The sequence below is a fragment of the Mammaliicoccus sp. O-M54 genome, from assembly GCF_022386035.1.
In the GTDB taxonomy this organism is placed as follows: domain Bacteria; phylum Bacillota; class Bacilli; order Staphylococcales; family Staphylococcaceae; genus Mammaliicoccus; species Mammaliicoccus sciuri_A.
Genome location: NZ_JAJNJE010000004.1, coordinates 1 through 115343 on the forward strand (window position 1 = coordinate 1; position 115343 = coordinate 115343).

A 115343-nucleotide genomic window follows, 5' to 3' on the forward strand; every position below is an offset into this window, starting at 1 on the left:
ACCTGTTCCCATGCCGAACACAGAAGTTAAGCTCTTTAGCGCCGATGGTAGTTGGGCTTACGTTCCGCGAGAGTAGGACGTTGCCGGGCAAATATTTAATTTTATTATTCCACAGTAGCTCAGTGGTAGAGCTATCGGCTGTTAACCGATCGGTCGTAGGTTCGAGTCCTACCTGTGGAGCCATGGCCCCTTGGTCAAGCGGTTAAGACACCGCCCTTTCACGGCGGTAACACGGGTTCGAATCCCGTAGGGGTCATTTTTATGGAGAATTAGCTCAGCTGGGAGAGCATCTGCCTTACAAGCAGAGGGTCGGCGGTTCGAACCCGTCATTCTCCACCATTTAATTTAATAAGCTGGAGGGGTAGCGAAGTGGCTAAACGCGGCGGACTGTAAATCCGCTCCTTCGGGTTCGGCAGTTCGAATCTGCCCCCCTCCACCATTTTTGGGCTATAGCCAAGCGGTAAGGCAACGGACTTTGACTCCGTCACTCGCTGGTTCGAATCCAGCTAGCCCAGCCATTAAGAGCCATTAGCTCAGTTGGTAGAGCATCTGACTTTTAATCAGAGGGTCAGAGGTTCGAATCCTCTATGGCTCATAAGTAAGAGACATTAGTTAATCTAATGTCTCTTTTTTTATTGAAGAAAATATGCATAAATCGATGTATATACGTATAAATATTTGGAATATATTAATATTATCCACAAACCCTTATATAGCTTGATGTAAGTGCTTACATATACTAGAATATAATAGTAATGCAAATTAAGGGGGATTTGAAATTATGAAAAAGAGCGTTGAAATAATCGGTGCACCAACTGCTTTTGGTCAAAGAAAATTAGGCGTTAATTTCGGACCAGATGCTTTGAGATATGCTGGTTTGATTGAAAGAATAGAAAATATAGGTCACCATGTCATAGATAAAGGTAATGTAGAATCACCTAATATTGATATGAAAAAATATAAAAGCGAACAAGAAGGTTTAAGAAATTTAGATGAAGTAATTTCATTTTCAAATAACTTGTATGAATCCGTAAATGAAACGATGAATAATGGTAACTTTCCTTTAATTCTAGGTGGAGATCATTCGTTATCAATAGGATCAATCGCTGGTATCAGTAAACATTATAATAATCTTGGTGTTATTTGGTATGATGCACATGGAGATTTAAATACATTAGATTCTTCACCGAGTGGGAATATTCATGGAATGCCATTAAGAGTCTTATTAGGTGAAGGTAATGAAGAATTAATGAATATCGGTGGATATAAAAATAAAGTAAAACCTGAAAATGTCGTTCTAATTGGTATGAGAGATTTAGATGATGGTGAAAAAGAATATATTAAAAAGTCAGGTATACGTACATATACAATGGCAGATATAGATAAACTTGGCATGAATCAAGTTATATCTGAAACGATAGACTACTTAAAGGATAAAACGGATGGTGTACATCTTTCATTGGATGTTGATGCATTAGATCCAGTCGAAACGCCGGGTACGGGCACAACAGTACCAGGAGGCGCGACATATAGAGAAAGTCATTTAGCTATGGAGTTACTCCATGAGTCAAATTTAATCGTATCTGCTGATTTAGTTGAAGTAAATCCTCTTATCGATGAATATAATAAAACGGCGCATCAAGCAATTGGATTAATGGGCTCATTCTTTGGAGAGAAATTATTATAATTGACAATCATGGATAAAATATACTTTAATAAAGAAGTCTCTTTAATAGAGGCTTTTTTTGTTTTATATATAATTAAATTAACAATATATCTCAAAAATTGTTATAATAATCACTAGGTAAATGAAACACGGAGGAGATACTATGCAGTTACCTGACATTTTTGGTGAATTAAGTGCCTTAAAAGTTATAACAGGTATACTTGATTTAATTATTGTATGGTATGTATTGTACTTAATTATAACGGTCGTTAAAGGTACAAAAGCGATACAACTATTAAAAGGTATATTTTTCATCATAATTGGTAGAACAGTAAGTAATTTTTTGAATTTGACGACTACTACGCTTTTATTTGATTTTGTATTGCAATGGGGATTTTTAGCAATCATTGTAATATTCCAACCAGAGTTTAGAAGAGCGTTGGAACAATTAGGGCGAGGAAGTCTATTTAAACGAGTAAATGTAGCGACATCAGCAGAACAAGAAAGGTTAACTGATAGTGTTGATAAAGCTGTTCAGTATATGGCCAAAAGAAGAATAGGTGCATTAATTGTATTCGAGAAAGAAACTGGTCTTCAAGACTACATAGAAACAGGGATACCTATTAATGCTGATATTTCTCAAGAATTACTCACAAATATTTTTATTCCAAATACACCATTACATGATGGTGCGATGATTATACGTGAACAAAAAATTGCTACAGCAGCAAGTTATTTGCCGTTATCTGACAGTCAAAAAATTTCTAAAAGTTTAGGAACGCGTCATAGAGCAGCTGTAGGGATTTCAGAAGTATCAGATGCATTTACAGTTGTAGTATCAGAAGAAACAGGTTCAATATCTGTAACAATTGATGGTCGATTAAGAAAAGAAATATCAAGTGAAGCCTTTAGAGAATTACTAGTTGAGCATTGGTTTGGTTCTGTTCAAAACAGAAAGGATGTGAAGTAGATGCTAGAATCTAAATGGGGTTTACGTTTTGTAGCTTTAATTTTAGCGCTACTCATGTTCTTATCTGTGAATAATGTGTTCGGTAGCTTGTTTTCAGAAAATGCTTTGAAAAGTTCAGATCATGTAATAGAAGATGTGCCGGTAGATACAATCTATAATACAAAAGAATTATATTTATCTGGCGCACCTAAAACTGTGGATGTAAAAGTTTCTGGTCCACAATCAACAATATTACAGGCTGAAAAATTATTGAATTTTAAAGTGGAATTGGATTTGAAAAACAAATCTGTAGGGCAATATAAAGAAAACTTTAAAATCAAAGGACTTAGTGATGAACTTAAAGCGACAGTTGTGCCTAAAAGCGCAAATGTAACGTTACAAGACAAAGTTTCTAAAAAATATCCAATTGAAGCTGAGATTAATCAAAATAGAATTGCTTCTGGATATGAGCTAGTTGGAGAAACTGTTAATCCATCTCAAGTAACGATTACAGGTGGACAAGAAGAACTTAATAAAATTGCTTATGTTAAAGCTACTTTAGATGAAACGAAGCAATTAACAGATGATACGACTGAAAAAGCGGGTATTAGTGTACTTGATAGCAATTTAAATAAACTAGACGTACAGATTAGACCAGATACTGTTAACGTCAATATTAAAGTTGCAAGATCTAGTAAAACTGTGACATTAAATCCTGTGAAAAAAGGTAGTGTATCAAAAAATATAAATATTGATGATATTACTTTAGATAAATCCGAAGTTAAAATATATGGTTCAAGAAATGTACTTGATGGTATAGGATCAATAGATGTACCTGTCGATGTTTCTAATGTTGATGGAAATACAACTAAAAAAGTTGATCTTAGCTTGCCTGATGGTGTGGACGAAGCAGAATTCAAAGATGTTGAAGCAAAAATAGAAACTTCTAAAAACTAACGGAATTAAAGGAGAATTATAATGGGCAAATATTTTGGTACAGATGGTGTTAGAGGTGTAGCAAATTCTGAATTAACACCAGAAATCGCATTTAGATTAGGTAGATTTGGCGGCTATGTATTATCGAAGAAACATGGTAGTGAAAATCCTAAAGTATTAGTAGGTAGAGATACGCGTGTTTCTGGGGAAATGTTAGAAGCAGCTTTAATCGCAGGTCTTTCATCAATTGGTGCAGAAGTGATGAGGTTAGGTGTTATTTCAACACCAGGTGTAGCTTATTTAACGAGAGAAGTAGATGCAGATTTAGGTGTTATGATCAGTGCGTCACACAATCCAGTAGCTGACAATGGTATTAAATTCTTTGGTCCAGATGGTTTCAAATTAACAGATGATGAAGAATTAGAAATTGAAAAGTTATTAGATTCTACAGAAGACAATTTACCAAGACCTACAGGTAACCAATTAAATCATATTTCGGATTACTTTGAAGGTGCTCAAAAATATATAAGCTATATTAAATCAACTGTTGATGGAGATTTAGATGGATTGAAAATTGTCCTAGATGGTGCACATGGTGCTACTTATTCTCTTGCACCGTATTTATTCGGTGATTTAGAAGCAACGAGCGAAACAATAGGTTGTAAGCCAGATGGTTATAACATTAACTTAAATGTGGGTTCTACACACCCAGAAGAATTAGCAAAAGCTGTTATTGAACATGGTGCAGACCTTGGTTTAGCTTTTGATGGTGATGGGGATAGAATCATTGCTGTAGATGATAAAGGGCAAATTGTTGATGGTGACCAAATCATGTATGTGTTAGCTGAAGATATGGCACAAAATGGTGAATTAAAAGATAACATGGTTGTTTCAACTGTGATGAGTAATTTAGGTTTCTATAAAGCACTAGAAGAAAAAGGTATTAAATCTAACAAAACAAAAGTTGGAGATAGATATGTTGTAGAAGAAATGCGTCGTGGTTCTTACAGCCTTGGTGGAGAACAATCAGGTCATATCGTGATGATGGATTATAATACGACTGGTGATGGTTTACTTACTGGTGCGCACCTTGCAAGTATCGTTAAAAGATCAGGTAAAAGTTTAAGTGACTTAACAAGCAATATGAAAAAATATCCACAAAAATTAGTAAATGTAAGAGTTTCTGATAAATATGGTGTTGAAGAAAATGCTAAAGTTTCTGAAATCATGACTAAAGTTGAAGTTGAAATGAATGGCGAAGGTCGTATATTAGTAAGACCATCAGGAACTGAACCACTAGTTCGTGTAATGGTTGAAGCTAAAACAGAAGAAGATGCTGAAAGATTTGTTAACAGTATTGCAGAAGTAGTAGAACAAGAAATGGGAATTGAATAATAATATTATAAATCTGAGACAACTGCTGTCTCAGATTTTTTATTTTAAAATTTAACAAGTGTAATTATATAGAAAATAATGATAATTGCACGGAATATAGTATAATAATTGCACAACATACTATTTCATTGTAGAATGAAGAGAGCTTGCTTAAGGAGGATTGTGAGGTTTATCGAAATAAGGAAACTTATAGCGCCTGAACAAAGCGCATACACGATTGTAGAGGCATGTATAATCAGATACATGCTGAATGAGTGTTATGACCTTTGTTGACGAGGAGGATAGTTATCGAATTTTCGGCGGATGCTATCCCGGATGTGGCCCATTCGAAGTTCAATGTTTAAAGCATATAGGTGACTGTATGTCCAAAGACGTTGAAATAGCCATAAATTGAACAGAGTATTGAAAGCGACTAGACTAAAATTTTAAAAGTCTGACCGCTTATTTAAAATTGGAGGAATTTTGATTATGTGTGGAATAGTAGGATATATAGGTACAGCAAATGCTAAAGAATTATTACTTAGAGGATTAGAAAAATTAGAATATAGAGGTTATGATTCAGCTGGTATTGCTGTAAGAAATGAAGAAGAAATTAAAGTATTTAAAGAAAAAGGAAGAATTGCTGAATTACGTAAAGCAGCTTCTGATGACTTTGATGGAAATATTGGTATTGGACATACACGTTGGGCAACTCACGGTGTGCCAAACTATGAGAACGCTCACCCTCATCAATCAACATCAGGTCGTTTCACATTAGTACACAACGGTGTTATTGAAAACTATGAACAACTTAAAAATGAATTTTTATCAGGTATCACTTTTAAATCAGATACTGATACTGAAGTTATTGTTGAATTAATTGAACACTTCTCAAACGAAGGGTTAACTACAGAAGATGCTTTCAATAAAGTATTATCATTATTACATGGTTCATATGCATTAGGTTTATTAGATGAACAAGATGCTGACACAATCTATGTGGCTAAAAACAAATCACCATTATTAGTTGGTATCGGTGATGGATTTAATGTAATTGCTTCAGATGCAATTGCTATGTTAGCTGTAACAGATACTTATAAAGAATTAGTCGACAATGAAATTGTTATCGTAAAACGCGATGAAGTAATCATCAAAGACCAAGAAGGTAACGTAATCGAAAGAGATAGCTATAAAGCTGAAATCGATGCTTCAGACGTTGAAAAAGGTACTTACGATCACTACATGTTAAAAGAAATTCACGAACAACCAGGTGTTATGCGTAACATTATTCAAAACTACCAAGATGAAGAGGGTAACCTTAAAATCGATAAAGAAATTATTGAAGATGTTGCACAAGCAGATAGAATTTATATCGTTGCATGTGGTACAAGTTACCATGCTGGTTTAGTAGGTAAAGAATACATTGAAAAATGGGCAGGCGTTCCTACTGAAGTACATGTAGCTTCAGAGTTCGTTTACAACATGCCTTTATTATCTGAAAAACCTTTATTCATCTTTATTTCACAATCAGGTGAAACAGCAGATAGCCGTGCAGTATTAGTAGAAGCAAAACGTTTAGGTCACAAAGCATTAACAATTACAAATGTACCAGGATCAACTTTATCTCGTGAAGCGGATCATACATTAATTTTACACGCTGGACCTGAAATCGCTGTTGCATCAACAAAAGCATACACAGCACAAATCGCAGTATTAGCAATTCTTTCTCAAGTAGTTGCGAATGCACATAACAAAAATACTGGTGTAGATATTATTCCTGAATTAGCGAAAGTAACAACTGCAATCACTGCAATTGTTGACGATGCGCCTAAAATGGAACAAATCGCTAAAGATTTCTTAGAAACAACACGTAACGCATTCTTTATTGGACGTACAATGGATTACTACGTAGGTCTTGAAGGTGCATTGAAACTTAAAGAAATTTCTTATATCCAAGCAGAAGGATTTGCTGGAGGAGAATTAAAACACGGTACAATTGCATTAATTGAAGAAGGTACACCAATCATTGCATTAGCTACACAAGAAAAAGTTAACTTATCAATTCGTGGTAACGTTAAAGAAGTTGTAGCACGTGGTGCTAATCCATGTATTATTTCAATGGAAGGTTTAGAACACGATCAAGATACGTATGTAATACCACACGTTCATGAAATGTTATCACCACTTGTATCAGTAATCACATTACAATTAATCGCTTACTACGCTGCATTACACAGAGGTTGTGACGTAGATAAACCACGTAACTTAGCTAAATCAGTTACAGTTGAATAGAATGGTATTAAACACCTGAGCTACTCGCTCAGGTGTTTTTTTATGTAAATTTTGAATATATTATATATGGATAGGTGTGTATGATGGATGTAGTAACAAAAGTCCGAAGAAATGTAACTAAGGAGGTCTGTAGTAACAAAAGTCGGAGGAATTGTAACTAAGGCAGTCCATAGTAACAAAGGTCCGGAGAATTGTAACTAAGGCAGCCCATAGTAACAAAAGTCGAGAGAATTGTAACTAAGGAGGTCCATAGTAACAAAAGTCTGGGAAAGTGTAACTAAGGCAGGCCATAGTAACAAAAGTCGAGAGAATTGTAACTAAGGACGCCCATAGTAACAAAAGTCCGGAGAATTGTAACTAAGGGCGCCCATAGTAACAAAAGTCCGGAGAATTGTAACTAAGGGCGCCCATAGTAACAAAAGTCCAAGGAATTGTAATTAAGGGCGCCCATAGTAACAAAAGTCCGGGGAAATGTAACTATGGCCCACGATAGTAACAAACTTTCTTTATTCAACATCTCATTATAAATTTTCTGAGCTTTTATATTGAAAAATATACTATAGGGGGGTATAGTATTAATTAAAGAGAGGACGTGATTGTATGAGTGAGTATTTACATGAACATACGGTAACACCTAGAACGAAAGAGGAAAAAGATAAAGTGATCAATAGACTTAAACGTATTGAGGGTCAAGTGCGTGGTATTCAAAGTATGGTTGAGGAAGATAGATATTGTGTGGATATATTAGTACAAATTAGTGCGATACAGTCTGCTTTAAAAAATGTTGGATTTGCGGTAACGGAAAGACATATTAAGCATTGTGTGACGGATGCTATTCAAAATGGTGAAGGCGAAGAAACAATTGATGAATTAATGAGTGTGCTTAAACAATTTTCTAAGTAAGGAGGTTAACGAAATGAGTGAATCTAAACATGTTACTGTTGGGGTAACGGGTATGACATGTGCAGCATGTTCCAATCGTATTGAAAAAGTGTTAAATAGAATGGATGGCGTTGATGCTCAAGTGAATTTATCGACTGAGAAAGCATCCATCACTTTCAATAATGACGCTACAAATTTATCGGATGTTACAAATAAAATTGAAAATCTCGGTTATGGTGTCTTAACAGAAAAGGCTGAATTAGATGTCTATGGTATGACATGTGCAGCATGTTCTAATCGTATCGAGAAAGTGCTCAATCGACAAGAAGGCATTACACAAGCAACAGTTAATTTAACGACTGAACAGGCTAATGTCGAATTCAATCCTGAAATTATAGATGTTAAAAGTATCATTAATAAAATTAAAAATTTAGGATATGACGCAGCTACTAAAAGTGATGTTCAAAATCAAACAACGCATAAAGAACAAGAAGTACAGAAAATGAAAACTAAACTGATTATTTCTGCTATTTTATCGTTACCACTTTTATTAACAATGTTTGTGCATTTATTTAATATGCCTATGCCTCATATCTTAATGAATCCTTGGTTTCAATTTATATTAGCAACACCTGTTCAATTTATCATTGGCTGGCAGTTCTATGTTGGTGCTTATAAGAACTTGAAAAATGGTGGCGCTAATATGGATGTATTAGTGGCATTAGGAACAAGTGCAGCATATTTTTATAGTTTATATGAAGCAATCAAAACAATTGGTAATCCATCTTATATGCCACATTTATATTTCGAAACAAGTGCAGTGTTAATCACTTTAATCTTGTTTGGTAAATATTTAGAAAAACGCGCTAAAAGTCAAACAACGAATTCTTTATCTTCTTTGTTAAATTTACAAGCTAAAGAAGCAAGAGTTATTCGTGATAATAAAGAGATCATGATACCTATTGATGATGTCGTTGTCGGTGATATTTTGAACATCAAACCAGGTGAAAAGATACCGGTGGATGGTATTATTGAAAAAGGACGTACATCAATAGATGAATCTATGATTACAGGTGAATCTATTCCTGTTGAAAAAACAATAAATGAAGAAGTCATTGGTTCAACGATTAATAAGAATGGTTTAATTCATGTAAAAGCAACTAAAGTAGGAAAAGATACAGCACTAGCTTCTATTGTTAAAATTGTAGAAGAAGCGCAAGGATCTAAAGCACCTATCCAAAGACTAGCAGATGTAATTTCTGGGTATTTCGTTCCGATTGTTGTTGGGTTATCAATCTTAACATTTATCGTATGGCTAACATTAGTAGACCCAGGTCAGTTTGAACGAGCATTAGTTGCAGCAATTGCTGTGATTGTCATTGCTTGTCCATGTGCGCTTGGATTAGCTACACCAACATCCATTATGGTCGGTACGGGTAAAGCTGCCGAGAACGGCATATTATTTAAAGGTGGCGAACATTTAGAACGTACACACCAATTAGATACAATCGTGCTAGACAAGACTGGTACAATCACAAAAGGTAAACCTGAAGTTACGGATTATACTGGAGACTTAGAAACACTCAGTCTATTAGCAAGTGCAGAAAAAGGTTCAGAACACCCACTTGCTGAAGCAATTGTTGCATACGCTACAGAACAAGAAGTCGCATTAAATGATGTAGACGATTTCGATGCAATACCTGGATATGGTATTCAAGCAACTATACAGAATAAAGAAATATTAGTGGGTAATCGAAAATTAATGGCAAGACATGGCATTGAAACGACATCATTTGAACAAGACATGTCTAATTTAGAACAAGAAGGTAAAACAGCTATGTTAGTTGTTGTTGATCGTACATTTAAAGGTATTGTTGCAGTTGCGGATACGATTAAAGAAAGTGCACCAGAAGCGATTAAAATGCTTCAAGAAGAAGGCTTAGAAGTCGTGATGCTTACTGGTGATAACGAAAGAACAGCTCAAGCTATCGCAAATCAAGTAGGTATTCAAAAAGTCATTTCTGAAGTATTACCAAATGAAAAAGCTGATAAAATTAAAGAAATTCAAAGTACTGGCAAAAAGGTTGCAATGGTTGGCGATGGTGTTAATGATGCACCAGCATTGGCAATATCAGATATTGGTATCGCAATTGGAACTGGTACTGAAGTTGCGATTGAAGCGGCAGATGTAACAATTCTTGGTGGAGAATTATTACTCATCCCTAAAGCAATTAAAATAAGTCATGCAACAATTAAAAATATTAAACAAAACTTATTCTGGGCATTCGGTTATAATACGGCAGGTATACCAATTGCAGCAATAGGTATCTTAGCGCCTTGGGTTGCAGGTGCAGCAATGGCATTAAGCTCTGTAAGTGTCGTAACAAATGCATTAAGATTAAAAAAAGTTAAATTATAAATACTCATTCACACTCATATATAAATGGGTGTGAATTTTTTTATGAATCATTTTAAGGTAAAATAAAAAGTAATGACAATGCATATAAATAAAAATTGTCATGTTCATACTTAAGTCTTACACTTATTCAGCGTTATATATTATATAATTAAGTTTCATCATTATGTTTTATTTATTATTATTGAGAGTTTTTATTTACAAAGTAATAAAATGAGAAAGATATCAACTTAAAGGAGTAAATTAATGGAGAGTTGGATTACAAGTGTAATGGAACAATTTGGCTATTTTGGTATTGCCTTATTGATATTATTGGAAAATGTTTTCCCACCCATACCATCAGAGGTTATTTTAACATTTGGAGGTTTCATGACAACGAAGTCAGATTTAACAGTCTTAGGTGTAGTCGTTGCATCTACAATAGGTTCTGTAGGCGGTGCTGTCATATTATATTGGATTGGTCGTATTCTAAATGTTGAAAGAATCGAAAGAATTATCGAGAAATGGGGTAAATATCTTAGGTTAACGAAAGAAGATGTAAGAAAAGCAGATGCTTGGTTCGATAAATATGGACCATGGACTGTATTCTTCTGTAGATTTATTCCACTTATTCGGAGTTTAATATCCGTTCCAGCTGGTATGAGCGGTATGAATCAATGGTTATTTTTAGTATTAACGACAATCGGTACATTGATATGGAATTTAGTATTAGTACTGGTAGGTGCTAAAGTAGGAGATAATTGGCATCAAATCGTTAATTATATGGATGTTTATTCTCACTTTATGTACGCAGTCATTGCAATTGGTATAATTGTATTTATCATTTGGTTTATTAGAAAGAAGAAAGTTTCATAACTTAAACAATGAAGGTGATACAATGATAACTTTATGTGAGCAGTTAAATGATAGACATTATGAATTATTAGCTTTAGCAGATGAAAATCAACATGCTGTTAATGATTATGCTACTAGAGGTCAAGTATATGTTTATCAACAAAATCATCAAGATATCGGAATTGCAGTTGGGTTATTAACGAGACCCAATACATATGAGTTAGTTAATTTAGCAGTTGATCCGCAATTTCAAAATCAAGGTATAGGGAAATTATTAATTGACCATATAATTAATGAAGCGAGAAATTTGCATTGTCATACAATAACTGTTGGAACAGGTAACTCAGGTATTGGGCAATTGAAACTTTATCAACAAGCTGGATTTAGAATGAAATCAATAGATATTGATTATTTTGTAAAGTATTACGAAGAACCTATCTTTGAAAATGGTATTCAATGCAAAGATATGGTGAGATTAGAGATGGAATTGTAATAATATAGCCTATACGGATTCAATTTTAAATTGTACCGTATAGGTTTTTTTACTTTTTGAAACAAAGTAGTATACTTTTTATAGTATATAAAGTATACTATAGTTAATTAATAAATAAGAAGAGGTGCAAGTTATGTTTCATGGTAGAGATGCAAATTTAGTAAAAGGCATTACATTAAATGTTAAAGATTTAGAAAAAATGACAGTATTTTATGACAGTATTTTAGGATTAAATATAAAAAGTAAAGATGACAAACAAACAGTATTTGAGATTGGTAACTCAGGTCATACTATTACATTAAATTTATTAGTAGATGGTAGAGAACCAAATATGAGAGAAGCTGGATTATTCCATCTAGCAATATTATTACCAACTACTGCTGATTTAGCTGACTTTTTATTACATGCTTCAAGATTAAATGTAAGACTAGGTGCTGGGGATCATATCGTGTCAGAAGCATTGTATTTAAATGATCCAGAAGGAAATGGTATAGAAATTTATAGAGATAGAGATCCAGAAACTTGGGTATGGAATGATGGTAACGTTAATATGGATACACTTGAAGTAGACGCAGAAGCATTAGTCCAACATGCTTCAACTGAAGGTTGGAATGGTATGCCTGAAGGTGCTAAGATTGGCCACTTACATTTAAAAACAAGCAACATCAATGAAAGCAAAGATTTTTATATTGATACATTAGGATTAAAAATTGTTGTAGGTAATTTCCCTAATGCATTATTCATGTCAACAAAAGATTATCATCACCATATTGCGATTAATACTTGGCAATCAAATAAAAAACGTGAAGATTTAGACAATAGTTACGGACTTGCTAATATCGATATGCAAATTCCGAACAGAGCATCTGAAGTATTGATTTCACCAGATGGATTAAGATTCGATATTAATCCAGAATAATCATCATAAAATTAAGCCTTCCTATCCTATCGTCTTTAATATAAGAGTTGTTTCATGTACAATAAGTGAATATTCTAAATTCTTATATTAAAGGGGATGTAAGTATGCTGCTTGATTTGAAACATATTAATTGGATTAGAGAAGGCAAATACATATTAAAAGATATTTCTTGGGAAATAGTAGATGGAGAACATTGGGTCTTGTACGGATTAAATGGTGCTGGTAAATCTACTATTCTCGATATTATTAACGCATATACAGCTCCATCATCTGGTGAATTTGAAATACTAGATATGAAACAAGGAAGACCAGGTTATTCTGCTGATGCTATTAGAAGGCAAATAGGTTACGTTTCGTCATCTTTATTTAAGAAAATGAGACAACAGGACAATGCTTATACAACTGTTATTAGTGGTGCTTATGCGTCAATAGGTGTTTATGAAGAACCTACTGAAGAAATTAAAGAAAAAGCGAAACATATTTGTGAAACGCTAGGTATTACACATTATATAAATAGAAGGTTTGAAACGCTATCTCAAGGAGAACAAACGCGCGTATTAATAGGTAGAGCGTTAATGTCAGAACCGAGGTTGCTTATTCTTGATGAACCAACAAATGGATTAGACTTTGTAGCGCGTGAAGATCTGTTAGAAAGAATTGAGTATATCGGTCAAGATAGTAATGGACCAACGATTATTTATGTGACACATCATTTAGAAGAAGTCTTACCAATCTTTAAAAACATACTTTTATTGAAAAATGGAGAAGTATTCCAATCAGGTGATATTCATTCGCTATTAAATAGTGATAATATGAGTAACTTATTTGGCATTGATGTGGATGTAACATTTAAAAATAATAGACCAATTTTATCTAAAAAGTAATATAAATTTTAAAAAATTGCCTTTATGTTGTGAGCATGAAATAATAGACATTGATAAATGATATGGAGGATTCAACATGACGACTCAAGCAGTTTTTTTAGATATGGACGGGACAATTTTAAATGAAGACAACAGAGTAACGAATCATACAAATGATGTTATTCAAGAAGTTAGACAAAAAGGCATTAAAGTATTTATTGCGACAGGAAGAGCATATGATGAAATTCCATATTTAGTACCTGAGAATTTTGAAGTTGATGGTATTTTATCTTCAAATGGTGCAGTAGGATATATTAATGGAGAAGAAATATTTAAACACCAACTACCTATGGAAACAGTGCGTAAACTTGTTGATTTAGCAGAACAACATCAAATTTATTACGAGTTATTTCCATACTATAAAAATCGTATCGCCTTAAAACGTGATAAAACGTTATTACTTTCTGAAATCCAAACAGATGAATTGGGAGATGTAGAACGTAATGAATGGAAATCTCGACAAGAAGCTTTAAGTGAGAAAATCAATTGGGTTGATGAAATACCAGAAGATGCTTATTCTAAGTTTTATTTCTTCAAAAAATACGAGTCAGAAATTAAAAAATGGGAAGAACTTATCGTACCTATGAAAGAAGAATTAGATATTTCAATCTCTCATTCAACAACTTGTAATTTAGAAACAATGCCAACGGGTGTTAATAAAGCAACAGCTATTCAAGCGACTTTAGACTATTTAGGTATCGCAGCGGATACTGAAACTTTTGCGATTGGTGATAGTGATAATGATAGACAAATGCTCGAATTTGTAGATAATCCAATTGTTATGAAAAATGCACCTGATCATATTAAAGCGTTAGGTAGTGAAGTTACGAGACGTACGAATGTAGAAAATGGCGTCGCTGACTTCTTAAGCCAAAAGTTTTTAATTAATTAAATCAATATATGAAACCATGTCCGATATAAGGTGACATGGTTTTATTTTATGAACAATAAGGTTGTTAGCAATATATTTTGTGTGATTGGTTTATATACATTTGGATATAATATAATGAATGATGTTTTTAGGGGTGATGAAATGATTAAAACAGTAGTATATGACTTATATGGCACGCTTTTTGATATAGATAGTGTGAGAGAAAAATGTGAAAAGTTATTTCCGGGAAATGGAGATAGAATTGCTAAAGCATGGCGATATAAACTAATTGAGTACACACATGTGAGACAATTAGTGGATGAATATAAACCATTTAGTAAAGTGATTCGTGATTCACTAGAGTACGTACTCAGTAGAAATGATTTTGATTACTCATTGAAAGAAATTAACGAATGTATGGCAGCATATAATCAGTTAACGCCATTTCCAGAAGTTACGCATACATTAAAAGAACTATCCGAAGTTGATCAAATCATATTTAGTAATGGTAATAAAGACATGATAGAACAAGTATTAGATTATTCAAATATCACGAGTTACTTTAAGTTTATCTTGTCTCTTGAAGCGTTTGGGGTGTATAAACCAGATTCTAATGGATACGCTTTGTTAGAAGAAAATATTCCATATAATAAAGATGAAGTACTATTTGTATCATCAAATAAATGGGATATTGTTGGTGCACAAAAGTTTGGATTTCAAACGGCATGGATTAATCGTAATTTTAGTGATTTTGAATATATAGAGGTAAAACCCGACTTTGAATTACAATCCTTATATAGTATTAAAGATTTATTATAAAAAAAGCGCTCAATCTTTTGAATGTAGATTGAGCGCTTAATATGTTATCAATTAGGATTACTGGTTATTTGGAGGGTAAAGTGCATTTTTATTTTTGTGATAGAAGTTCATCACACTTCCGTAAATGAAGTATGAAACAGCAAACATAAAGATAAAGTACACAATATATCCAAGTACCGCGAATATAACTTGTAATACTGCTGGCATAAATGAAACAACAACTGCAACTACGATACCAATAATAGCTAAAACAATATATGCAACAACAACATAGAGTAAGTTGCTGAATAATAATTTCCAAGCATTATTAGGACCTTTACTTGTAATATTCCAACCAATTGAGAATTTAGTGAAAGTTGGTAACGATCTTTGATCAATATGAACAAGTACTGTGTTCATAATAAATATCACTATATAATATAATGGAATAAACACTGCGAATAGAACTAAAATCATAAATAACATGATAATTACAAATGATATAGACATTGCGCCGAAAGCTTCACTTGAACCGCTTGGTTGCATAATAGCCATAGATGTTCCGAATATTGCAACGAATATTAGTTCAACAACTAATACGACAATATAAATCGCTATGTACATTGCAACACTAATCACACCTATAATAACTGTAAGTTTTAATGTTTTAACGTAGTTTCCTTTTCGTAAGAACATAAATAAATCACTAAAGTTTGGTCCAATACCTAAGTCTGTATCTTTATAGTATTTAATCATGCCATAAGCTAAAGGAATTAAAACAAAGATATATAAACCAAGTGTTAATAAAAAGCCGAGTACCATAGTGACAAAGAATATCGCTAGTCCTCCGCCAGAAGGTTCACCTGAAAAGTCTTGTGATGAAGCGAGTGAGACACCACCAATTAAGAATAATACACCCGGTATTAACATTATAAGAACCATAACGATTGATGCTAAAATAGAAAATAGAATAGTTTTTAAATGGAATCCCTGTCCATTTCTAAAGTAATCTAATTGGAACTTGAACATATGATTCACCTCTTGTCTTTTTGTATCATTAGGGTACCATAAAAAACTATGTAAATGTCATTTAATTGTCAAAAACTTTCTTGCATTTGCGAATTTTTCAAAAAAGTTATAAGCACTTTATTTGATATCCTACGTTTTAACTCATATATTTGAGGTACATTAGTTATAGGAGTGAGCTATGAAAAAGTTATTCCGCTTCATCGTTTACCTTGCAACGTGGGTCGCTATTATTACCATGGTTATGCTTTTTAAAAGCCAAGGTGGATTCGATTTATTGAATCATTATGTTGAAGACGTAAAGAAGCAGATGAAAGAAAAAGAAGTAGCGATTCGTACGGAACAAATTAAAAAGAATGATAAAACAGATGACCGTTCACTTGGTAATTACTATCAAGAAGGTCAATGTACATTTTATGTATTTGAAAAAAGATTGAAAATTGATAAAAAAATTAGTTCATCATGGGGTGACGCTAAACATTGGGATGACCGTGCAAAAGAAGAAGGCTATAAAGTGAACGGACAACCTAGTGAAGGCTCAATCTTACAAACAGATTATGGTGAACTAGGACACGTCGCAATTGTTGAAGAAGTAAAAAATGATGGTTCAATTGTTGTTTCTGATATGAACTATAAAAAGCCATATGAAGTGACTTCAAGGTTAATCACGCCAGATAGATTACACAACTATCGTTTTATACATGAAAAAATTTAAAGGAGTGTTTTATAATGAAGATTTTCGTAATAGGTGCTAATGGACAAATAGGAAGACATTTAGTTAAAGATTTAGTAGCAGAAGGCAATGAAGTTGTTGCAGGTATTAGAAAAAACAGTCAAGCAAGTTTCTTTGAAGACTTAGGTGCAACAACAGCACCACTAGATCTTGAATATGACGATATCAATGACATTTCTGAAAAAATAAAAGATGCAGATAAAGTTGTGTTTACAGCAGGTTCAGGTGGACATACCGGTGCAGACCAAACAATTATTATTGACTTAGACGGCGCAGTTAAATCTATTGAAGCAAGTAAAATAGCAGGTACGAAACATTTTGTACTCGTGTCTTCATTTGATACAAGAAGATCAGCTTTTGAAGGAGATTTAAAACCTTACACAATAGCTAAGCACTATGCAGATGAACATTTAAGAAATGCTAATATACCATATACAATCGTTCACCCTGGTGCATTAACAAATGATGATGCTATAGGAACAGTTACATTAGCTGAAGAAGTTGAACGTGGTAAAATACCTCGTAAAGATGTAGCGACTGTCTTGGTTGAAGTATTAAACAATGATGAGAAAATTGGTCAAGAATTCCAAGTCGTTTCAGGAGATGTTGAAATTAAAGAAGCGGTTGATCAATTTAATCAATAATCATAAAGGAGTCTTATGATGGTTAAATTCGCAATTTTGACAGATATACATGGAAATATCGATGCATTAAACGCGGTACTTTCAAATATTGATAATCGAACGGATATAGATCACATTTATAACTTAGGTGATAATATTGGTGTTGGCCATTGTACAAACGAAGTTCTTGAAGCAGTTACAAGCAGAAAAGATATGACATACATTGCAGGCAATCACGACGAAGCGATTATGTCAGTCGTTAACAACGAACCATATCCAGAAAGTTTGAAAAGTAAGTTCTATGAACATCATCAATGGATAGTAGAACATTTAGACAGTAAATATTATACCTTTTTAAATGACCTTAAACGTGAAGTTACAAAAGAAATAGACGGTTTAAAATTTTATTTCACACATTATCGAATACTCGAAGAAAATATGGATAAGCATATTAGTGAAGATCCATTTGAACCAATTGTAGATCCTTCGTTAGAACATGTACATGGACTATTTAACGGCGTAGATGCTGATTTTGTTACATTCGGACATAATCACGTGTTACATCACTTTGATGATATAGAAACAATATATTTTAATCCGGGGTCAGTAGGGTTAAATAACGGTGCATACGCAGTGTATGGCATAGTAGAAGTTAAAGATGGTGCCATAAACGTAGAAAGAGTCAAAGTACCTTATGATAATCAACCATTCTTAGAAGGATTCGATGATAAGAAAGTACCAGGCAAACAATTAATATTTGAGTCATTCATATAGAAGAAAACAGCCACAACATTGATGTTGTGGCTGATTTTTTTACTGAGATGGATTAAAATGGAAATGAATAAACTTATAAAGAAGGTGAACCATTGAAAAAGAACTATTATTCAGTGATTGAATCTCTTATAGGTAGAACATACATAAGTCCTCAAGATATTCAAAAATATGAAACATATAAAAAAGGAAAAGAAGGTGAAAGGAAGTTTTTGGAAATATTAAACTCTATTGATCAATTAGAGTTTATATATGATTTACAACTTCAGAGTACTCAAAATTATCAATTTGATTTTATAGTTATTACTGATAAGATTATCTATCAATTCGAAATTAAAAATTATTTTGGTAAATATGAATTTAATAATGGTAATTTGATTTGTGATAACGGCTTTGTAATTAAATATCCGTTAGCTCAATTAGATAGAAATGACTATATCCTAAATAAAGTACTTGATAAATTAGATATAGAAAGAACAATAAAAAGCTATATAATATTTATTAACGGAAATTTTAGTATGAAAGGCAAAATAGATGAAGAAACAATTATTTTACCAAACCAGTTAAATAAAGTAAGACATCTCCTTAAAAACAGTAACTCTCCAAATAATTCTATAATAAAAACCACATTACAAAATCTCCATACACCTTTTGAAGATGATTATCATCAATATCCGAATTATGAATTTAACAAATTAAAACCTGGTATAAGATGTACACAATGTAACAATATAATAGATACACCACTGAAAAATAAAAAGAAAGTAATCACTTGTTCTAACTGTTTTAATGAGATACCTAGAAAAGAACTTATTTTAAATACTTTAGACGAATTAATGTATTTGAAAGGAGCACCATTCAATATGAAAGAAGCAAGGAAGTGGTGTAATGGTGTACATAGAAATACACTTTCATATATTATGAAAGGACATTTTAATATGATTACACAAGGAAATACTAAAGTATATTATAAGTAAGTTAAGGTATATCATAAATTTGATTTTGAATAGTGTGATGGGGTACTGAATCCAGGTATGGCGCACGAAGACTGAAAGATATCGTGCGCTAGGGTACAAAATCGGGGTGTATCGCACGAAGACTGAAAGATATCGTGCGCTAAGGTACAAAATCGGGGTGTATCGCACGAAGACTAAGAGATATCGTGCGCTAGGGTACAAAATCGGGGTGTATCGCACGAAGACTGAAAGATATCGTGCGCTAAGGTACAAAATCAAGGTGTGGCGCACGAAGACTGAGAGATATCGTGCGCTAAGGTACAAAATCCGGGTGTAACGCACGAAGACTGAGAGATATCGTGCGCTAAGGTGCAAAATAAGGGTGTGGCGCACGAAGACTGAGAGATATCGTGCGCTAGGGTACAAAATAAGGGTGTAACGCACGAAGACTGAGAGATATCGTGCGCTAGGGTACAAAATCAGGGTGTATCGCACGAAGATTGAGAGAGATTCCTATACCAAATTATATAAAGTAAAAAACTAGAACAAATTAGGTATATATACCTAAATGTTCTAGTTTTTCTAATGTACGTGTTCTGTTTGTTCCATGCAACAGAGTAGGGAACTGTCATGCTGATGATCTGGTGTTTCTAATTGGATTGTTGCGTGATGTATAGATTTATGAATAAGTTTATGATTGATTTCTTCTATTATACTGTCGCATTCCTCCACAGTCTTATCTTTATCTACGACTGCGTGGCAACTTAATGCTGTTAAATCACTTGTAATGGACCATATATGCAAATCATGTACTTCTATTATATCTGGGTGCGACTTGATTGTTTCTGAGATTTCATGAACATCGATATTTGATGGTGTGCCTTCCATCAATACATTTAATGCAGACTTCGTAACACCATATCCGCTTCTAATAATTAATAGTGCCACAATAACACTTGCTATCGGGTCAGCTAATTTCCAACCGAATGCAATCATAATGAGTGCTGCTACGATTGCGCCAACTGAACCTAATAAATCTCCGAGTACATGAATGAAAGCACCACGCATATTTAAGTTGTCTTTCGTATCAGACCCTTTAAACATTAACCAAGCTATGAAAATATTCACAAGTAAACCGATTGTACTTATGATTAACATGCCTGTGGAAGCGACTTCTGGTGGATCTATAAATCTAGAAATAGCTTCATAAAAGATATATATACTAATAGCAATTAACAAGACACCATTAATTAAAGCTGCTAAAATTTCAAATCTCTTGTAGCCATATGTCTTATTCTTATTGGCAACACGTTCACCAAATTTAAATGCCATTAATGCAATAAAGAGTGAAATGGCATCGCTTAGCATATGTCCAGCATCTGATAGTAAAGCTAAACTATTTGTAATATATCCACCAATCACTTCAACTATCATAAATACAGCAATGATAATAAATGAAATGAGTAGTATCTTTTTATTGTTTGTATGAACATGGTTGTGGTCATGTCCATGATGTTCATGTCCCATGAAAACACCTCCTAAATTGTTAATGTTTGGCATGCTCGATAGCTTGTTTTAATAATAAGATAACGTGATCATCATCGATTGAGTAATAAATACTTTTACCTTCACGTTCAAATTTAACAAGCCTAAGATTCTTTAAAAATCTTAATTGGTGCGATACGGAAGATTGACTTAGTGAAAGTGTTTCAGCTATACAACCTACAGAATGTCGACCGGTACATAATAAATGTAATATCTTTACGCGAGTTGGATCGCTTAATGCTTTAAAAGTTTGTGATACAAGTAATAATGTTTCATCATCTAAAATAGTATTTGTAGTCATATTATTCTCCTAACATATGAATATATGTTCATATGTTAATCTTATTAAAATTTATGGTATCTGTCAAATCATTATAAATTGACAAAATAGCTATAATTGTGAGATGTTCACTTAAAGTAAATTTTTTGGAGGATACTATGGTGAAAATACATGGCTTAACTGTAGATAATGAATCTAGATGTGAACATTATCAAACGCCGCTAGATATCATCGCGATTAAATTTAAATGTTGTGATAAATTCTATCCTTGTTACAAGTGCCATAATGAATGTGAAAAGCATGACATTAAGAGATGGGATCAATCTGAATTTGATGAACACGCGATACTATGTGGCGTTTGTAAAGAAACGATGTCCATCAATGATTATATGTTAAAAGAGGTATGCCCAAATTGTGATGCTCGCTTTAATCACCGATGCAAGTATCATCATCATTTATATTTTAAAATTTAAGTTGGTTTTCTATTTTAAAGGTAATTTATTACAAAACATGTTATAATATTTTTGACTTTAAAAATTTAACATTGAAATGAATGTGAATGTTGCATAGAGAGAAAAGGAGGACATTGAATGAAGGATTTGATTAAAGGTCATATATTAAGTGGCGAATTTGATACTGCATATAGATTGATGTCCGAAGTGGATTTCTTAGAATTTGAAGAACACTTTATTTCAGCAGCTCACGAAGAAGAAAGTACGATGTTTTATACATTTATATTAGACTGTATTAAGAAGGAAGAAACGAGTGAACTTCATGACTTAGCGTTCTTGTTACACGTTTATCCATATAGTGAACATGATGGCGCATTTCATTCAGCTTATTATCATGCTGAAAGATCGATGATTTTAACAGATCATAAAGAAGTTAAGAGTTTATTACAAATGCTTCTACTACATGCTATACCGGAACCTTTACTTTCTGATAAACAAGCTTTTGATATAAGTAAGCAAATACTTAAGATAGACCCTGAAAATAAAGTTGCTAGAAATATAATGAAAGAAACAGCAAAGAGAATGGACCAAGTTGTGGTAGATTTTTTACAACTATCCAAATCTCAAAATGCATAAACCTAGTCTTTTGACTAGGTTTATTTTTTATGTCATTATAGAAAAGTTACAAAATAAAATTTAGGAGAAAAAAATGGAGAATCAGTTTAAAAGAAAAATAATTATGATTGTCTTTTTAGTTGGTACATTTTTCATGATTTTAAATGAAACGCTCTTAAATATTGCATTAAAAGAATTAATGTCAGTATTTGATGTAGATGCACCAACTGTCCAATGGATGGCAACTGGTTTCATGTTAGTAATGGGTGTACTAACACCATTGTCTGCAGTGGTAAATCAATGGTTTACAACGAGACGGTTATTTTTAGGGTTAGTAACAATATTTTCTATCGGGACTTTAACTGCCGGGTTAGCCGTTAACTTCCCAATGTTATTAGTAGGTAGAATGATTCAAGCAGCTGGAACGGGACTTATGATTCCAACTGTCATGAACGCAATGCTCATGCTATACAATGAGAGCGAACGCGGGAAAATTATGGGTCAATTCGGATTAGTCATTATGTTTGCACCTGCATTAGGACCAACGTTATCTGGTGTTATTGTTGATTATTTAGGATGGAGATGGTTATTTTTAATCGTTATCCCATTCATGCTATTTACATTTATATTCGCTTATAGATATTTACAAAATGTTGGTGAAGTTACAAGACCGAAAATTGATGTCTTATCAATTATTTTATCAACAATTGGTATTGCAACTATTATATATAGTGTTTCATCAGTAAGTACTACTGAAGGTGGCTTCTCAAGTCCTTCAATTTACATCACGCTTATCATTGGTGTTATTGCGATGATACTATTTGTCTTTAGACAACTTAAATTAGAAGAACCTTTATTAGATTTGAAAGTATTTAAATACCATAACTATACAAAGGGTGTTATTATTTTCGTTGTTGTAATTATGACAATGTTTGCTTCTGAAATTGTGATGCCTATGTACTTGCAAGGTCCAATGGGATTCAGTGCTAAAGTTGCTGGATTGATCTTATTACCAGGTGCTTTATTAAATGGTTTCTTATCACCATTTATGGGTGCCATATTTGATAAAGTTGGTCCAAGAAAGCTTGTTGTACCAGGGTTAATTGTGCTGTTATGTGTCTCAATATTTTATTCAACCATTCATCCAGGTATTTCAGTATGGATATTTGTTATTGTATATATTATTTTAATGATTAGTATTTCTGCAGTATTGATGCCGGCAAATACAAATGCATTGAACGCTTTACCAAAAGAAATGTATCCACACGGTACAGCTGTATCCAATATGTTACAGCCAATAGGTGGCGCATTAGGGATTGCGATTTTTGTAAGTATTATGAACGGTGGACAAAGAGCCGCATTAGAAGGTATTAAGAATCCTACAGTAGACCAAATCAATCATGCTATGACGCAAGGTATTCATCAGTCATACTGGTTTGGTATTGTATTACTCGCTTTAGTAATCATTGTCGGATTGACAGTTACAAGAGCGAATTATAGTCAATCAATTAAAGAAAATTCATAAATATATATGAAAAAGCGCAGGACTTTTATAGTCTTGCTCTTTTTTAGAGGAATACTTTCGTAAATAGTGGGTATACATCATTATGTTGAACAAAATTTTGAGGAGGAAAGTTTGTGTCAAATTTGAAAGAAGCAACAAAAATAGGGTTTGCTTATGTTGGGGTCGTTGTAGGTGCAGGGTTCTCGACAGGGCAAGAGGTAATGAAATTCTTTACCCACTATGGTTTATACGGGTATATAGGAGTTATTATATCTGGTATAATGTTGGCGTTTTTTGGTAGACAAGTAGCTAAGATTGGTACAGCACTCGATGCAGATGACCATAGCTCAACGATTAACTATTTATTTGGTAAAGCAGGTATCGTTATAGATTATGTATTAATATTTTTCTTATTTGGTATATCAGTAACGATGATAGCTGGTGCTGGATCAGCATTTAATGAAAGTTTTGGGGTGCCAACTTGGTTAGGTGCTTTAATTATGTGTATTTTTATTTATATCACGCTTTTATTAGACTTCGATAAAATAGTAAAAGCACTAGGTGTCGTAACACCGTTTTTAATCATTGTTATATTAATAATCGCAGGTTACTTCTTTGTGAATGGTCAAGTAGGTATTTCTGAAATTAACGATACGGTTGAATCACCAAGTCTTTTCTGGGGAATTGTTCAAGGATTTATTTATGGTGGTTTAGCGTTCTCAGTAGGATTTAGTACATTAGTTGCCATTGGTGGCGATGCTGATAAACGTCGTATTTCAGGATTAGGTGGCATTATCGGTGGTGTGATATATTTAATATTATTAGCACTTATCAATGCTGGATTATTAGTTGAATATCCTAATATTAAAGATATTGAGATACCAACGTTAGAACTCGCTAGAACAATTTCACCTATTATTGGATTTGCATTATCAGTAATTATGCTTATGGTTATGTACAACACGATTTTAGGACTTATGTACTCATTTACAGCAAGGTTTACTGTACCATTTTCTAAAAAATACGTTGTATTACTGACGATATCTATGGTAATCGCTTATGGCTTAAGCTTTGTAGGTTTCTCATCACTGATTGATAAATTATATCCAGCTATGGGTGTTATAGGTTTAGTGATTTGTGCTGCCATTGTTGTTAAATATATTAGTCGTAAAAGTGATAACAAAAAACATATCGCATAAAATAATTGAATATGTTAAACTATCTTCTTACATGAGGAAGTGAACATATGAAAAGAAAAAAACGACGATTGTTTATTTTGATTGTAGCGATCATCGTTGTTGTAAGTGGATTTTACGGTTATAACAAATATCAGGAACATAAAGAAAGGGAAGCACAATTACAAGCTCAAAGAGCTAATCAATTATTACTAAACAATAAGAAAGTAAAATTGATACGTGATGTATCTTATGGTCATAGTGCACCAAATAGTCAAATGGATATTATTATGCCTTCAAGAATGAAAAAAGGTGAGAAACTGCCAGTCATATTTTGGACGCATGGTGGTGGTTTTATAGCGGGAGACAAAAGACATAAGAATCCATACTTAGCACAAATTGCTGAAAAAGGATATATCATCGTAAATGTAAATTATGCTTTAGCACCTGATTACCAATATCCGACACCAATACAGCAATTAGATCAAGCAACTAAATATACATTAAAACATAGAAATAAATTTAATATCGATTATAGACAAATTATATATGGCGGAGATTCTGCAGGTGCACAAATTGCTAGTCAATATGTGGCTTTACAAACAAATGATAAATTGCAACAGCAAATGCGTATGAAGCCAACTATTAAAAAAGATTATTTAAAAGCTGCCATTCTTTTTGGTGGGTTATATAATATGCAAACAGTGAGATCTACAGAATTTCCAAGAATTGATTTATTTATGACAAGTTATACGGGTACTAAAGAATGGGAAAAGAACTTTGCGAGAATTAATCAACTATCTACCGTTGATCAAGTGACAAAAGAGTATCCACCTACATTTTTAACAGTGGGAGATGCTGACCCATTTGATCCACAAAATAGAGAGTTTGATGAAGTCCTTAAAAAGCAAGGTGTTCAAACGACTACAACATTCTTTGATGGTACGCACGGCTTACGTCATCAATATCAATTCCATATGAACTTGAAAGAATCTAAGAAGAATTATAATAACGTCATGATGTTTCTAGGGGCTAATACGAAACAGTCTCCATATGAAAACAATGCGAATCAAGATTCTGAAACAGTGATTAAAAAAGATAAATAATAAAAAAGGCAAACTACGCGAAATACGTGATGAGTTTGCCTTTTTTTATAATAATTTTGCCATCATAAATTCATCGTAATATTTATCATTAAAATACAATGTTTGTTCTTTCTTTCCTTCTACTTTAAAACCGAATTTCTCGTATAATCGGTATGCTGGTTCGTTCTCCGTAACGACTGTTAACTCTAGTCTATGCAGTTGTCTTCTCACTGCCCAAGCTTCGGTTTCTTGAAGTAGTTTAAATCCAATTCCTTTATTTCTAAATGTCGGAAGTAGACCCATAGCAATTTTTGCGGCATGACGATTTCGATTCGTTTTGCCACCTTGGATCGTTACATAACCAATTAATGTATCATTTAATTCTGCAACAATGATTGTAGAGTTACTTGTCGTAATCATTTCTTCTAGAAATAAAGTTTGGTTTTGTATAGATATTTGATGTTCTCCTGGATTAAAGAGTAAATATTCGGATTGATTAATCACACTATCTAACAATTTATTAAAGTTTTCAACATCATTTATTCGAATTTCGCGTATGATTTCTTTCATAAAATGTCTCCTATTTCTATTTATAAATTACAATCAGTGGTATATTTATGGTAATTAAACAATAAGTTATAAATAGTATAACACATATGTAAAGTCCGAATATAAAGGAGTGCTTAAAATGAAAGCGAATGTACTCATCTCAGGTGGATCAGGGTATATAGGCAAGCATTTAATCAGTACATTAAAAGATGTCGGCAATCTATATACGATTACAAAGTATAAATCAGATATGATGATAGATGATGAAGTTACATGGAGAAAATGCGATATTTTTGTACTTAAAGATATGATTGAAGCTTTAAAAGGTATTGATATTGCAATTTATTATTTAGATCCAAACAAGAAATCAGCGAAGTTAACTCAAAGTACTGCACGTAATTTAAATATTATCGCGAGTCATAATATGGCAAAAGCATGTAAAGTCAATAATGTTAAAAAAATTATATACATTAAAGGTTCGCCTTTTGATATAGAAACGATGGAAATATTAAGTTCAACGGGAATTGAAGTTCAAGTGACAGAACAATCTATTAAGCGACCAGCTGTATCGATAGAATTACAGAAGTCTAAAATAGATGATGTTAGAAGTGTTGATAGAATGCCCATTCCTTATAAATGGGATTTAGAAGATGTTGTGAAATACTATTTCCAATGGTTACAAGAAACAAGTGGCACGTTAGTGAGAACAGAATTAATTGGAGATATTTATTATGTTTATTTTCAACATCGCAGTAAACCATTATTAAAATTAAAAAGAGTACATCCAAATATTGACGAAGATATTATACAGTTCAAAGTTATCGGCGGTTCACTTACTGTAGATTTATATGAAGATAATGGCATGTTAGAATTTAGAAAGTTAAGATTAACAAATGAATTTATGGTTCATTTATTTAATTACGTACCGAGATTACCTTGGAGTATATATTATTTATCACAAGCTCCTATTCATAATGTAACGATGAAGGGGTTTGAAGTTGATTGTAGAATTAAAGATTTTCAACTACGCAGTATAGCAGGCGAAGTTAAAAAATATACAAAGTAGAGGGATAGTATGGAATTACTAATAATTGAAGATGATGAAACTTTATTTAATGCTATGAAGCAACAACTAGAGAAATGGGATTGGTCAGTACATGGCATAAATGATTTTGGTGCAGTGTTTGAAGAATATAAAGCATTGCAACCAGACATGGTCATTATAGATATACAGTTACCTCAATATGATGGATTCTATTGGTGTCGTGCGATTAGAAAACAGTCTAATATACCGATCGTATTCTTATCATCAAGGGACCACCCGATGGACCAAGTCATGAGTATGGAACTAGGTGCGGATGACTTTATACAGAAACCATTTCACACAGAAGTGCTAGTTGCCAAACTTCAAGCAATTTATAGAAGGGTTTATCAATATAATAAAGATGAGCCTAGAATTAAGTTATGGCATAAAGCACGCGTTGATTATGGTAAACATATTATTGAAAAGAACGATATTGAAATTTCGTTAACTAAAAATGAAATGTTTATTTTAGAAATTCTGTTGAATCATAAGAATGAAATCGTGAGTAGAGATACGATTATTACTGCTTTATGGGATGATGAACAATTTGTGAGTGACAATACATTAACTGTTAATGTTAATCGCCTAAGAAAGAAACTTACTGAAATTGGCTTCAATGATTTAATTGAAACGAAAGTAGGTAAAGGCTATATTGCGCACGAGCCGGAGGGATAAAATGATCAAATCGTTTCTGAAAGAAAGATGGATTTGGATATTACTGTTTATAATCATGCAAGTTACTATACTGCTTACGAGCTGGTTAGATGTTGCCTTTTCTTTTAAAAGCGCTTTGTACTTAATAGGTATAAATTTGATTATTTTTATCGTGTTTATATGGTTGATTTACACGAGAGAAACAAGATTTTATAGTGCATTAAAAAATGATATACCGATTAAAGAAATTGAACATAAAGAATTGAATCAATCAACATATGAAAAGATCGTTTTTGATTATATTCAACTTTATGATGAACGTACGAGACGTACCATTCATAACCAAAATAAAGAAATACAAGCGACTAAAAATGATTTGCTAGATTGGATACATGAAGTTAAAACACCCATCACAGCAATGAAATTATTATTAGACCAAATTGAAGAACAAGATTTAAAAAAGAATTTATTATATGAGTGGAGCAGAATCGACTACTTACTGGATCAGCAACTTTATATTAGACGTTTAAGCTCTAAAAGTAATGATTTTTATTTTGGACATTATGCTTTAAAAGAGATGGTTATAAAAGAAATTCAACATGCACGTAATATTAGCATGGCTAAAGGCATAGGGTATGATATACAAATTGAAGATGAAAAAGTTTATACAGATGAGAAATGGTGTCGTACAGTCATTAGACAACTTATAAGTAATGCTCTGAAATATACGCAGAATAAAGATATTATCATTTCAACTTATGAACAGCATGGTCAAACATACTTGAAAATTCAAGATTTTGGGAGAGGTATAAAAGCGCGAGACTTACCACGTATTTTTGAAAGAGGCTTTACTTCAACGACAAATAGACGTGAGTCAACAGCCACAGGAATGGGGCTTTATTTAGTTAAAGAAATTACTGAAGGACTAAGTATTAAAGTCAATGTGAAATCTACTTATGGTGAAGGAACGACAGTATTGCTTATTTTCCCGCAACCAAATGATTTAACAACGGTAGAACAATCAAGTGACAAAAATGTCACTTCAAACATGAAAATGTACGATGAATCAAAGGAAGAATTGTAAAAAAGGCTATAAGATGGAATCATAAACAAATTACAAAGGAGTTTTGAATATGAGTATATTAAAAACTGAACAACTCGTTAAAGTTTATGGTTCTAAAAAAATCAACAAGAAGTGTTGAAACAAATAGATATGACTGTTGAAAAAGGTGAATTCATTAGTATTATGGGGCCATCTGGGTCAGGAAAGACGACACTGTTAAATGTATTAAGTTCCATTGATTATGCGACAACAGGGCAAATTGAAATTAATGGTCATCAATTACAGAATATGAACAATAGACAAATGTCTAATTTCAGAAAAAAAGAGCTGGGCTTTATATTCCAAGAATATAATTTGCTTAATACGCTTACCGTGCAAGAAAATATTATGTTACCTTTAACCATTCAAAAAATTTCTAAAAAAGAAGCGCAAGTAAGATTTGAAGAAATTAGTAAGGCGTTAGGTATTTTAGATATACAAAATAAATATCCTAGTGAAATTTCTGGTGGTCAAAAGCAAAGAACATCAGCTGCAAGAGCATTTATAGCACAACCATCTATTATATTTGCTGATGAACCAACTGGTGCATTAGATTCTAAATCTGCTTCAGATTTACTGAATAAATTAAATCAAATGAATCAAATGACACAATCAACAATTGTTATGGTTACACACGATTCATCAGCAGCAAGTTATTCGAACAGAGTCATATTCTTGAAAGATGGAAAAATCTACTCTGAACTTTATAAAGGAGACGATGATAGAGAGACATTTTACAAAGAAATCATCAAAACACAAAGTGTGTTAGGTGGTGTTGTAAATGAGCTTTAATCAAATTGTTTTTAAGAATTTAAGACGAAACATTCGACATTATAGTATGTATGTCTTTTCAATAACGATGAGTGTCATGCTCTTTTTCGGATTTGTCACGTTAAGGTTCTCTGAAGATTTAAATAGTGTTCAATCAGGTATAAGAGTTGGCGCAGCTATTAAAGTAGGTGTAACAATACTGACGATTATCATCGTTATATTTCTACTTTATGCCAACAAACTCTTTATTAAGAGAAGATCGAGAGAAATGGGATTGTACCAATTAATCGGTATGACAAAGCGAGAAGTCTTTAAAATATTTGCTTTAGAAAACTTTGTATTATTTACATTAACAGCTGTGATTGGTTCTATTTTAGGATTTTTCTCTTCTAAAATATTATTGATGATTTTATATAAAATCATCGGCGTCCAACAAGAAGCACATTTGAATTTTAGTATTGAAGCTTTCGTTCAAACGATTGTACTCATGATTGCGATTTATATCATTATAGCTTTTCAAAATGCAATATTTATAAAAAGAAAGACAATTTTAGCACTTATGCATGAATACAATGCTACAGATACTAAAATTAAGAAAATTAAACTATATGAATTGATTTTTGGTGCAATTGGCATCGTCATGATTATTAGTGGTTATTATTTATCAAGTGTTATGTTCGATAATCTCAGTAATGCAGGGATGGCAACGTTATATATAAGAATGCTTACCATTTTATTCTTAACAATAGTGGGTGCTTACTTGCTCTTTAGATGTTCAATCTCATTAATATTTAATACCATTCGTAAATATAAAAAAGGCATGCTGAGTGTAACAGACGTTGTTTCAACTTCATCTATTATGCACAAAATGAAAACAAATGCTTTATCGCTCACAATTATCGCAATAGTGTCAGCTATGTCAGTCGGCCTACTAGCATTGAGTTACGTTCAATATTACAATGCCGAAGAAACAGCAAGAAGCACGTCACCAGATGATTATATTTTTGTAAATAAAGATGCAAATCAACAATTTAAAAAAGCATTAGATGCTGAGCACATTCAATATAAAGAACGTAATTACAATGTGACACGTTATATTATTGATGATAGAAAAGTGCTTGAAGGTGCTAATGAAACTAGAGGAGTAGAACCCAATTCACCATCAACAGTTGCTAAAGCATCTGAATTTAAAGGTATAAAATTGAAAGACGATGAAGTAGCAGTTGTAGGATTCAATGATCTTCTTGATAGAGTCACTAATGTAAATGATGAAGAAAAAATGTCTTACAAAATGGGTAATCAAACACATCATCTTAAAGTGAAATCTATTAGTAAAGAAAATTATTTATCTTCAATGGTTTCTTATAATGCACCTGTTTATGTTGTGTCAGATCATACATTCGACCAAATGAAAAAACATGAAGCTAGAAATGACGACATGAATCAGCAATTTGGTGTGAACTTAACAAATGATAAAGATGTTAAGAAAGCAGAGCAAATCTTTGGAAAAGTACAAAGTAAAACCGAGTCATCTATGTCATATCATGAAATTTACAATGACTCTAAAAGTAGCCTAGGTGTTATGCTGTTTATTCTTGGATTCTTAGGTATCGCATTCTTACTATCTACTGGATGTATCATTTACATTAAGCAAATTGATGAAACTGAAGATGAAACATCAAACTACAATATCTTAAGAAAGTTAGGCTATACATCTAAAGATATGTCTAAAGGTATTGCACTAAAAATTGGCTTTAACTTTGCATTACCATTAATCATTGGATTATGTCACGGATATTTCGCGGCTAAATCAGCTTGGTTCTTTATGGGACAATCATTCTATACACCAGTGCTGATCGTGATGTCACTGTATTCATTAATTTATATTCTGTTTGCCTTCTTAGCATACATCCACTCTAAACGCGTGATTCAAAGAGTGCTTTAAAAAATAAATATTTAAAATAAAGGCTAGTGCTTGTCATTAGCCTTTTTTTGTGTTATAAAATACCAATGTGAACTTTGTGTTTACGAAAAGTTTACAGACAAGATAAATTTTCAAAAATAAATTAATAAACTGTGGTCGAATTCATTTTGAAAGAGTACAATGAAAGAGTAATTACATAAATTATGATGTAAATTTTGGGAGGATTACTAATGTTTAATAAGAAGAAGGATAAGTTTGGTATTCAGTTAGAAGCTATAGCTGAGAATTTAAGTCGCGCATCAGTTGAATTTGGAGAAATGGATTTTGATTCAGATTTCGACTTAAAAGCTTATTCAGATAAAATTAAAGCCTATGAGTCTAATGGTGATGATCTTATGCACCAAATGATTACTGATTTAAATCAAACTTTCATTACACCAATTGAAAGAGAAGACATTTTAGAATTATGTGATGCATTAGATGATGTATTAGATGAAATGGAAGAAACTTCAGCAATGTTTGAAATGTACTCTATCAGTTATTCAGATGAATACATGGCAGAATTCGTGAAAAATATACAAGCAGCAATTAAAGAAATTGAAATCGCTGTAACGTTAGTAGCTGAGAAGAAATTCTCACACATTCGTGTACATTCTATCAACATTAAAGAATATGAAACGAATTGTGATGGTATTTTAAGACAATCAATTAAATATATTTTCAACAGTGAAACAGATCCAGTAACATTAATAAAAATTAAAGATATTTATGAATCTCTTGAAGATGTAGCAGATAAATGTCAATTAGTAGCAAACAAATTAGAACAAATTATTATGAAAAATAGCTAAGGAGTTTTAAAAAATGGATAGTTTACTCATTATTACCGTAGCTATTGTTGTGTGTGCGTTACTTTTTGACTTTATTAATGGTTTCCATGATACAGCCAATGCAATCGCTACAGCAGTATCTACAAAAGCACTTAAACCACGACATGCAATTATTTTAGCAGCGGTTATGAACTTTGTCGGGGCATTAATGGCAACAGGTGTAGCACAAACAATTGCTAAAGATATTGTCGATCCGTTTAAGTTAGAAAATGGTTCAGTCGTTATTTTAGCAGCATTGATTTCTGCTATAGCGTGGAATCTTATTACTTGGTATTTCGGGATTCCAAGTTCATCTTCACATGCATTAATAGGGTCAATTGCAGGTGCAGCTATTGCTTCTGCAGGATTTGGAATATTACATTACCAAGGATTTTCAAAAATTATATTAGCTTTAATTGCATCTCCAATTTTAGCGTTTATCGTTGGTTTCATTGTATATTCTATTTTCAAAGTCGTATTTAAAAATAATAATTTAACAAGAACAAATAGAAACTTTAGATTTATCCAAATTGGTACAGCAGCTTTACAAGCATTCTCACACGGTACAAACGATGCTCAAAAAGCAATGGGTATCATTACAATGGCACTTATTTCAGCTAATATGCAATCTACAACAGATATTGAATTATGGGTTAAAATAAGTTGTGCTACTGCAATGGGACTTGGAACTGCAGTAGGTGGATGGAAAATTATCAAAACAGTTGGTGGAAACATTATGAAAATCCGTCCAGCTAACGGTGTAGCAGCTGATTTATCATCAGCATTCGTTATTTTCGGTGCTACATTCATTCACTTACCAGTATCAACAACACACGTAGTATCTTCATCTATTTTAGGTGTAGGATCATCACAACGTGTTAAAGGTGTTAAATGGACAACAGCACAAAGAATGATTATTACTTGGATTATAACTTTACCAGTATCAATTATCCTTTCTTTCATCATTTATCATATTTGTGCTTTATTCGTATAATCAATCATCAAAACATCCAACTCATTAACGTTGGATGTTTTTTTGTATGGGAAAATTGAGAAGGGGGAGGAGAAATTTAGTGATAGGTGAATTTTTTGTGGGGAGATGTTCTGAGTTAGGGACAGAATTCAGAGAAATGTCCGTAAGAGGTGTTGTTAGGGACAGAATTCAGAGAAATGTCTCTAAGAAGCGTTGTTAGGGACAGAATTCAGAGAAATGTCCGTAAGAAGTGGTGTTAGGGACAGAATTCTGAGAAGTGTCTCTAAGAAGTGTTGTTAGGGACAGAATTCAGAGAAATGTCCGTAAGAGGCGTCGTCAGGGACAGAATTCTGAGAAGTGTCTCTAAATGAGTGCCCATCTAACTACCAGAATTCAGAATAATGGAAGTTAGCGGCTTCTAATTACCAGAATTCAGAATAATGGAAGTTAGCCGATTCTAACTACCACAATTCGGAATAATGGAAGTTAGCCGATTCTAATTACCAGAATTCAGAATAATGGAAGTTACAGCATTCTAATTACCAGAATTCGGAATAATGATAGTTAGCGCCCAGATAATAAAAACTTCCACACACTAATTTTCTGCATAGAAAAAACCAGTTCGTCTTCTGAACTGGTTTTTTATTAATGAATATATGAATAGTTATATACTTGAGATGCTGGGACTGTTCTGTAATCTTTAACACCTGGAGGCGTATTATAGTTCATTTCTGAAATTAATAGACTTCCGTCTGCGTTAATAGATTCTACATATGATACGTGACCATATTGTCCAGCTGTAGTTTGCATAATTGAACCTACTTCAGGTGTGCCGTCTACTCGGAAACCGTCAGCTTGTGCTGCGCCTGCCCAATATTTAGCATCTCCCCAGTATGTGCTGATTGAACTACCAGCTTGTGCTCTGCGATCAAATACGTAATATGTACATTGACCCCAGTCATATAAGTTTTGGTCATTGAATGATTGATTGCCACCTGTTTGAGTAGGTTGTGTGTTATTTGAAGGAGTAGTTGTAGTATCACTACCGCTTCCACCAGCAATTTTTAAAGTTTGACCAGGATAGATAATATAACCTTGTAAATTATTTGATTTCATTAGTTGGTCAACTGTAACACCGTTTTGTTGTGCGATTACTGCTAATGAGTCACCGCTTTTAACTGTGTATGTAGATCCTGAAGTTGCTGTTTCTTGAGAACCGCTTCCTCCCGTTGAACTACTTCCGTTTACAGTAATGACTTGCCCTGGGAAAATCATATTTCCTGAAATATTGTTACTTGATTTCAGTTGATTAACAGATACACCATATTGGTCTGCAATCATCCATAAAGATTCACCATTTTTTACAGTATGTTGAGTTGAAGCTTCGGCGTCGTTATGAGCTGCTATAGCTGCAACACCAGAAACAGCTGTTACTGCGAATGCAAATTTTTTCAAAGGCTTATCCTCCTTAGGTATATATAATATATAAAAACAGAATACTAAAATGAACTTTCTTCTATACACGTAATGGTAACAAAAATAATATTGTATGTACCTGATGTAATCACTTTGTAATAAAAACACAATAATTAATATTTGCTTTTTTACATTGATTGAAGTGCGCTAAAACCGTTGTGAGCGTATCTATATGGAATATGGTAATTTATGTATGTATGATGAATGTTACAAATTATAGAAGACATGACGTTTGATATATAGAGAAATAGCATGTAAAATGTTGGTATTACGTTATAAAAAGGAATGATTAAAGATGAATTATGATAACCAATATGCATCTTATCAACATACAGATACTCATGGTTCAGCCATTAGAAAAACATGGCTATACTTCTTATATTATTGGGTAATCTTTGGCGTTGGGACATATGTAGGTCAATTCGTACCACCTGCATTACATTTACCAATTACAATAGGATTGTTTGTACTCATTATGATTTCATTATTTGTAAAATCGTCTAGAAAATTTGGCGGTTTAATTTCAAATATATATGCATTCTTTATCGGTGTGATTTCATATACGGCCTTTATGTATTATTTAGGCACATTAGGTACACAAGCGTTTTATGGCAATATTGCCTTAGCAATTGGTGCATTTGCTGCTTTTGGTATACTCGGTTACTTTATGATTGATGATGCCTCAGGTTTAGGAAAATATTTATTTGTAACATTAATCGCATTAATCTTCGCAAGCTTATTAGGTATATTCATCCATAATCCTATTTTCCATACAGTGTTATCTGTAATAGGTATTGGACTGTTTCTACTTTATACTGTGTATGATTTTAACCGTATGAAACTAGGGAACTTCTCTCCTAGAGAGATGGGCTTTAATTTGTTTATTAATTTACTCAACATCATCATGCACATTTTAAGACTCGCAAGTATTTTAAAAGATTAAACATAACAAGTCTGAGGCAATCATCGTGTCTCAGACATTTTTTGATTTGTAAACTTTGCCAGATGTAATCATTATTGTATAATAAGTATGTTAAATAACTCACTTGAAAGAGAGATGGAAATATGGGACGTAAATGGAATAATATTAAGGATAAAAAAGCCCAAAAAGACAAAAATACAAGTAGAATCTATGCTAAATTTGGTAGAGAAATATATGTAGCTGCTAAATCAGGTGAACCTGATCCAGAATCAAACCAAAATCTTAAATTTGTATTAGAAAAAGCTAAAACTTATTCTGTTCCTAAACATATTATAGATAGAGCAATTGAAAAAGCTAAAGGCGGATCAGAAGAAAACTTTGATGAATTAAGATATGAAGGTTTCGGTCCAAGTGGTTCAATGCTAATAGTTGATGCATTAACAAATAACGTAAACCGTACAGCAAGTGATGTACGTGCAGCATTCGGTAAAAATGGCGGTAATATGGGTGTATCAGGCTCAGTTGCTTACATGTTTAACCATACAGCTGTATTCGCATTTAAAGGTAAATCTGCTGATGAAGTTTTCGAACTATTATTAGAAGAAGATTTAGATGTGAGAGATGTTATCGAAGAAGAAGATTTAACAATTGTATACGCAGAACCAGATCAATTTGCACAAGTTCAAAATGTGCTTAAAGCAAATGGCGTAGAAGATTTTGACGTTGCTGAACTTTCAATGTTAGCTCAATCAGAAGTAACATTATCAGAAGAAGATTTACAAACGTTTGAAAAATTAGTCGATGCAATTGAGGATTTAGAAGACGTGCAACAAGTATTCCACAATGTTGACTTGTAATGGAGTGTTTAGATGAATAAAGAGAAATGGATAAGCGCACTCAATTTAATACCACATCCTGAAGGTGGTTTCTATCATGAAACGATTAAATCAGAACATGCTTTAAATGATGGCAACGCGTTATATACAAGTATTTATTTTCTATTAGAAAAAAATAATATTTCGCATTTTCATAGAATAGAATCTGATGAGGTATGGTATTATCATGCAGGACAAACATTGACTGTGCATATGATTTATCCGGATGGACATTATGAAAAAGTTAAAGTCGGTCCAAATGTTGAAGAGGGAGATGTATTACAAGCGCTCGTACCAAAAGGCGTGATATTTGCTTCAACTGTTGAAGGTGACAATGACTATGCACTTGTAGGATGTATGTGTGCACCAGGATTCCAGTTTGAAAAATTTGAACTGTTTACACAGGCTCAATTAATTGAACAGTATCCACAGCATCAAGAAGTAATTGAAAAATATGCTTTCGAAACAATTTAAAGTTTAATATAAAAAAATCCCAATCCGAATGAGTCGGATTGGGATTTTTTTGTGGAATTATAGTTCTCCGTATACTTCTTTAGCAGTTTCGATGACATAAGATAATTTACGCCATTGCTCATCTTCAGATAAGATGTTACCTTCTTCTGTTGAAGCGAAACCACATTGAGGGCTTAAGCATAATTGATCTTTTGAAACGTATTTTGTTGCTTCGTCTAAACGATCAAGAATATTTTGTTTGTCTTCAAGTTCACCAGTTTTTGATGTGAATAAACCTAATACAATATATGCATCGTTTCTATCAAAGTGTCTTAATGGCTCAAAGTCTCCTGAACGATTGTCATCGTATTCTAAGAAGAAGCCTTGTAGCTTTTCAGTGAATAGTTCTTTCGCAATTGGTTCATAACCACCCGTAATTGCCCATGATGATTGATAGTTACCACGACAAATATGAGTTGTAATCAATAAGTCTTCTGGTAAATCAGCTAATGCATCATTGACAACTTTTGCTGCTAGTTTGATAGCTTCTGCTTTTTCTTCTTCAGAACGCTCTCTATTTTTTATTAATTGTTTTGTTGCTGCTAATCCAGCCCAATACACATCGTCAATTTGTAAATAGCGACAACCTAATTCATAAAATTTAAGAATAGATTGACGATAAGCTTCTGAAACATCTTTCGCATATTCATAAATATCTGGATAGATTTCATGGTTTAATATGTTTGGATGGAATAACTGGTTTGGGCTCGGTATAGATACTTTACTTACAGCTCTTCCGTTTACTTGCTTATGTAAATAATCAAAATGTGCGAAGTGAGGGTGATCTGGGTTGTATTGGACTTTTCCTACAACTCTTACGTCATGTTTTTTAGTCTCTACGCCATTAAATGTTAAACCAATTTCTGGTTCATAATCTTCTACGCCTGTTAAATTTTCTAAGAAATCAAAGTGCCAATATGAACGTCTGAATTCACCGTCTGTAATACTCTTCAGTCCGACTTCTAATTGTTTTTCAATAATCTTATCGATTTCTTGATCTTCAACTTTCTTTAAATCTTCTTGTGTAATCGTACCTTCTGAAAATTGTTGACGAGCTTTCTTTAAAGGCTCAGTTCTTAGTAAACTACCTACATGGTCGGCACGGAAAGGTCTTAATTGTTCTGTCAATTTACTTCACTCCTGTTTATATACTCTAAAAATTCTGAAAAATTCAATATTAATTAAAAATACCAAAGTAATACATCGATGTCAATTTAGTTTTGATATAATAAATAAAAAGGAGGGGATTAAACACTTGGCTAATAAAAAGAAAAATATCAAAAAGAAAAGTCAGTCTGTAAAAAGAAAAAAGAAAAATGATAAATCAAAGCGTAAAAATAAAAAGAAATATATTTATGGATTCCTTTTATTGATTATTGGAATTGTGATAGCTATGAGTATTTATCATGTGTTTAAACCTTTACCACATGGTGTTTCAAAAGTGAGTTCAGAAACGATGACAGACCATGTGGAACTATTAACAGATGTCACTTACAAAAACGGGAATAAGATGCAGTACAATCAAGAAATATTTGATAAAGTAAATGAGACGATTAATGAAGCGGATGATTTTATTATTATGGATATGTTCTTATTTAATCATTATCAAACGGGAGACAAGACTTATCCAAAAATATCTCAACGTCTTACACAATCATTAATTGATAAGAAAAAAGAAAACCCAGATATGAGAATTATTGTGATTACAGACCCACTTAATTCATTCTACGGTTCATACACGCCAGACAATATTAAGGATCTAAAAGCCAATAATATAGACGTCTACTATACAAATCTTAATGAATTAAGAGATTCTAACCCGATTTATTCAGGTATGTATCGTACATTTTTCCAATGGTTTGGTAATAGTGAAAATGGTAAATTAAGTAATCCATTAAGCCCTGAAGCACCAGACGTTACGGTTAGAGGCTATTTAAATATTTTAAATATGAAAGCAAATCATAGAAAGACTTTAGTTACAGAAAAACATGGCATGATCTTATCTAGTAATCCACACGATCCAAGTGGCTATCATCAAAATGTTGGTGTCAGAGTATCAGGTCCAATCCAAAATGCAATCATCAAATCAGAAATTGCAGTTGCGAATATGAGTGGGGGTCGATACTCACCAAGTGATTTCAAAATTAAAAACAATAGCTGGAATGATAATGCTAAGTATAGTGTGCAATTAGCGACTGAAGGGAAAATTAAAGATCAAGTCATTCAAAATATTAAAAAAGCACAATCTAAAGACCATATTTCAATAGGTATGTTTTATCTTTCAGACAGAGATGTGATTGATGAATTAATTAAAGCTTCTAAAAGAAATGTAGATATCAAACTTATACTTGATATTAATAAAGAAGCATTTGGTAAAGAAAAGCCAGGCGTACCAAATAAGCCGGTTGCAAGTGAATTGATCAATCGCTCAAAAGGAAGTATTAAAGTAAGATGGGCTCGTTCGAATGGCGAACAATATCACTCTAAATATATGTTGTTTGAGCAAAATGAAAACAATCGTGCCACGATGATATTAGGTTCATCCAATTTAACAAGAAGAAATATCGGAGACTATAATTTAGAATCAGATATTATCATTAAAGGTAAACAAAATGATGCAGCCTTTAAAAAACTATCCAATAACTTTAAACAATCTTGGAATAATAGCGAACATGACATGACTGCACAATATGATGAATTCAAAGACGAAGCACTTTGGAAAAAAGTATTATATAGAATTCAAGAAAGTACAGGTTTATCAAGCTTTTAACAGTATATAAAAAAGACATTCATCGTGAAGGTGAATGTCTTTTTTTGATAAGACTGAATATTAGGGTGTAACGCACGAAGACAGAGAGATATCGTGCGCTAGAGTACAAAATAAGGGAGTGACGCACGAAGACTGAGAGATATCGTGCGCTAGGGCACAAAATAAGGGTATACCGCACGAAGACTCGGAGATATCGTGCGCTAGAGTACAAAATAAGTGTGTACCGCACGAAGACAGAGAGATATCGTGCGCTAGAGTACAAAACAAGGGTATAACGCACGAAGACAGAGAGATATCGTGCGCTAGGGCACAAAATAAGGGTATAACGCACGAAGACTCGGAGATATCGTGCGCTAGGGCACAAAATAAGGGTATAACGCACGAAGACTCGGAGATATCGTGCGCTAGGGCACAAAATAAGGGTATACCGCACGAAGACTGAGAGATATCGTGCCTTATCTATTAATCTTAATAATATTCCGATACATAATATCTGCCATTTTTTCTGGTTTTTCTACACATCCGTTTTTCAGCCAACTGTAAATGGTAGCGATTTGTCCGCCAACTGTATAGTCAAGGAAGAAATTGACGTCTTGAAGTGTACCTATTCGTGTAATCAATTTTTCAAATCTTAGTTTAATGAGTTTGATAAAGCTGATGATGAGTTCTTTTTCTGGATGGACAACGAAGACACTTGTGAAAAATCTCTGATGTCTTGATATGTAATAAAAGACATTTGTAAAGTACTGTTTAACATACTTTCTTCTTTTATCAGGGTTTTCAAGGATAGATTGTTCTATATTATCCATTAATGTTTCATAGTTCGTCATATGAAATTGTTTGATTTCTTCATACGTTTCATATTTATCTTTAAAATGTGCGTAAAATGTTGAACGATTGATACCACATTCTGCACATAACATTTTTATTGTGATTTCATCAAAATGATAATGTTCTAATAAGTAAACCATATTACTTATGATTAGTTGTCTCGCATGTTTTTTCATAGGTCACCTCGAATAAATACATACCTAATATTTTAACAAAAAGCCGTTCAAAGATACATTCATATACCATTTAAATATGTAGATATTATGAATAATTATCTGATTTTTCCGCCATCTTAACCCGACAAACTTATTTAATTTGTTGGTTTAAATCATGATTCCAGAGCCGTATAATGAATAAATCATTGAAATTTGGAGGAAATAAAGTAATGAAAAAAATAGTGCTTGTAAATGTTATCACTATAATAATTTTAGTGGCTATCGGCCTAGTAGGATTCCATTATTATAGTGAAGCAACAGATTATGTAAAAACAGAAAATGCAAAAGTTGACGGTGAGCAAATCAAAATTGCTAGCCCAGTATCAGGTAACTTAACAAGCTTCGACGCTAAAGAAGGTAAAACTTATGACAAAGGCGACAAAATCGGAGAAGTAGCTGGTAAAGGTGAAGATGGACAGTCTCAAGAAATGGACATTAAAGCACCATCTAAAAGTACAATCGTAAAAACTTCTGCAACAGAAAACAGTTTAGTTCAAGCTGGATCACCAATCGCATATGCATATAACTTTGATGATTTATATGTAACAGCAAACATTGACGATACAGATGTAGAAGATGTTGAAAAAGGACAAGCTGTTGACGTGTATATCGACGGACAAGAAGCTAGTGTTAAAGGTAAAGTGTCTCAAGTTGGATTAGCAACTGCATCAAGTTTCTCATTGATGCCTTCATCAAATAGTAATGGAAACTATACAAAGGTGACACAAGTTGTTCCAGTGAAAATCACATTTGATTCTAAGCCATCAACAAATGTTGTTCCAGGAATGAATGTTGAAGTTCGAATCCACAAGAATTAAGGAGGGTGTATTATGACATCAACCTTTACGGTGGCTTATATAATTGTAGCAATCCTATTATGGATTGGAATTAATGCATTTGTTTTAAAACGCAAAAAAAGTAAATCAGTTTCTAAGCAAGTAACTGATGAAACAACAGAGAACAAAGAAACACAATTGAAATCAAAAGATGATAATATCAATCATCAACCAGAACGTTCACATATTGAAAAAATGGAAGCTGAACATAAGTCATCTGACTCAGAGATGAACGAAACGACTTCTAACAAAATGTCTTCTGAAGAGCATGATAAAGAATCAGGTGAATCACATGAGCATACTGAATTATCTGATCGTGGTATGGAATTAAACGAAGACGAACCAATTAATGAACAAATTAAGAAAAATCATGTCAATTTCGTATATGGCAAAGGTATTTCAAGAAACAAAATTTTAGTTGCGATGATGTTTGGTATGTTTATAGCTATTTTAAACCAAACATTATTAAATGTTGCTTTACCGGTTATTAACAATGAGTTCAGTATTTCAGCGTCTACAGGACAATGGTTAATGACAGGATTTATGTTAGTGAATGGTATCTTAATACCAATAAGTGCATTTCTAATAAGTAAATATTCATACAGAAGACTATTTCTTATAGCAATGACGTTGTTTACAGTTGGATCAATTATATGTGCTTTATCATTTAACTTCCCAATGATGATGACAGGTCGTGTTATCCAAGCAGTTGGTGCAGGTGTGTTAATGCCATTAGGTTCAAATGTATTTATGACAATATTCCCACCAGAAAAACGTGGTGCGGCAATGGGTACTTTAGGTATTGCATTTATTCTTGCACCAGCAATCGGACCGACATTATCAGGTTGGATCGTACAAAACTATCATTGGAATGTCATGTTCTATGGTATGTTTGCAATTGGTTTAGTTGCAATATTTATTAGTTTCTTCTGGTTTAGAATTTATCAAAAAACTTCTAATCCAAAACCAGACGTTCAAGGTATTATCTATAGTACTTTAGGATTTGGATTATTGCTTTATGGATTTAGTGAAGCGGGTAACGATGGTTGGACTTCATTAACAGTTTTATTATCATTGATTATCGGTGTAATCTTCACAGCATTATTTGTTATTCGTGAAGTCAGAATGAAAAATCCAATGCTTGATATGTCAGCATTAAAATATTCAGGCTTTACATTGACTACGATTATTAACGTTATCGTAACAATGAGTTTATTCGGTGGTATGATCTTATTACCAATCTATCTACAGAATTTACGTGGTTTCACACCACTAGATTCAGGGTTATTACTATTACCAGGTTCACTTATAATGGGCTTCATGGGTCCTATAGCTGGTAAAATGTTAGACTCATTTGGTATTAAACCACTCGCTTTAATTGGTTTAACAATTATGACATTTGCTACTTGGGAATTGACACAGTTAAATATGGATACGCCATATACAACAATACTTGTTATTTATATTGTCCGTTCATTTGGTATGAGTTTCATCATGATGCCAATTATGACAGCAGGTATGAATTCATTACCACAACGATTAATTCCGCATGGTAATGCAATTAGTAATACGGTAAGACAATTAGCAGGGTCAATCGGTACAGCCATTCTTGTTACAGTAATGACTCAAAATACGACATCACATTTAGCAAATATGTCAGATAATATGGATTCAACAAATCCTATGATCCAAGAACAAATTAAAGCTTTATCAGATTCTGTTGGCGGTCAAGAAGCAGGTACAACTGCACTATTTACTTACTTCAATAAACTTGCAACAGTTCAAGGTATTAACGATGCATTCTGGATTGCAACATTATTCAGTGTGATTGCTTTAATTTTAAGTTTATTCTTAAAAGGTAAATCTCATTATTTATCAAAAGAATAGTAAGAACTCCTAGATATAAAAATATAATTTCATTTTGTATTTTTAAATTATATATTAATGTTTAATTGTTTAAACACTACAAGAAACAGTGAAGTTTCTTGTAGTGTTTTTTTAGAATAGTAATTTAATTTATGAAATTCTATATTGAATGCTTTGAATTAGACATGGTTTTTTATATAATGTAAAAAAGGAGTTGGTAACTTATGAAAGTTAAGTATATTGACAAACGTCATTGGCGACGTCTCCTTAATCGCGAATATAAAGAAGTTGTATTGGACACCAATCATTTTAAAGGGCTAGTTGGATTAGTAACAATGGTACAAGTAAAAGAGCCTTTACAAGTAAATGTGGTCGGCAGGGAAATTACAGTTGCGGATAATGGATATAAGTGGATGCAAATCTTACCTGAAAAGAAGCCATATAGTATCACTGTAATGTACGATAAACAGAATAAACCAGTACAATACTATTTTGATGTGAATTTGAGGAATATCACACAACTTGGCAATGCTAGAACATTAGATTTATGTCTTGATGTATTAGTGATACCGAAGTCGGGTGAATATGAACTTGTTGATGAAGATGATTTAGAAAGAATGCTCAAAGAGAAGAAAATATCCAAAGCCCAATTCCATAAGGCATATGTTACAGCTCATGAAATTATGTTTAAATTAGAGACGGATTTCAAAGGAATTGAAAAGAAAATCAGATATTGTTTTCACGAAATTATGAATGCGAAGTGATTGAACTACAATGTTATGGCATATTTCTATATAAAAACGAGGAATCCCTTTAAAGATGGAATTCCCCGTTTTTTTATTATAGGAAGATTAGCGCAAGTATGATTGCTAATGGACCTACGATGAAACAATATTTACTAAAGATACCTAATTGACCACGTTCCATAATGCCTTGTAACCATTTAAGTGAGAAATAACTTGCTACAAGAGATGCAATAAATGCAAATACATATGAAATCATCAATGATGTATCGGGTGGAGTTTCAACAATATCTTTAATACCAAGTAAAGCTGTACCCAAACTTACAGGAATATATAGTAAGAATGAGAATTTAAATGCTGTTTTTTGGTTCATACCTACACCTAATGCACCAACAATCGTTGCACCACTTCTACTTAGTCCAGGTACTAAAGCAACTGCTTGAAATAGACCGACGATAATAGCATCTTTAAGAGACAAATCTTTTTCAAGTTTTTGACCACGTTTATTCTTAATAAACCACAATGCGATACCAGTGACGATAAGCATGATACCTACCATAATCACACTTTTAGTATCCCCAATAATATCTTTAAAGATTATACCTAGAACACCTGCAGGAATCGTTGCAATGACTAAGTACATCGCAAGTTGGAAATTTTTCTTAATCGATTCGGTACGGTCACCTTTAATATATTTAAGTGTATCAACAATAAGCGTGATAATATCTTTTCTAAATAAGATAAGCACGGCAATTAATGAAGCGGTATTCACAACAATTTCAAATGTTAAACCGTCCGTATGTAATCCTAAAAATTCTTGTGCCATCACAAGGTGTCCACTTGAAGAAACCGGAATTGGTTCAGTTATACCTTGAAGTAACCCAAGAAAAACATATTTAATAATTTCTATAATAAGCATGATATGATCCTTCCTATTTAATGTACATGCTCAACTATAACGAATTATGAATCGACTTTCAATTTATGAAATAAAAAAATTTATATTTCGGTCTAAAGTTGTAGGCGTGGTCGTGTAGGCAAATCGTGTTATAATATAATGAAAGTAAGGAGTGTGTGTCAATTGAAAGTAGACGATTATAAGTTACTGGTAACATTAGAAGACGTAAAGACATTAAGGAAAGCAGCAGACATTCTCTATATATCTCAGCCGGCAGTGAGTCAAAGGTTGAAAACAATTGAAAACTTTTTCGGTATAGATATTTTTATAAGAACAAAGAAGCAATTGATAACAACAAATGAAGGTTCACTTGTAATTGAACACGCTCGAAAAATGTTAAAAGAAGAACGTTTATTATTAGATAAAATCAGTTCTAAAATAGGCGAAGTAAATGGTAGCATTTCAATAGGTGTATCTTCATTAATCGGACAGACTATTCTCCCGCAAGTATTAGGAGAATACACGCACTTATATCCTAATGTGGATATACAATTACAAATCGGTTCAAGTGAACACATTAAACAATATCAGAATGACTTTCACATCATGGTTGTAAGAGGAAACGAAGTCATGAATGTTCAAAATGATCTTCTACTTAATGAGCAGCATTACTTTATATATCCTAAAAATAGAAAACAAGATCTACACCTTTTACCAATGATCGAGTTTCAAGCAGAACCAATTTACTTAAAACAAATAGAAGAGTGGTATTCAGATTATTTACAACAAGAATATCATGCACTCATTAAAGTCGATCAAATTGCTACATGTAAAGCATTGCTATTAAATGGAGTAGGTGTAACGGTCTTACCTGAACTCGTTATAGGTGATATCGATACAGATAAATTTGAAATCAAGAAATTGAATGTCATGCGTAAACCACTGACAAGGTCTACATATATATGTTATGAACATAACGTATTACAATTACCACAAGTGAAATCATTCATAGAAGTCTTAAAGAACTATATTAATCAGCTTGAAATAGGTAAAAAATAAGCAGAAAAGAAATCTTTACGGATTTCTTTTCTGCTTTCGTTATATTGATTTTTATGACAGACGTTTTCTCAACTTCATAAATATTTCGCGGGTTTCATCATTAATCGCGTCATGATTTAAAATATTGTCGATACGCTGTAGATTTTTACTATCTTTAAATCGTGTTTCGTTCAATTCATAAATCGATAATTTTGGCTCAGTTTGTTCAATTAATCTCATATTGTCATTCTGTGAAACATATCCTTCTTTTAATACTCTGAAGTAACAGCCTGTTCGATAACTATCAGCCATGCGTTTAACTAAATCTTTAATGCCATAACGTTGTGCGATTGTAGCGCAAGGTTGTCTTGGACATGAAACTTGAATGATCGCTTCACCAAGTTCGTATGTATCACCAATGTTTAAATCTTCTTCTGTCAAACCTGAAACGGTTATATTCTCTCCGAAAATTGCATACTTCGGTAACAAATCAATAATGTCTTCCCAATATGCGTAATTATCTTTGCTGTAAAAGCAGAGTGCTTTTTCAGGGCCACCGTGTCCTTTGTATTGCTGTTCGTCTTCAACAAAGCCTGTATGTGTTAAGTACATCTTATCTTTAAAAGGTTCTTTGAAAATGGCAGTCTTTTTTGATTTTTGATCGCTAAATGTGATATTGGCAATTTTTCCGACTGATATATAATCTACTTTGTAATCCACTAGAATGACTCCTTTTTACAATATTTAATAATGATTTTACCGGTTAATGTGAATTATAGCAATAAAGCATTGACGTAACAGAGGATAAGCTTTAAAGTACAAGCATATAATAAAATATAGGAAGTTGTGAATTCATGTTTTTGAAATTATTTCAAATAAAAAATTATAAACTCTTTACCGCAAATATGGGTTTACTTGGTATGGCAGTTGCGATTACTGTTCCATTCCTAGTGTTGTATGCGACGCAACATTTAGGCATGACGAAAGGACAATATGGGTTGTTAATGGCGCTTGCAGCAGGGGCATCATTTACAGTAAACTCTATTGTTGCTAGATTTTCAGATAGTGGCAAAATTAATCGTAAATATCTTATCATTACCGCACTTATTATGGGTGCATTATGTTTCTCCATTTATTTCTACATACATACTATTTGGGTGTTCATCGCACTTTACGCAATGTTCCAAGGTCTAGCTGCACCAGCAATGCCTCAAATGTATGCCTCAGCACGTGAATCAATTAATGAATCAGCTTATAAAGATAGAAGTATATTTGCTAATACAGTTCTACGTTCTACATTTTCATTAGGATTTTTATTTGGTCCTTTAATTGGGACTGTATTGTTAAGTGCTTTTGGATATGATGGATTGTTTGGTGGAACGGTGGCACTATTTTTAACAGTTTTAGTATTATTAATTATATTTTATAAAGAACCGAAGAAAGTTATTAAAAATGCTATCGGTAATTTTACTGAAAAGAAAGCACCAAACTTAATGAAAGAACCGACATTATTAATACCATTTCTAGCATTCATTTTGTTACATGTCGGTCAGTGGATGTACACGCTGAATATGCCATTATATGTAACAGAATATCTTAAAGATAATGAATCACATGTCGGCTATTTAGCAAGTTTATGTGCGGGCTTAGAAGTTCCGTTTATGATTATACTTGGTATTATTGCAAGTAAGTTCAAAACAAAAACATTATTAATGGTTGGATCTATTTTTGGATTCGGTTATTACTTTAGCATCGGGGTGTTTGATAGTTTCGTCGCAATGTTGATAGGACAACTCGCATTAGCATTCTTCTTAGCTATTTTACTCGGTTTAGGTATTAGTTATTTTCAAGATATTTTACCAGAATTTCCAGGATACGCATCAACATTATTTGCCAATGCAATGGTCATCGGTCAGTTAGGTGGAAATTTATTAGGTGGTATTATGAGTGATCTCGTTGGACTAGGAAATGTATTCTTTGTTTCAAGTTTATCAATAGCAGTAGCATTTGTATTACTTATTTTCACAGTAGAACATACGACACATAACGAAACTAAAGTAAGTTAGGAGATATAAAAATGACAGCAATAAGTTGGATATTAATTATCTTAATGTTTGTAATTGCATTTATAGGATTAGTGAAACCTATAATTCCATCCGTATTATTTATATGGGTTGGGTATTTCATTTATCACTTTGCAATTGATTCAAGCAAATTGTCTTGGGTATTTTGGGTAGTAATGATTGTATTTACAATATTTATGATCTTGTCAGATATCATTATGAATAGTTATTTCGTTAAGAAATTTGGAGGTTCTAAATTAGGAGAAACAATGGCAGCAGTCGGTGTCATCATCGGTTGTTTCGTATTTCCTCCATTTGGAATTATAATCGTTCCATTTGTATTAGTATTTGTAACAGAAATCATTCAAAAAGGTGATATTGCAGCTGCAACAAATGCAAGCGTAGGATCATTACTTGGTTTCTTAACAAGTTCAATAGCAAAAGCATTGATTATGGTAGTCATGATTATCTGGTTCTTTATTGATATTATTATTTAATATAGTAGGGAAAGCCTGGTACAGTTCAATAGCTGTATCAGGCTTTTTTATTTGGAATGAGGAGTATGGGGAGTGGAAGTTTGTTTTAGGTGTGGAGGCTTGTTGGGTATGGGGTATGGGTGCGGAAAGATGTGAGTTAAAGAGGTAGTAAACTCACGAGATCGCAAAACATGTGAGTTAAATGTGGAATAAACACACGAGATCGTAAAACATGTGAGTTAAAGATGGAATAAACTCACGAGACCGCAAAACATGTGAGTTAAAGAGGCAGTAAACTCACAAGATTGAAAAAGATGTGAGTTAAAGAGGTAGTAAACTCACGAGATCGCAAAACATGTGAGTTAAAGAAGTAATAAACTCACAAGATTGCTGAACATGTGAGTTAAAGAAGTAATAAACCCACGAGATTAAGAAAGATGTGAGTTAAAGTTGGAATAAACTCACGAGATCGCAAAACATGTGAGTTAAAGAAGTAATAAACCCACGAGATTAAGAAAGATGTGAGTTAAAGATGGAATAAACTCACGACTTTAATAATGTACAGAATGTAAATTGTAATTATTTTCCTCAAATGATAATATAAGTTAAAAATAGCTAAATAGATAAAATAAATTATTTTTGAATCTGTTGAGGTGAAATATATGAAAGGCTTATTGATAATAGATGTACATAAAAAGTTTTTAAAAGGTGAGAATGGATGTGATATTAAAAGTAAAATATTAGCTATAAGTGAGTTATTCAAAAATGATAATTTACCTATTTTCATAATAAAACATGATGATTGTGGAGAATTAGATAATGATATAAATAATTTAAGTGATATTCTTATTAAAAAAGATACACCTAGTGCATTTTTTAATACTCCTTTAAAAATCTTATTAGATGAATATAAAGTAACTGAATTAGTTATAGTCGGATTTAACATTGAATATTGTGTCCTTTTTACAGCAATTTCAGCTTTTGAATTAGGGCTTAAAGTTCATGTAGTTGAAGATGCATGCGGAACAGTAAATGATGAAAATACATATGATATGCCTGGATTAGACATTAATGATTTTATTGGGTCCATATTAAATTGGTCGAAAGTTATTGAAGTGCCTTATCTTGATGAATATTTGATTTATCATAAAAATTCTTAAACTAGTATAATACATAACATTGTATTGAATGAAAATTAGGAATGCTAACAGAGATGTCCTAAGTCTTAGATTAACTACTGAATAAAGCCAAGAGATAGCCTAAGTCATAGCTTAACTACTGAATAAAGCCAAGAGATAGCCGAAGTCTTAGCTTAACTACTGAATAAAGCCAAGAGATAGCCGAAGTCATAGCTTAACTACTGAATAAAGCCAAGAGATAGCCGAAGTCATAGCTTAACTACTGAATAAAGCCAAGAGATAGCCTAAGTCATAGCTTAACTACTGAATAAAGCCAAGAGATAGTCCAAGTCATAGCTTAACTACTAAATTAAGCCAAGAGATCGTCCAAGTCTTAGCTTAACTACTAACTTAAGCCAAGAAATCCCCTAAGTCATGGCTTAATGTCTAACTTAAGCCAAGAAATCACCCAAGTCATAGCTTAACTACTGAATAAAGCCAAGAGATGCCCCAAGTCATAGCTTAACTACCAACTTAAGCCAAGAGATAGCCCAAGTCATGGCTTAACGCCTAACTTAAGCCAAGAGATCGTCCAAGTCTTAGCTTAACTATTGAATAAAGCCAAGAGATGTCCCAAGTCGTAGCTTAACTACTGAATAAAGCCAAGAGATGTCCCAAGTCTTAGCTTAATGTCCAACTTAAGCCAAGAGATCAATCAAGTCATGGCTTAACGTCTAACTTAAGCCAAGAGATAGCCCAAGTCATAGCTTAACTACTAACTTAAGCCAAGAGATCGTCCAAGTCTTAGCTTAATGTCCAAATAAAGCCAAGAGATAGCCGAAGTCATAGCTTAACTACTGAATAAAGCCAAGAGATCAATCAAGTCTTAGCTTAACTACTAACTTAAGCCAAGAGAACAACCAAGTCATGGCTTAATGTCTAACTTAAGCCAAGAGATCATCCAAGTCATAGCTTAACTACTGAATAAAGCCAAGAGATAGTCCAAGTCGTAGCTTAATGTCTAACTTAAGCCAAGAGATGTCCCAAGTCTTAGTTTAATGTCTAACTTAAGCCAAGAGATAGCCCAAGTCATGGCTTAATACCTAACTTAAGCCAAGACATTCCCTACATACCAAAAATAAAAACCCTCAGGGACAAATGAAACTGTGTCCCTGAGGGTTCCTCTTTTCTTACTATTTGCCTTCTTTCATATCTTGTTCGATTTGTTCTTTTGATTCGCCGCTTTCTTCTAAGACCATTTTACGGTCGTACATTTTGAAGAATGGGAAATAGATAATGACTGAAACGGCGATATTAAATAGTACGAGTACGATTGCTCGCCAATCGCCACCTGTTGCTAAATATGCACCGATTGGAGCTGGTAATGTCCATGGTGCCATTACGCTTGTGGCATTTACGAGTCCAAATAATGTTGCTAAGTAGGTTATGACGGTTAATACTAATGGAATGATAATAAATGGTATAACCATGATTGGATTTAATACAATTGGTAATCCAAATATTACTGGTTCATTAATATTAAATAATGATGGTATTGATACAGCTTTACCGAATTTCTTTAAGAACTGAGATTTTGCAAACAATAATATACAAATGACAAGTCCTAATGTAGCACCTGCGCCACCTATCCAAACAAACCATTGGAAAAATGTTTCTGGTGCTATATGCGGTAATGGTTCACCGGCAGCATGTGCTTCTGCATTTTTAGCTAAATAAACTTCCCATAGAGGACGCTCGATTGTCCCGACAATTGACATACCATGAATACCAAATGCCCAGAAGAAAGTTGTTAAGAATACAGGTACTAGTACACCAGGCAATGTATCACCTGCAAAGACAAGCGGACCTACGATTTTATCAACGAGTGTATGTAAATCAAGTTGGAATACTACTGTAATGATACTCATTGCACCGAGTACAAAAACTACTGGGATTAAAGATTCAAATGAGCGACTTACTGATGGCGGTACTTGAGGTGGCATCTTGATCGTAATATTTTTATTTTTACATAATCGATATATTTCTACTGAGAATATCGCAACAAACATTGCAACAAATAGTCCGTGACCCCCTAAATTGGTCATTGGTAATACGAAACCTAATTTTTTATCCATAGTTGGTGCGATTGTTAATAAGAATGCAGCAGTGGAAAGTTGTGCTGCTGACAATGGATCTAAGTCATAGGATTTGGCGAGATTGTAACCTATACCAAACACAATATACAAACTCATGATAAACATCGTCATTCTATATGGAATTAAAATTTGCTCAGCGTGTTCTGTTGCCCACTGAGTAATTGCCCACGACTCTGGTAACGGTGGTGTCGCAAATATTAGGAAGAATGAGCCGAATATAATAAATGGAAGTGCTGAAATAACCCCGTCACGAATGGCGAGTAAATGACGCTGGTTAGAAAGCTTGGTCATTGGACCTGAAAGTTTGCCTTCTATCCATGTCGCAAAGTTATTCATAAAAAAATCCCCCTTCGTTTGTAAGCGCTTCAATTTTGTTATAGTATAAACTAAATAGATAAAATATTCAAAATTATAAAAAAAGAAATATATTGTGAATGGAAGTGAAGTTTGATGAAACGGTTAGGAATTTCTTTATATCCAGGAAAATCAAATGAAAATGAAGATATTCAATATATCGAAAAAGCCCATCAATACGGTTTTACGAGAATATTTACAAATTTATTGCAACTTACCGATGAAAATAAAGCGACATTGTTACCAGTCATTGAAAAAACGATTCGTTATGCTAAAAATTTAAACTTTGAAATTTTTATAGATGTGGCACCTCGCACATTCAAAGTACTCGGCATCGAACCAAATGATTTATCTTTTTTCAATGATTTAGGTGTAGACGGTATAAGACTTGATGAAGGGATAGGTGCGAAAGAAACAAGTGATATGACTTATAATCCTTATGGCATAAAGATTGAACTGAATATGAGTGTGATGAATCATTATATTGATAATGTGATGGATTTTGAGCCGAATCGCGCTTGTTTAGTAGGATGCCATAATTTTTATCCGCATCGATATGCAGGGATATCCGAGGCATTCTTTTTAGAAGGTAGTAAAAAATTCAAAAAATATGGGTTAAGAACAGCAGCATTTGTTTCAAGTAAAGTAGCTGACTTTGGACCATGGCCAGTTACAGAAGGTTTGCCTACTTTAGAAGATCATAGAGGTTTACCAGTTACAACCCAAGCACAACATTTATGGGCTACTGGGTTGATAGATGATGTCATCATCAGCAATTGTTACCCTTCAGAAGCAGAATTAGAGATTTTGAGTCGTTTGATAAATGAACCTATTACATTTGATGCAAAATTATTTGATGAAATATCTGACTTAGAGAAGAAAATTGCAATCGAAGAGCCACATTTTTATAGAGGTGATGTGAGTGAGTATATGATTCGTTCAACACAAAGTCGTGTGAAGTATAAAAATGAATCATTTCCAGCACATCATACAGTTGCCATTAAACGTGGTGACATATTAATAGACAATGAAGAATATGGTCAATATAAAGGTGAATTACAAATTGCATTAAAGCCGATGCTCAATACTGGAAAAGTCAATGTTATTGGCAGAATTGAGCCACATGATTTACCACTGCTCAACTATTTAAAACCTTGGGCACATTTTAAATTTAATATAAAGGAGAAAGATTAACATGAAAAAAATATTATTAGTTTGCTCAGCGGGTATGTCTACAAGTATGTTAGTTAAAAAAATGCAAGATACTGCAAATAAAGAAGGTAAAGAATACGAAGTAGAGGCATTAGCCTTATCAGAAGCAGAAACAAAAGTTGATGAAGTAGATGTTATTCTACTAGGACCACAAGTAAGATTTCAAAAAGCACAAGTAGAAAAAGTAGCAAATGGAAAAGTACCAGTAGATGTAATTGATATGCAACAATATGGCATGATGGATGGAGAAGGCGTATTGAAACATGCTGAAAGATTAATGGAATAAGGTGAGAATATGGAAAAATATGAACAAATTGCCTTTCAAATTATTACAAATGTAGGAATGGCAAAAAGTAATTATATGCAAGCAATTCAAGAAGCAAAAGAAGGCAATTTTGAAACAGCTGAGAACTTAGTTTCTGAAGGCAATCAATTTTTAGTTGAAGGACATAAAGTGCATAAGGATCTGATTCAAGCAGAAGCTTCAGGTGAGCCGGTTCCTTTAAATTTGTTATTGTCCCATGCTGAAGATCAACTTATTTCTACTGAAGTCATTAAAGAAATGGCTAAAGAACTGATTTATGTACATCAAAATTATGTGAAAAAGCAATAAAAATAAGGAGATAAACAATGTCGAATAGAATTCTAGCAATCACTGGACCAACTTCAGGAATAGGAAAATCAACCGTTATTGAATTAGCACACGATTATGACATTATTATTTTGTTATGTAGAAATGTTGAAAAAGGTAATGACTTAAAAAAGCTTTTAGAAGCGGAACATCAACATATTACAGTAGATGTTATTAAGTGTAATTTATCAGATTTAGCAAATGTTATGAAAGCTGCGACACTTGTTTTAGAACGATATCCTTATGTCGACTGTCTCATCAATAATGCAGGCGTCATGTCATTAACAAGACAAAAAACTGTAGATGGTTACGAATTAATGTTTGGTACGAACTATTTAGGACACTTTATGCTAACGCATATATTATTTGGTTCAATTATGAATAGTCATGACAAACAAATTATTATCGTATCATCTGGCGCATATTTATTTGCACATCTTGGAAGACGAAACTTTAAGTATCCATTAAGATTTAATCCGATTAAGTCTTATGGAAGATCTAAGCTTGCGACTTTATATTTTATGCAAGAATTACATGAAAAATTTTCAAAAGATGGCTTACATGTTACGGCAGTGCATCCAGGTGCTGTTTCAACTAATTTAGGAAAAACAAAATATAATCAAACATTTGGGAACTTAGTTTATAAAATATTTGATCCATTATTTATTTCTCCTAAAGAAGGTGCTAAGTCGACCATTAAAGTATCGAAGAATAAAAATTTGTATAAAGGTGAATATGTTCAAGAAGGAAAGATTACAAAACTCAAATCACATGGTCTTAATTACTATGATCGCAAAAGATTAATTCGTGAGACGTTAGCATCATTACAACTAGACCAATTCATGTATTGGGAAAAATAATAAATGAATACGTTTACATTTGAAACTGATGATGTAATTTATTGTTTTCTTTTAAATTAAATTTTATAATAGTTGATATTGTAAGAATATTTCCAAAATTAATCAAAGGATGAGGCACATGAGTAAGCATTATATTTTATTGGCTGATTGTAAAGATGAAATTGGCATTACATCATTAATATCCACTATTATAAAAGATACAAATTCAAATATATTTCATTTAGATCACTATACAGACATTCAAGAAGAAGAAAATCATTTATATTTACGTATAGAATTTGATAAAAACGATGAAGTTAAATCACTTTTAGAGAATGAACTGACAAATAGAAAGATTAATTTTCAAATCTTTGATGCTGAAGAAAAAGTGAAAACAGCGTTACTTGTGTCTAAAGAAGACCATGCGTTAAGTGAAATTATGTTACGTGCGAATCGACAAGAATTTCCGATTGAAATCAGTTGCGTCATTAGTAATCACGAGAATAATCGCAAATTTGTTGAAGATATGGGCATTCCTTTTCATCATGTTAGCGTAACAAAAGAAACAAAGCGTGAAAGTGAAGATGAAATTACAAGCATTTGTGAAAGCTACAATGTTGATTTACTAGTACTTGCGAAATACATGCAAATATTATCACCAGTATTTGTTGAAAGACATCACTTGAAAATTATTAACATTCACCATTCATTCTTACCGTCATTTATTGGTGCGAACCCTTATAAACAAGCCTATACAAGAGGTGTTAAATTAATTGGGGCGACGAGTCATTATGTGACTGAAGACTTAGATGCAGGACCAATTATTGAGCAGGATGTTGTAAGAGTTAATCATAGATATACTGCACAAGATATGAAACATACAGGTAGGCATGTTGAATCTCAAGTATTAGCGAGAGCGGTGCAATGGCATTGTGAACATAAAGTTATCGTAAATGGTAATAAGACAGTAGTATTTTCATAATTTATTTTTAGTAGTGAGTATATTTGCTCACTGCTTTTTTAGTTGTATAATATGAAATAAAGTAAAGCGAAAAATGGTGTGAAAAAGATGATTAAAACTTATTATGTCAATTTAAAAGATGAAATAAAAGAAACCAATTCACCTAAAGATATTTCAGAAGAGAAAAAATGGATATGGGTTGATTTAAATGAACCAACTAAAGAAGAATCTGAAATATTAGTTGATTATTTTAATTTTCATCCTTTATCAGTAGAAGACGCAACGCAAGTACAACAAAGACCGAAGTTTAAACAATATGATGATTATCAATTTATTGTATTCCATGCATTGGATCTAAAGACTTTAGAATCTGAAGAAGTGGATATATTTATTGGTGATGATTTTATTGTGACATTCCATAGAGAACGTTATGAAGAAATCGATACGATCAAAAGAAAGTTATTTAATGAAACAATCGAAATAAATGAACCTAAAGATATACTATTACATATTCTAGATGATATAGTAGACAACTATTTTCCGTTTATTTATGACATTGAAGACAAGGTGTTTAATTTCGAAGATCGTCATAATTTAGATATTACAACTAAGACGTTAATCGATGACACATTTGATTTAAGACAAGAATTGTTGATTATTAAAAGAACTGTTCAACCTATGAAGGATTTAGTATATAGAATGCGTGAAGGTAAAGTGTTGCATCTTAATGAACAACAATTTCTATATATTACGCATATTAATGACCACCTTATGAAACAAATGGAAATGGTAGATTCGTCACGAGAAATGACGAGTGATATACGAGATAATTATATTTCTTTGAACTCATTCAAGATGAACAATATAATGAAAATATTAACCATTTATTCTGTTGTGTTTATGCCTTTAACTTTAATTGCAGGTATTTACGGGATGAACTTTACGAATATGCCAGAACTCGAATGGCATGATGGGTATTATATTGTTCTTGTTATTATGGCCGTTATAGCAATTATTATGTTAATCGTCTTCAAGAAGAAGAGATGGTTCTAATGAACGTATGCGTTATGATTTAGAGTATGATTTGTGAAAATAAATAAAATGGGAAAGAGTGTGATATAAGTGAAACTTCTAGGTGCGATTGAAGCGGGTGGAACGAAATTTGTATGTGCAGTTGGTGATGAAGATTTAAATGTAATTGAACGCATCTCTATACCAACAACTGAGCCGTCAGAAACATTACCTAAAGTTATAGAATTTTTTAAACAATATCAAATTAGTAGTATAGGTATAGGATCATTTGGACCGATAGATATCAATAAAGATTCTGATACATATGGATATATCACTTCGACACCAAAAATTGCGTGGCAAAATTTTGATTTTATAGGAGCAGTTCAAGAACATTTCGACGTACCTGTAGCATTTACAACAGATGTAAATGCCTCTTTATACGGTGAGTATAAAAAAGGAATCGCAAAAAATATTGACTCAGCTGTTTACTATACAGTAGGTACTGGTATCGGTGGTGGTGCGATCGTAAAAGGGAAAATTGTTCAAGGGTTAAGTCATCCTGAAATGGGACATATGTCTATTAAAATTCATAAAGATGATCAAGACTTTGAAGGTAATTGTCCGTACCACGGTAATTGTTTAGAAGGTTTAGCTTCAGGTCCAGCAATCGAAAAAAGAGCAGGTATTTCTGCAAAAGAAATTCATGAAAATGCTCAAGACTGGGATATCGTTGCTTATTATATTGCACAAGCAGCACTTAATACAGCACTTATGTTGTCGCCTGAAAAAATCATTTTTGGCGGTGGTGTGATGCATCAATCACATTTATTAAAAAAAGTGCATGAGCAATTTGAACGATTAAATAACAACTATATTGCAGTGCCACCAGTAGAAGAATATATTGTTACGCCAAGTTTAAATGATGACCAAGGTATAATCGGTTGTCTAGCATTAGCGTTGAACGAATATCAATCATAAGTAGGTGTTAAGTATGGATGTATTAGTCGAATTAGCAGAAAATCAAATATTGGAAACAGAAAGACTTATATTAAGACCTATTAATTTAAATGATGTTGAATCATTATTCGAATATGCATCTGATGTTGAAAATACAACACATGTATTTCCAACACACTTATCTAAAGAAGAAACTAAAAGTGTAATTGCGGGATATTATATGAACGCACCATTAGGAAAGTATGGTATCGAATTAAAATCCGAAGATAAATTAATAGGTACAATTGATTTAAGAGTTGAGCAAGAACATAAACGCGGAGAACTCGGTTATGCCCTTAACTTAAAATATACAGGTAATGGCTATATGACAGAAGCAGGATTAGCATTGCTATCACTATCATTTGAAACATTAGGACTTAATCAAGTAAAAGCAATGCACAGTACAATTAATCCGAAATCAGGCGAAGTGATGAAAAGACTCGGCATGAAGAAAATAGGGGTCATGCCTAAAAACAGAATTCATAAAGAAAAAGTAGTAGACGATGTCATTTATGCCATAACCGATACAGAATATGCAGAAATGGTAAAAAGTGAGAAGTAGTAGTGTGTAATGGTGTGGGTGGTGTAAGTTTGAGTATTGGGTCTTAGCTTAAGTACTGAATAAAGCCAAGAGATCGCCCAAGTCATGGCTTAAGTACAGAGTAAAGCCAAGAGATCGTCCAAGTCATGGCTTAAGTACTGAATAAAGCCAAGAGATCGTCCAAGTCATGGCTTAAGTACAGAATAAAGCCAAGAGATCGCCCAAGTCATGGCTTAAGTACCGAGTAAAGCCAAGAGATCGCCCAAGTCATGGCTTAAGTCCCGAATAAAGCCAAGAGATCGTCTAAGTCATGGCTTAAGTACCGAATAAAGCCAAGACTTTCCCACCATCCACCCCCCAAACAAAAAACAAACTGAACTTACATAAGTTCAGTTTGCTCATATTGCTCCTAATCGGAAAGCAGCTTATGGTTAAGCTGCTTTTTTCATTTTTGTTAAAACTTTGAGTCCATATGCAAAGATACCGTATCCTACTAATGAACTTGGTAACCAAGTTTTAGTTAATGTGCTATCATTTTTTCTACTGAATAATGCATATGGCACGAACGTTGAAATTAAGTAAAGTACTAGAACCTTTTGATAACGTTTGTTCATCTTAAACACCTCACTTTGTTACTTTCATTATAATACTTTTTTATGCATGAATGAGGTGAGTTTTTTACAAATTTAGAACATTCTTTATTCGAATTTCGCAAATGCTGATGCTGGTATGCGTGAGGCTCTATCATTATTCATTTCACCTTTACCAATTGAGATAAGCATTGCTGGTACTAAGTTATCTTCAATATTAAATGCATCAATTACTGCTTGTTTGTCAAAGCCTATCATTGGGCAAGTTGCGAGACCTGCGTCTTCACTGACTAACATTAAACTCATCGCAAATAATGAAGCGCCACGTATTGCTTCGTCTCTTCTGTTTGTATCACTTTCAAAGAATTGGTGGACACTTTGTATTAATCCTGATTTTTTATCAGCTGGTATATGTTTATGGTCTATCCAATCATCTGCGATATCACCAATTGTTTCATGTGCATTTAAGTCACCTAAAATGATAAATGTCGCGCTAGATTCTTTTATTTTAATTTGTTTATTAGCTGCGTTATATAATTTTTCTTTTGCTTCATCTGTATCAACAACAATTACTTTCCATTGTTGTAAGTTCCAAGCTGAAGGTGATAATGCAGCTTGATCTAATAAATTATAAATTGTTTCTCTATCTAAATCGTATGGCTCATAAGATTTAACAGAGCGTCTTTTTTCTAATGCTTTTGCTAATTCCATGTTTTTCCCACTCCTTATATGTCGATATTTTTATGTTCATATAAAATAGTTTTAAAAACAACTTTTCTGCTTATTTGCAAAAATCAGTCATTTTAATACTGGTTAAAAACAGTTATTTGTTACAATATAAGTAATAAGGGAATAAAGTTGTATGATTTTAGTTACGTGATAAAAGGAGAGGTGCACATGATAGATATTCATAATCATTTATTATATGGATTAGATGATGGTCCATTAGATGAGGAAAGTATGCTTGAACTTGCAAGAGAAGCTGAGAAAATTGGTATAACAGATATAGTTGCAACACCTCATTATATAAAACATCGGTTTAGAAATAATGCCGATATCGTAAAAAGTAGAACTGAAGAAGTACAATCTCTATTAAATGATCATCATATTGATATTAAAGTTTATCCTAGCCAAGAAATTCATATGTTTGGCGAAGAACTTGAAGGATTAGAATCTGGTGAATTGTTACCTATTACTGAAGGTTCAAGATATGTGTTAATTGAGTTTCCATTTTTCTCGATACCAGAATTTGCTGAACTAACATTTGAAAAGTTATTTAATGCTGGATACCGTCCAATATTAGCTCATCCAGAACGTATCATTCCGATTCAAGATGATCCACAAATTTTATTTAATTTAATTGATAGAGGCGCATTATGTCAAGTTACAGCAGGCTCTTTAGTGAATAAATATGGCGAAGATGCTAAAAGAGTAGCTGATTATTTATTAGAACAAGATGCTATTCATATTCTTGGAAGTGATGCTCATAATACATCCAATAGAAACTTTCATATTAAAGAAGCATATGAATTTTTAGAACGTACGAAAGGTATTGAGACTGTCACACGATTGAAAGAGAACGCACGAAAAATATTAAAAAATGAAGAAATTTGAAGTATTTAAAAAGCGAGAAACGCATGAGGTACCCGTTGATATCTCATACATTTCTCGCTTTTTTATTATTATTATTAAGTTGTTTGTAAAGGTTCAGCTGTTTCATGCTTGTTAACGACAAACATTAAAATACTTGCTACAAGCACCATGATAAATGCGAAATAAGGCGTGCTAGATAGTGTTAAGTGGTTTAATATAAATCCACCGATAACAGAACCAAGTGTAATACCTATGTTAAATGCAGAGATGTTTAAACTTGAAGCGAAATTGACAGTTTCTTTACTATTACGTTCAGCAAAAAGTACGACAATAAGTTGTAACCCGGGAACATTCATAAATGCGAATAGTCCCATTAATAATATACTGATAAGGCCAACTACATGAAAATGTATCGTAAATCCAACAAGTAATAACGTTAATGCTTGTAAAAGAAAAATAATCGTTAATGATTTCGTTGGCGCATGGTTCGTTAATTTTCCACCTAATGTATTACCAATCGCAACCATCACACCATACAATATTAAAATAATGACAATACTATTTGAGTCATAACCTAATATATTCGTTAAAATTTCAGTCATATAAGTGTAAACAACAAATGTACCACCATAGCCAAGCGCTGTAATTAAATAAATAGACATAAGCGGTTTGTTTTTAAAGATAGCAAGTTGTTTAATAATAGGTGCTTGCTCATATTCTGTTAAATTTTTTGGAACGAATGATATATTTGCGATTAAACTAATGAGTCCTATCAAAGCAATCGTATAGAATGACATTTCGTAACCGAAGTTTTGACCGACCCAAGTACCAAATGGGACACCTGTAATCGTTGCAACTGTTAAACCTGTAAACATCATGGCGATGGCACTTGAGCGTTTATGCGCAGGGACTAAGTCAGCTGCAATGGTTGTTGCAATAGACATGAATACACCATGTGAGAAAGCACTAAGCACTCTCATAGCGAGTAATAAACTAAATGATGTTGCAAGTCCTGCAAATACATTAGCAATAATAAACACAACCATAATGAGTATTAAAACATTCTTTCTTTTCATATTGTTTGTTAAAGGCGTTAAGATAGGTGCGCCAACTGTAACACCAATAGCATATAAAGATACAGTAAGTCCTGCTAATGGGATTGTCACATCAAAGGCATCTTTAATTAATGGGAGTAATCCTACGCTAATAAATTCAGTAGAACCAATAGCAAAAGCTGAGATAGCAAGTGATATAAGTGCGAGTTGATTCGAAAATTTGTTTTTCAATTTTTATATTCCTTCCTTTGTTATAAGATATGTGATATTTTAAAACGTAATAAGACAAATAGGAAGTACGCACTTTAAAGTCATATAGGTACTAAAAAGTGCCTTAGGGAGGAATCATGATGGAAGTTACGGAATATAATATTGGTGTAGAAGCAACAATAGATGTCATTGGCGGTAAATGGAAGCCAGTGATACTGTGTCATTTAAAGCATGGAACAATGCGAACATCTGAACTTAAAAAAGCTATTCCGCATATTACACAAAAAATGTTAACGCAACAATTAAGAGAATTAGAAAAAGATGGCATTATTAATCGAATTGTATATCAACAAGTACCACCAAAAGTTGAATACGAGATATCAGAATATGGTAGTACACTAAATGAATTACTAGAGCACTTATGTAAATGGGGAGAATTCCATATTAAAAAACGTAAAGAAGATGGGGAGCAAATAGAGCTTGATTCCGTAGAATTTATAGATGGAATTTAAATAGGAAGTGTAAATAAGCAGGGACAAATTTTTGTCCCTGCTTGTTTTGTATTTTATTCAAACATACCTTTTCTAATCATTTGATAATCTGAAAGCATATGTTGTCCTTTTGCAAATACATCTTTTATTTGTTTCTTTTTCGGATTAATTATTAATATATCTGCATCATAGTGTTCTTCGATATGACCTTTATGATGTAGTGTTAATACGTTTGCGACATTAGAAGTAAATAAAGCAATCACTTCTTCCCAGTTCGAGTCTTGTACCAATAAATTAAATAATTGGTCTGTTAGCGTGCTGCATTTTGCAACATCATAACCTACAAGTTGATTGTGTTTATCGAATTTAGGTAAACTGCCATGTCCATCTGAAGAAACCGTCAACTTCGAGATGTCTCCTCCATGTGCTCGGTAATAATTGACGTATTCTACAGTATTTGAACTTGCTGTTAAGTCAACATACACACCTTTATGACTTAATGAAATACCTTCTTCTAACAAATCTATCCCTTTATCAAAATGTGTCACATATAGTTTGTTCGGTTTAACATCAAAATGATCGATTAGGTCATGAATTTGTTTCAGTTTATGTTTGCCTGTACCTATATGAAAATGTGTTACACCAGCTTTTCCACTTAGCATTCCGCCTACTGTTGTGTCAGCCACAATTCTTGCAAGTTCTTCAATTGTTGGAATAGATGATCTGAAATCATTTATAGCAATCTCACCAGTGCCAATCACTTTATCAATTAAAAACAAATCTTCTTTGATGGAGTTTGTAATTGTAGTAACGGGCAAGTGATAATTACCTGTGTACATATATGTAGAGACACCTTCAGCTTCTAATGCTTGAGCCTTTGCATATAAACTCGTTAGTGTTCTAGAAATACCATCTGTACCTATTAAGCCAACTACGCTTGTAATACCATTTGATATTAAATTTGTTAATTGAACTTCTGGCGTTCGCGTCACATAACTCGCTTCTCCGCCACCTCCAAGCAAATGAATATGTGGGTCTAAAATCCCAGGCATAACCGTATATCCTGTAGCATCGATGATCTTTAAGTTTGGATCCAGTTGCTTTATTAATTCAATATCTATATCTCCGATTTTAATAATAGATCGCCCTTGAATAAGTATCGATTGCTGACCCTTATAGTTCGGTGAATATACATCACCATTTTTAATAATTGTAAACATCAGCATCCTCCTTTAAAGCTTTCATTATATATATTTTAGTGTAAGTATGTCGTTAAATCAAAATGTAGCAAATCAAATTAATATATGTGGATATTCTATATGTAATATAAATGTAATATAAAATTACACTTTTTATAATGACTTTATACTTCATGTTATATATAATTAAATTGTACTTATTCTAAAAATATATAGGGGTGGATTAAATGTATCGATCGAAAAAAATTTTATCAGTAGGTTTTACTTCAGTTATGGCTTTGACTTTAGGATTATCAAATGTGGCTAGTGCGAAAGAAAGTAGTCCTTTAGATCAAAAGGAATTAAAATCAATTCCTAAACAAGAAATAAACACAAAAGCTGAAGCGCAAGAGATTTTGAGTCAGTTACCAGGCAATCCAAATATTAAGAAAAGTTACAAACAATTTGAAGTAGCAAATGAATTTAAAGATAACTTAGGATATACGCATTATACTTTAAAACCTAAAGTAGATAACTACGTTGTCGAAGATAAAGAAGTCAAGATACATACCAATGATAATCAAGAATTAGAGCTCGTCAATGGGGATGTCAATACAGAAAAAGTTACATATACAAATAAACAAAGTTTATCTAAAGATGAAGCGGTTAATAAAGCTTTTGAAAGTATCGGCGTAAGTCAAAATGAAGTGAAAAATATTAAAGGACAAAAAGTCGTTAACAAAGATGAACTAGTGATCAATGCTGAAAAGAAAAAATTAGTCTATAATGTTGAAATTATTTATTTAGATCCTAAACCAGCACGTTGGGAAATTAAAATTGATGCTGAGACTGGTGAAGTTGTAAGTAAGAAAAATAAAATTGAACATATTGCCGGAAGTGGTGTAGGTGTTAATGGGGATACTAAAAAGCCACTCAATTTAACAAAAATAAGCAATGGTTATGGTTTACAAGATGAAACACATTCTGGAACAATCCATACTTATGATGCAAAGAATGGTACGTCTAGCTTTTCACTTATGACAGATACGGATACAAACTTTAATAGTAAAAATCAAGCTGCAGGAGTGGATGCCCATTTTAATGCTGCTAAAACATATGACTACTATTTAAACACACACAATAGAGATAGTTATGATGGAAACGGTGCAGAAATTAATTCTATTGTTCATTTTGATAGAAATTATAATAATGCCTTTTGGAATGGCCAATACATGGTGTATGGAGATGGAGATGGTAGAACATTTACATCATTATCAGCTGCAGATGATGTTGTTGCACATGAATTAACACATGCTGTTACAGAACATAGTGCAAATCTTGTATATGAGAATCAACCAGGTGCTTTAAATGAATCAATGTCAGATGTGTTTGGTTACTTCGTTGACCCTGAAGACTGGTTAATGGGAGAAGATGCATACACACCAGGTAAACCAGGTGATGGATTAAGAAGTCTTTCTAATCCAGAACAATATAATCAACCTGCACATATGAATAATTATCAGAACTTGCCAAATACTGAACAAGGTGACTATGGTGGCGTGCATATTAATAGTGGTATACCGAATAAAGCAGCTTATTTAACAATTACTAAAATTGGAAAAGAAAAATCAGAAGACATCTATTATAGAGCTTTAACACAATACTTAAGTTCAAACTCTTCATTCTTAGATGCTAAATTTGCGTTAAAACAAGCAGCATCTGATTTATATGGTGCAAACTCAACAGAAGTACAACAAGTGGTCAATGCTTGGAATTCAGTAGGCGTAACTGGATAAAATAATTGTATTTTCACACATTGAGACTTAAAATAAAGAGGAGGACATTAACATGCAGAATCCGAAACATATGATACATCGTAAAATGCTTATGAATCAAGGTCGTGTATATTTGACGGGACAAATATGCACAGCAACACCGATACCAGATGATATGCATAGCGTGGGTTATTCAAACATGTTAATTCGATAACTGAATACGGGGAGCGTTATATATGAAATTAGGAGAACGTGTCAAACAAAGGAGAATAGATTTAAAGCTATCTCAACAGAATTTAGCGCAAGGTATTGCGACTCAAAGTCAAATTTCAAAAATAGAAAAGAATGAATTACAACCGGGATCTCAACTACTATTTAACATTTCAAGAAGATTAAATTGTAGTATGGACTATTTATACATTGGCGATGAGTTAGATACACAATTAGAACAGAAATTAAAAGTAATAGAAAGATTGTTAGAAGAGCGTGATTATGATGCGCTCATACCTATTATAGATGGCAATTATTTATCTAATAGTTCAACAGATGAAATTGCTGCTTCGAAGTGGGTAAGATCGATTATTACTTTTTATAAGCATGATGATGTTGAACAATCTCTACAACTAATAGAAGAAGCTTATCGTTTAATGGATCATAATATGTATGAGAAATTACAAGTTTCTATCTGTAATACGCGCGCAATTTACTACTATAGACAGAATGAAAATGAAAAAGCAAAGTCATCACTAGAACAAGGTTTAGAAATTGCTAAACGCTATAATGTAGACGATAATTATCAAATCAAATTGTTATATACATTATCTAATATTTACTCGAATGAAAAAGCTTATGACAGATGTTTAGCTTATGCTCAATCTGCATTAGATATTACGATTAAATCGAATAGATATATGTTATATAGTGAATTAGTTTATAATATTGTGCAATCACGATTAGAGATGGGCATTCTAAATGATACAGATAAGAAACAATTAGATATTGCACTTTTCTTAAGTGAACAATCTAAAAAACATAACATCACAATATTAATTAGAGATTTAATGAAAACTTTATAAACAAAAATACTTTCATAACCAATTCTTTTAAACGAATGGGATATGAAAGTATTTTTTATTTTTGAATGACTTGAAGTATGGTCTCTGTCGTTAATTCAGATTCAAGTTTAGAAGCTGATTGTTGAATGTCTTTAAAGTCATGTCTTTCTTTATAAGGATATGTATAATTGAGCGTCTTTAATATATGTAGGACAATCGCTTCTTCTAATATGACATGTTTATTGTTCAAAATAGTCGTCGTAACCATTTCAGGGTAGTATTCTTTAATGATTTCATATATGTATAACTTCGCAAAATAATACGCTATCACATCGTATAATAAATCATATTTATGACATAGAGATTCTATAAATAAATATAAATGTGCGTTATCTTCTAATTGAATTGAAGCATCTTCTTTATATGTCCCAACAAGAAAATAAATATCTGGCTTTAAATATGTTTGATATTGCTTTAGAAATTTCAGCCTTACTTCAAAGATAATATGAACCAATGTTGTATTTATTTTTAAAATTAAGGGAAGGTCTTGTTCTAATTTTAGAAGCGTTGGATGGATATTTTGACATAGTACATGTTCATCATAACCTGCATGCTGAAACTCTGTATGATACTTTGTAAAATATGAAAGCCTCGACTGTTCATTTAAATGAAAGTTATTAAAAAAATCATTAATTGTATTACTAATAATCATAATTGAACCCCTTAACATTTGCTTTAATCTTATGATAGTTATATTACCTGATTTTGATGATTTAATCATCAAATGGTAAAATTAAAAATTAATATTTGACGAGAAACAATATGTACTGTACCCTTTTAAAGTATTCAAGATATATAAGAGGAGAAAATAATGAATCAAATTAATCATAAAGGATCATTTATAGCTTTATTACCGTTAATCGTATTTGTAACGCTGTTTATAGGTACTGGATTAATCATGAAAGATTTTAATTACTTACCTTTAAATGTAGCGATTCTGATTGCAGCAGTCTTTGCATGTGCCATGTATCCAAAGACGCCTTTAGCTAAAAAATTAGATATATTTACAAAAGGTGCAGCTCATCCTAACATTTTATTAATGGTATTTGTCTTTTTAATGGCAGGTGCATTTAGTCAAACAGCTAAAAGTATGGGGGCTGTAAGTTCAACTGTTAATTTAGGATTATCTTTAATTCCCGGACAGTTTTTATTAGCAGGTTTATTCATTGTTGGTGCATTTATTTCAGTAGCGATGGGTACATCAATGGGAACAGTAGCAGCATTAGCACCAGTAGGCGTAGGTATCTCAGAAGCAACAGATATCTCACTTGCTTTAACAACAGCAACTGTCGTAGGTGGTGCAATGTTCGGTGATAATTTATCAATGATTTCAGATACAACCATCGCAGCAGTTAGAACACAACAAACGAAAATGAGCGATAAATTTAAGATGAATTTCTTAATTGTATTACCAGGTGCTATCTTAACAGTGCTTATTCTATGGTTTGTTACAAAAGATGCAGGTATGACAGATGCTAGCCAAGGTGGCTATAGTATCATTAAAGTCATTCCATACTTATTTGTATTAATTAGTGCATTATGTGGAATGAACGTATTGATGGTATTAGTGTTTGGTGTCATCGTAGCAAGCTTAATAGGATTGTTAGACGGTTCATTTACACTAGCAGAAAATTTAAAAGCAATCTCAGATGGACTTATCGGCATGCAAGATATTTCTATGATCGCATTATTAATCGGTGGTATGATTGGTCTCATAGAATACCATGGCGGAATCAAATGGTTGCTCAATACCGTAACGAAACGCTTGAAATCTAAACGAGGTGCAGAATTTGGAATTGCCAGTTTAGTAAGCGTGACAAATTTAGCAACAGCTAACAACACAATTTCAATCATTACAGCAGGACCACTCGCAAAAGAAATAGCAGATGATTATCAAATTGATCGCAGAAAATCAGCAAGTATATTAGATATATTTGCAAGTACAGTACAAGGAATTATTCCATATGGCGCACAAGTATTAGCAGCAACAAGCGTCGCAGGAATATCAACAGTATCACTATTACCTTATTCATTTTATCCATATTTATTAGGCATATGCGGTATCGTGTCTATTATAATAAGCTATCCACGTAAGAAGAAAGAAGCGGAGTAATAGCCATTAAACCCTATCCATCAACGTGATGGATAGGGTTTTTATATATTTGCTTGAAAATAGAAGATGGATTATATAATATAATATCGATATATAAATAAGCTTAATTCAAAAATAGACAAGGAGGAAATTAAATGTAGGAGAAAATTTAAGTTATTAGTATTATTGAAAATAGTAGAAAAACAGATGATTATTATAAGAAAAATTGAATAAAGGAATAGTGTAATGAAGACATGGAAATTAATTAGTATATTATTATTTATTGTTACTATGTTTATACTTAACCAATCGATTACATTCGCAACCGAAGTTATTAATAATTCTGAGGATTCAACAGTTCTTAGTAATAGTAAAGGTCAACCAATAGAAATTAATGAAAAAGTAGATACTATTACAGTAAAAAATATAGAATCAAATGATGATAAATCAGTCATAGCTTCAGCGGAAAATAATAATCCTACATACACTAAAAATCCAAGAATTGTAGATGTTGAAATTGAAGGAAAGGGAGACAAAAATAAATCTGGAATTTCATATTTCGATAATATTAAATTAAATATAACTGGTGAGAATTTAACAGATGATAATTTGTTAACAAAAGAAGGATTACATTGGTCAGATAAAACATATGTAGATATTATAACTGGTAAAGAGAAAGGTATTATTAATCATAGTGATACATTTGGTGGTCAAAATACTCCTAATGTTCCAGTTAAAGCTTATAGCTTGAATAATGGGGATAAAGGGAGAATTAATTTTGTTGGAACAACAAAATCAGGTATTAACTTAGATTTACTTTGGACTGTAAAGAATTCTGATAAGGAAGATTGGAAGAAAAACTCTGGATATAATAATGATAATAGAGTAAAAGGTTTAGCATTTACAGGTGAACAGTTTATTCCTAATACAAATGGGAACTCAATAGTAACATTATATAATGAAGCAAATAATCTAAGTTTATTTTATCAAATAGTGAAACATGGTACTTATGAGGAAAATCCTGTTCTTGTAAATTTTATATCAACTGATATTGATGCTGCTCAGGGAGTTGAAAGTAATTTATCTAATCTTGGGGAAGTAATTCCCGAAGATTCAAATCTCAAGGTTTCTAATAATATAATTTACGATGCAACTCCAGGTGTTGAAGGGTTGAATGGATCTATTGATTTACCTAAAGGTGGTTATTTGGGAGTAGGGTTTTTATCTAACTTTGATTATACATTTTATTCACCTGCGCCTATGCGGAGAAATGATTCCTATAACTATGCAATTGCTGTTAGATATGATATTTTTGGTAGCAGTTTACAGGTAAAAATGAATACAAAAATTAAACAAAAATACAGAGTTAATTATTTAAATATAAAAGGAGAAAAAATTTTATCATCAAAAACATATACAGGTTATAATAACAAAAATTATAAGATACCAGTGCCGAAAATAGATAAATATACGAAGTTATATTATAAAATTGATAATCAAAATAAAAATGATCAAGTTATTAACCTGTTTTATCAATTAAAACCCCAAATTATTTATAATTTTTATGATGAAAACGGTAATAAGATTAGAGCTTCTTTAAAATATACTTATGATAAAGGAGCTGAAATTAAATTTAATCCTCCAAATATAAAAGGATATATTAAACCTAAAATATTTAAGACAATTATCAATAAGGGTAGTACTTATAATTTTATTTATGTAAAAGAGAAAAATATTAAGAAGCATACTAAACCTTCAAACAAATTAAATAAAACTAATCAAAATAGAGAAAAGAATAAAAAAACAAAGAATACTAAAGCATTGCCTATAAAAAACATACCTACAAAATCAAAAAACAAACCTACAGCAAATGCGAAAACTAAAAATTTAAAAAGCAAGAATACTATAAGTAAGAAACCAAATAAATCTACGAAAGATATATATAGACCTCGTTACATTTCATACATTAAATCGCCGCAAAAACTAAAAATACCTAAGGCATATCAAAACTATCATAATAAAAATAATTCATTAAAAAGAATAAACAGTTTTACAAAATTTTCTGAACAAAAAAACTATATAACACACTCTAAAAAAATAAATAAAGAAAGACAACAGAATAAGTCAGGGTCACATATTGATTTACACAAATATAAAAAGAAAAACAAAAAAGATTGGTTTGCAATTAATACTGGCCTTAAAGGCCAAGAACAAATTGAATTCATAAGGTTCTTAAATGCACTAGCAGCAGAGGCGAATAAAAAGTATAAAGGTAATTTTAATGAAATAAACCATTATATAGCCAATGGATTAGCCTATCATAACTATAAAAATAATATTTTGCAAATTTCAGTTAATGATTTATGGAAAATAGATAAAAGTAAAGTGAAATATCCTAAAGCAAATTTTGAGATAGAATTTATAGAAGGAAAAAATAAAGTAATTAAAAGTGATAATCTTCTTCATCACATACATGTGTCGAAGAACTATGATATAGATTTTCCTCATATGGGTGCTACTTTGGGAAGTGTAGAAAAAAGCGTGTGGTATAAAGAACTTATAAAGAAAATAGCTAGTTTACCACTTGAAAAATATGATGGCATATCATCGGAAGATAAATTTTTCCAATTAAATGCGCTCACTGGTGACTTATTAACCAATATTAATAAAAAAGATGGGAATTCTGATATTGATGCAATGATTATGTACTATCATCCAAAATTTAAAGACTTACCCTTAAATGAGAGAATTATTAAATATTACAGTACAGAAAATTTAGATGTTGAAAGAAAAAAGTTCAAGAGTGAGGTTTTACCAATTATAGTTAAGAAAGATGTGAATAATAAATCGGGTTATTTATTTGTTGCATCTATTGCTACTTTAGGTGGGCTTATATTAGGTAGAAAATATATATATGAATTTATAAAATTTACACCTAAATTTTTTGTGGAAAAAGGAAAAAATATTATTGAAAGAACCAAAAAAAATATAAAAATAGTCAAAAAAATCATTGAAAATAAAGTGACTAGGAAATTAAAGAAGGTTAAAAGTAATGTTAAAAAGTATATTGTAAAAAAGATTGTTAAACCTATAAAAAGAAATTTAGTTTCAATTAGAAGAAAAATAAAGCAAAATGTTATGAAGCTATCTAAACGAATAATTTCGCCTATAAAAAGAATTATTAAGAGAAAAATTAATAATAGCCGCACTATTAAATATGTTGCTCGTAAAATGAAATCTATTCGAAGAGCCTTTAATAAAAGAATTTATATTCCTGCTAGGAAATTTGTTTCTAAAAGAATTTATATGCCTGCTAGGAAATTTGTTTCTAAAAGAATTTATATGCCTGCTAGGAAATTTATCTCTAAAAGAATTTATATGCCTGTTAGGAAATCTGTCTTTAAAAGAATTTATAGACCAGTGAAAACTATAGCGAACAGAACTAGAAGGTATTCAAGAAAAATATCAAATAGCATCAGTAAAAGTAAAAAATTTATAAGAAAAGGATTTAGAAAGTTAAAAAGATTATTTAGAAGGTGAGTAAGTCATGTGGAATAGCATAAAAAATTATAAAGTCTGGATATTATTTGCGTTTTATCTAAACTTGTTTAGGTTGACGTTAGTTGTATTAATACTCTCATTATATCTATATTTAAACTTCTCAAAGTATTCCGTTTATTATGCTAAACATATACCTCATGACAAAGGAAGAGACCCAGAAGTTGAAATGTTAATCAAAAATATAGCTAGAGCAGAAACACCAAAGATAGAGGGTGTAACTTATTCTCCGACGTGTATATATGGAATCGGTAATTGTTTAAAATATTCAGTAGATGGAATTAATAGTGAAGATACAAAAAATCCTGATCATCATCGTTCTGTAATTATGGGAGATTCCAAAAATGAAATTGAATATATAGAAAATTATGATATATATTTATTTAATGATAAATATAAATTAATTTCATTTATTGAAAAAAGAGGACTAGAAAAGCCTGTTTCAAATATTAATGAAATTGAAGTAAAAAAACAAATACGTTCAATTGTTCAACCTGTAATAAATGTTCAACCTAAGCCAAAGGTTAATTTACAATGGGTATTTAATTGGATGTATGGTGATTATTTTAAATAATGTGGTTGGAGATGATATAAATATTATAAACAAAAACAAGCATATCACGTTATGACTGAATGGTTCAGTTAAGTGATATGCTTGTTTTTTTGTGCTATATATTTTTATGCTTTTTCTTGTTTGAGTTCGTATCCATATGCGGTTTCGCCATGGAATACGGCATCTAAGCCTTCTAGTTCTGCTTTTTCGTCTGTTCTTAATGTTGTAAAGATACTGATGATTTTAGCGATGATGTATGTCATGATGCCACTAAATGCGATTGTTACGACGACGGCAACGATTTGTACGACTACTGGCATAATGCCACCACCAAAGAATACACCGTCTGCTATTGTTGAGTTGACGCTAGAATTTTGGAAAAGACCTGTTCCTATTGCACCAACGACGCCTCCAAATCCATGTAAACCAAATGCATCTAATGCATCGTCATAGTTAAGTAAGACTTTAAGGTGCGTGATAACATAGTAACAAACGAATCCACCTAATATTCCTAGAATCATTGCACTTCCGTAACCGACAAAACCTGCTGCAGGTGTAATCGTTACAAGTCCTGCTAACATTCCTGATAATGTTCCGATTAACGTAACTTTTTTCTTTTGAATATATTCAAAGATAGACCAACCGGCAATACCTGCACATGATGCTAGTATTGTATTAACAAATGCGAGCATCGCAACTGAATCGAAAGTGAGTGCTGATCCTGTATTAAAGCCAAACCAACCGAACCATACGAGAATACCACCGATTAAAGTAATGACTAAATTATGTGGTGGTTTTTTATTGCTAGGTTTTCTAGAACCGAGTAGTAGGGCAAGTACGAGTCCAGAAACACCAGATGAAATATGGACTACTGTACCACCAGCAAAATCAATTGCACCAAGTTTGTGAATCCAGCCGCCACCCCATACCCAGTGTGCTACTGGGCTATAAACTAGAATGACCCATAAACTCATAAAGATTAAAAATGGTCCGAATTTCATTCTTTCAGCTACTGAACCAGTAAGAATTGAAACGGCAATGGTACAAAATGTTAATTGGAAAAGCATAAATAATGCGAATGGAATGGTTTCACTAAAATTACCATTAGGTGTGAATCCAACACCGTTTAATAATGCGTGTGAGAAATCACCTATCCATAAATTGTTACCGCCAAAACTAATAGAAAATCCTATTAATACCCATGTGAATGTTACTACAACAATTGCTGAAATACTGTGCATCGAAGTATTTAAAACATTTTTAGATTGAACTAATCCTCCGTAAAATAATGCTAATCCAGGTGTCATTAACCAAACTAACAACGTACAACCGAATAATAAAAGTGTATCTGTCTGACTCATCTTCCCTCAACTCCTTATTTTTTTAAAAGTATAAAATATAAAATAAGAAAAAAGAAATATGAGTCAGGTAAATTTACACTTGGTGTGATAATACTTAACATCTGTTAAGTAATTGGATTATTGAACACCTAAATAATCGAACGTAACAGCAGCGACTGATTTAGCTGCAATAAGTAGAGAACCTTCATCAATATCAAATTTAGGATGATGATGAGGGAATGTTTCTTTATCTTTAGGACTTGCGCCTACATAGAAGAATGTACATGGTAATTCTTTTGCATAGTAAGCGAAATCTTCTGATGGTGGTTGTGGTTCGCAACGTTCAACACTTTTAACTTCAGGAATGTTAGCCGCTTCAATTGCTTTCGCAACTTGTTTCGTTAATTCAGGATCATTATATAGAACCGGATAATCTCTCGTATATTCAAGTTCACATTGAACACCATACATAGATTCTAAACCTTTAGAAAGTCGTTTAACTTCTGATTCAATCAGTTGTAGAGTTTCTTCATTCATACCTCTAACGTCACCTTCAAGTGTGACTTCATTTTTAATGATATTAAACTGTCCTTTACCATCAAATGAACCGATAGAAATAACGCCCATATCAAATGGATTCAATCTTCTTGAAACAATTGTTTGTACTGACATAACAAAGCTACTTGCTGCAACAATTGGGTCATTTGCTAAATGTGGTGAAGAACCATGACCACCACGTCCTGTTATTTTTAATTTAAAGATATTTCGACCTGATTGAACATTGCCTTCTCTATAATAAACGTGATCACTTTCAAGTGCACTCATAACATGGACGCCGATAACATTATCAACGCCATCAAGAATGCCATCTTTAATTAAGTATTGTGAACCACCAGGTGGCTTTTCTTCTGCAGGTTGGTGAATGATGACAATTTTACCTTTAAGTTGATCTTTCACTTCAATTAAAGTTTCAGCAAGCACCATCATATATGCAGTATGCGCGTCATGACCACAAGCATGCATGACACCTTCATTTTTAGAACTGAAAGGTAGGCCAGTATCTTCTTTTATTGGTAAAGCATCGAAATCAGCGCGTAACGCTAACGTCTTACCTGGTTTACCAGAATCAATGGTTACTTTAATACCGTAAATGCCTTCTCCTCCGATATGCGTTTGTAATGTGACATCCTTATCTTTATAAAAGTCAGCAATATACTGGGCTGTCTCTTTTTCTTCAAAAGATAACTCAGGATGCTCATGTAAGTATCTTCTGATTTCAATCATTTTGTTTTCTTTCTTAGATAATCTTTCATAGAAATCATTTAACATATCATGTTCCTCCTTATATTTGTTTAATTTTATTATAATAGAAATTTTTGAAAAATTGTTGTTAGAAGCGTAAATGGGTGTTGACATAACATGACAATGGGCGTAGAATGATTGAGTATTAGTTAGCAAAGCTAACTATATTTTTATGAGAAAAGGTGAAAACAATGAAGAACTTTTTATATTCCTATACAAATTTGTATCGACCATATATTCATCATATTAATGAAATATTGGCACCTTTTGATTTATATGCTGCGCAGTACAAAGTGTTACATGATATCGCATATAATCAACCAACCACACTTGTTCAAGTTTCTAAGCGTTCTTTTATTGAGAAACCTACAGCTCGTAAAATTATAAAAAAATTAATCGAACGGGAATTGATTCAAGCAGTTAATAGTAAAGAAGATAAAAGAGAAAAATTCCTTACATTAACTGAGCAAGGTCAAAATCAATTCGATGAAATTCATCATAGAATTGGTGTATTTCAAGAAAAATGTCTGCAAGCAGTTGGTGTCGATGAAGTAGAACTTAATAAGGCACAAGAGATTTTAGAGAATTTGAGAAGTTATTTAATAGAGGAGGAAACAGAGTAATGGACGACCAAATTAAGAAACCGATTTGGACAAAAGATTTTATATTTAATTTTGTTATTAGCTTTTTTATATTTTTATCAATGTACTTACTATTAGTAACAGTAGGTGGTTATAGTAAAGAAACGTTCGGTGTTTCAGACAGTATGGCTGGTCTAGCATCAGGTTTATTCATAGTTGGATCATTAGTAGGTAGATTTTTAACAGGTAAATATATCAATATAGTAGGTAGTAAGAAAGTGTTAGTCATCGGTGGTATTCTACTAGTTATCACAAACGGTTTATATCTTGTGACTGCATCATCATTCGTATTGTTATTAATCGTACGTATTCTAAATGGTATTGCAAGTGGGGTAGCAAGTACAGCTACAGGAACAATTGCAGCATTTATCACACCAGCACAACGTCGTAGTGAAGGTATCAGTATGTATAGTTTAAGTATGGTACTCGGTACAGCAATCGGACCATTTATAGGCTTATTACTATATCAACACATTCCAATGTCTGGACTATTTACAATTTGTACGATACTTATTGTTGTAGCATTTGTTATGTCACTATTCATGAAAGTTGAAACACCTGTTATGGCGAGTGTTAAAACAGAAGAGAAAAAAGGATTTAAACTTACTGATTTCTTCTCAGTACATGCCTTACCAATTGCAATCGTAGTTGTGATTGTTAGTATTGCATACTCATCAGTATTGTCATTTATTCAATTCTTCGCACAAGAAAATCATTTAGTAGATGCAGCAAGTTTCTTCTTTGTTGTATATGCAGTAGCAGTCTTAATTACAAGACCATTTACAGGAAGAATTATGGACCAACGCGGTGAGAATATCGTTACAATACCAGCATTTATATGTTTAATTCTTGGTTTATTCCTAATTAGTATTGCAAGCAATGGTGCGGTCTTATTAATCGCAGGTGCATTTATAGGATTAGGATTTGGTAACTTACAATCTATATTCCAAGCATTAGTCGTTAAAGTATCACCAGTAGAAGCGATGGGATTAGCAACATCAACATATTTCATCGGCTTAGACTTCGGATTAGGATTCGGACCATATGTATTAGGTAACTTCACACATTCAATCGGATATTCAGGATTATATCTAGCAATGTCTATCGTAGCCTTATTAGGATTAGTCGCATTCTATTTCTTACACATGATTAAAGCTAAAAAAGTAAGTCAATTATAATAAATGGAAGATTTGTTAGAGACATAATTCTGAGAAATGTCCGTAAGAGGTACTGTTAAGGACAGAATTCCGAGAAATGTCCGTAAGAGGCGTCGTTAGGGACAGAATTCCGAGAAATGTCCGTAAGAGGTGCTGTTAAGGACAGAATTCTGAGAAATGTCCCTTACTGAGTACCCTCTAATTACCACAATTCAAAATAATGGAAGTTAGCGCATTCTAATTACCACAATTCAGAAAAATGGAAGTTAGCGTATTCTAATTACCAGAATTCAGAAAAATGGAAGTTAGCGTATTCTAATTACCAGAATTCAGAAAAATGGAAGTTAGCGTATTCTAATTACCACAATTCGAAATAATGGAAGTTACAGCATTCTAATTACCAGAATTCATAATAATGGAAGTTAGCGCGTTCTAATTACCACAATTCAGAATAATGGTAGTAAGCGATACTCAATTACAAAACTTTATAATAATGTAGTCTGAGACACTGAGATGTCTCAGACACTATATAAAAAAATAGCGTATAGGACAGTCATTGTCCTATACGCTATTTATATATTATCCTTCTAAATCAACTGAGTTGATATCAATGCCTAATGCGTCTGCTACACCTTTACCGTAGTCTGGATCTGCTTTATAACAGTTACGGATGTGACGGTGTTTTACTTCGTCAGTAGTGCCTTGCATTTCGTTAGCTGTATTTTGGAAAATACGTTGTTGTTGCTCTGGTGATTGTAGACGGAATAATTTACCTGGTTGTTCATAGTAATTATCGTCATCTTCACGGAAGTCGTGTTCGTATAATTCACCTTCAAGTTCTAAACCTGGTTTTTTGTATTCTGGTTGTGATTGATGTGCTTCATAACTATTTGGATAGTAGTTAATGCCGCCACCTTGGTTACCATCTACTCTCATTTGTCCATCTCTTGAGAATGGGCAAACATTTGTTGCAGCTTTTGGTGAGTTTACTGGGATTTGCCAGTGGTTAACACCTAAGCGGTAACGTTGTGCATCTCCGTATGAGAATAAACGACCTTGTAACATTTTATCTGGAGAGAAGTCTATACCAGGGATGATGTTTGTTGGTGCAAATGCAGCTTGTTCAACATCTTGGAAATAGTTCTCTGGGTTACGGTTTAATTCGAATTCACCAACTGGAATTAATGGGTATTCGTCTTTGAACCAAACTTTAGTTAAGTCGAATGGGTTATCTTTATGATTTCTAGCTTGTTCTTCAGTCATAACTTGAATGTACATTTTCCATTTAGGGAAATTGCCTTCTTCAATCGCGTTGAATAAGTCTCTTTGACTTGATTCGCGGTCTTTAGCAATTACTTGTTCAGCTTCTTCTGCTGTGTAATTTTCAATACCTTGTTGTGTTCTGAAGTGGAATTTAACCCATACACGTTCACCTGCATCGTTGTACATTGAGTAAGTGTGTGAACCGAAACCGTGCATGTTACGGAATCCTTTTGGAATACCTCTGTCTGTCATTAAAATTGTAACTTGGTGTAAAGCTTCAGGTAATAATGTCCAGAAGTCCCAGTTTGATTGTGGGTTATGCATGTTTGTTTTAGGGTCACGTTTAACAACATGGTTTAAACTTGCAAATAATTTAGGATCACGGAAGAAGAATACAGGTGTGTTGTTACCAACTAAGTCCCAGTTACCTTCTTCAGTATAGAATTTAAGTGCGAAACCACGGATGTCACGTTCAGCATCTGCAGCACCACGTTCACCAGCAACTGTAGAGAAACGTGCAAACATTTCAGTTTGTTTACCAATTTCAGAGAATATTTTAGCATTTGTATATTGTGTTATATCATGTGTAACAGTAAAAGTACCGAACGCACCAGAACCTTTAGCATGCATACGACGCTCTGGAATCACTTCTCTGTCGAAATGTGCCATTTGTTCTAAGAAATAAATATCTTGCATAGCAAGTGGTCCGCGTTTACCAGCAGTTAATGAATTTTCACGATCTGATACTGGCGCACCAAAAAGTCCTGTAAGTTTTGATTTATTACTCATATCATAATCCTCCTCAAGAATTCTTAATTATAATAATTCTAATTTCATATTAATTATAATTTAAAGTAAGCAAAGTGACAAGTAAAAGAATAAATAATACAGAAAGAATTACGGTGCTACTTTGTTATATATTTAGATATAATAACCTAAAAGTGTAAAAACTAAACATTATATAGGGCTTTTTGACTAAATTTTACGGTTTGTACACAAATTGTTAATAGAATATATTTTATTTAAAATGAGAATTGGACAGATTAATTGATTATAAGAACTATAAATAATAAAAAAAGAACGCGTTTTTTCGCGTTCTTAATAGAAATAAATATTATTTAGGTAAATCTCTGTCAATAAATAGTGGCTCGACATCTACTTTTTTCAATATGATTTCTTTTGCTTTTTGAGGTAGCAGTTTAATTTCAGGAATTTCTGAGACTCTTAATGATACATATTTAACTTTTTGATCGAAGGGAATGGTCAAGTCTTCTATAGATTCATTAATTGTAGCATGGTAAATAAATAATATTTCGTGATAAGACGTACTTTCATATTCAAAGAAATTTTGAACTGTTGTTAAAAAGTAAATATCATCACATTCAATATTGAGTTCTTCTTTGATTTCACGTTTAATAGCTGAGTCTGAGCTTTCGAAATATTTAACTCTGCCACCAATTAATGCATAAAAATCGTGTTTTTTATCATAGTGAAAACAATAACCATGCTTATCTTTGATGATTGCGCCAACTCTAATGTTCAACATACCATCGCCTGATTTAAGAGAAAGATCCATCACAACGACCTCCTTAGTATTAAATTAGAATAATTTAAGAATGACAATGCCGACAAAGACTAATATCGCACCAATTAATCGTCTCGTTGTAATTTTAAATTTTGGTGTATTAAATAAACCGAAGTGATCAATTAAAAGTCCCATTAACATTTGTCCAAATATAACGACCATTAATGTAAGTGCTGCACCGAGTTCAGGCATAAGTAATATGTTCGTCGTAACAAATACAACACCTAATGCACCACCAATAAAGTAGATCGGTTTAATCGTACCTTGTTCAGGTTGATGGAAGCTAAAACGAATTCTACGAACAAGAATAAGTGAAAGAATGAATAAAGCGATTGTCCCAACTGCGAATGATATAAGTGCTGAAAAATAAAATGAATCTACTTCATATCTAAGTGCACTATTAATAGCTGTTTGAATAGGGGGAAGACAACCCGTCATAATACCGAGAATCATCCAATAATTAGTATAATTAGATTGCGTTGTAATAACACGTGATGATTTCTTTTTATAATTCATTAATAATATACCCAGTAACATCAGAATTACGCCAGAAATTCTGCCGATATTGATTGTATGAATGTCAGCATCAAATAATCCGAATTGGTCGATGATCAGTCCCATTATAATTTGACCGGAAACTGTCATCACGACTGTTAATGCTGCGCCAATTCTTGGAAGTAATAATAAATTACCTGTTAAAAAGACGACGCCTAATAGACCACCTGTAAACCAAACGTATGAAAAGTCTTGATTCATTATAAATGAAGGTGTTAATTTTTGTGGGTTCATAATGGTATTCACAATGATTAACACGATCGTTCCGATTAAGAATGAATAAAATGATGCAAGTATAGGTGATTTCGTGTAACTACCAAGTTTCGTGTTAATAGATGTTTGTAATGGTACACATAACCCTGCTAAAATGCCTAGAATAATTAATAAAATCAATCTTCATAACCCCTTTTTTCTATATCTACAGCTTCTTGATAATAAATCTTTTGTTCATTTTCTGGCACCATGTTACCGCCTGTTGACCAAACGAGGTGCGTGGCATTTTCGGAATCATAATTTAAATCATGAATATATTTTAAACCTTGGAAACCTGAAGTAGCAGAAGGTTCTATAAAGATATTCTCATGATCTTTTAATGTTTTTAAATAAAGATAAAGTTGATGGTCATTTACTGTACATGAACCAAATAATAATGAAGTCATAATGTTGCCGACTAATTTCGATGGACGACTAACTGCTAAACCATCTGCAATTGTTTTCCCGGATAAACCTATATCTTGAACGGAAATTTGATCATGTAGCTGTGAAATCATGCCTAAAGTCATACAAGGTGCTTCAGTAGGTTCGATAAAGATAGGATGTACATGATCGCCATAAATGAGTTTTAATCCAAATGCGACACCACCAGGACCACCGCCAACGCCACATGGTAAATAGACGTATAACGGATGCGCTTTATCTACATGAATATTTAAATCTTTCAATTGATGCTTAAGTCTTAGTGCGCTAACTGCATATCCTAAAAATAAATCTTTAGATGCTTCATCATCAACAAAGTGACAATAAGGATCATCTGCTGCAGCTTTACGACCTTCTTTTACAGCATAACCGTAATCTTGTACATGTTCTACGACTTCGACTCCTTTAGAACGGAGAAGGTCCTTTTTCCATGTCTTAGCATCTTGAGACATATGAACCGTTACTTTGAAACCTAATTTGGCACTCATAATACCGATGCTTAATCCTAAATTACCAGTAGAACCAACAGCAATTCTATATTTAGAGAAAATAGATTGATATTGTTCAGTAGCAAGAAGGCGGTAATCACTATTAATCGTAAAATCAGTTTCTTTCATAGCTGTTTCTTCAGCAAACTTTAGCACTTCATAAATGCCACCACGAGCTTTAATAGAACCAGAAATAGGTAAAGCATGGTCACCTTTAAGTAATAAACGTCCCTTTAAATGACTGAATCGTGCATTTTTAAAATGATCTAATGAAAAAATTTGAGATTCAATTTTTCCATTGTTTTGTTTCGTTTCAGGAAAGACTTCTTCAATATACGGTGCAAAACGAGCTAATCGTTGTTCAGCATCTAATACATCATCCATCGAAAATGGTAAATCAGTAGTCGTTAAATAGTCAGGATTTTTCCAAAAAACTTCTTCTCCATTTTTAATATTAGAAATAATAGTATACTTATCTTCTAATGATTTTATGTCTATAGACATGAATAATCTCTCCTTTTTAAAATATGATGTAATACAATAGTACAACTGTTTGGATATTATAGATAGATTGTGAGAATAAAAAATATATGATTATTTGTAATCTTTAACAATAATAGAAGGTTTAGAAGTTTTGGGAATTCCAAGTGTGACATGAATGTAGTGGGTCTGTTAATTACAAAAGTCGACGGAATTGTAAATAAGGGTGTCCATAGTAACAAAAGTCGTCGGAATTGTAACTACAGACGTCTATAATTACAAAATTCTACAGAATTGTAACTAAGAACCTCGCTATCATCACACCAACATACTCAAAAAAAGACTTCCGACGTATTATCGGAAGTCTCCATTATTATGATATATATAAATCTCTTGTAGGTGTTGGGATTCTGCTTGGGTCTGCATGTTTAATAATTGCACGTACATATAATGAAGCGACAATTAGAAATACGATTGAACCGCCGATTACAGATGTTTGATATGGTAATGATAATCCTTCGGGTGCATATAATACATATACACTAATTGCAGCAGTCATGAATAATGCTGGTATTCCGGCTACTAGATGTTTTTTGCCATATCTTAATAAGTAACTTACACTTACCCACAACATAACGGTTGCGACGATTTGATTTGAGAATCCAACATATCTCCATAAGAATGAATAATCAATTGTTGATAGTAAGAAAGCTGGTAACCCTACCGCAAAGCTTGCTGCGATCATTAATACTTTTGGCTTAATTTTTACTTTATCTCTCATGAAATCTTCTATAATCATTCTTGAACTTCTAAGTGCAGTATCACCTGTTGTAATAGGTAGGATGATAACACCAAGTAGTGCAAGGATACTACCGAATGGTCCTAATAGTTCCATTGAGATTTGGTCAACGACACCAGCTGGACCGATTGATTGTAATTTTGCTGCTAATCCTTCAGTACCACCGAAGAATGTCATACCAGCTGCTGCCCAAATTAATGCAATAATACCTTCTGAAATCATTGCGCCATAAAAGACTTTTCTACCTTCTGATTCATTTTTAACTGTTCTTGAAATGATTGGACTTTGCGTACAATGGAAACCTGAAATGGCACCACAAGATATTGTCACCATAAGTAATGGCCAAACAGGTAGTTCTTTAGGATGCATATTATGAATTGTAATTTCAGGAATATGCTTACCACTGAATATTAAAGCAACGGCTACACTAACTGCCATAACGATTAAGATAACACCGAATATTGGATAAATACGTCCAATAATTTTATTGATAGGAAGTATAGCTGCTAGTATAAAGTATGTAAAAATGATAACTAATGCTACGAAGAACGATATAGGTGTCTTGCTTGATAATAATTGAGCTGGCCCAGCAACAAATGCAGCTGCAACAAGTACCATCAAGACGACAGAAACTACATCTGTAAACACTCTAATAACCTTACCTAAATAATGTTGTACAAGCATAGGGAACTGTGCACCGCCATGTCTCAAACTTAACATGCCTGAGAAATAGTCATGTACACCGCCAGCGACGATACAACCTACTACAATCCAGATAAATGCTACTGGTCCATATAAAGCACCAGCTACTGCACCAAAAATCGGCCCCAATCCAGCTATGTTGAGCAGCTGAATCATCCATCCTTTCCAAGCAGGCATAGGTACAAAATCCATATTATCTTGTTTACTATACGCAGGTGTTTGTTTATCCGGATGTATCTCGAATACGCGTTCAACATATTTACCGTAAAAGATATACCCCAAAATTAAAATAATAATACTAGAAATAAATGTAACCATTGTAAAACCTTCTTTCAAACTAAGAATATTCATAGATTAGCAAATATTTAACAGTGTATCAATAATATTTTTGAAATTTCTGAAAATTTATCAATATAGTAAGTATAACAATTATTTGCAATTGTAAAATTACAAAATTATAATCAAAAGTAAGCCGTTTCATTTAATAATGAATTTGTTTGGCTTTTTTGGGCATAATTTCATAGAGGGGGTAATCAATATGCAAGAACATCAGGTTATAACAATTGATGGTAAAGATTTTCTTGTAGAAGAGGGCATGAGGCTATTGGATTTTATTAAAGCTGAAAAGTTATCTTTTGTTCCGTCTATATGCTACAACGAATCTTTAGGACCAATTGAAACGTGTGACTCATGTGTCGTCGAAGTTAATGGGCAACTTCAACGTGCATGTAGTACGATGATTGAGAATGGCATGGTTGTAAATACACAACTTGAATCCGTGAAATCAGCTCAGAAACAAGCATTGGACAGAGTGCTTGAACACCATGAATTATATTGTACAGTTTGTGATTATAATAATGGCAATTGCGAAATTCATAATACAATGGGTGAATTTGGTTTAGAACATCAATCTAATCCATTTCAATCTAAAGGTTATGAAAAAGATTTTGGGGCATTTTATAGATATGATCCAGATCAATGTATTCTATGCGGTAGATGTGTAGAAGTATGCCAAGATGTACAAGTGAACGAAACATTGACAATTGATTGGGAAAGAAAACAACCTAGAGTTATTTGGGACAATGATCGTGCGATTGATGAATCAAGTTGTGTGAACTGTGGACAATGTGTAACAGTATGTCCTTGTAATGCTTTGATGGAAAATAACATGCTAGGTAATGCAGGCTATATGACTGATCAAGAACCTGGCTTATTACGTTCGATGATTGAACTCACTAAAAAAGCTGAAACTGGATATGGACCACTGTTTGCGATTTCTGATTCAGAAGCGGCGATGCGAGAAGATGTCATTAAAAAGACGAAAACAGTATGTACTTACTGTGGTGTAGGTTGCTCATTTGATGTTTGGACAAAAGATAGAGAAATATTAAGAGTGTTACCACATGAAGATTCTCCAGCAAATCATATTTCTACGTGTGTTAAAGGGAAATTTGCATGGGACTATGTGAATTCTGAAGATAGATTAACGAAACCTTTAGTTAGAAAAGAAGGCTATTTCCAAGAAGTTGAATGGGACGAAGCTTTAAGAGTGATCAGTACCCGATTTTCTCAAATTAAAAATCAATACGGTAAAGATGCATTAGCGTTTATTTCATCTTCTAAATGTACAAATGAAGAATCTTATTTAATGCAGAAATTAGCGAGACAAGTTATTGGGACGCATAATGTCGATAATTGTTCAAGGTATTGTCAATCACCAGCTACTCAAGGATTGTTTAGAACAGTAGGTTACGGTGGCGATTCAGGTTCAATTGAAGATTTAGAAAAAGCTAAAATGGTCATTACTATTGGTACAAACACAGCTGAAGCACATCCAGTTATTGCGAGTAGAATTAAACGTGCACATAAATTATTGGGACAAAAATTATATGTATTTGATATTAGAAAACATGAGATGGCTGAACGTGCAGATAAATTTTATCAACCAAATCCTGGTACAGATTTAGTTTGGCTATCAGCTGTAACAAAATATATTATCGACCAAAATTGGCACGATGAAGCTTTTATCAATAAATGGGTTAATGATTTTGATAGTTATTATGAGAGTCTTAATACATTTACGTTAGAGTATGCAGAAAGTCTAACGGGCATTAGTCAAACAGAACTTAAACATATTGCTAAACAAGTTGCAGAAACTGAATCTCTATCCATCTGTTGGGCAATGGGTGTAACGCAACATCGTATCGGTAGTGATACAAGTACAGCTATTTCTAACTTATTATTAGTGACAGGGAATTATATGAGACCTGGCACAGGTGCTTATCCACTAAGAGGTCACAACAATGTTCAAGGATGTAGTGATATGGGCAGTATGCCTAACACATTCCCAGGATATCAAGATGTCTCTGATGATGAAGTGAGACATAAATTTGAACAAGCTTGGCAAGTTTCGCTCGATTCAGAAAGAGGGTTGGACAACCATCAAATGATAGATAGTATACATGAAGGTACATTACACTCACTTTATATTAAAGGTGAAGATACAGGTGTTGTAGACGCTAATATCAATTATGTCAGATCAGCATTTGAGAAAATTGATTTCTTAGTCGTTCAAGATTTATTTTTATCAAAAACAGCCGAATTTGCGGATGTTGTCTTACCAGCATCTCCTTCATTAGAAAAAGATGGTACATTTACAAACACTGAAAGACGCGTTCAAAGAATCAATAAAGCATTAGACACGCTTGGAGATTCTAAACCAGACTGGGAAATCATTCAATTAATTGCTCAGTCACTTGGCGCAGATTGGGATTATCAACATCCTAGTGAAATATGGTATGAAGCACAATCACTCATGCCTTTAGTCAAAGGTATTACGTATGATCGTTTAGAAGGATTTGATAGTTTACAATGGCCAATGAATGATGATGGCACTGATACACCATTATTATATACAGAAAGATTTAATTTCCCTGATGGCAAAGCTAGACTTTATCCATTGTCATTTAATGTTGAATCTAAAAAGACTAAAGAAATGTCATTACACGTTAACAATGGACGTGTCTTAGAACATTTCCATGAAGGTAATATGACTTATCAAGTACCAGGTTTAAAATATAAATTGCCTAGAAACTTCTGTGAAATTTCTAAAGAACTTGCTGAAGAACACGGTATCGAAAATGGTGCGAGAGTTAAAGTAACTTCTAAAGTAGGTACAGTAGAAGTGAATGTGCAAGTAACAGACAGAGTAGCAGGTAATAATATTTATATTCCATTAAATGATCAGAATGAAGGTGCACCTAACTTTGTAACAGATAGTGATGTTGATAAAGATACAAATACACCAGCATATAAAGATAATTATGCGAAGTTAGAAGTTGTCACTAAAAAAGGCAAATCACCTATACCTAAACATAATTCACGTTTTGGTAATAGACAGCCACAGATTAGTGTGAGAGTACAAGATAAGTGGGCGAAATCTAGTTATACATTCCCTAGTAAAGGTGGCGATTTATAATGGGTGAAAGAGTTAAAGTGATTAAGAAAATTCATAAAAGTAGAGAATATATAATTGAAGAAAATATGAATGACATTAAATCACGATTATCAGATCGAAAAATTGCCATTGAAAAAGGGATTGATATACTCGATGCACTGGAAGAAGCGGAAGCACTGGATGCTTTTCATGCAGCCATTGTGCAACGTAAAATCATTACAAAAAATATCGTCAATGAACTGAATAAAGAACAATATGAAGGTATTTTAGGAAATCTGGGACAAGTTCTATTTCTATTAGGAGAGCTAGATATAGAAGAAACATCGACTTTCGTGAGAAGAATTAATAACGGTATGAAAGTAGCGAATAGGGCTAATCCTTATAAGAAGACTTCTGTAACAGATTTATTAGGTGCACTTAAAGATCCAGAAATTAATCAAAGTGTAACGTTATTATTGAACTTCTTAAAAGGTATGAGTAGAGAAGAGTGAGACAGATTTCTGTCTCGCTCTTATTTTTTTTGAAAACATTTCGTTGAAATTTAAGAAAATATAAGATAAGTTAAAACAGTAACAATGCTTATACAAATAGAAGAGGTGTGAATATTATTAACTTTTTGAGAGAAAGGTTTTCTTTAATTTTAGGGCTCACAATTATTATTATATTTATTGTTTTATTATTTATTTTTGAGTCTCCTTTTTTTAAAAATCATCAAACACATACTTATGAAGAAGCGCTTGAAATTCAAACGCAAAGTGATGCACCAGCCGTTACACAAAAGGACAATAAATTTGTGTATGCTGATAAAAAAGAAATCGATAAATTTATGGATATCGACAAAAGTCAGACAGACTTTCAATTCATAGATATATCTAAAAAAGTAGATGTATCAGAAAAACAAGTTAAAGAAATTTTAAAAGATAAAGGCATATTAAAAGGTAAAGAAAAAGCTTTTATAGATGCTCAAGAAAAATATGATGTCAATGTCATATACTTGATGAGCCATGCTTTTATCGAAACTGGCAATGGTAATTCTGAATTGGCTAGTGGTGTCAAAATGTCCAACGGTAAAACATTCTATAATTTTTATGGAATCGGGGCATTTGATCAAGATGCTGTAGAAACGGGTAGTAGTTATGCGCGTAAAAAAGGTTGGACTTCTCCAGAAAAAGCTATAAATGGAGGCGCTGAATTTATTAAAAAGGATTATCTTAACAATGGGCAAGACACATTATATAAAATGAGATGGAACCCTTATAATCCTGGACAACACTTATATGCAACAGATGTGAATTGGGCAACTAGTATCGGTAAAATTATGGAAGGTTATTATGATGACCATAATTTGAAAAAATCAAAAGTCCATAAAGACTATTACAAATAAAGTTTACCCCTAGTTCAATATGAACTGGGGGTAAAGATATGTAAGGATTCATGTTAAAATAAAGCTTATAATCAAATTTTTATTTCAAAGAAAGTAGTGAACAAAATGAAAATTGCTGTAATTGGGGCAGGCATCGGTGGGTTAACGACTGCTGGATTACTAACTCAAACGGGACATGAAGTTTATGTTTATGAACAACGTAGAAATTTAGACCAAGATGGTGCTGGTCTAGGCATTGGAAGTAATGTCCTTAAAGCATTGAAACAATATAAAATGGCATATGCAATTGAGCAAGAAGGCCAGCCATTAAGAAAAATAGAAATTAGATCTGATTTAGATGAATTTTTAAATTCATTAATGATGAATCAAGATGAACATAAAAATATTACGATTCATAGAAAAGTGTTACATGAAATCTTAAAAACACATGTACCAACAGATAATATTTATTTAAATCACGAAGTTAAAACATTTAAGCAAACAGCTGACGATGTACGTCTTTATTTTACAAATGGTTTAGAAGAACAATTTGACTTAGTAATTGCAGCAGATGGTATACATTCAAAAGTAAGAACACAACTGTATCCAAAATCATCACCTAAGTACGCTGGGTACACTTGTTTCAGAGGTGTTGTAAACGAGAAGTTAAATATCGAACAAGATGTTACTTTAGAATATTGGGGACATAAAGGAAGATTTGGCATTGTACCTTTAAAAGACAACGAATTATACTGGTTCTGTACAATGAATGCTAAAGAAAATGATTTACAATTTAAGTCATTTGAGAAACCACATCTTCAAGCATACTTCAATCAATTCCCAGATGAAGTAAGAACTGTATTAGATGCACAAGAAGAAACAGGCATACTACATCATGATATGTATGACTTAGTTCCATTGAAATCTTTCGTTTCAAATAGAGTAGTTCTATTAGGTGACGCAGCACATGCAACAACACCGAACATGGGACAAGGTGCAGGCCAAGCAATAGAAGATGCCGTAACATTAGTTAATTTAATTAACGATCGAGATATAGAATCAGCCTTAAAACGATATGATAAGTTAAGAACGAAACATACTAAAAAAGTCATCTTAAAATCAAGAAAAATCGGTAAAGCAGCACAATCATCAAGTACTTTAAAAATTAAAATGAGAAATAAAATGCTTAAACAAAAATCTTCAAAATCACTTAGCAAAAAAGTGAAGTTCTTACAAAAAGCAAAATTAAAATAAGAAAAAACCGCTTAGACACGATGGATGTCTAAGCGGTTTTTGACATTAAATAGGTTAGTTGGTTGATTTAATTACCAGAATTCTGAGAAATGGTAGTTAGAATTGTCTAATTAGGGACATTTCTCGGAATTGTGTCTCTAACATCACTCCTTAGGGACATTATTCGGAATTGTGTCTCTAACAGCACTCCTTAGGGACATTACTCAGAATTGTGTCCCTAACAGCACTCCTTAGGGACATTACTCAGAATTGTGTCCCCAACACGACCTCTTAGGGACATTTCTCGGAATTGTGTCTCTAACAGCACTTCTTAGGGACATTTCTCGGAATTGTGTCTCTAACAGCACTTCTTAGGGACATTATTTGGAATTATGTCTCTAACAGCACTCCTTAGGGACATTATTTGTAATTGTGTCCCTAACACAGCCCATTAGGGACATTACTCAGAATTGTGTCTCTAACACCGCCCGTTACGGACATTTCTCAGAATTCTGTCCCTAAATACTTCCACAACACTATCTAATTTTTAATGTGTAATATCTGAAGTTGATATTCCGGTTGCTGATTTAACTTGAACTTCTTGGAATTTATCATGTGATTCTGATTTACCTAGGAATGTTCCTAAAAATGCTCCAATAAAGCCTGCTGGTACTGATATGATTGCAGGGTTTGATAATGGGAATATTGGCGACATTGTTATAAATGCTGTTCCTGCTGGATTCATGACATTTGGACTTAGAATAACGAGTATAAGTGACATGATTAAGCCGACAGCGATTCCTGTGATTGCACCGTGTGTGTTAAATCTCTTCCAAAATATCGTAAATACAATGACAGGTAAGTTAGCACTTGCTGCGACACAAAATGCTAATGATACTAAGAATGCCACGTTTAAATTTTGAGCAAATAAGGCTAATATAATGGATACAACTGAAACGGTTAATGAAGCTAATTTTGCTGCTTTCATCTGTTCACGTTCGCTTATTTTACCTTTTTTAATAACTTGCCCGTAAATATCATGTGCGAATGCAGACGCGCCTGTTAATACTAAACCTGCTACTACTGCTAAAATCGTCGCAAATGCAACGGCAGAAACAAATGACATTAAGAAATCTCCACCTAATTTTGCTGCTAATAATGGAGCTGCCATATTACCTGCAGGGTTAGCTGCAATAATTTCTTCACGTGTTAATAATGCTGCTGCACCAAATCCAAGGAAGATTGTTAAAATGTAGAAGATACCGATAATCCATGTTGCCCACATTACAGAAGATCTTGCCGTTTTAGCATCTTTAACTGTAAAGAATCTCATCAATATGTGTGGTAAACCAGCTGTACCAAAGAGTAACGCAATAATTAATGAGATGTTATCTAATGGTGGTTTACCTTGTGAACCTGGATTAATAAATTCACCTTTGAAATCTGATGACTTAATGTTATGCATTTCACCAAACATCGTAGAAAGATTGAAGTCAAAATGTAATAACACTAAAAATGAAATAATTACTGTACCTATCATAAGTAATACCGCTTTAACCATTTGTACCCAACTTGTTGCTGTCATACCACCAAATAATACGTAAATAGTCATCATAATACCAACTAGAATAACAGCGAGTGTATAAGGTATACCAAATAGTAATTGAATAAGTGCACCTGCTCCAACGAGTTGTGCAAGCATGTAGAAAATAACTATTGTAATAGAAGAAACTGCAGCCATAGCTCTTACTTTTTTTAATTCAAATCGTGCTGCAATCATATCTGCTAAAGTATATTTACCAAGGTTTCTTAATGGCTCAGCTACGATGTATAACACAATAAGATAAGCTGTTAAATAACCAATACTATAGAAGAAACCATCAAACCCCCATAATGCGATGGCACCTGCTATACCTAAAAATGATGCGGCTGATAAATAATCACCTGCGATTGCCAAACCATTTTGCCAACCTGTTAAGCCGCCACCAGCAGTGTAGAAGTCATTTGCTGATTGCGTTCTTTTAGATGCAAAATATGTAATAAATAATGTGATCCCGACAAATATTAAAAACATAACGACAACGATGACATTCATAAGTTTTGCTCCTCTCTATATGCTTTTAATAGTTCCTCAGCATCTTTATCAAAAGATTTTGCTTTTCGCATGTACAAAGTGACAAGTGTCCAAACCATAATGAATAATAATAAAGCGTAAATCCATGCCCATGAAATATTCCAAAATGCAATATTATTCAAGATGTTTGTATAACCAGTCAACACTGGAAATAGGAGTGTTGCCAAAATAAAGAATATAGAGATAGGAAATATAAAACTATTTCTTTTTTTCAGAAGTTCTTTAAACTTTGGATCTGCTGCTAAACGCTTGAAATCATGCTCTGCCATACTCATAACCCCCTTAATTATAGATGTAAAAATACATCTTAATTTTCATTTTATTTGTTGTTCACAAAGTTGTCAATAATTTATTGATAGCGCTTACATTTATAAAAATTCATTAAGAAAATGTTAATCAATCATTAAAGAGAAAAAATACAATCCAAATAAATGAATATTTAGAAAAATTTGATTATAAGTATTGACGATAAATGGAAACACCCATATAATTCTTATCATATTAATAAGAATTCGGAAGGGATAAATAAGATGATTGAATTTAAAAATGTAAATAAAATTTTCCAGCAAAAGAATTCTGAAATCCAAGCTTTAAAAGATGTCAGTTTTAAAGTCGAAGAACAAGATATTTTTGGCGTAATTGGATATAGTGGTGCAGGAAAAAGTACGTTAATAAGACTTGTTAATGCTTTGGAAGAGAAAACAACGGGAGAGGTCATTGTTAATGGCCATGACATCAATCAATATTCAAAGAAAGAATTACAAAGCGTTAAGAAGAATATCGGCATGATATTTCAACATTTCAATTTATTAAATTCTAAGACAGTATTTAATAATGTTGCGATGCCACTTATTTTGCAAGGTACAAGTAAAGAAAAAATTAAAGCCAAAGTAGATGAACTATTAAAGTTTGTTGGACTACAGGATAAAGGGAAGCAATATCCTAATGAACTATCTGGAGGACAAAAACAAAGAGTGGCTATTGCAAGAGCACTCGTGACAGATCCAAAAATATTATTATGTGACGAAGCAACTAGTGCACTTGACCCGGCAACGACAGATTCTATATTGAAATTATTAAAAAATGTCAATGAAGAATTTGGAGTCACAATTCTACTGATTACACATGAAATGAGTGTGATACAAAAGATTTGTAACAAAGTCGCAGTCATGGAAAATGGAAGAGTTATCGAAATTGGACCTGTATTAGATGTCTTTAGTCACCCTAAAACAGCTACAGCTAAGAATTTTGTATCTACCGTTATTACAACAGATATATCAGATAATTTAAGAAAGTTAATACCGACTGATCAACATGCAACAGACATTAAATTATACATAGATGGAGAGAAAGTGACACAATCCATCATTAATGATTTAATTACAAAATATCAAGTTCAAATTAATGTCTTGTTTGCTTCAATGTCAGATATTCAAGGCACACCAGTAGGGTACTTAACGTTACGTCTGAAGGGTGACGATAGTGCAATTAGAAGAAGTTTTGCCCATTTAGATTCATTAAATATAGAATTTGAGGAGGTTGGTGCATAATGTTCGGATCATCATTAGATTCTTCACTATTGTTAGATTCTATATATCAAATTTTATATATGGTAACTGTGTCACTTGTATTAGGTGCATTAATCGGTATTCCATTAGGCATTTTGTTAGTGATTACTAGAAAAAACGGTATATGGGAAAATGTCATCATTTATTATTTACTTAATCCAATTATTAATATATTTAGATCTTTACCTTTCATTATATTATTAATTGCGATTGTACCTTTTACGAAATTAATTGTAGGTACTTCAATAGGTACATCTGCAGCAATTGTACCACTGACTGTTTATGTTGCACCTTACATAGCAAGATTAGTTGAAAACTCATTATTAGAAGTTAATTCTGGTGTTATTGAAGCTGCACATTCAATGGGTGCTTCACCCATTCAAATTATTAGATATTTCTTATTACCAGAAGCACTAGGGTCATTAATCTTAGCATTAACGACTTCAATTATTGGTTTAATTGGTGCTACTGCAATGGCCGGTGCAGTTGGTGGTGGCGGAATAGGTGACTTAGCACTTGCATATGGCTATCAAAGATTTGATACAATCGTCATCGTTATCACCGTTATTATACTTGTTATTATGGTACAAGTTATTCAATCTCTAGGTAATGTCTTATCTAGATTAGTACGCAGAAGTTAAATATTTTAATATAAAGGAGCAATTCAAATGAAGAAAGTCTTAACATTATTAGTAGCATTAGTATTATTACTCGCAGCATGTGGAGATAAGAAAGACGACAAGAAAGTAACAATTGGTATCGCATCAAATGACACAGCAGTTTGGGACAAAGTAAAAGAATTAGCTAAAAAAGATGGTATTGAAGTTGAAATCAAACAGTTTTCAGACTACAATGTTCCAAATAAAGCTTTATCAGACGGAGATATTGATTTAAATGCCTTCCAACATTTCGCATTTTTAGATCAATTTAAGAAAGCAAATAAAGGTACAGATATTACTCCAATAAGAACGACAGTGTTTGCGCCATTAGGTATATATTCTAAAGAATTAAAAGATGTTAAAGATTTAAAAAATGGTGCTAAAGTCGTAATTCCAAATGATGTTTCAAACCAAGCAAGAGCGTTAAAATTATTAGAAAAAGCAGGTTACATTAAATTAGATAAGAACTTCGGTTTAAGTGGTGGACCTAAAGACATTGTTGAGAATAAAAAGAATTTAAACATTAAAGCTGTAGATGCACAACAAACAGCGAGAGCATTAGATGAAGTGGATATTGCTGTTATCAATAATGGTGTAGCTTCAAAAGCTGGATTAGATCCTAAAAACGACCCTATCTTCTTAGAAGATCCAGATGCTAATGCAGCTAAACCTTATATCAACTTTATCGCAGCAAATACAAAAGACAAAGATAATAAAACATATAAGAAAATTGCGGAATTATATCATTCAGAAGAAGCTAAAGATGCTTTAAAAGAAGATACTAAAGACGGAGAAATTGTTGTTGATTTAAAACAAGATGAAATTAAAGAAATTGTGGATTCACTTAAATAAATTAAAATAAAAAGATTCGGCTCCCCTTAGCCGAATCTTTTTTATTTTATGCTTTTTTTAATGTTTTTAAATATTCTTGACCTTTTTCATGATCATATTTGTTTTCCCATTTAGAGATTACAATTGTTGATAACGCGTTACCTACAACATTGACACATGTTCTAGTCATATCTAATAGTCTGTCTATACCGATAATTAATGCAAGTCCTTCTGGATTTAATCCCATAGACCCTAATGTTGTAATAAGAACAACTATAGAAGTACCAGGTACAGCTGCCATACCTTTAGATGTAATCATTAATGTAAACATTAATATTAACTGTTCAACAAGCGTTAAATGAACACCATACATCTGAGCAACAAATAATGCTGCGATTGATTGGTATAAAGCTGATCCATCAAGGTTAAATGTATATCCTGTTGGTACTACAAATGAAACAATATCTTTTGGTGCACCGAACTTTTCCATTTTTTCCATGACTGATGGTAGAACCGTTTCTGAACTTGAAGTTGAGAACGCTAACAATAAGTCGTCTTTTAATATGCGAATAATAGAGAATACGCTGATACCACAAATTTTTGCGACAATCCCTAATACAACAATAATAAAGAATACCATTGCACCTACAACAACAGCTAATAACTTAACTAATGGAATTAAAGCAGATAATCCAAATGTCATAATCGTTACACAGATAAAAGCAAATACACCATATGGCGCTAATCGTAATATTCTATGTATCATCCAGAATACAGCTTCTAATGTTCCGCTTAATACATCTTTAACTGGTTGACCTTTTTCACCAACAGCAGCGATTGCTAATCCGAAGAATACTGCAAAGAATATAATAGGTAGTAATTCTCCAGCTGTTAAAGCTTCAAATATATTTGTAGGTATGATGCTAACTATAGTATCTATCATATGGTTACCATAAGTAGACTTTTCTGCAGCATCAGCAGTTTGTTCATATTTAGAAATATCACCTTTAGGTAATTTGTTTGCGTCTATACCTAATCCAGGTTTGAATAAGTTTCCGAATATAATGCCCAACCCAATTGCAATTGTCGTGATAATTTCAAAGTATAAAATCGTTTTCCAACCATATCTACCAACTGTATGCATATCACCAACGTTTGAAATTGATAATGCTAATGAACAGAATACAATTGGAATAACAATCATTTTAATAAGATTTAAAAAGATATCTCCAATAGGTCGAATGAATTTAATTAAATGGTCTTGTCCGTGTAAAAAGTATCCTACCACAACACCTAATACTAAAGCGATTAATATTTGTGTCGGTAAGCTTATATATCTTCTTCTCGGTTTTTTAATTTTTTGATCCAAAAAAACTCCTCCTTTAAAGCACTGTAGTGATAAAGTACAAAAAAAATTATGCCTTTCCATAAAAATGGAACTGCACAAATAACGTTTAAAAAGGGGATTCATAAAATACGTCACTCTTAAGATTATAAGAGTATACGTCATTCTATCACGAATTTTAATTTTAGTATTTAATCAGTTTTACTATAAAAAAGGAAAATAACACTTTCAAAAATTGAAAGTGTTATTTGATCATACGAATTGATAATGGTGGTAAATAAGTTTCTCCATTGTATGCTTTGATAGCACCAATAACCGTAAAGACAAAAGCTAAAATAGCTAATATTGGTATTAAAATAAAACCTACTAATATTAAACATAATAGGGAAGCAACAAGCCCCCAAATCGTATATGAAATAAAGAAGTTTAAATAATCTTTACCAATTCTATCAACGAATGGAGAGTTCTCTCTTTTAATTAACCAAATGATAAGTGGCGCAAAGAATGAAGCAAAGAAACTTGTTAAGTATATAAGCATACCGAATAATCTATCATCATCAGTTGTATCAACGTGTTGTGATACTTCTTCATATGTTGAATGTGTTGAAGTTTGTTGAAATGGATTTTGTTCGTTTTCACGCATGTATAATCCCTCCTAACTTAATTCAAGTATACATTTTTTTACCGTTGCCGCCAAACAATAATATAAATTAATTATTTTATAAACAAAAAAGGAGATCTAGACAATAATATGTCCAGTCTCCATATACATGATATTCAATTAATCTTAGTGAATGTAGTTGTAAGAACCAGCTTCTGAAGCTGAGATAGTACGAGTTGATACGACACCTTCACCTTGGTAGTTCATTTCAGAAACTTCAACGCTACCGTCAGAGTTTACATTTTCAACGTATGCTACGTGTCCGTAAGCACCAGCTGTTGATTGTAAGATTGAACCTTTTTTAGGTGTGTTATTTACTGTGTAACCATCTGCTGCTGCGTTTGCTGCCCATTGGTTAGCATTTCCCCAAGTTGAGCTAATTGGTTCTCCAGCTGCTTGTCTTTTATCAAATACATAATAAGTACATTGTCCAGCAGTGTATAAGTTAGCTGATGAACTTGTAGTTTGAGTTGCAGTTTGTGTTACTGATGAAGTAAATGATTGACTCATGTTTGAAGTGTTGTAATTTTGGCTATAGTTATTAGTATAGTTAAAGTTTTGAGTTTGAGTTTGGTTTTGGACTGGAGCTTGAGCGTTATCGAAAGTATCTGCTGAAGCTTCACCATTTCCAATTATTGTTGTTGCTAATCCCGTAGATAATACTGCGAATGCTGTTAATTTTTTCATTATAAATAATCCTCCGTAAATTTCGTATATGTTTTAAATTTAAATTTTAGTTTTGTTTGTGTCGTTTTCCGACGACAAATAATACTTTAACAGATGTTTTTATGTTTGTGTGTGTTTTCATACACTTGTTACTTAATCATAATCAGATACAATATTTTAGTAATATTTATGACCAATTATGACAAACAGTAATATAGAAAATATACCGATAATATAAGGTTTTACGGTGAATTTTTAGAAAATTAATGTCATTTGCTTGTAATATTTATGTTAAGGATTAAAACATTGAAAAAGAGTAGTTAGCAAATTATTTGCGACTACTTTTTTCATATATTAAATAATATGGTTAGTTTTCTAAGTATATTGAAGGGGGCATTATATGAAGAGATTACCAACTTTATTTGAAGCAATTTCTACGATTTTATTTATGGGGCTAGTCGTATTGATTGGTTTTGGGATTTTACATTATCCAATTCAGCCTTTATTAATTATTGCAGCGGTTTATGCGAGCTTTATAGCCATTAGAGTAGGCTTAACTTGGGAAGACTTACAAGATGGTATTACAAAGAGGCTAGCAACTGCAATGCCAGCTATATACATAATATTTGCAGTCGGTATTTTAATAGGTACGTGGATGTATTCAGGCACTGTACCTGCTTTAATTTATTATGGTTTAGAAACGATCAATCCGACATACTTTTTAGTAACTGCATTTGTCATAACAGCCGTTACATCTGTCGCTACAGGTACTGCATGGGGATCAGTAGGTACAGCTGGTATAGCATTAATGGCGATTGCCAATGAAATGAATATTCCGATAGGTATGGTTGCAGGTGTTGTAATAGCAGGTGGTGTGTTTGGAGATAAAATGTCACCACTTTCTGATACGACCAATTTAGCTGCATTAGTAACGAAAGTAAATATCTTTAGGCATATCCAACATATGATGTGGACGACAATACCTGCATCAATTATTGGGCTTATTATATGGTTTATAGCAGGCTTACAATTTGATGCTAAAAATGTAGAAAGCAAAAGAATAAATGAATTGCTGAGTAATATTGATACAGCTTTTAATTTAAACTTTTGGGTATGGGTACCAGTTATTGTTATAGTCTTAGGTATTAGTATAGGAAAACCTACTGTACCGATGATGTTATTATCTAGTTTAGTCGCAATGTTTGTAGGTGTGTTTAATAATGGATTTGAAATAGTAGATGCATTTAATGTAACGATGCAAGGTTTCAATATCAATATGACAGGCTTAGCTGAAAGTGATGCATCAAGTTCAATGGTAGAACTGTTACAACGAGGTGGCATTATGAGTATGACTGAAATTGTTGTAACGATTTTCTGCGGTTATGCATTTGCGGGTATTGTAGAAGCATCTGGCAGTTTAAAAGTTATTTTAACGACAATATCTAGTAAAGTCTCTAAAGATTCACATTTGATATTAGTTACGATAGCGGGAAGCTTAATACTGGTATTTGCAGCTGGTGTTGCATCTGTCGTAATTATTATGATAGGTGTATTGTTAATGGACATGTATAATGAACGTAATTTAGATCGTGTAAACTTATCAAGAACGCTAGAAGATTGTGGGACAATGGTATTGCCATTTATCCCATGGGGAACATCAGGTATATATTATCGTGATTTATTGGGTGTTTCGTTAGGAGATTTCTTCTGGTGGGCTGTACCATGTTATTTATGTGTGTTCTTTGCAGCATTTTATGGTATAACAGGTATCGGTATCAAAAAAGTAAAAACAAATGCATAAAAAAAGAGCAATCGCAATGATTGCTCTTTTTTTATTTATATTCATCTTAGTGAATGTAGTTGTAAGAACCAGCTGCTGAAGCTGAGATTGTACGAGTTGAAACAACACCTACACCTTGGTAGTTCATTTCAGAAACTTGAATAGAACCGTCAGAGTTTACTTTATCTACGTAAGCAACGTGACCGTATCCACCAGCTGTAGTTTGTAATACTGAACCTGCAGATGGTTTGTTATTTACTGTGTAACCAGATTGTGCTGCTGCGTTAGCCCAGTTATTAGCATTTCCCCAAGTGCTACCTAAGTCAGGACGTTTGCTGAATGCATAGTAAGTACATTGTCCTGCAGTGTATAAGTTAGCTCCTCCACCAGTTGATGGGCGAGAAGTTGATGTAGTTGTAGTGCTTACATTTGAACTTGAGTTTGATGTAGTTGCTGTATGGTTGCTAGTTGATGGTGCTTGTGTAGTTGTTACACGAACATTGTTTTGGTTTGAAGATGTGTTATGAGAATCTCCTAAACCACCACCATTTGGTGCAGCATTGAATGCTGGTTGTGAATAATTTGTATTTGAAGCTGCTTCGTTATTTGAAGAAGCAGTGTTAGTTGCTACTTGTTGTTGAGCTTGGTAACCGTAATGAGATGATGGATTCCAGTTACCTTCCCAAGTGTAGTGGTAGTTACCTTGTTGGTCAATTGTGTAATTGTAAGAATAAGAATATGGATCGTTTGGATTATATCCTTGTGTATTTTCTGCTGCATCTGCGTCATGTGCCATAAATGTTGCGATTCCTGCTGTTGCGATTGCTGCTGTTGCGATTTTCTTCATAATAAATAAATCCTCCTAGATAATTTAAAAATAATTTTTTCGTATATGTTTTATGTTTTTTTTCTAATAAGTTTTTTCTTCGCTGTTAATCAACAAAACCTACTTTATCAGAAATAGTTTAGTTTGTGTTGAATGTTAAAGCTTTGTAATTTAATTTAAATATCTAAAGATTTCATGTAATAATTCCGAACATTTTACACTGAATAAAGAACGTTATAATACCAACGTTTTTAAGCACTTTTAGTTACTAAACAGGATTCTTTGTTACACGTTTGTAATATTTAAGACATAATAAAATAATTGACTTTGGATAATAATACGAAAAATTATATCCAATAAATAAAAGAATATTGCTTCTGAAGGATTAAAATAAGTACAAAATTTCATAATAAAAAGTCAAGAATAAAGTATTTTTAGTAATATTTGTTGAATTATAATTATCGTGAATAGTAAATAAAGATGTTTCATAAGGAATTGAGGTGTTTGACATGTTATATGATAGTAATTTTAAAATTTACCAACCTTTAAATATTAAATCTGATTTTAATATGGGGTTATTACTTCTATTTGTAATAGAAGGAAGTAGTAAAATCTATATCAATGGAAAAATAAGAGTTTATCGAAAAAATGAAATTATCATCATTAATGATTTAGAACATTATCGTATCTATTCTAAAGAGGATACTGTTATAGCAAGTTTATATTTATCAAGATGTGAACTAGATTACTTTTTTCAATTTGATAAAAAGTATTATATTGATGTAGATAAACTTGATTACAAAGCGCTTAGGTTTTATATGAACAAGGTGCTCGTCAATTACTTTAAATATAAAAATAATAAAGATAGAAATGTGATTAATGCAATTAAGCAATTGATGATGACATTGAGGTTATATAGGATTGTAGATGAAGATCATGATTACTTTTTAAATAATGATATACATAAAGCAATCAATTATATGTATGAAAATTATAAAGAAAAATTATATATAGGTGAAGTTGCGACGAATTGTATTTTATCAGTGAGATGGTTTTCAGAAAATCTAGAAGAAATAACGGATATGAGATTTATAGGACTTAGAAAAAGTATACGTTTATCTTATGCCGTATTTGACTTGATCTATTCAAAGAAATCTATTACACAAATTGCGGGGGATAATGGATTTACTTACGAATCGAACTTTATAGAAAGTTTTAGAGAAAAGTATCACATAACGCCAGCGAAATATCGAAAGCAACTGACCAATGATCAGTACTATCCATTTAGTAATGAACGAACAATTCTTCTTAAAAATTATGAAAAGATATCTCATCGTATAAAGGAGTTATCTACCAATGTTGTAGATTATGTTAGTTCAGATATTCATATAGATACACAATCAACATCAAAGATTCCAACTTCAAATTTATTAATATATATCAGTAACATTGAAACATTAACTAATAATTTTCAGCAATCAAAGTTATTAACGATGAGAAGAGAAATTGGGCAATTTGGATTATTGTTTTCGCATCACTTACTTAATGGACTTTTAAACGAATCGAATTTTGAAAGTAATAGATTGATGCATCAAATGTTTTCATTCTCATTAGAACACCAATTTGAGATTTCATTTGAAATAAATTTATCTAGAACTGAAAATTTAGAAGTGTTTACAGATAAATTTAAGCGACTATTAAATTATTTAATTGATTGTACGTACTATTATGGACAGAGGCAGTTTCATTTCTATTTAAATATGACATATTACCAATATAATCATGTTTATAAAATGATAAATGAAACATTGAAAGATTCAAAAGTAACGTTAATTTTGAATGATTACGATAAATACTTAGCTAATCAAATGACACATATAATAGATGGAAATAACCAAATTGCATGCAAAGTTTACAATGAATTAGTCTCCGACAGAGAAATAACTACTATATTAAAGAATAATTCTTCGTTAAATATCTTATATCAACCGACAACCCCTAATCGAATCGAATCACTTATTGAAACATTTAAATGGTGTTTAGAGTATAAGCAAAGAATTTCAATTATTATAGATGATACTTGGATTGATAGTATGATACCTTCACAGAGCAGTCACCTTATGATCAAAGAATTACAATTAAATAAAGAAAGTCAGTATCAGTTATTTGAATTAATCTTAACTTTAAAAAGATTAAGAGGAAATATCGTGTTTTTTAATGACAATATTGTAATTACGCATTATTTAAATGAATATCAGCTATTAATTTTTCCAAATAATAAACTGTTTAATAAGCTGCATCAAAAACTAAATATTACTGGATTGAACATTGAGGATATTGAGTATAGAATTCACGATATTTGTATTAAACGTAATAAGCCAATTAATCAGCATTTTAATGAAGAAACTGGTAATAAGATAAATACAATAAATTTTGAGAAAGAGTTAAGAAAATTAGTAATAGATTATGATTCTTCAGCTGATGTCATTAAGCATATCTATATAAAACAAAAAATAAAATAAGGTGGTATTGAGCTATGACTGAATATAAGAACGAATTATTGAAATTAAATTATTTAAATTTTCAAGTGAAGAAAATACTAAAGAAAAATTACGCATTAAATATTTATCATTTAAAAATTTTGCAGTTTATTAACGATAATCAAAATAGAAGAAAATATACAGCTCTAGATTTTAAAGAAGTACTTCGTATTAATCAAACGATGTTAACTCATGTCATATCCTATTTACATGATTTGAACTATTATAAAAAAGAACGATTAAAGCAAGATGAGAGAAAAATCATTATAATAGTAGAAACTCGTCACAAATCGAAAATATCTCAATTAATTAATCAAATAGAAATGGATCTTCAGCATAATTTAAATGAGATTTATCCAGACTTAAATATGGATTGTTTCGTTGATTATGTGATAGAGGTTAATCGTGTGATGAATGATATACATCTCAGTATCAATCATGAATATAGAATGAACATCGATCAATTTATGATTTTATTATTTATAGAGATGTCTAAAAATGGATGTAGAACATTAAAAGATATTAAAGATCAGTTTGGATGGGATTTAGTAAAAATCAATAAATCTATAAAGGCACTTGTAAAGTTAAACTATCTTGATAAAGAAAGATCAAATACAGATGAACGAATTGTATTAGTTTCAATTAAGAAGGATAAAGAAAAGTTGATTAAATTAATGATAGAAAATGTACTAAAATCACAAAATATTAAAGATGGTGAACAAAATTTAGCTATGGTAGAATGAGCATAATAACAACTCATTCAGGAGGTTAATATGTCACATTTTCATTTCAAAGAAAACTTTTTCGGTGCATCAACAAAACCAATCGAAGTCTATGATGAACACAATAATCCTGCATTTATACTAAGCTTATATTATACGTCCACTAGACAAGAAACATTTGCGTTGTTAGGAAGAAAGAAACATAATTTTATGATTGAATTTGAAGGCGGCACTTTTAAAGTGTTACAAGAAAGATCGATTGAAGGAAAGTTAAAGACACCTTTTAAAACTGTTTGGGAAGTATTTAAGAACGATACTAAAATAGGTACATTCGAAACAAAAATTGGATTTAAACCTAGAATAATATTTAATGGTGAAAAAAACGATACTTTATTGTTTGAATCAGGGTTTATATCTAGATCTGTAAAAGTAACAGATGAAGCAAATAATTTAGTCATGGAGACTAAGTCTGAAAGATTTAAAATTGCATCCAATCATAATATTGAAATTGTTAATTCAAAATATCATCCTGCAATGTTAATCATGCTATTCCAAGTATTTTTTGAGTATCAGGAATATCAAAGAAGTAAATCTAATTAATTGATAAATGAAGGGGATCGTTTACGTTGTTTAAATTTTTTAAGAGAGAACAACTGAATCAAGATATTACGCATGAAATATCTGAAATAGATGGCATGACTATTGTTGATGCGTATTATATACAAGATGATCAAGTTGAATTATATAAACAAGACCGTGAAAGATATAGTGATGCATTAATTTATATTTTGAGTCAATATTTTTCAGACGTTGATAGAATGTTTGAAGGTAGTGAAGATGGAGAAGCAATTGTTGCATTTCAAAACGGAGAACCTAAAAAATGTATTTATTTAAATCCAGAAACAATCGATCAGTTAAGGATTTATGAACAAGAGATGCCTTTAAAACAGTCTATTATCAAGTTATGCAATTTAGAAAATAATCATTAAACAAAAAAAGTAGCACACAAACTTCTACAGAAGTTCATGCGCTACTTTTTTATTTTGATTAATATTATTGACAAATGACAATTTAGTACTATAATTATATCTAGTATAATAATTATATCGAGGTGAGAACATGAAATTTGAATTAGGATTATCATCATTTGCTGAAATCTCTCCAATTAATGGTGTGGACAAACCTTTCCCTGCACATGAAAGAATTAATCAAATTGTTGAAGAAATTAAGCTAGCTGATCAAGTAGGATTAGATATTTATGGATTAGGGGAGCACCATAGAGAAGATTATGCAGTATCAGATCCAGTTACAGTATTAGCAGCAGCGGCTAGTCAAACTAAAAACATTAGATTGTCATCAGCAGTAACAGTATTATCATCTGACGATCCTGTTAGGGTCTATCAAAGATTCGCTACATTAGATGCGATTAGTAACGGTAGAGCAGAAATTATGGCAGGTAGAGGATCATTTATTGAGTCGTTTCCACTTTTCGGATATGACTTAAAAGATTACGATTTACTTTATAAAGAAAAATTAGATTTATTAATGCAAATTAATGAAAATGAAACCGTGACTTGGCAAGGACAAACAAGAGCTGCAATTGATCATTTAAAAGTATTTCCAAGAGCAGTTCAAGATAAATTACCTATTTGGTTAGCAACTGGAGGTAATCCAGAATCTTCTATGAGAGCAGGAAAATTGGGATTACCTATCACTTATGCTATTATAGGAGGGGCGCCAAGTCGTTTTAAACGTAATGTGGCAATGTACAAAGCTGTTGCTGAATCAAATGGTTTTGATACATCTAAATTACCTGTAGCGACACACTCATGGGGTTACATTGCTGAAACTGATGAACAAGCTATGGAAGAATATTATCCATCAAGTGCATATGTTATAAATCAATTAGGCCGAGAACGTGGATGGCCACCGTATTCAATGGAAAAATTCGAACAAGAAATTGTTCATGGTGCATTGTTTGTTGGAAGTCCTGAAACAGTTGCAGCTAAAATTATTAAACTGCATGAAGATTTAGGTATTAATCGATTTATGTTACATTTACCAGTAGGCTCTATGCCACATGAAAAAGTATTAAAATCTATTCAACTATTAGGTGAGCAAGTTAAACCGATTGTAGATGAATATATGAAAAATAAGGAGGAAATTAAGTAATGTTAAGATATTTATTAAATGTATATGTAGGTAAACAAATTTTTGATTCAAGTCAACCAAAAGTGAAAGATGACGACGGTATGGCTCAACAATTCGAAGAAGGATTCGGCCTTTCAAGAAATGCTATGAAATTAGCTGGTGGACTTGAATTAGTAGGTTCTATCTTCTTATTCTTAAGTGCTTGCAACAAATCTTTATCAAGATTAGGTTCAGTACTTGTAGGTTCGGTTATGACAGTTGCAGCATATAAACACTATGAAGCTGGACATGGCTTTAAAGGTGCTAAACATGCTTTGACACTTTTAGGTTTATCTGCATTAAGTTTCGTTGATACATTAGGTAAGAAAAAATAATATACAATCTTTAAATCTGGTACATTAAGATGTACCAGATTTTTTGTTTTAAACAAAATTAGGAAAATGCAAAAGAAAATCTGCCATCATCATTATTATATATTATTCAATTTATGGTAGGAATTCTTTATATTTAAAAAGTAATATTTTTTTAAAATGTCATAAATAAAAACTATATACACAGGTAATTTTTTTGTAAAATGTACGCTGTAAGGCTTGATATATAAGGGTTTTTCGTAAAGTTGGAAATGTTGAAAAGTGATTGTTTGAAAATTTATTGAATGTTTTTAAAAGTCATTATAAAATAATAAATATTATTAAATCATTGTGTTGAAAGGGAAAAATGCTATAGATACTAAAGATTGCACAATATACCAATTCAACTATTTATTAGATTATTTTAAGGAGTTGATTTGCAATGGAATCAGTATCAGTACCAATCAGAAACATCGTTGAATTAGTTGTTACAACTAGGAAATCAAAAGATTATATCGCAAATATCAAAAGTCAATTTGCACTCTCGTTTGAAGAAATATATATTTTAGTTTATATATATAAAGGAGAAAAAGATTGTTACAACGTTAAAGATATCATTAAACAATCTAAATTTAAGCCATATTATATTTCAAAAGCCGTGCAAAACTTAAAAGAAAAAGGACTTATTTCTAAAAAGAGAAATGATCAAGATGAGAGAACAGTTGCGTTACAAGTATCAAAAGTTCAACATAAAAAGATAAAAAAATTATTAATGGAAATTGAAGCTGAAATACTATAATAATATCGAGGAGCGGGATAAAGAAATCTTTTTAGTAAAAGATGCTCTGTCCCGCTTTTTCATACTATGTAGTTAAATGTTAAATGATATATTATATGTATAAACAAACGAATTTATTTAAGAAGATATCGTAAAAGGAGAACCTCTATGGGCGAATTATTAAATGTTAAACCGAAAAGTCAATTATTTCCTATACCAATGGTTATGGGGTGTGAAGGTACGGCAAGTTCGATGCTGCTTAATTTCTATAATAAAGATATTAATGCAACGACTATTATGAGAAAGTGGCCAACACATTCAGATAACCCAGAAAAGGGATATGTAGGCAATCATTTTCTAATCAAATTTGGACATCATCAAACTATTTTTCCGAATGTACTTGCAGAATTTCTAAATAGATATGATTCAGAAATTATTGATGGTACGGGTACTGAACTTGAAGATCTAGAGAAGATAATTGATAAAGGTCATCCGGTTGTAATATATCATACGACATTAGGAGCTAAACCGATTCGCAAAATTTTTAAAATCGGTGATAAAGGTAAATCCTATGTTACAAATATCCATGTAACTTTATTAATTGGATATGATGATGAGTATTACTATTATATAGATCCTTTATGGAAGCAAATACTGGGATATGCATATATACCAGCATTATGGCCATCCAAATATCAAATTATCAAAATGAAAAAAAATAAAATGAAGATGAGTTATAATACGCCAGGAAAAATGTGTATTTACAAAAAAATATAATTATTTTTAAAATATTATGTCATAATGTTGTAACATTTGTTATGATATGGTTATAAATTTTAAAAAGAGGTGTTTAAATGTCTACTAAATTAAAGTTACTAATTATAGGAATTGTAGTAGCCTTTCTTGCAATAGTAGGAATTGGTGGCGCAGCAACATATTATTTTCTAACAAATACGCCAAAGAATACATATTTATTAAGTGAACAAGAATCAGCAAAATCTTGGAAAGAATACTTTAACGACAGATTTGAAAACGAAACTGAATTCCAAGATAAAATGAAAGATGAATCTTATGAAACATCATTCAAATTTGGAGCAGAAGTATCAGATTCATTAGTTTCTCAATTAGGCATACCAAAGTCAGTTATCGACTCAACGAATATTGTCTTTAATGTGGGGCATGATCCTAAAGCGAAAAACTCTAAATTAGGTATTGAACCTACAATTGCAGACAACAAGATTGGTAACTTCCAATGGAGCGCAGACAAAAATAATCAATATTTAGAAACACCATTATTTAAAGACATATATAAAGTAAAAAATAATGAAATTAAAAAAGGAATCGAAAAAGCTACTGGTGAATCATTAGATTCAACAGACGGACAAGAAATTACAAATGATTCTTTAAATTTAAATACGATCTTATCTAGCTCTCAAATCTCTCAAGATCAAATCGACAAAATCTCAAAAAGATATAGTGACTTATTTGTTGATCAATTAGATGACGATAACTTTGAAAAAGATAAAGAAAAAGTTAAGATTTTTGATGATGAAAAAGAATTGAAAAAAGTAACAATGAACTTAAGTGAAAAAGATACTAAGAAAATCGTTGTAGCAATTCTTGAAGAAGCTAAAAAAGATGAAGATATTAAAAACATCGTAGAAAAACAAGGTAATGTAAAAGAGTACGATAAAGAAATTAAAGATTTATTGAAGAAAGCTAAAGACGAAGATGTAAAAAATTATCCTAAAGTGAAATCTATCATCTACGTAGACGGTAAAGAAATCTTGAAACGTGACTTAACAATTACAAATAAAGATAATGAAAAAGTTAGAATTCAAGGTACAAATGTTATCGATGATGGCGTACAAGTAGATTATAAAGTATCAGCACCAGGTGAAGACGGTGGACTTACACTTAAAGGTAAATCAACTGGTAAAGATGAAATTAGCGATAAATATGATTTAGAAATCAAAGAAAATTCATACTCAACAACAACATTAAAATTAGATAATAAATCTAAAGTTGATGGAGATAAACGTACAGATAAAGGTAAAGTGACGATTGCACCATCTAGCGGTCAAAGCTTAGACTTAAATTACGACCATAATTTAACAACAGACACTAAAAACAATCAACAAAAACAAAAATTAAATGTTGATTTCGATGTGAATGGTGAAAATATTAAATTAATTATGGATGGTAAAACTGAACTGAAAAAAGACATTAAATTCAAGAAAGATGGCGCGATTGACTTTAATACATTATCAGACTCAGAAGTTGATGATTTAACAAAAGAAATAGAAGATAAGCTACAAGATTTAGGAGAAGATCTTGCGAAAGATATTCAATAATTAGAGAGGAGTGGTTATATGTCGACAATAAAATTGTTCAACATATACCACTCTTTTTTAATTAAAAAGTGGTATTTGATTGCATATATTTTATTATTATTTTTAGCTGTGTTGGCCGTTATGATTGGGGTTAACCAAGTAAATGAAAAAGTTCAGGCGTTTACAATTGGAATCGTAGATAAAGATCAATCTAAAGAAACAAAGTTAATTTTAAATGCGATAGGTGATGGGCAATCACTCGGAAATGATTTGTCTATAAAGCATTATAATGAAGAGAAAGCTCGACAACTATTATCAAAAAAGAAAATTGATGGCTATTTTGTCTTTAAAGATGGCATGACGAAAGCATTTTATAAAAATGGTGAGTTACCAATAGTTGTGAATACATATGATAAACAATCAGTTGAAAGTATTATTATTTTGCAGTTAACAGATTCGGTATATAGCCGGTTAATGTTGTCGATGGGTGGGGCGATGTCATATACATCTCTTTATCCTAGTGCATCCGAAAATGAATTGTTAACGATGATGACAGATATGTTATTTACTGGGTTAAATAGAAGCGGCTCCTTTGATGATGAGCCTATCAAAGTATTTGATACGTTCAGTTATTATACAATTTCTACTTATTTTGTATCTATCTTTTTCTTCTTCTTTTCAATTTTTAGCATTTTAAAAATGAATCAAAAAGATGCATTAAAAGAACGATTAAGCATGTATCATTTCTCTTATGAAAAGTTAACAATTGTAAGGGGTGTGTTTAGTCTTTTCTATACTACACTATGGAGCATACTTGGTTTATGGGTTATCATACATTTTCTTAAACCAGATTTTGAAATGTATAATATTGGGCAACTTATTTTAGATATCGCTTATTATTTAGTTATGATATTTTTAGTATTTCTGTTTATAGATATTGCGTTTAGAAATATATTGAATTATTTGTTTAAAGTTTTATTAACGCTAGTAATCTTATTGTTATCTGGCGCTGTGATTCCAATCATTTATTTGAAAAGTTTGAGTGCAGGATTGATTGAGGCATTACCATTTTCAATTGTGTTTAATCAGCTAGTAGAAATGCTTTTAAATAATTACATCATTGACACACATCCAATGTATTATTGGCATTTAGGTATTATGCTTGTATTAGTAATCTCTGCTTTGTATTGGAGGTATCGCCGATGAAATCAATCTTTCATTTAGTTGTTAAAAAGCAATGGAAACAATATGTAACTTTAGTGGCGTTACTGTTAATTACAATATTGATCATTGTAGGTGTTCAAGCATCTAGCAATCAATTATTTAAAATGCCAATAGCAGTTCAAGATTTGGATGAATCTCAATCTTCAAAAGAGCTAGTGCATACTTTAGAGCAAACAAAATATTTAGAAGTTATACGTTTACCTAAGAATGAGGCATATATTGAAGATGTCATTCAAAAAAAGCAAGCAATTGTAAGCTTACAAATACCTGATGATTTTAGTAAACGGTTAAAAGAAAATCGTCTACGTGATAGCATTCCGTTATATTACAAAGATGATTTCATTGGAGAAATTGCATTAGAAGTGACGAGTAAAGCTTTATACAAACAGCAAATACCCGTCATCATTGAGGATCATTTAAAGAAATCCAAACAAGATGTATCGATGCAAAAAATTAAAAAAGCATATATTAAAAATACGCCTCACTCTAAAATGGAACACCATGCAGTTCAAAAGCATTCAGATGTTTCGATTGGTGCAGCAGTATATGTTGCATTACTATTAATTGTAAGTTGTAGTCAAATTGTATTGCATCAACGACTGAAACAAAATGCTGCACTAGAGCGATTAATGATGTTTAATGGCACAAAATTAAAATTATTTACGTATTATATATTGAGTCATGTCATATTATTATTCGCGATTGTAGTCATCACGAGTTTACTACTATCATGGTCATTAAGCATTGTATTTTATTTAGTCTTATTGATGACATTGTTTATATATGAAAGTGTCTTAAGTATATTCTTATTTAAAATAAATACGCTTAGTCATAAATTATTTATGTCTATCATATGGTCTATCGCAATAAGTTGTCTATATTTGTATTTTCAAGTTTAGGAGGTGTATACATGATTACAATAGAGCATTTATCAAAGAAGTATAAAGATAAAGAAATTTTCCATGACTTTAATACAACATTTAAAGATAAAACACTGACTGTATTATTAGGGGAAAATGGTGCGGGTAAGTCGACATTACTTAGAATGATTACAGCATTAGAAAATCCAGATAGTGGAGATATCCGTTATTTTGGGAAAAAGTTAAGCAATAAAAAAATCAAAGAAATCATAGGTTATATACCTCAAGATATTGCACTATTTGAACATATGACAGTTAACGAAAATATAGAATTTTTTAAAGCATTAAATAAACAACCTATATCTTCAGAGCTTATAGAAGATTACTGTAACCAGTTAAATTTATATGAAAGAAAAGCAAAAATTTCTTCGCTTTCTGGAGGAACAAAACGTAAAGTTAATTTATTAATCGGACTGCTCGGAAATCCAAGTATATTAATTTTAGATGAACCAACAGTAGGTATTGATTTGAAATCTAGATTTGATATTCATAAATTATTAAATCATTTAAAAACAACAAGACTCATTATATTAACAACTCACCATTTAGATGAAGTCGAAAGCTTAGCAGATGAAATTAAGTTAATCGGTAAAGATCCATTCTATAGAAATATATTAACCGATAAATCTTGGACATTTGAAGACAGTCTTGTATTGTGAATAAGGCGGTCGTTAGTAACAAAAGTCAGTGGAATTGTAACTAAGGACGCCTATAGTAACAAAAGTCGGCAGAATTGTAACTAAGAGCCGCCATAGTAACAAAAGTCGGCAGAATTGTAACTAAGAGCACCTATAGTAACAAAAGTCGGTGGAATTGTAACTAAGGAGGCCGTTAGTAACAAAAGTCGGTGGAATTGTAACTAAGGAGGCCTATAGTAACAAAAGTTGGTTGAACTGTAACTAAGGAGGCCGTTAGTAACAAAAGTGGGACGAACTGTAACTAAAGCGACCGTAAGTAATTAAAAAAATCATTATAATTTAAAACATACTAAGTTTATTCAAACAATGATCTTAGTATGTTTTTTTGATTGTATTTATCTGAAATTTTAGAAAAAGAAAAACGTATTGCAAAACATATTTTTAAAGTGTATTCTTATTTAATGTATCGGAATTAAATGTTTTTGGGAGGTCCTTTAATGGAAACACTTTGGGTAGTTATTAATATTATTGTTTTCTTATTATTTATTGGTTTATTAGGTTATTTAAATAAGAAACATGTAAAGTTCTCTAAACGTGTTCTTATTGGTTTAGGAATAGGGATTGTGTTTGGTTTAGCTTTACATCTTATTTACGGTGTAGATTCTAAAGTAACAGAGTCGACAGCTTCATGGTTTGATATTGTAGGTACTGGTTATGTAAAACTATTACAAATGATCGTGATGCCACTTATCTTTATATCAATTGTTTCAGCATTTACTAAAATAACAATTGGTCAAAACTTTGCTAAAGCTGGTGCTTGGATATTTACATTCTTATTAGGAACGGTTGCTGTTGCAGCTTTAGTTGGTATTATTTATGCGATGCTATTCAATTTAGATGCATCACAAATAGATTTAGGTAGTGTGGAAAATAGTCGTGGTCAAGAAATTGAACAAACTTCTAAAGATATGACGGCTAATAATTTACCATCACAAATTCTTGAATTGTTACCTGCAAATCCATTCTTAGATTTCACAGGTGCTAGAGGAACTTCAACAATAGCGATTGTTATATTTGCAGGATTTGTTGGATTTAGTTTCTTACGTGTGATGAGAAAAGAACCTGAAAAAGGTAGCTTAATCAAAAGAGGTATAGATGCGATTTATGCCTTAGTTATGGGAATCGTTACTTTTGTATTAAGATTAACACCTTACGGAATTTTAGCGATTATGACTAAAACGGTGATGACAAGTAACTTTGAAGCAGTATGGACATTAGGTAAGTTTGTTGTGGCCTCTTATGCAGCATTAATTACGATGTTCATCATCCATTTAATCTTAGTATCTGTTGTTGGTTTAAACCCAGCTACTTATGTTAAAAAAGCTAGTGAAACGTTACTATTTGCGTTTACGTCTAGATCAAGTGCAGGAACGTTACCATTAAATGTTCAAACACAAACAACTAGATTAGGTGTTCCAGAAGGTATTGCTAACTTTGCAGGTTCATTCGGTTTATCAATCGGACAAAATGGTTGTGCGGGTATATATCCAGCGATGTTAGCTATGATGATTGCGCCAAGTGCAGGTATTGACATTGATTTACCGTTTATCTTATCTGTAATCGGTGTTGTAGTCATCAGTTCATTTGGTGTAGCAGGTGTAGGTGGCGGTGCAACATTTGCCGCTATACTCGTACTTTCAACATTGAATTTACCTATTGCTTTAGCAGGGGTATTAATTTCAGTTGAGCCATTAATCGATATGGGTAGAACAGCATTGAATGTTAATGATTCAATGTTAGCTGGTACAGCTACTGCTAAAATTACAGGACAATTAGATGAAGAAAAATACAATGACCAAGACTTCAATGAACTTGGAGAGTCATATTAATCATTAATTTTATACAGGCACATACTGATACCGATCGTGAATTTCAGTATTGCCTGTTTTTTATAAAAACTTATTGGTATGCTCGGATATATATTGAAAGCAAATAAATACAATGATAAAGTGATAATAAGGAGTGTGGACACGATGAGTAGAGATTTATTTATTAAGAATGAATTCCAACAAAAATGGGTTAATAAAATAGAAAATCATAAAGCGTCATTACAAAAACACGCTGAAAAAAATGATTTAAATTCAGAATTTCCATATGAAAATATAAATTGGTTAATTGATGAAGGCTATACGAAAATTGTACTTCCTAAATCATATGGTGGCGAAGGTGCGACACCAGAAGATATCATTTTATTCCAAGAAACACTAGGTAGAATTGATGGTGCGACGGCATTAGCCATTGGTTGGCATATGGGTGTAGTTGGTCAAATTTATCAAGAAAAATTATGGACGCAAGATTTATTAGATGAATTTGCTGAAGAAGTATTAAATGGTGCGATTGTTAATAGAGCTGTAAGTGAAGCGGAAACAGGCAGTCCAACTCGAGGCGCACGTCCAAGTACACATGCTGATCGTGACGGAGATCATTACATTATAAATGGTGTTAAGACATTTACAACAATGAGTCAAAGGTTAACGCATTTTCTTGTTGGTGCATATGTA

At 32.3% G+C, this 115343-nt stretch carries 107 protein-coding genes, 6 tRNA genes, 1 rRNA gene and 1 pseudogene (1 of these 115 running past the window's edge); 87 read left to right on the forward strand and 28 right to left on the reverse strand.

What is annotated here, in order from left to right:
• The 20 genes from rrf to LQ673_RS07870 all read left to right on the forward strand — a co-directional run.
• Positions 1-89, forward strand: a 5S ribosomal RNA gene (gene rrf, locus LQ673_RS07775); the annotation flags it as partial.
• Between the two features lie 19 nt (positions 90-108).
• Positions 109-183, forward strand: a tRNA-Asn gene (locus LQ673_RS07780).
• Between the two features lies 1 nt (position 184).
• A tRNA-Glu gene (locus LQ673_RS07785) sits at positions 185-256 on the forward strand.
• Positions 257-263: 7 nt separating this feature from the next.
• Positions 264-339, forward strand: a tRNA-Val gene (locus LQ673_RS07790).
• Positions 340-355: 16 nt separating this feature from the next.
• Positions 356-439 (forward strand) — tRNA-Tyr (locus LQ673_RS07795).
• A gap of 4 nt (positions 440-443) precedes the next feature.
• A tRNA-Gln gene (locus LQ673_RS07800) sits at positions 444-518 on the forward strand.
• Positions 519-522: 4 nt separating this feature from the next.
• Positions 523-595, forward strand: a tRNA-Lys gene (locus tag LQ673_RS07805).
• Positions 596-781: 186 nt separating this feature from the next.
• Positions 782-1687 (forward strand): arginase, encoded by a 906-nt coding sequence (rocF, locus tag LQ673_RS07810; RefSeq protein ID WP_191836078.1) that lies wholly within the window; start codon positions 782-784, stop codon positions 1685-1687.
• A 142-nt stretch (positions 1688-1829) separates the two neighbouring features.
• Positions 1830-2636, forward strand: coding sequence for a diadenylate cyclase CdaA (cdaA, locus tag LQ673_RS07815; RefSeq protein ID WP_025907437.1), 807 nt, complete (start codon positions 1830-1832; stop codon positions 2634-2636).
• A complete protein-coding gene (locus tag LQ673_RS07820) occupies positions 2637-3572 on the forward strand; it encodes a CdaR family protein (protein WP_037590047.1) in 936 nt (311 codons plus the stop codon).
• 21 nt (positions 3573-3593) lie between these two features.
• Entirely contained in the window at positions 3594-4946 is a 1353-nt protein-coding gene (gene glmM / locus LQ673_RS07825; RefSeq protein WP_037590045.1) for a phosphoglucosamine mutase, read from the forward strand.
• A gap of 468 nt (positions 4947-5414) precedes the next feature.
• Complete coding sequence (glmS, locus tag LQ673_RS07830; protein ID WP_191836079.1) at positions 5415-7217, forward strand: glutamine--fructose-6-phosphate transaminase (isomerizing); 1803 nt, start codon at positions 5415-5417, stop codon at positions 7215-7217.
• Positions 7218-7817: 600 nt separating this feature from the next.
• Positions 7818-8120, forward strand: coding sequence for a metal-sensing transcriptional repressor (locus LQ673_RS07835; RefSeq protein WP_025907429.1), 303 nt, complete (start codon positions 7818-7820; stop codon positions 8118-8120).
• A 13-nt stretch (positions 8121-8133) separates the two neighbouring features.
• Complete coding sequence (locus tag LQ673_RS07840; RefSeq protein ID WP_191836080.1) at positions 8134-10518, forward strand: heavy metal translocating P-type ATPase; 2385 nt, start codon at positions 8134-8136, stop codon at positions 10516-10518.
• A 243-nt stretch (positions 10519-10761) separates the two neighbouring features.
• Complete coding sequence (locus LQ673_RS07845; RefSeq protein WP_048541291.1) at positions 10762-11370, forward strand: DedA family protein; 609 nt, start codon at positions 10762-10764, stop codon at positions 11368-11370.
• 22 nt (positions 11371-11392) lie between these two features.
• Complete coding sequence (locus LQ673_RS07850; protein WP_191836081.1) at positions 11393-11842, forward strand: GNAT family N-acetyltransferase; 450 nt, start codon at positions 11393-11395, stop codon at positions 11840-11842.
• 133 nt (positions 11843-11975) lie between these two features.
• Complete coding sequence (locus LQ673_RS07855) at positions 11976-12761, forward strand: VOC family protein (protein ID WP_191836082.1); 786 nt, start codon at positions 11976-11978, stop codon at positions 12759-12761.
• 104 nt (positions 12762-12865) lie between these two features.
• Complete coding sequence (locus LQ673_RS07860; protein WP_159316322.1) at positions 12866-13645, forward strand: ABC transporter ATP-binding protein; 780 nt, start codon at positions 12866-12868, stop codon at positions 13643-13645.
• 76 nt (positions 13646-13721) lie between these two features.
• Positions 13722-14576: a Cof-type HAD-IIB family hydrolase gene (locus tag LQ673_RS07865; protein WP_191836083.1), complete on the forward strand. Its 855-nt coding sequence runs from the start codon at positions 13722-13724 to the stop codon at positions 14574-14576.
• 141 nt (positions 14577-14717) lie between these two features.
• Positions 14718-15374, forward strand: coding sequence for a haloacid dehalogenase type II (locus LQ673_RS07870; protein WP_191836084.1), 657 nt, complete (start codon positions 14718-14720; stop codon positions 15372-15374).
• Between the two features lie 57 nt (positions 15375-15431).
• On the opposite strand, the gene LQ673_RS07875 is transcribed toward LQ673_RS07870, so the two are convergent.
• Entirely contained in the window at positions 15432-16382 is a 951-nt protein-coding gene (locus LQ673_RS07875; RefSeq protein ID WP_037590029.1) for a hypothetical protein, read from the reverse strand.
• A 178-nt stretch (positions 16383-16560) separates the two neighbouring features.
• Here LQ673_RS07875 and LQ673_RS07880 point away from each other — a divergent pair, with 178 nt between their 5' ends.
• From LQ673_RS07880 to LQ673_RS07895, 4 genes are all read left to right on the forward strand, one after another.
• Positions 16561-17094: a CHAP domain-containing protein gene (locus LQ673_RS07880; RefSeq protein WP_037590028.1), complete on the forward strand. Its 534-nt coding sequence runs from the start codon at positions 16561-16563 to the stop codon at positions 17092-17094.
• 14 nt (positions 17095-17108) lie between these two features.
• Entirely contained in the window at positions 17109-17756 is a 648-nt protein-coding gene (locus LQ673_RS07885; protein WP_037590026.1) for an SDR family oxidoreductase, read from the forward strand.
• 18 nt (positions 17757-17774) lie between these two features.
• On the forward strand, positions 17775-18509 hold the full coding sequence (locus LQ673_RS07890; protein WP_239705356.1) for a metallophosphoesterase family protein: 735 nt from the start codon (positions 17775-17777) through the stop codon (positions 18507-18509).
• A 92-nt stretch (positions 18510-18601) separates the two neighbouring features.
• Entirely contained in the window at positions 18602-19483 is an 882-nt protein-coding gene (locus LQ673_RS07895) for a nuclease-related domain-containing protein (protein WP_191836086.1), read from the forward strand.
• Between the two features lie 561 nt (positions 19484-20044).
• Here LQ673_RS07895 and LQ673_RS07900 read toward each other — a convergent pair.
• Positions 20045-20989, reverse strand: a complete 945-nt coding sequence (locus tag LQ673_RS07900; RefSeq protein WP_191836087.1) for a cation diffusion facilitator family transporter — start codon at positions 20987-20989, stop codon at positions 20045-20047.
• Between the two features lie 19 nt (positions 20990-21008).
• Positions 21009-21308 carry an ArsR/SmtB family transcription factor gene (locus LQ673_RS07905; protein ID WP_025907403.1) on the reverse strand — a complete coding sequence of 100 codons (300 nt, stop codon included), beginning with the start codon at positions 21306-21308 and terminating at the stop codon, positions 21009-21011.
• Positions 21309-21445: 137 nt separating this feature from the next.
• On the opposite strand from LQ673_RS07905, the gene LQ673_RS07910 reads away from it, so the two are divergent.
• The 5 genes from LQ673_RS07910 (at position 21446) to LQ673_RS07930 (ending at position 26139) form a co-directional block, all read left to right on the forward strand.
• On the forward strand, positions 21446-21760 hold the full coding sequence (locus LQ673_RS07910; RefSeq protein ID WP_025907402.1) for a CHY zinc finger protein: 315 nt from the start codon (positions 21446-21448) through the stop codon (positions 21758-21760).
• Between the two features lie 117 nt (positions 21761-21877).
• A complete protein-coding gene (locus LQ673_RS07915) occupies positions 21878-22375 on the forward strand; it encodes a hypothetical protein (protein ID WP_191836088.1) in 498 nt (165 codons plus the stop codon).
• 73 nt (positions 22376-22448) lie between these two features.
• Positions 22449-23879, forward strand: coding sequence for an MDR family MFS transporter (locus LQ673_RS07920; protein ID WP_191836089.1), 1431 nt, complete (start codon positions 22449-22451; stop codon positions 23877-23879).
• Between the two features lie 113 nt (positions 23880-23992).
• Positions 23993-25057, forward strand: coding sequence for a YkvI family membrane protein (locus tag LQ673_RS07925; protein WP_037590015.1), 1065 nt, complete (start codon positions 23993-23995; stop codon positions 25055-25057).
• 47 nt (positions 25058-25104) lie between these two features.
• Positions 25105-26139, forward strand: coding sequence for an alpha/beta hydrolase (locus LQ673_RS07930; RefSeq protein ID WP_037590012.1), 1035 nt, complete (start codon positions 25105-25107; stop codon positions 26137-26139).
• A gap of 45 nt (positions 26140-26184) precedes the next feature.
• Here the strand turns inward: LQ673_RS07930 and LQ673_RS07935 are convergent, their stop codons facing one another.
• Entirely contained in the window at positions 26185-26688 is a 504-nt protein-coding gene (locus LQ673_RS07935) for a GNAT family N-acetyltransferase (protein WP_025907393.1), read from the reverse strand.
• 118 nt (positions 26689-26806) lie between these two features.
• On the opposite strand from LQ673_RS07935, the gene LQ673_RS07940 reads away from it, so the two are divergent.
• The 7 genes and pseudogenes from LQ673_RS07940 (at position 26807) to LQ673_RS07970 (ending at position 34062) form a co-directional block, all read left to right on the forward strand.
• Positions 26807-27733 (forward strand): NAD-dependent epimerase/dehydratase family protein, encoded by a 927-nt coding sequence (locus LQ673_RS07940; protein ID WP_191836090.1) that lies wholly within the window; start codon positions 26807-26809, stop codon positions 27731-27733.
• A 9-nt stretch (positions 27734-27742) separates the two neighbouring features.
• Entirely contained in the window at positions 27743-28426 is a 684-nt protein-coding gene (locus LQ673_RS07945; protein WP_037590008.1) for a response regulator transcription factor, read from the forward strand.
• Between the two features lies 1 nt (position 28427).
• Entirely contained in the window at positions 28428-29489 is a 1062-nt protein-coding gene (locus LQ673_RS07950; RefSeq protein ID WP_239745034.1) for a sensor histidine kinase, read from the forward strand.
• Between the two features lie 49 nt (positions 29490-29538).
• Positions 29539-30299: pseudogene (locus LQ673_RS07955) on the forward strand (ABC transporter ATP-binding protein).
• Positions 30289-32223 carry an ABC transporter permease gene (locus LQ673_RS07960; RefSeq protein WP_191836092.1) on the forward strand — a complete coding sequence of 645 codons (1935 nt, stop codon included), beginning with the start codon at positions 30289-30291 and terminating at the stop codon, positions 32221-32223. The pseudogene LQ673_RS07955 and the gene LQ673_RS07960 overlap by 11 nt, the downstream one beginning before the upstream one ends.
• Before the next feature lie 209 nt (positions 32224-32432).
• Positions 32433-33050 (forward strand): DUF47 domain-containing protein, encoded by a 618-nt coding sequence (locus LQ673_RS07965; RefSeq protein WP_037590003.1) that lies wholly within the window; start codon positions 32433-32435, stop codon positions 33048-33050.
• Positions 33051-33063: 13 nt separating this feature from the next.
• Positions 33064-34062, forward strand: coding sequence for an inorganic phosphate transporter (locus LQ673_RS07970; protein ID WP_037590001.1), 999 nt, complete (start codon positions 33064-33066; stop codon positions 34060-34062).
• Between the two features lie 624 nt (positions 34063-34686).
• On the opposite strand, the gene LQ673_RS07975 is transcribed toward LQ673_RS07970, so the two are convergent.
• Positions 34687-35496 carry a LysM peptidoglycan-binding domain-containing protein gene (locus LQ673_RS07975; protein ID WP_191836093.1) on the reverse strand — a complete coding sequence of 270 codons (810 nt, stop codon included), beginning with the start codon at positions 35494-35496 and terminating at the stop codon, positions 34687-34689.
• A 316-nt stretch (positions 35497-35812) separates the two neighbouring features.
• Here LQ673_RS07975 and LQ673_RS07980 point away from each other — a divergent pair, with 316 nt between their 5' ends.
• The 3 genes from LQ673_RS07980 (at position 35813) to LQ673_RS07990 (ending at position 37788) form a co-directional block, all read left to right on the forward strand.
• Entirely contained in the window at positions 35813-36460 is a 648-nt protein-coding gene (locus tag LQ673_RS07980; RefSeq protein ID WP_037589997.1) for a Bax inhibitor-1/YccA family protein, read from the forward strand.
• Between the two features lie 122 nt (positions 36461-36582).
• A complete protein-coding gene (locus tag LQ673_RS07985) occupies positions 36583-37296 on the forward strand; it encodes a YebC/PmpR family DNA-binding transcriptional regulator (protein ID WP_048541255.1) in 714 nt (237 codons plus the stop codon).
• Between the two features lie 12 nt (positions 37297-37308).
• The gene (locus LQ673_RS07990) at positions 37309-37788 is read left to right on the forward strand and encodes a cupin domain-containing protein (protein ID WP_025907371.1); all 480 of its coding nucleotides are present in this window, start codon (positions 37309-37311) and stop codon (positions 37786-37788) included.
• A 57-nt stretch (positions 37789-37845) separates the two neighbouring features.
• Here LQ673_RS07990 and LQ673_RS07995 read toward each other — a convergent pair whose 3' ends face one another.
• Complete coding sequence (locus LQ673_RS07995; protein WP_103360748.1) at positions 37846-38955, reverse strand: 5-methyltetrahydropteroyltriglutamate--homocysteine S-methyltransferase; 1110 nt, start codon at positions 38953-38955, stop codon at positions 37846-37848.
• Between the two features lie 127 nt (positions 38956-39082).
• On the opposite strand from LQ673_RS07995, the gene LQ673_RS08000 reads away from it, so the two are divergent.
• A complete protein-coding gene (locus LQ673_RS08000; protein ID WP_191836094.1) occupies positions 39083-40597 on the forward strand; it encodes a phospholipase D family protein in 1515 nt (504 codons plus the stop codon).
• 455 nt (positions 40598-41052) lie between these two features.
• Here the strand turns inward: LQ673_RS08000 and LQ673_RS08005 are convergent, their stop codons facing one another.
• On the reverse strand, positions 41053-41604 hold the full coding sequence (locus LQ673_RS08005) for a TetR/AcrR family transcriptional regulator (protein ID WP_025907366.1): 552 nt from the start codon (positions 41602-41604) through the stop codon (positions 41053-41055).
• Positions 41605-41813: 209 nt separating this feature from the next.
• Here LQ673_RS08005 and LQ673_RS08010 point away from each other — a divergent pair, with 209 nt between their 5' ends.
• From LQ673_RS08010 to LQ673_RS08020, 3 genes are all read left to right on the forward strand, one after another.
• On the forward strand, positions 41814-42461 hold the full coding sequence (locus LQ673_RS08010; RefSeq protein ID WP_037589989.1) for an HlyD family secretion protein: 648 nt from the start codon (positions 41814-41816) through the stop codon (positions 42459-42461).
• Positions 42462-42473: 12 nt separating this feature from the next.
• Positions 42474-44366, forward strand: coding sequence for a DHA2 family efflux MFS transporter permease subunit (locus LQ673_RS08015; RefSeq protein WP_191836095.1), 1893 nt, complete (start codon positions 42474-42476; stop codon positions 44364-44366).
• Between the two features lie 203 nt (positions 44367-44569).
• A complete protein-coding gene (locus tag LQ673_RS08020) occupies positions 44570-45109 on the forward strand; it encodes a ribonuclease FAU-1 family protein (RefSeq protein WP_025907360.1) in 540 nt (179 codons plus the stop codon).
• A gap of 76 nt (positions 45110-45185) precedes the next feature.
• On the opposite strand, the gene LQ673_RS08025 is transcribed toward LQ673_RS08020, so the two are convergent.
• Positions 45186-46007, reverse strand: a complete 822-nt coding sequence (locus LQ673_RS08025; RefSeq protein WP_037589984.1) for an undecaprenyl-diphosphate phosphatase — start codon at positions 46005-46007, stop codon at positions 45186-45188.
• Between the two features lie 162 nt (positions 46008-46169).
• Between LQ673_RS08025 and LQ673_RS08030 the strand changes: the two genes are divergently transcribed.
• Positions 46170-47045: a LysR family transcriptional regulator gene (locus LQ673_RS08030; protein WP_025907355.1), complete on the forward strand. Its 876-nt coding sequence runs from the start codon at positions 46170-46172 to the stop codon at positions 47043-47045.
• Between the two features lie 51 nt (positions 47046-47096).
• Here LQ673_RS08030 and LQ673_RS08035 read toward each other — a convergent pair whose 3' ends face one another.
• Complete coding sequence (locus LQ673_RS08035; RefSeq protein ID WP_191836096.1) at positions 47097-47744, reverse strand: MOSC domain-containing protein; 648 nt, start codon at positions 47742-47744, stop codon at positions 47097-47099.
• Between the two features lie 134 nt (positions 47745-47878).
• Between LQ673_RS08035 and LQ673_RS08040 the strand changes: the two genes are divergently transcribed.
• The 3 genes from LQ673_RS08040 (at position 47879) to LQ673_RS08050 (ending at position 50723) form a co-directional block, all read left to right on the forward strand.
• Positions 47879-49090: a sugar efflux transporter gene (locus LQ673_RS08040; protein ID WP_025907351.1), complete on the forward strand. Its 1212-nt coding sequence runs from the start codon at positions 47879-47881 to the stop codon at positions 49088-49090.
• An 11-nt stretch (positions 49091-49101) separates the two neighbouring features.
• Positions 49102-49584 carry a DUF456 domain-containing protein gene (locus LQ673_RS08045; RefSeq protein WP_025907349.1) on the forward strand — a complete coding sequence of 161 codons (483 nt, stop codon included), beginning with the start codon at positions 49102-49104 and terminating at the stop codon, positions 49582-49584.
• A 641-nt stretch (positions 49585-50225) separates the two neighbouring features.
• The gene (locus LQ673_RS08050) at positions 50226-50723 is read left to right on the forward strand and encodes a cysteine hydrolase family protein (protein WP_239705359.1); all 498 of its coding nucleotides are present in this window, start codon (positions 50226-50228) and stop codon (positions 50721-50723) included.
• A gap of 1151 nt (positions 50724-51874) precedes the next feature.
• On the opposite strand, the gene LQ673_RS08055 is transcribed toward LQ673_RS08050, so the two are convergent.
• Positions 51875-53173, reverse strand: a complete 1299-nt coding sequence (locus tag LQ673_RS08055; RefSeq protein ID WP_037589976.1) for a PTS sugar transporter subunit IIC — start codon at positions 53171-53173, stop codon at positions 51875-51877.
• 114 nt (positions 53174-53287) lie between these two features.
• Here LQ673_RS08055 and LQ673_RS08060 point away from each other — a divergent pair, with 114 nt between their 5' ends.
• The 8 genes from LQ673_RS08060 to LQ673_RS08095 all read left to right on the forward strand — a co-directional run bounded on the left by LQ673_RS08060 (position 53288) and on the right by LQ673_RS08095 (position 59406).
• Entirely contained in the window at positions 53288-54385 is a 1098-nt protein-coding gene (locus LQ673_RS08060) for a DUF871 domain-containing protein (RefSeq protein ID WP_191835705.1), read from the forward strand.
• Between the two features lies 1 nt (position 54386).
• Positions 54387-54689 (forward strand): PTS sugar transporter subunit IIB, encoded by a 303-nt coding sequence (locus tag LQ673_RS08065; RefSeq protein WP_191835706.1) that lies wholly within the window; start codon positions 54387-54389, stop codon positions 54687-54689.
• A gap of 9 nt (positions 54690-54698) precedes the next feature.
• Positions 54699-55016 (forward strand): PTS sugar transporter subunit IIA, encoded by a 318-nt coding sequence (locus tag LQ673_RS08070; protein WP_025904329.1) that lies wholly within the window; start codon positions 54699-54701, stop codon positions 55014-55016.
• Between the two features lie 17 nt (positions 55017-55033).
• Positions 55034-55894: an SDR family NAD(P)-dependent oxidoreductase gene (locus tag LQ673_RS08075; protein ID WP_191835707.1), complete on the forward strand. Its 861-nt coding sequence runs from the start codon at positions 55034-55036 to the stop codon at positions 55892-55894.
• A 118-nt stretch (positions 55895-56012) separates the two neighbouring features.
• On the forward strand, positions 56013-56855 hold the full coding sequence (gene purU, locus LQ673_RS08080) for a formyltetrahydrofolate deformylase (RefSeq protein ID WP_037589969.1): 843 nt from the start codon (positions 56013-56015) through the stop codon (positions 56853-56855).
• Positions 56856-56942: 87 nt separating this feature from the next.
• Positions 56943-57887: a magnesium/cobalt transporter CorA gene (gene corA, locus LQ673_RS08085; RefSeq protein ID WP_191835708.1), complete on the forward strand. Its 945-nt coding sequence runs from the start codon at positions 56943-56945 to the stop codon at positions 57885-57887.
• Between the two features lie 69 nt (positions 57888-57956).
• A complete protein-coding gene (locus LQ673_RS08090; RefSeq protein ID WP_191835709.1) occupies positions 57957-58826 on the forward strand; it encodes an ROK family protein in 870 nt (289 codons plus the stop codon).
• Positions 58827-58839: 13 nt separating this feature from the next.
• On the forward strand, positions 58840-59406 hold the full coding sequence (locus LQ673_RS08095) for a GNAT family N-acetyltransferase (RefSeq protein ID WP_037589965.1): 567 nt from the start codon (positions 58840-58842) through the stop codon (positions 59404-59406).
• 410 nt (positions 59407-59816) lie between these two features.
• On the opposite strand, the gene LQ673_RS08100 is transcribed toward LQ673_RS08095, so the two are convergent.
• Both LQ673_RS08100 and LQ673_RS08105 read right to left on the reverse strand, forming a co-directional pair.
• On the reverse strand, positions 59817-59999 hold the full coding sequence (locus tag LQ673_RS08100) for a hypothetical protein (RefSeq protein WP_025906889.1): 183 nt from the start codon (positions 59997-59999) through the stop codon (positions 59817-59819).
• Positions 60000-60083: 84 nt separating this feature from the next.
• Complete coding sequence (locus LQ673_RS08105) at positions 60084-60686, reverse strand: nitroreductase family protein (protein ID WP_037589109.1); 603 nt, start codon at positions 60684-60686, stop codon at positions 60084-60086.
• A gap of 186 nt (positions 60687-60872) precedes the next feature.
• Between LQ673_RS08105 and LQ673_RS08110 the strand changes: the two genes are divergently transcribed.
• On the forward strand, positions 60873-61589 hold the full coding sequence (locus LQ673_RS08110; protein WP_191835710.1) for a tyrosine-protein phosphatase: 717 nt from the start codon (positions 60873-60875) through the stop codon (positions 61587-61589).
• 74 nt (positions 61590-61663) lie between these two features.
• Here the strand turns inward: LQ673_RS08110 and LQ673_RS08115 are convergent, their stop codons facing one another.
• A complete protein-coding gene (locus tag LQ673_RS08115; RefSeq protein ID WP_191835711.1) occupies positions 61664-62854 on the reverse strand; it encodes an MFS transporter in 1191 nt (396 codons plus the stop codon).
• A gap of 119 nt (positions 62855-62973) precedes the next feature.
• Here LQ673_RS08115 and LQ673_RS08120 point away from each other — a divergent pair, with 119 nt between their 5' ends.
• On the forward strand, positions 62974-63345 hold the full coding sequence (locus tag LQ673_RS08120) for a winged helix-turn-helix transcriptional regulator (RefSeq protein ID WP_025906885.1): 372 nt from the start codon (positions 62974-62976) through the stop codon (positions 63343-63345).
• A 53-nt stretch (positions 63346-63398) separates the two neighbouring features.
• On the opposite strand, the gene iadA is transcribed toward LQ673_RS08120, so the two are convergent.
• Complete coding sequence (iadA, locus tag LQ673_RS08125) at positions 63399-64544, reverse strand: beta-aspartyl-peptidase (RefSeq protein ID WP_191835712.1); 1146 nt, start codon at positions 64542-64544, stop codon at positions 63399-63401.
• Between the two features lie 206 nt (positions 64545-64750).
• Here iadA and LQ673_RS08130 point away from each other — a divergent pair, with 206 nt between their 5' ends.
• The 3 genes from LQ673_RS08130 to LQ673_RS08140 are packed head-to-tail and all read left to right on the forward strand — an operon-like array spanning position 64751 to position 67353.
• On the forward strand, positions 64751-66298 hold the full coding sequence (locus LQ673_RS08130) for a M4 family metallopeptidase (RefSeq protein ID WP_126477728.1): 1548 nt from the start codon (positions 64751-64753) through the stop codon (positions 66296-66298).
• Positions 66299-66350: 52 nt separating this feature from the next.
• Positions 66351-66491, forward strand: coding sequence for a hypothetical protein (locus LQ673_RS08135; protein WP_159315477.1), 141 nt, complete (start codon positions 66351-66353; stop codon positions 66489-66491).
• Between the two features lie 22 nt (positions 66492-66513).
• Positions 66514-67353, forward strand: coding sequence for a helix-turn-helix domain-containing protein (locus LQ673_RS08140; RefSeq protein WP_037589104.1), 840 nt, complete (start codon positions 66514-66516; stop codon positions 67351-67353).
• 55 nt (positions 67354-67408) lie between these two features.
• Here LQ673_RS08140 and LQ673_RS08145 read toward each other — a convergent pair whose 3' ends face one another.
• Positions 67409-68044 carry a hypothetical protein gene (locus LQ673_RS08145; RefSeq protein WP_191835713.1) on the reverse strand — a complete coding sequence of 212 codons (636 nt, stop codon included), beginning with the start codon at positions 68042-68044 and terminating at the stop codon, positions 67409-67411.
• A 159-nt stretch (positions 68045-68203) separates the two neighbouring features.
• On the opposite strand from LQ673_RS08145, the gene LQ673_RS08150 reads away from it, so the two are divergent.
• The 3 genes from LQ673_RS08150 (at position 68204) to LQ673_RS08160 (ending at position 73616) form a co-directional block, all read left to right on the forward strand.
• Positions 68204-69505: a Na+/H+ antiporter NhaC family protein gene (locus LQ673_RS08150; RefSeq protein WP_191835714.1), complete on the forward strand. Its 1302-nt coding sequence runs from the start codon at positions 68204-68206 to the stop codon at positions 69503-69505.
• A 225-nt stretch (positions 69506-69730) separates the two neighbouring features.
• Positions 69731-73024, forward strand: coding sequence for a hypothetical protein (locus LQ673_RS08155; RefSeq protein WP_204171091.1), 3294 nt, complete (start codon positions 69731-69733; stop codon positions 73022-73024).
• Between the two features lie 7 nt (positions 73025-73031).
• The gene (locus LQ673_RS08160; protein ID WP_191836524.1) at positions 73032-73616 is read left to right on the forward strand and encodes a hypothetical protein; all 585 of its coding nucleotides are present in this window, start codon (positions 73032-73034) and stop codon (positions 73614-73616) included.
• A gap of 104 nt (positions 73617-73720) precedes the next feature.
• Here the strand turns inward: LQ673_RS08160 and LQ673_RS08165 are convergent, their stop codons facing one another.
• Together LQ673_RS08165 and LQ673_RS08170 are read right to left on the reverse strand one after the other, a co-directional pair.
• Positions 73721-74956 carry an ammonium transporter gene (locus LQ673_RS08165; protein ID WP_037589100.1) on the reverse strand — a complete coding sequence of 412 codons (1236 nt, stop codon included), beginning with the start codon at positions 74954-74956 and terminating at the stop codon, positions 73721-73723.
• A 117-nt stretch (positions 74957-75073) separates the two neighbouring features.
• On the reverse strand, positions 75074-76264 hold the full coding sequence (locus LQ673_RS08170) for a M20 family metallopeptidase (protein WP_025906878.1): 1191 nt from the start codon (positions 76262-76264) through the stop codon (positions 75074-75076).
• A 164-nt stretch (positions 76265-76428) separates the two neighbouring features.
• Between LQ673_RS08170 and LQ673_RS08175 the strand changes: the two genes are divergently transcribed.
• The gene (locus LQ673_RS08175) at positions 76429-76860 is read left to right on the forward strand and encodes a MarR family winged helix-turn-helix transcriptional regulator (protein ID WP_191836523.1); all 432 of its coding nucleotides are present in this window, start codon (positions 76429-76431) and stop codon (positions 76858-76860) included.
• The gene (locus LQ673_RS08180; protein ID WP_191836522.1) at positions 76860-78056 is read left to right on the forward strand and encodes an MFS transporter; all 1197 of its coding nucleotides are present in this window, start codon (positions 76860-76862) and stop codon (positions 78054-78056) included. Before LQ673_RS08175 ends, LQ673_RS08180 begins: the two co-directional genes overlap by 1 nt.
• Positions 78057-78614: 558 nt before the next feature.
• Here the strand turns inward: LQ673_RS08180 and LQ673_RS08185 are convergent.
• The 5 genes from LQ673_RS08185 to LQ673_RS08205 form a co-directional block, all read right to left on the reverse strand.
• Positions 78615-80087 (reverse strand): catalase, encoded by a 1473-nt coding sequence (locus LQ673_RS08185; protein WP_037589095.1) that lies wholly within the window; start codon positions 80085-80087, stop codon positions 78615-78617.
• A gap of 325 nt (positions 80088-80412) precedes the next feature.
• Complete coding sequence (locus tag LQ673_RS08190; RefSeq protein ID WP_191836521.1) at positions 80413-80874, reverse strand: NUDIX domain-containing protein; 462 nt, start codon at positions 80872-80874, stop codon at positions 80413-80415.
• Between the two features lie 24 nt (positions 80875-80898).
• Complete coding sequence (locus LQ673_RS08195; protein WP_191836520.1) at positions 80899-81831, reverse strand: DMT family transporter; 933 nt, start codon at positions 81829-81831, stop codon at positions 80899-80901.
• Complete coding sequence (locus LQ673_RS08200; protein WP_191836519.1) at positions 81828-83126, reverse strand: D-serine ammonia-lyase; 1299 nt, start codon at positions 83124-83126, stop codon at positions 81828-81830. Before LQ673_RS08200 ends, LQ673_RS08195 begins: the two co-directional genes overlap by 4 nt.
• A 349-nt stretch (positions 83127-83475) precedes the next feature.
• Positions 83476-84921 carry a carbon starvation CstA family protein gene (locus LQ673_RS08205; protein WP_191836518.1) on the reverse strand — a complete coding sequence of 482 codons (1446 nt, stop codon included), beginning with the start codon at positions 84919-84921 and terminating at the stop codon, positions 83476-83478.
• A gap of 220 nt (positions 84922-85141) precedes the next feature.
• Between LQ673_RS08205 and fdhF the strand changes: the two genes are divergently transcribed.
• From fdhF to LQ673_RS08225, 4 genes are all read left to right on the forward strand, one after another.
• Positions 85142-88081, forward strand: a complete 2940-nt coding sequence (gene fdhF / locus LQ673_RS08210) for a formate dehydrogenase subunit alpha (protein ID WP_191836517.1) — start codon at positions 85142-85144, stop codon at positions 88079-88081.
• Positions 88081-88551, forward strand: a complete 471-nt coding sequence (locus LQ673_RS08215) for a helical membrane plugin domain-containing protein (RefSeq protein ID WP_037589089.1) — start codon at positions 88081-88083, stop codon at positions 88549-88551. Before fdhF ends, LQ673_RS08215 begins: the two co-directional genes overlap by 1 nt.
• 107 nt (positions 88552-88658) lie before the next feature.
• Positions 88659-89444 (forward strand): N-acetylglucosaminidase, encoded by a 786-nt coding sequence (locus tag LQ673_RS08220; RefSeq protein WP_371683276.1) that lies wholly within the window; start codon positions 88659-88661, stop codon positions 89442-89444.
• A 105-nt stretch (positions 89445-89549) separates the two neighbouring features.
• Complete coding sequence (locus LQ673_RS08225; RefSeq protein ID WP_191836516.1) at positions 89550-90677, forward strand: FAD-dependent monooxygenase; 1128 nt, start codon at positions 89550-89552, stop codon at positions 90675-90677.
• A 526-nt stretch (positions 90678-91203) separates the two neighbouring features.
• On the opposite strand, the gene LQ673_RS08230 is transcribed toward LQ673_RS08225, so the two are convergent.
• Positions 91204-92751: a solute symporter family protein gene (locus LQ673_RS08230; RefSeq protein ID WP_191836515.1), complete on the reverse strand. Its 1548-nt coding sequence runs from the start codon at positions 92749-92751 to the stop codon at positions 91204-91206.
• A complete protein-coding gene (locus tag LQ673_RS08235; protein ID WP_037589086.1) occupies positions 92748-93059 on the reverse strand; it encodes a DUF485 domain-containing protein in 312 nt (103 codons plus the stop codon). The genes LQ673_RS08230 and LQ673_RS08235 overlap by 4 nt, the downstream gene beginning before the upstream one ends.
• Positions 93060-93320: 261 nt before the next feature.
• Here LQ673_RS08235 and LQ673_RS08240 point away from each other — a divergent pair, with 261 nt between their 5' ends.
• The 3 genes from LQ673_RS08240 to gmpC are packed head-to-tail and all read left to right on the forward strand — an operon-like array spanning position 93321 to position 95869.
• Positions 93321-94340: a methionine ABC transporter ATP-binding protein gene (locus tag LQ673_RS08240; RefSeq protein ID WP_191836514.1), complete on the forward strand. Its 1020-nt coding sequence runs from the start codon at positions 93321-93323 to the stop codon at positions 94338-94340.
• The gene (locus LQ673_RS08245; protein ID WP_239705362.1) at positions 94340-94999 is read left to right on the forward strand and encodes a methionine ABC transporter permease; all 660 of its coding nucleotides are present in this window, start codon (positions 94340-94342) and stop codon (positions 94997-94999) included. The genes LQ673_RS08240 and LQ673_RS08245 overlap by 1 nt, the downstream gene beginning before the upstream one ends.
• Before the next feature lie 27 nt (positions 95000-95026).
• Entirely contained in the window at positions 95027-95869 is an 843-nt protein-coding gene (gene gmpC / locus LQ673_RS08250) for a dipeptide ABC transporter glycylmethionine-binding lipoprotein (RefSeq protein WP_191836513.1), read from the forward strand.
• Positions 95870-95915: 46 nt separating this feature from the next.
• Here gmpC and LQ673_RS08255 read toward each other — a convergent pair whose 3' ends face one another.
• From LQ673_RS08255 to LQ673_RS08265, 3 genes are all read right to left on the reverse strand, one after another.
• A complete protein-coding gene (locus tag LQ673_RS08255; RefSeq protein WP_037589120.1) occupies positions 95916-97205 on the reverse strand; it encodes a cation:dicarboxylate symporter family transporter in 1290 nt (429 codons plus the stop codon).
• Positions 97206-97437: 232 nt separating this feature from the next.
• Positions 97438-97836 carry a DUF4870 domain-containing protein gene (locus LQ673_RS08260; RefSeq protein WP_037589082.1) on the reverse strand — a complete coding sequence of 133 codons (399 nt, stop codon included), beginning with the start codon at positions 97834-97836 and terminating at the stop codon, positions 97438-97440.
• Between the two features lie 144 nt (positions 97837-97980).
• Complete coding sequence (locus LQ673_RS08265; RefSeq protein WP_025906859.1) at positions 97981-98541, reverse strand: CHAP domain-containing protein; 561 nt, start codon at positions 98539-98541, stop codon at positions 97981-97983.
• A 379-nt stretch (positions 98542-98920) separates the two neighbouring features.
• Here LQ673_RS08265 and nhaC point away from each other — a divergent pair, with 379 nt between their 5' ends.
• Positions 98921-100321, forward strand: coding sequence for a Na+/H+ antiporter NhaC (nhaC, locus tag LQ673_RS08270; RefSeq protein ID WP_126477738.1), 1401 nt, complete (start codon positions 98921-98923; stop codon positions 100319-100321).
• A gap of 46 nt (positions 100322-100367) precedes the next feature.
• Here the strand turns inward: nhaC and LQ673_RS08275 are convergent, their stop codons facing one another.
• A complete protein-coding gene (locus LQ673_RS08275; RefSeq protein ID WP_037589080.1) occupies positions 100368-101147 on the reverse strand; it encodes a CHAP domain-containing protein in 780 nt (259 codons plus the stop codon).
• Positions 101148-101635: 488 nt separating this feature from the next.
• Between LQ673_RS08275 and LQ673_RS08280 the strand changes: the two genes are divergently transcribed.
• From LQ673_RS08280 to LQ673_RS08345, 14 genes are all read left to right on the forward strand, one after another.
• Positions 101636-103648, forward strand: a complete 2013-nt coding sequence (locus LQ673_RS08280; RefSeq protein WP_037589078.1) for a helix-turn-helix domain-containing protein — start codon at positions 101636-101638, stop codon at positions 103646-103648.
• A gap of 14 nt (positions 103649-103662) precedes the next feature.
• Positions 103663-104409, forward strand: a complete 747-nt coding sequence (locus LQ673_RS08285; protein WP_037589077.1) for a transcriptional regulator, SarA/Rot family — start codon at positions 103663-103665, stop codon at positions 104407-104409.
• A gap of 30 nt (positions 104410-104439) precedes the next feature.
• Positions 104440-104988: a tubby C-terminal domain-like protein gene (locus LQ673_RS08290; protein ID WP_126477740.1), complete on the forward strand. Its 549-nt coding sequence runs from the start codon at positions 104440-104442 to the stop codon at positions 104986-104988.
• 26 nt (positions 104989-105014) lie between these two features.
• A complete protein-coding gene (locus LQ673_RS08295) occupies positions 105015-105377 on the forward strand; it encodes a hypothetical protein (protein WP_239705365.1) in 363 nt (120 codons plus the stop codon).
• Positions 105378-105507: 130 nt separating this feature from the next.
• Entirely contained in the window at positions 105508-106560 is a 1053-nt protein-coding gene (locus LQ673_RS08300; RefSeq protein ID WP_037589074.1) for an LLM class flavin-dependent oxidoreductase, read from the forward strand.
• Positions 106560-106913, forward strand: coding sequence for a DoxX family protein (locus LQ673_RS08305; protein ID WP_025906850.1), 354 nt, complete (start codon positions 106560-106562; stop codon positions 106911-106913). Before LQ673_RS08300 ends, LQ673_RS08305 begins: the two co-directional genes overlap by 1 nt.
• Before the next feature lie 418 nt (positions 106914-107331).
• A complete protein-coding gene (locus LQ673_RS08310; RefSeq protein WP_037589073.1) occupies positions 107332-107688 on the forward strand; it encodes a transcriptional regulator, SarA/Rot family in 357 nt (118 codons plus the stop codon).
• A 147-nt stretch (positions 107689-107835) separates the two neighbouring features.
• Positions 107836-108444, forward strand: coding sequence for a C39 family peptidase (locus tag LQ673_RS08315; RefSeq protein ID WP_191836512.1), 609 nt, complete (start codon positions 107836-107838; stop codon positions 108442-108444).
• Positions 108445-108521: 77 nt separating this feature from the next.
• The gene (locus LQ673_RS08320; protein ID WP_107578001.1) at positions 108522-110021 is read left to right on the forward strand and encodes a DUF6583 family protein; all 1500 of its coding nucleotides are present in this window, start codon (positions 108522-108524) and stop codon (positions 110019-110021) included.
• Positions 110022-110039: 18 nt separating this feature from the next.
• Positions 110040-111206 carry an ABC transporter permease gene (locus LQ673_RS08325; protein WP_239705380.1) on the forward strand — a complete coding sequence of 389 codons (1167 nt, stop codon included), beginning with the start codon at positions 110040-110042 and terminating at the stop codon, positions 111204-111206.
• The gene (locus LQ673_RS08330) at positions 111203-112123 is read left to right on the forward strand and encodes an ABC transporter permease (protein WP_191836511.1); all 921 of its coding nucleotides are present in this window, start codon (positions 111203-111205) and stop codon (positions 112121-112123) included. The genes LQ673_RS08325 and LQ673_RS08330 overlap by 4 nt, the downstream gene beginning before the upstream one ends.
• Before the next feature lie 11 nt (positions 112124-112134).
• Positions 112135-112803 (forward strand): ABC transporter ATP-binding protein, encoded by a 669-nt coding sequence (locus LQ673_RS08335; protein WP_037589065.1) that lies wholly within the window; start codon positions 112135-112137, stop codon positions 112801-112803.
• Between the two features lie 476 nt (positions 112804-113279).
• Positions 113280-114671 carry an L-cystine transporter gene (locus LQ673_RS08340; protein ID WP_037589064.1) on the forward strand — a complete coding sequence of 464 codons (1392 nt, stop codon included), beginning with the start codon at positions 113280-113282 and terminating at the stop codon, positions 114669-114671.
• Positions 114672-114815: 144 nt separating this feature from the next.
• Positions 114816-115343, forward strand: partial view of an acyl-CoA dehydrogenase family protein gene (locus LQ673_RS08345; RefSeq protein ID WP_037589062.1) — the 5' end (the start) only. The gene runs 642 nt beyond the window's last position; only the first 528 of its 1170 coding nucleotides appear in the window; its start codon is at positions 114816-114818; its stop codon lies off the right edge, out of view.

Excerpts from the sequence above, each read along its gene's own strand:
- LQ673_RS08050 (WP_239705359.1), top strand. The coding sequence starts at position 50,226 with ATGAAAGGCTTATTGATAATAGATGTACATAAAAAGTTTTTAAAAGGT.
- LQ673_RS08140 (WP_037589104.1), top strand. The coding sequence starts at position 66,514 with ATGAAATTAGGAGAACGTGTCAAACAAAGGAGAATAGATTTAAAGCTA.
- LQ673_RS08120 (WP_025906885.1), top strand. The coding sequence starts at position 62,974 with ATGGAAGTTACGGAATATAATATTGGTGTAGAAGCAACAATAGATGTC.
- LQ673_RS07875 (WP_037590029.1), bottom strand. The coding sequence starts at position 16,382 with ATGTTCAAGTTCCAATTAGATTACTTTAGAAATGGACAGGGATTCCAT.
- LQ673_RS08320 (WP_107578001.1), top strand. The coding sequence starts at position 108,522 with ATGTCTACTAAATTAAAGTTACTAATTATAGGAATTGTAGTAGCCTTT.
- corA (WP_191835708.1), top strand. The coding sequence starts at position 56,943 with ATGATTAAAACTTATTATGTCAATTTAAAAGATGAAATAAAAGAAACC.
- LQ673_RS08205 (WP_191836518.1), bottom strand. The coding sequence starts at position 84,921 with ATGGTTACATTTATTTCTAGTATTATTATTTTAATTTTGGGGTATATC.
- LQ673_RS08160 (WP_191836524.1), top strand. The coding sequence starts at position 73,032 with ATGTGGAATAGCATAAAAAATTATAAAGTCTGGATATTATTTGCGTTT.
- gmpC (WP_191836513.1), top strand. The coding sequence starts at position 95,027 with ATGAAGAAAGTCTTAACATTATTAGTAGCATTAGTATTATTACTCGCA.
- LQ673_RS08045 (WP_025907349.1), top strand. The coding sequence starts at position 49,102 with ATGACAGCAATAAGTTGGATATTAATTATCTTAATGTTTGTAATTGCA.
- LQ673_RS08300 (WP_037589074.1), top strand. The coding sequence starts at position 105,508 with ATGAAATTTGAATTAGGATTATCATCATTTGCTGAAATCTCTCCAATT.
- LQ673_RS07880 (WP_037590028.1), top strand. The coding sequence starts at position 16,561 with ATGAAAAAGTTATTCCGCTTCATCGTTTACCTTGCAACGTGGGTCGCT.
- LQ673_RS08245 (WP_239705362.1), top strand. The coding sequence starts at position 94,340 with ATGTTCGGATCATCATTAGATTCTTCACTATTGTTAGATTCTATATAT.
- LQ673_RS07820 (WP_037590047.1), top strand. The coding sequence starts at position 2,637 with ATGCTAGAATCTAAATGGGGTTTACGTTTTGTAGCTTTAATTTTAGCG.
- LQ673_RS08010 (WP_037589989.1), top strand. The coding sequence starts at position 41,814 with ATGAAAAAAATAGTGCTTGTAAATGTTATCACTATAATAATTTTAGTG.
- LQ673_RS07850 (WP_191836081.1), top strand. The coding sequence starts at position 11,393 with ATGATAACTTTATGTGAGCAGTTAAATGATAGACATTATGAATTATTA.
- LQ673_RS07930 (WP_037590012.1), top strand. The coding sequence starts at position 25,105 with ATGAAAAGAAAAAAACGACGATTGTTTATTTTGATTGTAGCGATCATC.
- LQ673_RS08180 (WP_191836522.1), top strand. The coding sequence starts at position 76,860 with ATGGACGACCAAATTAAGAAACCGATTTGGACAAAAGATTTTATATTT.
- LQ673_RS08060 (WP_191835705.1), top strand. The coding sequence starts at position 53,288 with ATGAAACGGTTAGGAATTTCTTTATATCCAGGAAAATCAAATGAAAAT.
- LQ673_RS08285 (WP_037589077.1), top strand. The coding sequence starts at position 103,663 with ATGACTGAATATAAGAACGAATTATTGAAATTAAATTATTTAAATTTT.
- LQ673_RS08325 (WP_239705380.1), top strand. The coding sequence starts at position 110,040 with ATGTCGACAATAAAATTGTTCAACATATACCACTCTTTTTTAATTAAA.
- LQ673_RS07960 (WP_191836092.1), top strand. The coding sequence starts at position 30,289 with ATGAGCTTTAATCAAATTGTTTTTAAGAATTTAAGACGAAACATTCGA.
- LQ673_RS08275 (WP_037589080.1), bottom strand. The coding sequence starts at position 101,147 with ATGAAGAAAATCGCAACAGCAGCAATCGCAACAGCAGGAATCGCAACA.
- LQ673_RS08265 (WP_025906859.1), bottom strand. The coding sequence starts at position 98,541 with ATGAAAAAATTAACAGCATTCGCAGTATTATCTACGGGATTAGCAACA.
- LQ673_RS08110 (WP_191835710.1), top strand. The coding sequence starts at position 60,873 with ATGATAGATATTCATAATCATTTATTATATGGATTAGATGATGGTCCA.
- LQ673_RS07945 (WP_037590008.1), top strand. The coding sequence starts at position 27,743 with ATGGAATTACTAATAATTGAAGATGATGAAACTTTATTTAATGCTATG.
- LQ673_RS08070 (WP_025904329.1), top strand. The coding sequence starts at position 54,699 with ATGGAAAAATATGAACAAATTGCCTTTCAAATTATTACAAATGTAGGA.
- LQ673_RS08305 (WP_025906850.1), top strand. The coding sequence starts at position 106,560 with ATGTTAAGATATTTATTAAATGTATATGTAGGTAAACAAATTTTTGAT.
- LQ673_RS08290 (WP_126477740.1), top strand. The coding sequence starts at position 104,440 with ATGTCACATTTTCATTTCAAAGAAAACTTTTTCGGTGCATCAACAAAA.
- LQ673_RS07980 (WP_037589997.1), top strand. The coding sequence starts at position 35,813 with ATGAATTATGATAACCAATATGCATCTTATCAACATACAGATACTCAT.
- LQ673_RS07970 (WP_037590001.1), top strand. The coding sequence starts at position 33,064 with ATGGATAGTTTACTCATTATTACCGTAGCTATTGTTGTGTGTGCGTTA.
- glmS (WP_191836079.1), top strand. The coding sequence starts at position 5,415 with ATGTGTGGAATAGTAGGATATATAGGTACAGCAAATGCTAAAGAATTA.
- LQ673_RS08175 (WP_191836523.1), top strand. The coding sequence starts at position 76,429 with ATGAAGAACTTTTTATATTCCTATACAAATTTGTATCGACCATATATT.
- LQ673_RS07950 (WP_239745034.1), top strand. The coding sequence starts at position 28,428 with ATGATCAAATCGTTTCTGAAAGAAAGATGGATTTGGATATTACTGTTT.
- LQ673_RS07890 (WP_239705356.1), top strand. The coding sequence starts at position 17,775 with ATGGTTAAATTCGCAATTTTGACAGATATACATGGAAATATCGATGCA.
- rocF (WP_191836078.1), top strand. The coding sequence starts at position 782 with ATGAAAAAGAGCGTTGAAATAATCGGTGCACCAACTGCTTTTGGTCAA.
- LQ673_RS08095 (WP_037589965.1), top strand. The coding sequence starts at position 58,840 with ATGGATGTATTAGTCGAATTAGCAGAAAATCAAATATTGGAAACAGAA.
- nhaC (WP_126477738.1), top strand. The coding sequence starts at position 98,921 with ATGAAGAGATTACCAACTTTATTTGAAGCAATTTCTACGATTTTATTT.
- LQ673_RS07860 (WP_159316322.1), top strand. The coding sequence starts at position 12,866 with ATGCTGCTTGATTTGAAACATATTAATTGGATTAGAGAAGGCAAATAC.
- LQ673_RS07865 (WP_191836083.1), top strand. The coding sequence starts at position 13,722 with ATGACGACTCAAGCAGTTTTTTTAGATATGGACGGGACAATTTTAAAT.
- LQ673_RS07915 (WP_191836088.1), top strand. The coding sequence starts at position 21,878 with ATGAAGGATTTGATTAAAGGTCATATATTAAGTGGCGAATTTGATACT.
- LQ673_RS08190 (WP_191836521.1), bottom strand. The coding sequence starts at position 80,874 with ATGGATCTTTCTCTTAAATCAGGCGATGGTATGTTGAACATTAGAGTT.
- LQ673_RS08100 (WP_025906889.1), bottom strand. The coding sequence starts at position 59,999 with ATGAACAAACGTTATCAAAAGGTTCTAGTACTTTACTTAATTTCAACG.
- LQ673_RS07985 (WP_048541255.1), top strand. The coding sequence starts at position 36,583 with ATGGGACGTAAATGGAATAATATTAAGGATAAAAAAGCCCAAAAAGAC.
- LQ673_RS08330 (WP_191836511.1), top strand. The coding sequence starts at position 111,203 with ATGAAATCAATCTTTCATTTAGTTGTTAAAAAGCAATGGAAACAATAT.
- LQ673_RS08145 (WP_191835713.1), bottom strand. The coding sequence starts at position 68,044 with ATGATTATTAGTAATACAATTAATGATTTTTTTAATAACTTTCATTTA.
- LQ673_RS08065 (WP_191835706.1), top strand. The coding sequence starts at position 54,387 with ATGAAAAAAATATTATTAGTTTGCTCAGCGGGTATGTCTACAAGTATG.
- LQ673_RS08310 (WP_037589073.1), top strand. The coding sequence starts at position 107,332 with ATGGAATCAGTATCAGTACCAATCAGAAACATCGTTGAATTAGTTGTT.
- LQ673_RS08185 (WP_037589095.1), bottom strand. The coding sequence starts at position 80,087 with ATGAGTAATAAATCAAAACTTACAGGACTTTTTGGTGCGCCAGTATCA.
- glmM (WP_037590045.1), top strand. The coding sequence starts at position 3,594 with ATGGGCAAATATTTTGGTACAGATGGTGTTAGAGGTGTAGCAAATTCT.
- LQ673_RS08020 (WP_025907360.1), top strand. The coding sequence starts at position 44,570 with ATGAAAGTTAAGTATATTGACAAACGTCATTGGCGACGTCTCCTTAAT.
- LQ673_RS08155 (WP_204171091.1), top strand. The coding sequence starts at position 69,731 with ATGAAGACATGGAAATTAATTAGTATATTATTATTTATTGTTACTATG.
- LQ673_RS08005 (WP_025907366.1), bottom strand. The coding sequence starts at position 41,604 with ATGAAAAAACATGCGAGACAACTAATCATAAGTAATATGGTTTACTTA.
- LQ673_RS08240 (WP_191836514.1), top strand. The coding sequence starts at position 93,321 with ATGATTGAATTTAAAAATGTAAATAAAATTTTCCAGCAAAAGAATTCT.
- LQ673_RS08225 (WP_191836516.1), top strand. The coding sequence starts at position 89,550 with ATGAAAATTGCTGTAATTGGGGCAGGCATCGGTGGGTTAACGACTGCT.
- LQ673_RS08075 (WP_191835707.1), top strand. The coding sequence starts at position 55,034 with ATGTCGAATAGAATTCTAGCAATCACTGGACCAACTTCAGGAATAGGA.
- LQ673_RS07910 (WP_025907402.1), top strand. The coding sequence starts at position 21,446 with ATGGTGAAAATACATGGCTTAACTGTAGATAATGAATCTAGATGTGAA.
- LQ673_RS07900 (WP_191836087.1), bottom strand. The coding sequence starts at position 20,989 with ATGGGACATGAACATCATGGACATGACCACAACCATGTTCATACAAAC.
- LQ673_RS08340 (WP_037589064.1), top strand. The coding sequence starts at position 113,280 with ATGGAAACACTTTGGGTAGTTATTAATATTATTGTTTTCTTATTATTT.
- LQ673_RS08260 (WP_037589082.1), bottom strand. The coding sequence starts at position 97,836 with ATGCGTGAAAACGAACAAAATCCATTTCAACAAACTTCAACACATTCA.
- LQ673_RS08215 (WP_037589089.1), top strand. The coding sequence starts at position 88,081 with ATGGGTGAAAGAGTTAAAGTGATTAAGAAAATTCATAAAAGTAGAGAA.
- LQ673_RS08315 (WP_191836512.1), top strand. The coding sequence starts at position 107,836 with ATGGGCGAATTATTAAATGTTAAACCGAAAAGTCAATTATTTCCTATA.
- LQ673_RS08170 (WP_025906878.1), bottom strand. The coding sequence starts at position 76,264 with ATGTTAAATGATTTCTATGAAAGATTATCTAAGAAAGAAAACAAAATG.
- LQ673_RS08055 (WP_037589976.1), bottom strand. The coding sequence starts at position 53,173 with ATGAATAACTTTGCGACATGGATAGAAGGCAAACTTTCAGGTCCAATG.
- iadA (WP_191835712.1), bottom strand. The coding sequence starts at position 64,544 with ATGTTTACAATTATTAAAAATGGTGATGTATATTCACCGAACTATAAG.
- LQ673_RS08015 (WP_191836095.1), top strand. The coding sequence starts at position 42,474 with ATGACATCAACCTTTACGGTGGCTTATATAATTGTAGCAATCCTATTA.
- LQ673_RS08230 (WP_191836515.1), bottom strand. The coding sequence starts at position 92,751 with ATGAATGTCATCGTTGTCGTTATGTTTTTAATATTTGTCGGGATCACA.
- LQ673_RS08280 (WP_037589078.1), top strand. The coding sequence starts at position 101,636 with ATGTTATATGATAGTAATTTTAAAATTTACCAACCTTTAAATATTAAA.
- LQ673_RS08105 (WP_037589109.1), bottom strand. The coding sequence starts at position 60,686 with ATGGAATTAGCAAAAGCATTAGAAAAAAGACGCTCTGTTAAATCTTAT.
- LQ673_RS08235 (WP_037589086.1), bottom strand. The coding sequence starts at position 93,059 with ATGGCAGAGCATGATTTCAAGCGTTTAGCAGCAGATCCAAAGTTTAAA.
- LQ673_RS07840 (WP_191836080.1), top strand. The coding sequence starts at position 8,134 with ATGAGTGAATCTAAACATGTTACTGTTGGGGTAACGGGTATGACATGT.
- LQ673_RS07870 (WP_191836084.1), top strand. The coding sequence starts at position 14,718 with ATGATTAAAACAGTAGTATATGACTTATATGGCACGCTTTTTGATATA.
- purU (WP_037589969.1), top strand. The coding sequence starts at position 56,013 with ATGAGTAAGCATTATATTTTATTGGCTGATTGTAAAGATGAAATTGGC.
- LQ673_RS07990 (WP_025907371.1), top strand. The coding sequence starts at position 37,309 with ATGAATAAAGAGAAATGGATAAGCGCACTCAATTTAATACCACATCCT.
- LQ673_RS07905 (WP_025907403.1), bottom strand. The coding sequence starts at position 21,308 with ATGACTACAAATACTATTTTAGATGATGAAACATTATTACTTGTATCA.
- LQ673_RS07920 (WP_191836089.1), top strand. The coding sequence starts at position 22,449 with ATGGAGAATCAGTTTAAAAGAAAAATAATTATGATTGTCTTTTTAGTT.
- LQ673_RS08200 (WP_191836519.1), bottom strand. The coding sequence starts at position 83,126 with ATGTCTATAGACATAAAATCATTAGAAGATAAGTATACTATTATTTCT.
- LQ673_RS07845 (WP_048541291.1), top strand. The coding sequence starts at position 10,762 with ATGGAGAGTTGGATTACAAGTGTAATGGAACAATTTGGCTATTTTGGT.
- LQ673_RS07885 (WP_037590026.1), top strand. The coding sequence starts at position 17,109 with ATGAAGATTTTCGTAATAGGTGCTAATGGACAAATAGGAAGACATTTA.
- LQ673_RS07940 (WP_191836090.1), top strand. The coding sequence starts at position 26,807 with ATGAAAGCGAATGTACTCATCTCAGGTGGATCAGGGTATATAGGCAAG.
- LQ673_RS07935 (WP_025907393.1), bottom strand. The coding sequence starts at position 26,688 with ATGAAAGAAATCATACGCGAAATTCGAATAAATGATGTTGAAAACTTT.
- LQ673_RS08040 (WP_025907351.1), top strand. The coding sequence starts at position 47,879 with ATGTTTTTGAAATTATTTCAAATAAAAAATTATAAACTCTTTACCGCA.
- fdhF (WP_191836517.1), top strand. The coding sequence starts at position 85,142 with ATGCAAGAACATCAGGTTATAACAATTGATGGTAAAGATTTTCTTGTA.
- LQ673_RS08335 (WP_037589065.1), top strand. The coding sequence starts at position 112,135 with ATGATTACAATAGAGCATTTATCAAAGAAGTATAAAGATAAAGAAATT.
- LQ673_RS07965 (WP_037590003.1), top strand. The coding sequence starts at position 32,433 with ATGTTTAATAAGAAGAAGGATAAGTTTGGTATTCAGTTAGAAGCTATA.
- LQ673_RS07855 (WP_191836082.1), top strand. The coding sequence starts at position 11,976 with ATGTTTCATGGTAGAGATGCAAATTTAGTAAAAGGCATTACATTAAAT.
- LQ673_RS08165 (WP_037589100.1), bottom strand. The coding sequence starts at position 74,956 with ATGAGTCAGACAGATACACTTTTATTATTCGGTTGTACGTTGTTAGTT.
- LQ673_RS08135 (WP_159315477.1), top strand. The coding sequence starts at position 66,351 with ATGCAGAATCCGAAACATATGATACATCGTAAAATGCTTATGAATCAA.
- LQ673_RS07835 (WP_025907429.1), top strand. The coding sequence starts at position 7,818 with ATGAGTGAGTATTTACATGAACATACGGTAACACCTAGAACGAAAGAG.
- LQ673_RS08150 (WP_191835714.1), top strand. The coding sequence starts at position 68,204 with ATGAATCAAATTAATCATAAAGGATCATTTATAGCTTTATTACCGTTA.
- LQ673_RS08025 (WP_037589984.1), bottom strand. The coding sequence starts at position 46,007 with ATGCTTATTATAGAAATTATTAAATATGTTTTTCTTGGGTTACTTCAA.
- LQ673_RS08130 (WP_126477728.1), top strand. The coding sequence starts at position 64,751 with ATGTATCGATCGAAAAAAATTTTATCAGTAGGTTTTACTTCAGTTATG.
- cdaA (WP_025907437.1), top strand. The coding sequence starts at position 1,830 with ATGCAGTTACCTGACATTTTTGGTGAATTAAGTGCCTTAAAAGTTATA.